Below are 109639 nucleotides of genomic sequence, written 5' to 3'. Positions count from 1 at the left end.
CTGATCGCGCCGTGGTCGCGCTCGAAGTCCGCCCACGGCACGTGCGGGTCGTCGCCGAGGACGGCCCGCGCCAGCCGGCAGACGATGGCCACCTCCGACAGCAGGTGCGGCGACGCCGGCTCCAGCCGGCCCCGCGAGGCGTGCACCAGCCCCATCGAGTCCTCGACCGTCACGTAGCCGCCGGGGTCACGCTCGGTGCGGCCCAGCGTCGGCAGGATCAGCGCCTCCTCGCCGCACACCGCGTGCGACCGGTTGAGCTTCGTGGACACCTGCACGGTCAGCCGGGTACGGCGCAGCGCCGCCTCCGTCACCGCGCTGTCGGGCGTGGCCCGGACGAAGTTGCCGCCCATGCCGAAGAAGACCTTCGCCCGGCCGTCCCGCATGGCCCGGATCGCCTCGACCGTGTCGAGACCATGGCGGCGCGGCGGCTCGAAGCCGAACTCCGCGCCCAGCGCGTCGAGGAAGGCGGCCGACGGCTTCTCGTAGATGCCCATCGTCCGGTCGCCCTGCACGTTGGAGTGGCCGCGCACCGGGCACACCCCCGCCCCCGGCCGGCCCACGTTGCCGCGCAGCAGCAGGAAGTTGACCACCTCGCGGATCGTCGCCACCGAGTTGCGGTGCTGGGTCAGACCCATGGCCCAGCAGACGACCACCGAGCCTGCCGCGCGGACGTCGGCGGCCGTCTCCTCCACCTCGGCCCGGGTCAGGCCGGTCGCGGCGAGCACCCGGTCCCAGTCGAGGCCGCGGATGTGCTCCGCCCACGCCTCGAACCCGTGCGTGTGCTCCGCGACGAACACCCGGTCCGCGCTGTCGAGCAGCAGCGACGACAGCGCCTGGAACAGCGCCAGGTCGCCGTTGAGCCGGATCTGCAGGAACCGGTCGGCGAGTGCCGTGCCGCGCCCCAGGCCGGACACGTGCTGCGGGTTCTTGAAGCGCAGCAGGCCGGCCTCGGGCAGCGGGTTGACGGCGATGATCCGCGCCCCGCCCCGCTTGGCCTTCTCCAGCGCGGTGAGCATGCGGGGATGGTTGGTGCCGGGGTTCTGCCCCACCACGAAGATCAATTCGGCGCGGTGCAGGTCGTCCAGCGACACCGTGCCCTTGCCGATGCCCAGCGTCTCGGTGAGCGCCGAGCCGCTGGACTCGTGGCACATGTTGGAGCAGTCGGGCAGGTTGTTGGTGCCCAACCGGCGCACGAGGAGCTGGTAGGCGAAGGCCGCCTCGTTGGAGGTGCGGCCCGAGGTGTAGAACACCGCCTCGTCGGGGCCGTCGAGCGCGCGCAGCTCCCGGGCGACGATCTCGAACGCCGTCTCCCAGCTCACCGGCACGTAGTGGTCGGACCCGGCCGGCTTGTGCATCGGCTCGGTGAGCCGGCCCTGCCCGCCGAGCCAGTGGTCGCTGCGCACGGCCAGCTCGCCCACCGGGTGCGCCGCGAAGAACTCCGGCGTCACCCGGCGGGTCGTGGCCTCCTCGGCGACGGCCTTCGCGCCGTTCTCGCAGAACTCCGCCGGGCTGCGGTGCGCGCCCTCCGGCCAGGCGCACCCCGGGCAGTCGAAGCCGTCCTTCTGGTTGACCCGCAGCAGCGTCCGGGCGGTGCGGGCGACGCCCATCTCGCGCCGGGCGATCCGCATCGCGTTGCCCACCGCGGGCAGCCCGCCCGCCCAGTCCTTCGGCCGGCCGACCCGCAGCCCCGCGTCCTCGTCGTCGCCCGTCACGCTCACCCGATCCGTTCCTGGACCCACTCGTGGAAGGCGCCGATGTGGTGCTCGCTCGGCACCAGCACGCCGCCGTCACGGTAGGTGCGCGAGCTCATCGCCGGCTGGCAGCGCTCGCACGCCTCGAAGTCCTGCTCGTTGACCCGGTGGAACAGCTCCACCGACTTGTCCAGATCCTTGCCGCTCGCCACCACGTCGGGCAAGTAGAGCCAGTCGCACTCGACGACCGTGCGGTCGACGGCGAGAGGGAACATGCGGTGCAGGATAACGTGGTCGGGGACGAGGTTGATGAACACCTGCGGCTTGATCGTGATGGCGTAGTAGCGCCGGTCCTGCTCCTCGCTCACCCCCGGGATGCGGTCGAGCCCGGCCGAGCCGTCCACCGTGAACCCCTCGACCTCCTCGCCGAACTCCGCGCCGTGGCCGACGAAGTACTGCGCCGCGTAGCCGTCGGCGAACTCCGGCAGCACCTCGGTCAGCTCGGGGTGGATGGTGGCGCAGTGGTAGCACTCCATGAAGTTCTCGACGATGAGCTTCCAGTTGGCCCGGACGTCGTAGACGATGCGCCGGCCCACCTCCAGGTTGGGCACGTCGTAGTTGTCGATCAGCTCCACCGTGCCGAGCCGTTCGGCGACCGCGCCCTGCACGTCCTGCTCGAACGACGGCGGCTCGTCGGCCAGGCACACCCACACGTAGCCGAGCCACTCGCGCACGTGCACCTTGACCAGGCCGTACCCGACCCGGTCGAGGTCGGCCATTTTGGTCAGGTTGGGCGCCGCGACCAGCTTGCCGTCGAGGTCGTACGTCCACGCGTGGTACGGGCACTGGAAGGCCCGCTTGACCTCGCCCGACTCCTCCGTGCACAGGGTGGCGCCGCGGTGCCGGCACACGTTGAAGAACGCGCGCGCCGACCCGTCGCGGGCCCTGGTGACCAGGATGCTCTCCGCGCCGACCTGGACCGTGCGGAACGAGCCCGGCCTCGGCAGGTCCGACGAGCGGACCGCGCAGAACCACATCGCCTCGAAGACGTTCTTCTGCTCCAGGGCGAACAGGTCCGGATCGGTGTAGTAGCGGCCCGGCAGGGTGGGGATGACACTGGAGCTCGTGGTGGTGGTCACGGGACTACTCCTTCGTGAGGGGCCGGGTCAGTGTCCGCGGCGGATCCAGTCCTCTAGGTGCGGAGCCTCGGCTCCGATGCCGGTGTCGTCGCCGTGCCCGGTGTGCACCACCGTCTCGGCGGGCAGCGTGAGCAGGCGCCGGCTGATCGACGCGATGATCGTGGGGAAGTCGCTGTGGGACCTGCCCGTGGCGCCCGGCCCGCCCCGGAAGAGGGTGTCGCCGGAGAAGAGCACACCCAGTTCGGGCACGTACAGGCAGACGGCGCCCGGCGCGTGGCCGGGCGTGTGCAGCACCTGCACGGCCGTGCCGCCGACCCGCAGGACCTGGCCGTCCGCCAGCTCCCCGCCGGGGACGGCGGAGGGGTGCGCCAGCTTCCACAGCACCTCGTCGGCCGGGTGCAGCAGCACGGGCGCGCCGGTGCGGGCGGCCAGGCCGGGCGCGGCGTTCACGTGGTCGTCGTGCGCGTGCGTGCACGCGATGCCGACGACCCGGCGCCCCGCCACGGCGTCCTCGATCCGCTCGGCGTCGTGCGCGGCGTCGATGACCAGCACCTCGTCGTCGTCGCCGAGCAGCCAGACGTTGTTGTCCACCTCCCACGTCCCGCCGTCCAGGCTGAACGTCCCCGAGGTGACGACCTTGTCGACCTCCATCAGAGCACCACCACCGACCGCAGCACCTCGCCGCGGTGCATCCTGGCGAACGCCTCCTCGACGTCGTCCAGGCTGATCGTCTCGGTGACGAACGCGTCGAGGTCGAGCCGGCCCTGCAGGTAGAGCGAGACGAGCATGGGAAAGTCGCGGCTCGGCAGGCAGTCGCCGTACCAGGACGACTTCAGCGCGCCGCCCCGGCCGAACACGTCGAGCAGCGGCAGCTCCAGCGTCATCTCCGGCGTCGGCACGCCGACCAGCACGACCGTGCCCGCCAGGTCGCGGGCGTAGAACGCCTGCCGGTACGTCTCCGGCCGGCCCACCGCCTCGATGACCACGTCCGCGCCGAACCCGCCGGTGAGCTCCCGGATCGCCTCCACCGGGTCGCTCTCGCGGGAGTTCACCGTGTGCGTCGCGCCGAAGCCGCGCGCCCACTCCAGCTTCCGGTCGTCCACGTCCACCGCGATGATCGTGGTCGCGCCGGCCAGCCGCGCCCCGGCGACCGCGGCGTCGCCGACGCCGCCGCAGCCGATCACCGCGACCGAGTCGCCGCGGCCGACCGCGCCGGTGTTGACGGCCGCGCCCAGCCCGGCCATCACCCCGCAGCCGAGCAGCCCGACGGCGGCCGGTGCGGCCGCCGGGTCCACCTTGGTGCACTGGCCCGCCGCCACCAGCGTCTTCTCGGCGAACGCGCCGATGCCCAGCGCGGGGCTGAGCGGCGTGCCGTCCGCGAGCGTCATCTTCTGCGTGGCGTTGTGGGTGGCGAAACAGTACTGCGGGCGGCCCCGCAGGCAGGCGCGGCAGGACCCGCACACCGCCCGCCAGTTGAGCACCACGAAGTCGCCCGGCCCGACCTCGGTGACGTCCGGGCCGACCGCCTCGACCACCCCGGCGGCCTCGTGGCCGAGCAGGAACGGGAAGTCGTCGCCGATGCCGCCCTCGCGGTAGTGCAGGTCGGTGTGGCAGACGCCGCACGCCTGGACCTTGACCAGCGCCTCGCCCGGCCCCGGATCCGGCACCAGGACCGTCTCCAGACCGACCGGCTTGCCCTTGCCCGTGGCGACGACGCCGCGTACTTCATGAACCATGCGGTTTCACTCCTGTCTTCAGCCGGTGTGGGCCGGCGCGGTCTCCAGGTGGCGGCGCCAGCGGGTGAACAGCCGGACCTGGTTGACGCCCAGCACCGCCACGGGCCGCTCGCCCTGCCGGTAGACGGCCAGGAAGCTGTGGGCCGCGGGGTCGCCCTCCTCCACGGTGACCGTGTCGGCGTCCCCCGCGTGCCCGATGAACTGCAGCTTCACGTCGTACTGGTCGGACCAGAAGTACGGCGGGCGGGGCGGCTCCGGGCGGGCGGTGCCGCCGGACAGCAGCGTGGCGGCGGCGACCGTGGCCCGCTGCCGGGCGCCGGTCCAGTGCTCGACGCGGTGATGGCGGCCGAGGACCGGGTCGTACCAGGCGGCGCAGTCGCCGACGGCGACGATCCCGGGCGCGCTGGTGCCGCCGCCCTCGTCGCACAGCACTCCGCCGCACAGCACTCCGTCGCCCAGGGCGACGCCGCTACCGGCCAGCCAGCCGGTGCAGGGGGTCGCGCCGATGCCGGCGACGACGACGTCCGCGGGCAGGTGGGCGCCGCCTGTCAGCCGTACGCCGTCGGCCCTGCCGACGCCGGTCACCTCGGTCACCTGCGCGCCGGTGATCAGCCGGACGCCGCGCCCCTCGTGCAGGCCGGCCAGCGTGCGGGCCATCTCGGCGCCGAGCACACCGGCCAGCGGCGCCGGCCCGGACTCGACGAGCGTGACGTCCCGGCCCAGCTCGCGGGCGGTGGCGGCGACCTCGGCGCCGATGAAGCCGCCGCCGATGACGACGAGCCTCCTGGCGTGCTCCAGGTCGGCGCGGAGCGCGCGGGCGTCGTCGAGCGTGCGCAGCGTGTGCACGCCCGCCAGCCCGCCGGTGCCCGGCAGGCGGCGGGCGGCGGCGCCCGTGGCGATGACGATGCCGTCGGCGGCCAGCGTGGTGCCGTCGGCCAGCGTGATCCGCCGGGCGGGCGCGTCCAGCCCGGTGGCGGCGACGCCGAGGCGCCACTCGATGTCCGGCTCCTCGCCCTCGGCCTCCAGCGCCAGGTCGGCCTCGCCGATCACGCCCTTGAGGAAGTCCTTGGACAGGGGCGGCCGGTCGTAGGGCCGGTGCGGCTCCTCCCCGACGACGACGATCCGCCCCGCGAAGCCCTGGTTGCGCAGGGCGCGCGCGGTGAGCAGGCCGGCCAGGGAGGCGCCGACCACGCAGACGGTCCTCACGCCTGCCCCTTCAGGGTGACGCCGGGCGGCAGGTTCGGCGGCGCGTCCGACGGGACGACGTAGACGACCTCGTCCTCGACGACAACCCGGTGCGTGCGGACGGGCCGCTTGGCGGGCGGCGCGTCCACCTGCCCGGTGCGCAGGTCGAACCGGGAGGCGTGCAGCGGGCACTCGACCTCGCAGCCCTCTAGCCATCCGTCCGCCAGGGAGGCGTCCTGGTGGGTGCAGGTGTCGTCGATGGCGTAGAGGTCGCCGTCGTCGGTGTGGAAGACGGCGATGGGCGGATCGACGTCGAGACGGAGAGCCTCGCCGCGTGGCAGGGACGCGAGAGGGCACGCTGGGATCATCGTCACACCCCGGTTTCACAAAGAGCAACGTCTAGCGCTATACGCAACAGACTGAGGGTGAGGGGTGCGGATGTCAAGACTGGTTTGGGGCGACTTGGGGTGATTATTCGCCGTACGCCGCCTACGCCCGCGAAAGCGAGGTCGCGAGCATCGCAGGGCCGGGCAGCCCTACGGCGCACCGCCCGGCACCACGACACTCGCGACGCGGACAGACCCACGGCGAACCACCCGGCGGCACGCGGGCGATCGCCGGTCCCCCGATCCGCCGATCCGCCGATCCCCCGATCCGCCGGTCAGGCGGTCAGGCGGTCAGGCGGTGAACGCGACGGGATGGATCTCGTCGGCCGGATGGCCGGCCCGCTCGTGGATCCGTTTGACCGCCTCGGCGCTCGGCGCCTCCGACAGGCAGTAGACGACGCCGCCCTCCGGATCGGCCCAGGCCCGCTCGAAGGTCACACCCTCCTCCGCCTGGATCGCGAGATCGGCGTTGTGCGCCTCGTGGAGCTGTTCGGCGGTGATGCCCACCATGCCGCGGTGAACGTCCATGAACATGGCCATGGCTGCCTCCTAGGGCCAGTGACCATCTCAGCGTATTCCGGCAGCAGGCGCACAATCCCCCAACTCACCCCAAAAGCGGCAGGACATCACCTCTCAGCCGACCGATTTTGCGGACACCTCTCCGAATTCGTGTCACTCTGGCGACATGTCCGACATCAGGGAGTGACGCATGTGCGATGATCCGCTGCTTCCCGAGCCCGTGGCCCGCGCCGTCACCGAGTACCTCGACCTGCGCGACAGACACGGGACCACCTGGGGCGAGGCGCCGCTGAGCTACGTCGTCCAGGCCCGCGGGACCGTCTTCCTCGACCGCCGCTACGACTACTGGAACACCGGCATGCGGCAGCTCGCCGAACGCCACCCCGACGCGTCCCCGGCCGAGCTGGACGACCGCATGGGGGAGGTGGACGTCGACCGGCTGATCCGCGACGCGCTGGGCGGCGACGTGCTCGGCCACCTGCCGGCGTTGCGGCTCACCCCCGAGGGCGTGACGCTGGAGGCCCGCCCCCGGGTCGTGCTCGGCGACGCGCCGTTCCGTACGGCGTTGCTGCTCGACTCCAGCCGCGCCGAGCCGGTCACGGTGACCGTGGACGGCGCCGCGCACCAGATCGGGCCGCACGGCGCCAAGGTGGTCGAGGTGGCACATGAGGTCCTGGTCGGCGGGCGGCCGGTGGACCTGACGCCGCTGGCCAGGCGGGCGCCGGCGGCCACGCTGCGGTTGCGGGCCGGGCTCCCCTGCCGGTGGAGCGTGACCGGCGCCGACGGGCAGGGCTGGTACCCCGAGGCGGCCCCGCCCAAGGTGGACGGGCACCTGCGGCCGTACTTCCACGGCGACGACGTCGTCGTCGCGGTGCCCGCCGAGCCGGTCACCGTGACCGTCACCCGCGGCATGGAGTACACCGAGTCCGACCTCTCGCTCACCCCCGCCGCGGGCGAGGAGACGCTGGTCGAGCTGACGCCGGAACGGCTGTACGACGCCGCGTCGCACGGCTGGTACGGCGGCGACCTGCACGTCCACCTCAACTGGATGGGCGAGGAACCCGCCGCTCCCCCGCTGGCCGCCGCCGCCCAGCACGGCGAGGACCTGCACGTGCTCGGCCTCGTTGCGGGCAACGTGGCGACCGAGCGCGTCTACGACCTGGAGGCGCTCACCCACTGGGCGGGCCGCGACCTGCCCTGGTCCGACAGCGAGCACGTGGCCAGGATCGGGGTCGAGTACCGCAACGACCTCGTCGGGCACGTCTCCGCGTTCGGGCTGCGCGGCCTGCCGGAGCGCTACCACTCCGGTTTCGCCGGCGACGCCGACTGGCCGCCGAACGCGACCGCGCTGGAGGAGCTGCGCGCCCTCGGCGCGATGACCGGCTACGGCCACCCGTTCCACCGGCCGATCACCGACGACGACCCGCCCGACGCCGTACTCAGCCGTGGCCGCAACTGCTCGGCACGGGAGATCGTCGCCGACGCGGCACTCGGCCTGATCGACACCCTCGACGTGCTGAACCACTCGTCGATCCTCGGGACGGCGGCCGTCTACCGCCACCTGATCGGGGCCGGCAACCGGCTCGCCGTCACTGCCGGCACCGACGCCGTCCTGTCCTTCTGCCGGCGCGGCACCGCCTCCGCGCCGCCCGGCTGGGCCCGGGTGTACGCGCACGTCGGCGGGCCGCTCACCGCCGAGTCGTACATGGAGGCGGTCCTGCTCGGCCGCACGTTCGCGACCACCGGGCCGTGGCTGCAGCTCACCGTGAACGGCCACGAGCCCGGCGACACGCTGAACCTCGCGCCCGGAGACCGGGTGGAGGTCGAGGTCCGGTCGGTAGGGCCGGAAGTGGAACGGCTGGAGATCCGCACCGCCGACGGCGTGCTGGCCGAGGGACCGCCCGGACGGCTCACGGCGACGCTCGGTGCGCGCGAGCCCACGTACGTGGTCGCCGTCGCCTCCGGCGGCCCGCACCCGCGCGCCCAGCACCGGGGCGGCGCGTACGCGCACACCAGCCCCGTCTACCTGGACGTGGCGGGCGGGCACGTGGCGAGGGAGGCGGACGTGCGCTGGTGCCTGAGCTGGCTCGACCGGCTGGAGGAGGTGGTCGCGGAGGCCGGCCGGTTCGAGGCCAAGGAACAGTACGCCGACCACCTGACCCTGTACGAGCGGGCCAGGCAGGTGTACCGGTCACGGCTCCCGGTGCGAGACTGAAGAGGACAAGGGGGTCGACATGATGAGGGGGACGTCATGATCGAGGTCAAGAGCATCGACAAGCCCGACGAGCGCCGCGACTTCCCGATGGGGCATCTCGACGTCTGCAACCTGACGGGCCTGACCTTCGGCACGGCCACGTTCGAGCCGGGGTGGCGGTGGTCGGAGTCGGTGAAACCGATCGCCGGCACGGAATCGTGCGAGGTCCACCACAACGGGTTCGTGATCAAGGGCCGGCTCTGCATCCGGATGAACGACGGCTCGGAGGCGGAGATCGGCCCGGGCGAGGTCTTCGTGGCCCCACCGGGCCACGACGCGTGGGTCGTCGGGGACGAATCGTGCGTGGTGTTCGACTTCGCGGGCGGCGCCGCGGAGTACGCCAAGGCGACCTGAGCCCGACCGGTGAGGCGGCGGCACGCCTGCCGCCGCCTCACCCCGAAGCAACCGACGCGACACAGCACCACAGCCCCCATCACGCCACCCACCGCCTCGCCCTGACGAAACCCACGGCCCCATCGCGCCACCCACCGCCTCCCGTACACCCTGACCTGGCACGACGTCGCATATGGTGGTCAGATGAAGTGTGCCGCCACCACGCGGAGCGCCGCCACGATGGCGTTCGTCGCACTCGCCTCCTTCGCGTGCGCCACCCAGCCCCCGGCCGCCTCCTCGTCCGCGCCCGCTCCCGCGCCCGCGACACCCTCCGAGCCCGCCGCCACCACCACGGCCGCCGCCTCCCCCACCCCCACCCCGACCCCGACGCGTACCGGACCGCCCGCCTTCACCGCGAAGGTCACCGGCATCGCCCGCGACCGCCTGCCCTACTCCTGGCGCCCCGGCTGCCCGGTCCACCACCGCGACCTGCGCCTGGTCACGATGACGTACTGGGGCTTCGACGACCGCCCGCACACCGGCGAACTCGTCGTACGCAAGACCGTCACCGACGACATCGTCACGGCCTTCAAGAAGCTGTACGACATGCGCTACCCGATCAAGCGCATGGAACTGGTCGACGTCTACAAGGGCGACGACTTCGACTCCATCGACGCCGACAACACCTCCGCCTTCAACTGCCGCCCGGCGACCGGCTCGACCAACTGGTCCAACCACGCCTACGGCGAGGCCGTCGACATCAACCCCCGCGAGAACCCCTACGTCAGGGCCGACGGCGGCACCGCCCACCAGAACGCCAAGAAGTTCACCAAGCGGCCCATGCGCGGCAAGGGCGTCATCAACCCGGGCGACAAGGTGGTCCGCGCCTTCGCCTCGGTCGGCTGGGAATGGGGCGGCTACTGGTCCGGCACCAAGGACTACCAGCACTTCTCACGCTCGGGCGGCTGAGACCTGGGGCGATGCGGCTGGATGGCCTCTGACCTGCGGTTCGGCATCTCGCTGTCTCTCGACGTCTCCGGGAGACTCGCACTCTCGTGTGCCCTCGTTGTGCCCTGTCCGGAAGGTATCGCCGGAGTGCTTGCGATACCTTCCAGTACGCAGGCGGCCGGACCCGATCCGGTGCATCGCGTCCGCCGACGACGTATACATACCTCGGCGAGGAGTCCGTTGGCAGTCAGGACGACACGACCCCATGTCGCCCGCGTCCTGGAGCAGACCCGTGCCGCCCTCTTCGTCTTCGACGACGCGATCTGCGGCCTCCTTCACCACATGGACCCGCAACCGGTCGCCGGGGAGATCCACGACCGGCTCTTCGCCGCGGGCCACCGGATGTCACTCCTCATCGCGCTCAATCCAGACCCGATCGCCATGATGTGGTACGCCCAGAACGTCAACCGCGACATCGGCACCGAAGCGGCCCGGCTCGTGCGCGACGTCGAGGTCGCGGCGGTGCGCACGGCCGTGCCCGTACCCGGAGTGCGCGAGGCGCTGCACGCCTGTCACACCAGCGGCAGAGGCGTCGCGGTGGTCGGCGACACCTCCGCTGACGCGATGGAGACCTACCTGGACCTGCACGGCCTCCGGCAGTTCGTCGGAGCGATCGTCGGCCGCGAGAGCCTCTTCCCGCTGCCCGCCGGCGACCGGACCGGCGAGACCCTCCTCAGGGAGGCCGCGCAAGCGCTCGACGCCAAGCCCGCCGATTGCGCCCTGGTCACCCTGAGCCCGCAGTCGAGACTCGTGGCCAAAAGCGCCGGGATCCGCTCGCTGGGAGTCGTTAAGAAGCATGGCCCCCGCAAGCACCTCGCCTATCCCCCCGACGCAGTGGCAGTCTCCTCCATAGCTGATCTCGCCAACGGCTTCGCAACCGTCCCTGTCCTGAGCACCTGATTACGAGTGAGAACGAGATCGTCCACAGGCGTCCACAATCTTCTGCTGGCCCAGCTCGTACACCGCTGTGACGGGTGGCCAGTCCACGAGCGTCCGTGATCATCCAAGACCGTTGTTAGCAGCCGCGTTAGCAAGATCGTGGGACACGCCTCACGCGCCTACCCTGGTCGCATGACCGCGCACGAACTACCAGATCCAGCCTTACCCGAACTGTCGGCCCTGTGGCGATCCCACTGGCCGGACTGTCCGCCCATCGGACATGAGCTGCGTTCTGACCCCGACTGTTGGGTGCGCTTCCACAGCTTGCCGAACTCCAAGCGCTACGCGGAGACAGAGGCCGAGTATCGGACAGTGCTCCACCGCTACAACACCGTCCTGACCGAGATGTTCGCCGGCCAGGAGGTGTACGTCACCACGGTCACCTACGTCATGGACGAAGGAATCACCGACCTAGCGCCCTTCGACGCGCACGCGCTCAACCCCGGCTCGCGCCCATGGACCAAGGTGCGAGAGAACGACGACCTCGACCCCGGCTGCACCATGCACGTGCACGTCGGCCGGCAACAGTGGAAACCAGGCATCGCGGACCCCCTGTTACGAGCGGTCGCCGACGACCTATGCAACGGGGTCATCATCATGGACACCTACTTACGCCGCGCCTACCATCCCTACGACGGCGGCGCCGACGTCATCATGGCCAACGCTGACGAACGGGATCGGCTCAAGGCTGCTCACGCCGACTGGCTACCAAGGAATCGACACGGGCGCTGATGAGCCCTTGATTACGAGTCAAGCGGAGGGCCGTGGTCGAGAACCGGCGCTGCTGCTTGACCGTGTGACGCCGTACGGGACGATCAGGCTGCGTGAGGCGGCGTTGCTGGTACTTCCCTGCTGTACAGCAGACACACAGCAACCCGCGTGACCGGTGGCAAGCCGACCCGGAGCGCAGGGCCGCCAGGCCCGAGCACCGGAAGCGGCGCGGCAGCAGACCCACCGCCACCTCGGCCAGAATGCCGTGCCACTTGGTGCGCCGTTCCTCGATGCCGGCCGCGGCGACCTTCGGCGTGCAGAACGGGCCGTGCGAGACACCCCAGGACAGGGCGTGGATCTCGCCGAGGATGTCCCCGTCACCGGGTTCCGCGGGGCCGACCGTGATCGCATCGGGCATGGGTCGACCCTACAAGTCGGGTCTACGCGTCCTGGTCACCGGGCGGGGTGACGATCGAGCCCTTGCCGGGCTTGGTGGTGATCAGGCCTTGAGCTCTGAGGGCTTCCATGGCCTTGCGGACGGTGACCCTGGCGACGTCGAACTCCTCCTGGAGCTTCACTTCGGAGATGAGCGTGAGGGGCGGGTAGGTGCCGTCCTTGATGCGCTCGGCTACGACGTTCGCTATCTGCTCCCACTTGTAGAGCCTGGGGTCCCAATCGATCACAAGACGACTCTAGGTAGGGCGCTACGTGCGAACATAGAACAGCAATTCCTAGAAATGGTGTAGACAGGTTAAGACAGGTGGGCTTACCGTGGTGGCATGGCGTCGGTGAGTGAAGCGAGCGAGCCCTTCCGGGTGGGCTCGACGCGCAGCACCGTCATCCACCGGCGGGGCGGTGGTGCTGCCGGCGGTTCGGCGTGGCGGTTCGCTCACCGGCGCCGTTCGGCGGTGGGTCGATGAGTGAGCTCGCCCCCTTCCACGGCCTCCATCCGGTCGCCGCCTCTGCGCGGTGCCTACGGGTTTCCTGGTCCGCCTCGCTCCCCCGGGCCGCCCGGGTGCGGGTCCGCTCCCACACCTGCGAATGCCTGGCGGTGGTCCACGAGCTGTGCGAGGCCGGCGGCCTGTTCTTCGTGCGCCGCACCGACCGCAGCAGCGGCACGCCGGAGGTCACGGAAAGCAACTGGACGACCATGCGCGAAGCCCAAACGCTGTGGCTCCACATCACGAACGGGCTGGCGAGATAAGCCATACAACCACACACAATATCCCCCGCATCAGCGAGGATTTGCATCAGATCTCTTCATAGTCTCATGCGCTTGTCGCGCAGCCTCGACTACCGCGCCCCAGCGAGAGGATGCAACATATTCCATGTCGCTCAACCCAATTCCTTCCGCATCGAAAAGTGCATTCAAGGCTTTGGCCAGCCCCTTCAGCGCGTCAGCTTCTCACCTAGAAGTAAGTAGCTGGCCAATAGCTGCATACGGATCTTCGAGTACGGCAGTATCGTCATAGAGTATGTGGATGTTAAGATCGAAGTCGTCGTAATATTGAGAGTGGGGATCTTCCCGCCTTATCCATACAGCCTGCTGATATTCGAGATCAGCCAATGCCCGGACGGCACCTTCCACTTCTTTTCTCATATCAGGAAAGCGTATCTCTTTTACGGTCGGTTCCATTGTGACCACTTTTCCACTCGCTGAACGGGATATGGATTTCCTCGGGAGGCTCGACCAGCCCAAATGAGTGCAGATGTCCTCAAGCCACATCCGGCCTGAACAACCTGTCCGGTGCCCTCCGTGGAGCGGAGTGGTCCGGGCCGCTTTCCAGCCTGGCCTCGCGAGCGGGCGTGCTGCCGTACACGACATGCCGAATCCGCTCCGGTCTTCGTCTCAAAATGCCGCCCCCCTTGGGTGCGACACCACGCCGTCAGTAACCGGCGCCCACGGGAGACAAGAGCACAACACCGCCGCAAAACTTGGTCTCGTATTGGCCGCGGATGGCCGTAGCCCGCCGTTGATGACCATGAACAATCGGACACAACGTGAGTTGCTGGTGTGGCAGGGTGCAAGGCTCGAACTTGCGTAGGCTGAGCCGACGGTTCTACAGAACCCCGTCTCGCACTAGGTGGTCATGGCGCGTACCTACGAGAGTAGGACCTCGTGCGATGCCTGGAAGCGCGCGACGACGTGCATGCGACGCGTCGTCTGCTGACGCTTCGTAGCTCCACCCGCAGTTTGAGCGACTGCCCCTTCTGCGGCACTTGGTCTGCGCACCATATGTGTACCCAGCCGGCATCCATGGATTTCTCGACAGGCGCCAACCCAAGGCGCGGCTTCACGCCAGTGAAGCAAGGCGCTCCTTCACCTCCTCGACATCATCGAGATGGTCATTGATCCTGACACTCCATTCGGTGCTATCCAAACCTTTTATCACCGCGAGAAGTTCTGGATTGGAATCCCATTCGGCATTTTGAGACGAGAGGGAGTGTGGGCATTTGGCGGCAGCGATGCGACAGTCGTAAACTTGCTCCAGATCGGAGGCGATGTTTACCAGCTCGCGCCAACTCAACAGATATCCGGCTTCGGAGGATGAGACAGTGTCTTCGAAAGCCTGCATGGTCATTCATTGGGGCGCAGTGCCGGTCCCCCAGAGTTCCAGTATGCTCCATGCCCATGCATTCTCGGGGAGTGCGTTGAGGATTTGGGCGAGCTCTACCATACCTCCAGATGATTTGTGCATGGGTATCACGACAGTGAACAAGTCACCATCCCCAGGGTTCTGCTGGTCCGCGCTTGTTACCGCCCGACGGATTCTCCGTGTATCGATGCTGGTGTGGGTTCTCATGACCCGGAACGTCTGGCCACCCATGATCGGTGAAGTCGTAGTCACACATGACCTCGCCATTATCGCCAAACTCTCGAGCCTAAGGGTACTTGCGGCCGCGAACGCAAATCAGGTCGCCTGAACCAGACCGAGCATCACCACCAGCGGGTGCGCCGTACCCGCCGATCACGAGGGCAGGGGATCTGCGCCACACCTGCCGCAGGTCAGCGCTGCCGCCCCGTCGAGTGACACTAACGCTTTCATGTCATCTCACGGAGAACCGCTGAATTACCGGATCAGCGGCCAACCAAGGGAATTCTGCCATAAGGCGAGAATGAACCTGGCGCAGGAAATCAGTAAGCACTACTATGAACTCTTCGCGATCAACGGAGACCTCCCATGAATGCTTTGATGAACTTATGGCGACGAGACTATCGTCACTATGCAGTCGAATTACTTCCTCACTTTCTGTAAAGCCGATCGCTGCGTCTTCTCCTGACGAGAGACGCTTCACAGCATGAGAGATGGACAGCGCAAAATCCACGAGCGTCACAAATCTCTTTTTCGATACCACTTCAACGTCATCGATAAGCAGGTGAACATTTGCGCCAAAGTATTTGTAGCGGATGTCTATCTCGTTGAGTTCCCCCGGATCGACTTGGTTGACGCTATCCCAGGTCTTACGCCAGGGCGACTCGGCGCTCGGAACCTTGAAGGTTAGATATATCACGTATTCCTCATTGTACAGGTGGATCTAGTACGGGAACGCTGTCACAACCTTTTATCATCACGAGAAGTTCTGGGCTGGAATCCCATTCGCCATTTTGAGACGAGGAGGAGTGTGGGCATTTGGCGGCAGCGATGCGGCAGTCGTGAACTTGCTCCAGATCGGAGGCGATGTTTACCAGCTCGCGCCAACTCAACAGATATCCGGCTTCGGAGGATGAGACAGTGTCTTCGAAAGCCTGCATGGTCATTCCTTGGGGCGCAGTGCCGGTCCCCCCAAGTTCCAGTATGCTCCATGCCCACACATTTTCGGGGAGTGCGTTGAGGATTTGGGTGAGCTCCACCATACCTCCAGATAATTTGCGCATGGGTATCACGACAATGGACATGTCCACCATCCCCAGGGTTCTGCTGGTCCGCGCCGCTTGTTACCGCCCGTCGGATTCTCCGTGTATCGATGCTGGTGTGGATTCTCGTTACCCGGAACGTCTGGCCGCCCATGATCGGTGAAGTCGTAGTCACACATGACCTCGCCATTATCGTCAAACTCTCAGGCCTGAGGTACTTGTCGCGTTTACCCTTCTTCCATTCTAGTTCCGAGTGAGGGTAGCTGGACTCAGGTTTTGGATTACCATGCTTATCCCGCGGAAGCTTCGATCGGGGAACCATTTGCCATCCGTCTCGGGAAGCGGCCCTGCTGTCTTTCCGACGGCTGTCTTCCCCACGGCTGAAGCTATACCGCGCACCGCGGCCTTTGCGATACCCCAGATTCCGGTGACTGCGGTGACGATGGTGATTACATCGTCGTTCTCTTGGACGGTCCCCTTCAGGGCACGCTGACGCAGACCCCGGTAGATCGGGGCCTTACGCGTCTAAGACAGACATAAAGTGGATCAATGGGAATGTGATCGACAGATCAAGATCGGTCAACAGCGGGAGGGTCACTTACCCGGCACGAGCAGTCAGACCTGGTTCAACCACAGGAGACATGCCTCCTGGTCAAACGATCAGTTGCAGAGATCGGAGGTGGCGCAGATCTTTTATGCGATCCGCGACACACCCAGGCTGTGGCCCTGACAGAAAGGAGGATTCAGCGCGTCCATCTCAGCGAGGTCAAAGAGTTGCCAGGCAGCGGGCGAATCCCGGATCACCCTCCGCACGTACATACATCTCATGCCGTCAAGCGAGGAACCCCACTCGGCAGTCTCCGAGGCTTCCCACCGTCCCGTTCGTGATTACCGTGTGCGGTGCATCGGCCCCGATGACGTACGCACACCCCCTGAGGAGTCGCGGTGACACCGAAGACGACACGGCCCCATGTCGCCCGAGTCCTGGAGCACACCCGTGCCGCTCTCTTCGTCTTCGACGACGCTATATGTGATCTCTTTCGCGACGTGGCCCCGCCACCGATCGCAGGCGAGATCAGCGATCAGCTCTTCGCTGCGGGACACCGGATGTCGGGCCTCGTCGCACTCAACCCCGACCCGATCGGCATGATGTGGTACGCCCGGCGTGTCAACCAGGACATCGGCGCCGAAGCAGCACGGTGCGTGCGAGACTTCGAAGTCGCCGCGGCCAGGACGGCCATGCCGGTGTCGGACGTGCGCGAGGCGTTGCACGCCTGCCATGCCAGCGGGAGAAGCATCGCGGTGGTCGGCGACACCTCCTCCGACGCTATGGAGAGCTACCTGGACACGCACGGCCTCCGACAGCTGGTGGGAGCGGTCGTCGGCCGCGAGCGCCTCTTCTCTCTGTCCCTCAGTCTTCAGACGAGCGAGAGCCTCCTCCGGCAGGCCATGCAAGATCTCGACGCCGAGCCCTCCGGGTGCGCCATTGTCACCCGGAGCTCAGGCGCGGTACTCGTGGCCAAGGACGTCGGCATCCGTTCCCTCGGAGTGGTCAACAAGCGCGCCCCCCGCAAGCACCTCGCCGATCCTCCCGAGGCGGTGGCCGTCTCCTCCATGGCTCACCTCGCCGCCGGTTTCGCTACCGTCCCCGTCCTGGGGCCCTGACGCCGGGAACGGCATGCCCTTCACACATCGGTCGCTCAACGTCTTGAACGTTGGACGCCTTTTCCGGCTGAACCCGTCGCGCGGAGCAGGCCTCGTCGGCGCGGCCGGCGCCGGCGAGGGCTGGGTGAGGCTTCGGCGGGTGGCGGTCAGTAGGTGGGGCAGGGCTTTCCCGGGAGGGTGAGTGCCGCCCTGGCGTGGCCGATGACGATGTCGGCGCCGGCCGGCGTGCGGATGTGGAGGGCGTTGACCGCGATGCCGTCGGGCGACGTCACCTGCTCATTGATCACGATCTTGGCCACCAGCGGGATGTCGATCGCGACATTGGCCTGGGTGTCGGTGATCGTGACACCGTTGACCTTGAGGTTGGTGAGGGTCACCTGCCCGCTGGCGTTCACGCGTCCGGCGTCGTCGCCCTGGGCCTTCGCCGTTGCGATGATCTCGTCGGCGGTGACCAGGCCGCCGAGCAGGCGGAGGTGGGCGGTCCGGGCCGTGGCCGTGGCGGTCCGCCGCCCGGCGGGGTCGACGCTGCCGGAGGCTTCCGTCCTGATCACGCCCAGGGAACCGAGGCCCGGCAGGGTGGCCTTCGCCAGCGTGTGGCGGTCGACGTCCGGGGTCTCGGTGCAGGTGATGTCGGACGGCACGAGAGGTCCGACGGTGAGCAGCCGGGTGGTGACACGCCCTCCGTGAGCGTGGGCGTCGAACGCCAGGACGGGCGGGACGAACGTCACGGCGGCGCACCCGGGCGGGTTGAGCCCGGCGTGCGCGACCAGGTCGGCGGCGCAGGTCTGGTAGGTGCCGGCCCGCGCGGACGTCACCGCCACCCTGACCGTGCAGGACGTTTTGCCGGCGGGCAGTGTCCCGGTCGCGCTGATCAGCCCACCGCCCTGCGCTGCTGTCATCTCCGGCGCCGCGCAGTCGGTCGCCGGCGCGGCGGCGACGGTGAGGCCGGCGGGCAGCCGCTCGGTGAAGGACCAGCCGTTCTTCACCGCCAACTCGCTGGTGTTGGTGATGGTGAACGTCAGCGTCGCGTCCGTGCCGACCTCGGCCGACGCGGGGCTGTAGGCGACGTCGAGCTGCGGAGTGACATCGAGGATCCGCACGTTGTCGAACGCGGCGTCGTTGCCGTAACCGCTCGCCTGGAAGTTGACCAGGCGGAGCCCGACCGTGGAACCGCCGAAGAGAACCGGGCTGTCACTGGTGTAGGTGCCCACGGCGATCCCGCCCACGGTCGTGCCGGGGTTGGCGCACGGTTCGATCGGGGTCGTGAAGGTGGGCACGGCTTTCGGCCCGTCCAGCAGGTAGAAGCCCATCTTGGCGTGGTTGGCGTAGCAGTTGACCTCGGCGGCGTCGACGGAGAACGTCAGGAACCGGTTGGAGGCGCCGATGGCGACGGGCGTGACGGCTTCGAGCTGCGTCTTGTTCGGGCCGGGGTCGGCGTTGGTGTACGCGGTGACGGCGTGGTTGGTGGCCGGGTCGCCGCCTGCCCACGTGCCGAGCGTGCCGGCCAGTTGCTTGACCGAGCCCCACCACCCACCGCAGCCGGAGCCCGCGGGCGGAGCGGAGGGATTCTGCTGGGAGGCGACCCAGCCGTTGCAGGCGGTCAGCCAGGCCGGATCGGCGGTGTAGGTCTGGTGGACGGGTGCGGGTCCCGTGTAGTCGGTGACGACGATCGGGTCGGCGCCCTGGCCGTTCTCGAAAGTCTCGGTGAAGACGACTTCGGGAGCCTGCGGCACTCCGGTGAGGGGGGACGCCGCCATCGCGGTCGTGCTCTGGGCGGCGACGACCGATGCGGTCGACAGGGCGACCACGGCGACGCCGGTCAGCGCGCGCCTGAGCGCACCGCGGCAGTGACCGGCCACCTGACCATCTCTCATGGGTCCATTCCTTCCGACGAGGCGCCGAGACTACTGAGAGCGGAAGGCGCCGTTCAGGCTCGCCGCGGGAGCGTCCGCCGGTCGGACCGGTGACGCGCCGACTCGTGTCGGCGGAACCGTTGACGTTTCTCCGGAGAAGATGACCTTTCTTGATGAAGGCTGTCGGTGACCTTTTCCGCCGGTCGGGTTTCGCGAGGGTGAGCGGGGCGGGCCGCACCGAACGGCACGGGACACCGGCCGGGCGTGTCGCCGTATCGGTCCGCAAGGAGGGCGGACCCCCAAAAATTGGGTCATACCCGGACATGGGGCAGGCAAAGGAGCCACCTGGGCCCGCCTGGCTGGGCATCTACCCCGCAACCTTCTCCGCCCGCGAAAGCCGCCCGTGAAAGCCGCCCGCGAAAGCCGCCCGCCATGACCAACGATCCGACCGCTTCCGGCGCCCACCCCGACGACGGCCTCGATCAGCCCCGCGTGTCCATGTCGCCGTTCCTCAGGGACCGGCTCGACGCCGCCACCACCGCGGCCCGCGCCGAACTGATCAGCGCGAGCGAGCGAAGAGCGGGACTCCTTCTGTCCTGGTCGGGTGTCGCCTACGGCGTCGTCGTCACCCTCATCCTCACCGGCCCGGCGCGTTTCCCGGGCATCGGGCGTTTCGGCGTCATCGCGGCGCTGATCCTGCTGTCCGCGGCGGTCATGCTGATCCTCGTCACCATCCGCCCTGCCGGCGGGGAGCGCGGCGGACCGAAGATCCTCGCCTACGCCGACGAGACCACGCCCGAAGCGCTGATCGAGCGGATGAACGCCGACACGAAGGACTATGACCTCTTCCTGGCCACCGACGCCCTGCGGATCGCCCGGGTCGCACGCGTCAAGAATCGCAACCTGCGATGGGCCGTCGACCTGATCGTGACCGGCATCACCGTCATGACCATCATGGTCTTCCTGGAACGCCTCGTCTGAGTCGGCGCGATGCGGGCGCCCCGCCGACCGGGGCCGCACCGGGGTCCGCGCCGGAGGCCGGGCCGGGGTCCGCGCCGGGGTTCGGGCCGGGGTCTGTGCGGGGGTTCGGGCCGGCGGTCGCGAGGAGGGCGCGTACCAGCTCGTCGGCCAGCGGTTGCGGGTGGCTGCGCCGGGCGGTGGCGATCCCGATGTAGCGGGTGGGGCGCGGCGGGTGGATCGGCACGGTGGTGAGGCCGGTGGCCGCGTGGTCGAGCGCGACCTGCGGGATCAGTGACACGCTGACGCCCGCGGCGACGAGCGACTGGGCGAAGAAGTAGTCGCTGGTCTGGCCCGCGAACTCGGGCTCGAAACCGGCGCGGGCGGCGTGGCTCCGCAGGTACGCCTCGGTCTTGGTGCAGCCGAGCACCCACCGCTCGCCGGCCAGGTCGGCCAGGTCGAGGGCGGGGCGGCCGGCCAGCCGGTGTCCTCGGGGCAGGACGATCCACATGGGGTCGTCCATCAGCGGGGTCCAGGTGATGCCGGATCTCTCGCCGGGGGTGAGGGGAAGCGGGCCGTCGAAGTGGTAGGCGATGGCCAGGTCCGCCTGGCCGGTGCGGACGAGCGGGAGGGCGGCCTCCGGTTCTCGTTCGAGGACGTTGATCTCGACTTCGGGGTGGTCGGCGACGAACGGGGTGAGCGCGCGGGGCAGGATGTGGCGTCCGCCGCTGCTGAACGTGGCGATCGTCAGCCTGCTGCGGCCTGCCGTGAGCCGGTCGATCCGTTCCTGGGCGTGGTGGAGCTCGGCGAAGACGGCCTCGGCCGCGTCGAGGAGGAGCCGGCCGGGCTCGGTGAGCACCACGCCGCGGGTGCTGCGCTCGACGACGGGCGCGCCGATCGACCGCTCCAGCGCGGCGATCTGCTGGGAGACCGCCGACGGCGTGAACCGCAGCGCGTCGGCCGCCTTGCTGAAGCTTCCTTGGTCGGCCACCTCGCGCAGGATCCGCAGCCGTTTGACGTCGATCAACAGTTTTCCTAACAGCGAGTTCAGCAAGCCGGCACTTCTGCTGATGACGGTATCGGGGCAGGCTCGACGCCGTGAAGGACGTATGTGTCATCGGCGGCAACCGCTATTTCGGGCTCCGCCTGGTCGAACTGCTGCGCGACTCGGGTGCCCGGGTCACGGTGGTCAACCGCGGTTCGGGGTCGCCGCCCGCCGGGGTCACCCGGCTCGTCGCCGACCGCGGCGACGAGGCGGGGCTCACCGCCGCGCTGGCCGGCCGGACGTTCGACGTGGTGATCGACCAGGTCTGTTACACGCCGTGGCACGCCGCGGTCGCCCGCCGGGTCTTCGGCGGACGCACGGCGCGGTACGTGATGACCTCCACCATCGAGGTGTACGACCCGGACACCTCGACGACGATCACGCCGGCCGTCCCCGGGGTCCCGGTCACCGAGGAGTCGGTCGATCCGGCCTCCTGGCCGGTACGGTCAGACCTGCCCTGGTCGGAGCCGGGGCGCGTGGCGGAGATGCTGGGCGAGGCCGCCTCCTACGCCGAGGGCAAGCGGCAGGCGGAGGGGGTGCTCGCCCGGGACAGCCCGTTCGCGTTCGTCGCCGTCCGCAGCGGGCACGTGCTCGGCGTCGCCGCCGGGGACTTCACCGGGCGGCTGGCGCACTACGTCGAGCGGATCTCGGCGGGGCGGCCGGTGGCCGTTCACCGGGACCGGTTCCCGACCTCGTTCACGAACGACGTGGAGATCGCCGACCTGCTGTTCTGGGCGGCGGGCGCGGACTTCACCGGGGTGCTGAACGCCTGCTCCCGCGGCGAGCTCGACGTGACCGGGCTGTGCGACCTCGTCGCCGCGGAGACCGGGCGGACGCCGGACTACCGGGTGGTCGACGGCGGGCCGGCGTCGCCGTTCTCCTTCGACCGCTACTACGCCATGGACAACGGCCGGGCCGAACGACTCGGGTTCGGCTTCGCCACGACCGCGCACTGGCTGCCCGAGGCGGTCGCCGCGACGGTCGGCCGACGAACGGAGATGTGACGTGCGCACGCGTGGAATCGGCTCCATCCAGGTCGGCGCGGTCGGGCTGGGCGCCATGCCGCTGTCCGTCGAGGGTCGCCCCGACGAGGCGCGGGCGGTCGCCACGATCCACGCCGCCCTGGACGCCGGCGTCACCCTGATCGACACCGCCGACTCCTATCACTGGCGCGCCGGCGAGCGCGGCCACAACGAGGAGCTGATCGCGCGGGCGCTGGCCGGGTACGGCGGGGACACGGGTGGCGTCCTCGTCGCCACGAAAGGGGGGCGCGGCCGTCCCGGGGACGGTTCGTGGACCGTGACCGGCACGCCCGAACATCTCCGGCGGGCCTGCGAAGGCTCGCTCGCCCGGCTGGGCGTGGACGCCATCGGTCTCTACCAGCTCCACAAGCCCGATCCCGCGGTGCCGTGGGCCGAGTCGGTCGGGGCGCTGCGCGCGCTCCTGGACGAAGGCAAGATCCGCATGGCGGGCCTGTCGAACGTGACCGCCGCGCAGATCCGTGAGGCGCACGAGATCCTCGGCGACGGGCTCGTCTCGGTGCAGAACCGCTACTCCCCCGCCGTACGCGACGCCGACCCGGAGATCGAGCTGTGCCGGCGGCTGGGCATCGCGTTCCTGCCGTGGAGTCCGCTGGGCGGCATCTCCCGCAGCTCGCTCGACGGGCCGTCCGAGCCGGAACCGGCCCGGGCCCGGACGGCGTTCCACGCCATCGCCGCCGAACGCGGGGTGAGCCCGCAACGTGTCTGTCTGGCCTGGCTGCTCGCCCGTTCGCCGGTGATCGTGCCCATCCCGGGCGCCAGCCGGCCCGAGTCCATCCGCGACTCCGCCGCGGCGGCCGACCTGACGCTCACCGCGGACGAGTTGGCCCGACTGCCCGGCTAGCGCCCGCTGGACGCGCCGACGACCAGCGGCAGCGAAACTGAGGTGCCGGCCAGGTCGACGGTGACCTTGGTCCCGGTGCCGGGTTCGGCGTCGGTGATGTCGTCGTTGGTTCCGGTCAGTATCAGGCCCAGCCGGTGTCCGGCCTTGAACTCGTAGTCCTGCGGCAGCATCCTCCAAGTGATCTTGTAGAGCTTGCCCGGCGTCAGCGGTGTCGGACGGCTCAGCGACCTGTGGTTCTGCGCGTCCAGGATCCCTCGGGTGACTACCTGGAAGCCGGAGGTCACCGTGTTGTCGGCGGCCCTGCGGTAGCAGCCGTCATCATCGGCTGTGCCCTTGCCGACGCAGTCCTTACCGTCCACGAGCATGAGGCCTTGCCCGCCGGCAGGGTCGACGCCGTGGATGCGGGTGTCGGTGCCGTAGTCGACGAGCAGGACGCCCAGGTTGGCGGTCGGCTTGTCCAGCTTCAGGCGCAGGGTCACCGACGGTGTTCCGGACAGGCGCGTCGCCTCTTTCAGCGGCGGGGTCAGAAATGCCAGCCGGTCAGGGTTGGCGGTGCCGGGATTGCCGGCCATCGCGGCCTCGGTCCGCAGGGTGTCGAGGTAGCTGCGGGTGCCGGTCGAGGGCCCGCGGCCCAGTGAGCCGTCCCGCTGCGGCCTGAGGGTCGTCGTCCGTGTTGGCGCCGGCCAGTCGGCCTGAGTGATCCAGCGGCCCGGGCCGAGCTGTACGTCGGCGCGCGGCTGCCGCATGATGTCGTTGGAGACGCCCATCAGTTCGTGGTCGAACCACTGGTGCAAGGTGTCGACCCACACGTCGCGGCGGGCCCAGAACGGATCGAGGTGCCCGTACTGGGTCACCCACACCTTGCGCTCCACCCGGCGGGGCAGCTTGGACCACCATTGGGAGAACTGGTCGGCCATCACGTTCCGGTCGTGCATCCCCACCACCGGGAAGACACTGGCGCGCACGTTGCGCACGTTCGAGATCGGTCCCGTCCGGTAGTCGCGTTCGTGCCAGTAGGCGTTGTAGTCGCCGGTGTCGTCGTCCGAGCCTTCGTTCATGCGCTGGTGCACCGCCGCGCATTTCTCGTCCGGGTCCTCGTCGACCATTTTGGCCAGCCATTCCTGGCCGCCCTTGAAGTCGGTGAGGCTGCCGTTGGCGCGCCACATGTCATACCAGCTGCTGGGCGCGGCGAGCGGCACGATGGTTTCCAGCCCGCGCACCCCGGTGCCGGCGACGCCGATGGCGAGGGATCCTTCGTAGGAGTGGCCGATCATCCCGGTACGCCCGGTGGTCCAGGCGGCTTTGACCGGGTCGCCGTTGTCGTCGTAGGCGCTCGCCCGGCCGTTCAACCAGTCGATGACCGCCCCTTCCACCGCCCGGAACTGGGCGGTCGCCTGCGTGAACTCCGCGATCCGGCGCAGCCGATGAGGAGAAGTGATCGCGACGGGCGAGTCGGCACTGCACGTTGATGGCGTAACAGTGGGTCGGCCACGCCGAGCTCAGCGAGGTCGGTGTGGCCGGTTCGTGCTCTGCCTGATGCACGTCCATAAGGAGTTCAACGCAAAGGTGTACCCGTGGTGCTCGGCCTCGCCTACTGAGTCGGCTCGACCCGTCAGCCCGCGGTCTGCCTGCCGCAGAACACCTCTTGGACGAGCCTGTCCACCAGCTTCTGGTAGTCCTTTGCCGGGCCCCTTGTAGCCTCGTCCACCCAGGTCACTGAGGCGGTCAGGGTCTTTTTGCCGTCAGGTGAGCTGTACATGAACGCCCCGTAGCCGTGCGGGGGGCTGCCGTTGTGCTGGTAGACGGTGCCGCAGTCCGGGCCCAGGTCCTGGACGAACAGGCCGAGGCCGTAGCCCATCTTCTGGTGCGGCTTGCGCATCTCGGCGAGTAGGTTGGCCGGCAGGAGCTTGCCGCCGTTCAGCGCGGAGACGAACCTGTGGAGATCGTGGGTGGTCGAGATCAGGTCACCGGCGCCGGCCAGCAGGGAGAGGTTCTGGCGCGAGATGTCGACCACCTTCTGCTGGCCGGCGTCCTCATACCGGTAGTAGCCGTGGGCGTGCGGGCCGGGCAGCTGCGTCCGGTTGCCCGCCACCATGGTGCCCCGCATCTGGAGCGGCCGCAGGATCCGCCGCTGCGTCTCCTCGGCGTACGAGCGGCCGGTGACCTTCTCGATCAGCAGCAAGGCCAGCGTGTAGTTGGTGTTGGCGTAGATCTGGTCCGTGTCCGGCTCGAACCGCGGCGGCTTGGACAACGCCAGCCGTACCAGCTCTTCGGGCCGGTAGCTGCGGAACCGGTTATCCAGCCAGTCCTTGCCCGTGGCGGGTATCCCCGGCTCCCACTTCCCGTCGGGGTCGAAGTCACCGGTGTAGTTGAACAACCCGCTGGTGTGCTGCAGCAGCATCCGCACGGTGATCCGCCGGTCCAGCCCGAGCCTGGGCAGGTAGCCGGCCACCGGGGCGTCCAGGGCGATCTTGCCCTCGGCCACCAGCTGCAGCACCACGGTCGCGGTGACGGGCTTGATGATGCTGCCCGCCCAGAACGCCCCGTTCGTCGGCGGCTTGGCGCTCTGGCCGAGCTTGCTCACCCCGGCGCTGACGACCCACTCGCCCTGTTCATCGTGCACGCGTACCTGCACCCCGGTGAAACCGGCATCGACGAACGCCTGCGTGGCCTTCTGCAGCTCCGGACGGTCCTGCCCGGCAGCGGCCTTCAGCACGGGCACGCTGCGGTCCACGGTGCCCATGGCGGGGGTGGCCGTGCCGGCCAGCAGCGCGGCCGCCAGCGCCGTGACCGCCACACGCCGGAAGGGCTTGCCACGCAGCCCGGTCGCCGTGACCGCTGGTGGGGATTGGTCTTTCATGGGTCCTCGTCTCTGGTGTCGTGCTCAGGCGAACAGCTCGCTGAGCAATGCGGGGGTCGATGGGGGATGGGGAGGCCGGGTGGTAGGTGGGCGTCTGCGTGCCCATCAGCTCGCCTACCGGCACGTCCCAGGCGCGCTTACGGTGCTCGGCCCCGTCTAGTGAGCGGGTTCAGCGGCGGCAGCCGGCTCGGCCTGCCCGCCGCCGAACACTTCCTGGACGAGCCCCTGCGTCGCCTGCTGGAACGCCGCTGCCACGGACAGTGCGGCGTCGTCGACATAGTTCAGCGCGGCGGTCAGGGTCTTGGTGCCGTCGGGGGTGCTGTACATCAGCGCCGCGTGACCCGCCATGCCGCCGTTGTGGGTGATGACGGTGCCGCCGCCCGGACCCGCGTTCTGTACGAACACCCCCAGGCCGTAGCCGGCCTTGGGCTCCGGCGTGCACATCTCGGCCAGCAGCTCGGCCGGCAGCAGCCTGCCGCCCACCAGCGCGGAGATGAACGTGTGCAGGTCGCGGGTGGTCGAGATCATGTCACCGCCGCTGGAGATCCAGGATGGGTTCTGGCGGGTCACGTCGACCATCTGCTGCTCGCCGGCCTCCTCGTAACGGTAGTACGCGTGGGCATGCGGCTCGGGGACCTCCGGGGTGGCCGGCGCCACGGTCCCCGACAGGCCGAGCGGCCCCAGGATCAGCCGCTGCGTCTCCTCGGCGAGCGGGCGGCCGGTGACCTTCTCGACCAGCAGCCGGGCCAGCACGTAGTTGGTGTTGGAATAGCTCCAGTCCGTGCCCGGCTCGAACCGCGCCGGCTTGGACAACGCCAGCCGTACCAGCTCCTCCGACCGGTAGGTCTTGAACCGGTTGTCCACCCACTCCTTGCCCGCGGTGGTGGCGGGAATCCCCTGCACGTACGTCCCGTCGGGGTCGAAATCGCCGGTGACGTTGAACACCCCGCTGGTGTGCTGCAGCAGCATCCGCACCGTGATCCGCCGGTCCAGTCCGAACTCGGGCAGGTAGTCATCCGCCGGAGCGTCCAGCTCGATCTTGCCCTCGGCCACCAGCTGCAGCACCACGGTGGCGGTGAAGGTCTTGGTGTTGCTGCCGATCCGGACGTGCCCGTTCGTCGGCGGCTTGGCGCTCTGGCCAAGCTCGCGCACCCCGGCGCTGCCGACCCACTCGCCCCGCTCATCGTTCACCCTCAGCGTCACCCCGACGAAACCGGAATCGACCATCTCCTGGATGAGCTTCTGCAGCTCCGGGCGATCCTGCCCGGCAGCCGCCGTCGGCACGGCCACACCGCTGTCCGCTTCGGCCACCCCGGGCGTGGCCGAAGCGGCGTCCAGGGCTGCGGTGATCTTGCGGGCCATCTCTGCCACGGTGGGGCTGGGCTCGACCTGATGGGTGAGGGCGGCTGCCTCGACAGCGACGAGGACGGTGCGGCGGAAGTTGTCGGCCTCTGCCGCAGCCTGCTTCTTCAGCAGGTTCATGGATGCCGTCAGGGCCGGCAGCACCTGGTCGGCCAACTCGGCTACGGACCTGCCGTATTTCACACCCTTGGGCGCCTTGGTGAGCACGTGCCCGACCGGGCCGGTCGCGGAGGTCAGGGCGATGGAGCCTTCGGTGCCGGCCTTGTGGGCCGAGCCGGCGGCACCAGCGGCGGACATCAGCGAGATGGCGCCCCACGCGGCGATCCGCAGGGTGTTCTTGTCCTGGTCGGTCAGGGTGATGGACATGATTGTGCTCCCTAAGTGTGTTACAAAGTCGATTGAACGGGCGAATGGTGAAATGCGGTCCTGTTGGTGCCCGGGTATCTGGACGGCTTAGGCCGGGTCGCCCGAGGAGATCGCACCCAGCTTTGGAGCCGCTACCGCTGAACCGTTCGTGGCATCGGCCATCGCCGACCGCTCTGATACCGAGCCGTTGCCGTCCTGACGCCGCCGCTGACACGACACCGCATGGGCGATGTCGGCAGCCACGCTCCTTTCCGTCAGGCGCCGGACATCTTTGTTGCCTCTGCGCCCTTGAACTGGTTCTCGGTGATGTAGGGGCGTAGTTCGCGTTCGTAGGCAGGGAATGCGACGGTGTGGTCGCCCGCCGTCCCCACCAGGTGGGCGAACTCGCGGAGATGTGGGCGGTTCAGTCGACAGGGGCTGGCCGTCCGGGGGTCGGGGGTTGACGGCGATACCGGGCGCGGGCTCGGTGTCAGTCGTCGATGGCCTGGTAGAGCGTGGTCCAGAAGTCGTTCATCAGGTGCGCCGGGTTCGGTACGGAGTAGCCGACCTGGGTGAGCAGGAGTCCGGTCAGTTGGTTGACCGGGTCGGCGTAGGCTGAGGTGCCGGCCCCGCCGTCCCAGCCGAACTGGCCGATGGGCGCGTAGTCGCCGCGGTAGGTGCGCACCGCCATCCCGTAGCCCCAGCCGCCCTGCTGGCCCTGGCCGAAGGAGATATGGACGTTGTTGACGGCCAGGGCGGTGCGGGCGGCGTTCTGCTCGGGCGACAGGCGGTTGGTGGTCATCAGCTCGACCGCGGGCCGCGACAGGATCCGCTTGCCGGCGTGGGTGCCGCCGTTCAGCAGCATCCGGAAGTAGGCGTGGTAGTCGTCGGCGGTGGAGACCAGCCCGCCGCCGCCGCCCTGGAACGCCGGAGCTTCGCTCCACCGTCCGCCCTTGGCCTGGTCCCAGACGAGGAACTCGCCGCTGGCCGGGTCGGGGGCGTACGCGTCCGGGAGCCGGTCGATCTGGTCGGCGGGCACGTGGAAGCCGGTGTCCCGCATGCCGAGGGGTTCGAAGATGCGCTCGCGCAGGAACTCCTCGAACGACTGACCGGTGACCCGGGAGACGAGCACCCCGACCAGGTCGCTGCTGATCTGGTACTGCCAGTGCTCGCCGGGCTGGTGCATCAGCGGCAGCTCGCCCAGGCGGCGCATCCATTCGTCCTGCTCGGGAACCTCCACCGGCAGGTTCGGCGTGAGCCCGCGCTCGAAGATCGCGTTGAGGATCGGCGTGCCCAGTGCCGTCATGTCCATGCCGAGGCCGAACGTGGAGGCGAGCACGTCCCGTACGGTGATCGGCCGGCGGGCCGGCACGGTGTCGTCCAGCGGGCTGTCGATGCGCTTGAGCACCTGGCGGTCGGCCAGTTCGGGCAGCAACGTGTCCACCGGGTCGTCCAGTCGCAGCCGGCACTCGTCCAGCAGCACCATCGCCGCCGCGATCGTGACCGGCTTGGACGTGGACGCCATCCGGAAGATCGTGTCGCGGCGCATCGGCGCGCCACCGTCATGGCGCATCGTGCCGATCGCTTCCACGTGCGTACGGCCGCCGCGGCTGACCAGAGCGACAACGCCGGGGATCTTCCCGGAATCGACATGCCGCGTCAGCACCTCGCGCAGCCGGCGCAGCCCTGTCGCGGTGAAGTCGCTGTGTCCCATGATGAGGCTCCTTTACGGAATTGTTCTGATCTTGCTAAGCCAGTTCCTGGCCTGAGGGTTCTCCGGCGCTGGGCCGTTCCTGACATCCACGATCGCCGGTCGCTCTGATACCGGCCCGTTGCCGTCCTGACGCCGCCGCTGACACGGCAGTGTCTGACCGACGGCGAGCGTGAAGGTTGTCCGCGCCGTGGGTGAGCGCGTGCACGCCGGTGGGGGCTGAGTCTTCATGGTTGCCATCGGTCACGGCGGCCACCGTGCGGCGAAGCTGGACGCGTAGTCCTTCAGCCTGACGAGGTGCGTCCGGGGCACCTCCCGTGTGCCGGCGGCGATCATCTCCGGCGCCTCCTGGATGGGCATGCCCATGAAGAGCCGGTCGGCCCCTTCGCGTCCCATCTGCTGATGCTCGGCGACGAAGCCGCGCATCTCCCGCTCGTAGGCGGCGAACGCCGCCGTGTGGTCGCCGCCGGCGACGGCTAGTTCGCCGGCCAGGATGTAGGCGCCGATCAGCGCCTGGGAGGCGCCCAGGCCGGAGGTCGGCGCCGCGCAGTAGCCGGCGTCCCCGAGCAGCACCACCCGGCCCGAGGACCAGCGGTACATCTCCACCTGGGCGCTGGCGTCGAAGAAGAAGTCCTCCGCCCTGCTCATCTCCTCCAGCAGGCGCGGGATGGGCCCGCCTTCGCCGGCGAACTGTCCGGCGACGATGCGCTTGTGCTGCGCGACGTCGTCACGGTCGTAGGCCAGCGGTCCGGAGGTGAAGTGCAGCGCCGCGTGCGCCTCGGCGTTGTCGCGGATGCTGAGTATGTCGGCCGCCTTGCCCGGCATGCTGGGGAGCGGGACGAAGCCGGGCAGGCCGAGGTGACAGGGCAGGCTGAAGGTCGCCGTGTAGATGCCCAGGTGTCGTACGAACCGCTCTTGCGGCCCGAAGACCTGCGAGCGGGTGCCCGAGTGCAGCCCGTCGGCGCCGGCCACCAGGTGGAAGCAGCGCGGCCGGCCACGTTCGAAGGTGACGCGCACGCCGTCGGCGCCCTGCTCCACAGTGGCGATCGAGTCGCCGAGGACGTACTCCACCTCCTGGCGGGTGGCCTCGTACAGCAGGCCGATCAGCTCACCCCTGAGGATCTGCAGGTCGCCCGCGAAGGCCACGGCGGGCAGGTCGCCGTCACCGTCCGCCCACGCCGCCCCGCCCAGGAGCGGGTTCAGCGCTTCGACCCGTTCCAGCAGGGCCATGCGGTCCAGCACGTCCAGAGCCTCGCCGCGCAAGCCCACCACGCCCGCGCCCGCACGCACCCGAGGGGCCCGCTCGACCACGGTGGGGGTGAAACCGTGGTGGCGCAGCCAGTACGCCAGAGCGGTCCCGGCGACGCCGGCGCCGGAAATGAGGACGTCCATCACCATGCTCCATCGAACGAATGATTCGTGCGATTCGAGGATCAAGTACGGTGAACGCCCAGAACAACGACGAATCTTGAAAGATCACCTTCAGCGAGAGTGAACGGGGCAGGTCAGGCGTGGAACTGCGCGACATCGAGATCTTCCTGACCCTGGCCGAGGAACTGCACTTCGGCCGCACCGCCACCCGGCTGTGCCTGTCACCCGCCCGCGTCACCCAGGCGATCCAGAAGCAGGAACGGCAGATCGGCGCGCCGTTGTTCGAGCGCACCAGCCGCACGGTACGGCTGACGCCGGTCGGCCGGCAGCTCCGCGACGACCTGCGGCCTCTCTACGCCGGGCTGAAGCACAGCGTGGAGCGCGCCCAGCTCGCCGGCCAGGGCATCACCGGCATCCTGCGTGTCGGCATGCTGCCCGCCAACGCCTACGACCTGCGCGCCTACTGGGACGTCTTCCGCTTCCGGCACCCACAGTGGAAGCTGCGCGTCCGAAGCACCCAGTTCAGCGACGCTTTCGCCACGCTGCGCCGCGGCGACATCGACGTCCTGGTCGCCTGGCTGCCCGTCGACGAGCCCGACCTCACCGTGGGACCGGTCCTGCTCGCCGAACCCCGGGTGCTGGCCGTCTCCACCGGTCACGAGCTCACCCGCCGCACGTCGGTCTCCCTGGAGATGGCCGCCGACTTCCAGCATCCGCAGTCCGGCACCGCGCCCGGCTACTGGTACGACGCCTACGTTCCGCGCGAGACCCGCCGCGGCCGCACGATCGAGCGGGGCCCTGTGGTGCAGAACACCGAAGAGGCCATCACTCTCGCCGGCATGGCCGAGATCGTCGTGCTCTTCCCCTCCCACATGACCCGCTACTGGGTACGGCCGGACATCACCTACCTGCCGGTCACCGGCATGGAAAAGCTGCCGTTCGCGCTGGTATGGCGCAGCGAGTCGGAGAACGAGCCCATCCGGGCCCTGGCCGAGGTGGTCCGCGATCTGGGCCCTCTCGCTCCGGAGAGCTGATCGCCGAGCAACACCGCGGCGGAAAGGCCGGCGACCACCGCTCCAGGAGAGAGCGGGGCGCCGGGCGGGTCCGGCGTTCTGTCGGTGGCGTGGGGCAGGATCGTGGTCGTGACTGCTTCGACGTCTCCACGAAGGACGGCCGGCCCGGCCGAGGCCGGCGACCTGGCGCTGGCCCGCGACGGAGACGGGGCCGCGTTCGGGCGGCTGGTGGCGCCGCTGCGGCGGGAGCTGCACGCGCACTGCTACCGCATGCTGGGCTCCTCCCACGACGCCGACGACGCGTTGCAGGAGGCGCTGCTGCGGGCATGGCGCGGGCTGGGGCGGTTCGCCGAGCGCGGGTCGCTGCGGTCGTGGCTCTACACCGTGGCCACGCGCACCTGCCTCGACCTCGTCGCGGCGGGGGGCAGGCGGGCGCTGCCCGTGGATCTCGGGCCGTCGAGCGAGCGTGCCGTGGTGGGTGACGCGCCACTCACCGAGGTGGCGTGGCTCGGGCCGTACGACGACGCCGGGCTCGGCGCCGGGCCGGCCGCGCCGGAGGCGCGCTACGAGCAGCGGGAGGCCGTCGAGCTGGCCTTCGTCGCCGCGCTGCAGCACCTGCCTGGCAACCAGCGGGCGGCGCTGCTGCTGTTCGAGGTGCTCGGATTCACCGCCGCCGAGATCGCCGAGATGATGGACACCTCCACGGCGTCGGTCAACTCCGCTCTGGCGCGGGCGCGCAGGCTGGTCGCCGAGCGGGTGCCGTCCCGCACCCAGCAGCGCACCCTGCGGGAGCTGGGTGACGCGCGGCTGCGCGAGGTCGCCACCGGGTTCGCGACCGCGCTCGAACGCGGTGACGCCGACGCCCTGGTGGCGCTGCTGGCCGAGGACGTCACCTGGTCGATGCCGCCGCTGCCGCACTGGTACCACGGCATCGGGCCCGTGATGGACTTCGCGACCCGGATACCGCTGACGACCTGCGGCTCGTGGCAGCACCTGCCGGTGCGGGCGAACGGCCAGCTCGCCGTGGGCTCCTACCTCTGGGACGAGGCGGCCGGCGCCCACGTGAGCTGGTCGGTCAACGTGCTGACGATGCGCGGTGAGCTGGTCGGCGAGGTGACGTCCTTCGTCGGGGCCGAGCATCTCGGGCTGTTCGGGCTGCCGGCCTCGCTGCCCTGAGTCTCTTCAGCGGTCGATGTCCACCGTGAAGAACTCGAAGTCCGCGTGGCCCGCGGGTCCGTCCCCGTGGGCGGCGGCGTACAGGCCGAGCACCGCGCCCACCCACCGGCCGGGGGTGGCCTGGAACGGCTCGCCGATCTCGCGCAGGCCGTCGCCGGTGTCGGCCAGGAACGTGACGACAGCGCCCGCCCCGATCCGCGCGCCCAGCGTGACGGCCGCTCCGCCGGCGACGGGCACGGGAGGCGCGTCCCCGCACACCACGACCGGCCCGTCCGGCGTCGCCTCCACGGCCACGTCGGCGCAGGCGAACCCGAGCACCGTCAGCCCGGCCCGGCCGCTGCCGTGCAGGGTGACTCGGGTGGTGACCAGGCACGGGTCACCGGGCAGCCGCTGGCCGAGGACGGCCGGCCGTTCGCGCAGGTCGGCGGGCCCCGGGACGCAGGCGAGGCGGAGCCGACCGCCGTCCAGCGCCCACCACGCGGGGTCGGGGTGGGCCTGCCAGCTCCACTGGAGCCCGAGCGCGGGCCCGGCGAAGTCGTCGGACGTGGCCGGCGCGGCCGGCGTGCCGCCCGGCACCGGCACGGGACCACCCGGCACCGGTTCGCCCTTGTCGCCCATGACGGGCCAGCCGTCCTCCCACGCCATCGGCTGCAGGTGGACGACCCGGCCGTACGGACCGCGGTCCTGGAAGTGCATGAACCAGTGCTCGCCCGACGGCGTGTCCACCCAGCCGCCCTGGTGCGGACCGTTGACGTCGGTGCCGCCCTGCTCCAGCACGATGCGGTCCTCGTACGGGCCGAAGATCGAGCGTGACCTGAACACCGTCTGCCAGCCGGACTCCACGCCGCCGGCCGGCGCGAAGATCCAGTAGTGGCCGTCGTGCCGGTACAGCTTGGGCCCCTCCAGCGTCCGGTAGCCGGGCAGCAGGTCGGCGTCCACGACGAGCGTGCCGTCGTCGAGCACCTCGCGGGCGTCGGACGACATGCGGTGCAGGGTGAGCCGGTTGTTGACCCCGGCCCGGCTCCTGGCCCAGGCGTGCACCAGGTATGCCTGGCCGTCGTCGGCCCACAGCGGGCACGGGTCGATGAGCCCGAGCCCCGGCTTGACGACGTGCGGCTCGGTCCACGGCCCGCGTGGGTCCTCCGCGCTCACCTGGAGGATCCCCACGTCGGGATCGCCGTAGAAGATCCAGAACCGGCCGTCGTGGTGGCGCAGCGACGGCGCCCACACCCCGCAGCCGGGCCGTACATCGGCGTATCCGCTGGTCACGGCGTGCCCGATGATCGTCCAGTTGACAAGGTCGCGCGAGTGCAGGATCGGCAGGCCGGGCACCTTGGTGAAGCTGGAGGCGGTCAGGTAGAAGTCGTCCCCCACGCGGATCACGTCGGGGTCGGACCAGTCGGCGTTCAGCACCGGGTTGCGGTAGGAGGTCACCCCTTCACCGCCCCGCGGCACTGGACGGACGCGAGGACGGGCGGGGCGGCGAGGCTGTAGGCGGGGCCCACGGGCACGGTGACTCCTTCACGCGGCGCGGACGTGCAACCGGTTGCAGGAAGCCTTCCGTGAAGCGGGCGTGACGTCAAGGGCACGGAATGACGGACGGCCGGCGCCACCGGGACCTTCGGCCCTGCACCGCCCGGCACGCCGCCACGAGACTCGGTGCAGAGCCGAAGGAGAGTGAGAACATGCGCGCCGCCGTCGTCACCGCGTTCGACAAACCCCTGGAGATCCAGGACCTGCCCGTGCCCGAGCCCGGCCCCCACCAGGTCCTGGTCCGCATCGAGGCCAGCGGCCTGTGCCACACCGACATCCACGCCGCCCGCGGTGACTGGCCGGTCAAGCCGGCGCCGCCGTTCGTGCCCGGCCACGAGGGCGTCGGCATCGTCGAGCGGGTCGGCTCCGCCGTGACCGGCCGCACGGTCGGCGAGCGGGTCGCCATCCCGTGGCTCGGCTACGCCTGCGGCACCTGCGCCTACTGCGTCAGCGGCCGCGAGACCCTGTGCGAGGCGCAGCTCAACACCGGGTACGCGCTCGACGGCGGCCACGCCGAGTACGCCGTGGCCCACGCCGGCTACGTGGTGCCCGTGCCGGAGGGCATCCCGCCCGCCGAGGCCGCGCCGCTGACCTGCGCCGGAGTGACCACGTACAAGGCCGTCAAGGTCGCCGACGTGCGGCCGGCCGAGCGGGCCGCGATCTTCGGGATCGGCGGGCTCGGACACCTGGCCCAGCAGTACGCGCAGATCTTCGGCGCCGAGACCATCGCCGTCGACGTCACCGAGGACAAGCTGCGGCTCGCCCGGGACCTGGGCGCCACCCACACCGTCAACGCCGCCACCGGCGACCCGGTCGCCGAGATCAACGCCCTGGGCGGCGCCGACGTGGCGATCGTCCTCGCGGCCAGCCCGCGCGTCCTGGAGCAGGCCCACGCCTCGCTGCGGCGCGGCGGCCGGCTGGTGCTGGTCTCCCTGCCCAAGGACAACGCGATGCGCCTGCCCGTCTTCGAGACCGTGCTCGGCGGCATCTCCGTCATCGGCTCCATCGTCGGCACCCGCGCCGACCTGGCCGAGGTCTTCCTGCTGCACGCCGCCGGCCGCACCCGGGTCTGCTACGAGACGCGCAAGCTGGAGGAGATCAACCAGTCGTTCGAGGACATCCTGTCCAGCGCAGTGACGGCCCGGCTGGTCTTCGAGCTCTGAACCGGCCCGCCGGCGGAAAGGCTGCGAGAATCGAGGGCATGGCTGCGAAAGACGGCGACGGCTGGGCGGAGTGCGGGCGCGGGCACCGGCACTGGGGCATCCACGGCGCCTCCGGCCTGCTGGTGGTCCACCACGACGAGGCGGGCGTGCCGTACGTGCTGATGCAGAAACGCGCCGAGTGGAGTCACCACGGCGGCACGTGGGGGCTGCCCGGCGGGGCACGCGACAGCCACGAGGACGCCGTCGCCTCCGCCCTGCGCGAGGCGCACGAGGAGGCGGCACTGCCCGGCGACGAGCTGCGCGTCCGCGGCGTCTACGTGGACGACCACGGCGGCTGGACGTTCGAGACGGTGATCGCCGACGCGCCCGCGCTGCTGGCCGTCGCCCCCGCCAACGGCGAGAGCGACGAGCTGCGCTGGCTCCCGCTGCCGGAGGTGCCGGGGATGCTGCTGCACCCGGGGTTCGCCGAGACGTGGGGCACGATCGAACCACAGCTCGCCCCCGAGACGCTGGTGCTGGACGTCGCCAACATCGTGGGCGCCCGCGCCGAGCACGGCTGGTGGCGCGACCGGGAGGCGGCCGCTGCCCGGCTGCTGCGCGACGTGGCGGGGTCGCGGCTGGCGCACCCGGTGCTCGACCGGTGGTATCCGCGGATCGTCGCCGTCGTGGAGGGCGCCGCCCGGCAGGTGCCCGACGTGGCCGGCATCCAGGTGGTGGCCGCCACGGGCAGCGGCGACGACGCGATCACCGAGGTCGTCCGGCGGGCCAGGCCGTGGGAGCGGGTGCTCGTGGTCACCGCCGACCGGGGGCTCAGGCAGCGCGTCACCGAGCTGGGCGCCACCACCACCGGTCCGCGCCGGCTGCTGTCGCAGCTCACCGCGTAGTCACCGGCAGCCGGTCGCGCGGGGTGCCGCTTCGGCGTGCTCCCGCGGCACCGCAGCCGCTATGGTGGTGTGCGCACTGGAGGGTTCGCATAGTGGACGAGTGCAGCCGCCTTGAAAGCGGCCAGGTCAGCGATGGCCTCGTGGGTTCGAATCCCACACCCTCCGCTCACTCCCACTCGCGGCCGCCGGCGAAGCCACCGGCCGCGGTGCCCGCGTAGCCGTCGGCCGCGCCCGCGAAACCGTCGCCGACCGAGGCGGCCAGCTGCAGGTAGGCGTCCCTGGTGGACTCCTGCAGCCGGTCGAGGTCGATCTCGGCGCCCTCCTCCAGATGCGGGTCGTACGGCACCCGCACCACCGCCCGGCACCTGGCCGCGAAGTGGGCCTCCAGCTTGCCGATGTCCACCGCCGACTTCGAGCGCGGCCGGACGCTGCACAACACCACGGTCGCGTCCTTGACCAGGTCGCCGTAGTGGTGGGCCTCCAGCCAGTCGAGCGTCGCCGAGGCCGCCCGCGCGCCGTCCACCGACGGGGAGCTGACGAGCACGATCTGGTCGGCCAGGCCGAGCACGCCGCCCATGGCCGAGTGGAGCAGGCCGGTGCCGCAGTCGGTGATGCAGATGGAGTAGAAGTTCTCCAGCACCTGGGAGACGGCCTGGTAGTCGGCGCCGCTGAACGCCTCGGACACCGACGGGTCACGGTCGGAGGCGAGCACCTCCAGTCGCGACGGCGCCTGCGAGGTGAACGCCCTGATGTCGACGTATCTCTTGACCTGGTCACGCTCGTTCAGCAGGTCGCGGACGGTCGCCGAGGTCTCCAGATGGAGCTTGTCGGACAGCGTGCCCCGGTCGGGGTTGGCGTCGATCGCGATGACCCGGTCACCGCGCATCTGGGCGAGCGTCGCGCCGAGGCCGACCGTGGTCGTGGTCTTGCCGACGCCGCCCTTGAGGCTCAGCACCGCCACCCGGTGGTGACCGGTGGCGACGGGGGTGCGGGCGCGGGAGATCAGCTCGCGGCGGCGGCGCACCTCCGGCGGCTCGCCGGGCTTGATCCAGCCGCCGGACGCCTTGTAGACCAGGCGGCGCCAGCCCTTGGACGGAGCGTTGCGGCGGCCGCGCAGCAGCGTCTCGGGGTCGAGGCTGTCGGCCGTGGGCCTGCCGGTGACGGGCGGTCGGCGCGTGGTGCCGGTGCCGGTGCCGAACACCGGCACCGGCGCGGGCCGCCGGGCCCGCTCGGGCGCCGGCGCCTCCGGCCGTTCGACGGGGGACGCGGGCGGCGCGTCGGCGGCCCCGTGAGCGGTCGGGCTCGGAGCAGCGAGGCTCGGACCGGCAGTCGTCGGACCGGCAGCGGTCGCACCGGAAACGGTCGGACCGGCGGCGGTCGCACCGGCAGCGGTCGGAGGGGTCGGTACGGCAGGCAGGGTGTCGGCGGGCCCCGGGCCGCTCGGACCGGCGGGCAGGGTGTCGGCGGAGCCTGGCCCGGCGGCGCTCTGCTCGGGGCCGGGCCGGGGACGCTGCCAGGACAGCTCGCCGGACCCCCACGACGCCTCACCGGCCGGGGCGTCACCGGCCGGCGACGGCACCTCGAAGGCGCTGTGCCGCGGCTCCTCGGCCAGGCCCGTCGCGCCGGAGCCCCAGGCCGGCTCCTCGTTCAGCCGCAGCTCGAAGGGGCTGTGCGCCGGCTCGTCTTCCGGACGCCCCTCGAACGCGGTGCGCCCGGGCCCGTCCTCCCGACGCTCTTCGGCCGGGCGCTCGGACGGCTCGGCCGCCGGGTCAGGTGCGAAGGCACTGCGGCCCGGCTCGTCGTCGGGACGCTTCGCGGCGCGGCCGGACAGCGGCTCGGCGGCCGGACTCGGCTCGTCGAGCGCGGAGGGGGACGACGGCCAGCCCGGCGGCTCGGGCCAGGCGGCGCCCTCCTCCGGCCGGTCGAGCCGGGGCAGCGTCTCGTCGCCGGACAGCGTCTCGCCCCCGGAGAAGGACGACAGCGCGGCCGGGTCGGTGTCGCCGGACCGGGGCAACGGCTTGAGCGGCGCGAGGAAAGGGTCGTCGGCCCGCCCCTGCGGCTCGGCCGGCCCCGGACCGGCGGACGCCGTCCCCGTGGCCGGTTCGTCCTGGGGAGTGGCCGTCTCCAGCCACTCGGTGGCCTCGCTCTCCCCGGCGGGCAGCCCGTCGGCGGCGTGCGGGCCGTACACGGAGTCGACGGCGGCGCGGAACAGCGGCGGGGTCGGCGTTTCGCCGTGCAGGGCCGCCACCGAGGCCCACGGGTCCTCGGGGTACGGCGAGGCGACCGGCTCGTCCGCGGTCGCGGCGGCCGGTGAGCCGACCTTGAGCGGGGCCTCGTCCGTCTCCTTGATCGCGTCAAGCCAGGCCAACTGCTCCTCGAGCGATTCTTCGCGATCCTGTCGTGCCACCGTGTTCCCCCTCGGGTGGGTCTAAAGGGGCAGCAAATATCTTGCAGGGTAACGGCATGTGTTCCCTTGAACGCAGTCAACCCACAACTTCTTTGCCCAGCTACCGTGGTTGCATGCGAGCGATCGACATCACCTCCCCCGGCGGCCCGGAGGCGCTGGAGTGGCGTGAGGTGCCGGATCCGCGCCCCCAGCAGGGCGAGGTCGTCGTCGAGGTGACGGCGGCCGGGGTCAACAGGGCGGACGTCCACCAGCGGCGCGGCTTCTACGACCCGCCGCCCGGCGCTCCGCCGTACCCGGGGCTGGAGGTCTCCGGCGTGGTGGCGGAGGTCGGCGACGGCGTCGAGGGGTTCGAGCCGGGCGACCAGGTGTGCGCCCTGCTGGCCGGCGGCGGCTACGCCGAGCGGGTGGCCGTGCCGTGGCAGCAGCTCATGCCGGTGCCCGACGGCGTCTCACTGGTGCGGGCGGCGGCGCTGCCCGAGGTGGCGTGCACGGTGTGGTCCAACGTGTTCATGCTGGCCAGGCTGCGCCGGGGCGAGACGCTGCTGGTGCACGGCGGGGCGAGCGGCATCGGCACGTTCGCGGTCCAGCTCGCCAAGGCGCTCGGCTCGCGGGTGGTGACGACGGTGGGGTCGGCGGACAAGGCGCGGCGGCTGGCCGAGTTGGGCGCCGACGAGGTCGTCAACTACCGTGAGGAGGACTTCGCCGACCGGTTTCGGGCCGATGTCATCCTCGACATCATGGGTGCCGCGTACCTCGCGCGGAACATCCGGGTGCTCAACACCGGCGGGCGGCTGGTGATCATCGGCCTGCAGGGCGGCGCGAAGGCCGAGCTCGACCTGGGCGCCCTGCTGGCCAAGCGCGCGTCCGTCCACGGCACCACCCTGCGCGCGCGGCCGGTCGACGAGAAGGGCGCGATCGTGCGCAGCGTCGTGGACAACGTGTGGCCGCTGGTCGGCGCGGGCGCGCTGCGTCCGGTGGTGTACGCGGAGGTGCCGATGGCCGAGGCCGCGCAGGCGCACCGGATGCTGGATTCCGGCGACCACATCGGGAAGATCCTGCTAGTACGGTGAGACATATGAATGCTGAGGACAACAACACCTCCCACATCGTGGTGGTGGGCCCTGACTTCCAGGGCAAGGGCGACGGCGGCGACGACGAGCGGTCGGTCACCAACCTGGTCGAGCAGCCCGCCAAGGTGATGCGCATCGGCAGCATGATCAGGCAGCTTCTGGAGGAGGTGCGCGCGGCTCCTCTCGACGAGGCCAGCCGCAAGCGGCTGAAGGAGATCCACGAGTCCTCCATCAAGGAGCTGGAGGACGGCCTGGCGCCGGAGCTGGTCGACGAGTTGGAGCGGCTGTCGCTGCCGTTCACCGACGACAACGGCACGCCGCCGAGCGACGCCGAGCTCCGCATCGCGCACGCCCAGCTCGTCGGCTGGCTCGAAGGGCTGTTCCACGGCATCCAGACCACGTTGTTCGCGCAGCAGATGGCGGCCCGTGCCCAGTTGGAGCAGATGCGCAGGGCGCTTCCCGGTGTGCCGCACGGTGACGACCAGCACCGCCCGCCGGGCGGCTCGGGCCCTTACCTGTAGGCGGCTCAGCCGAAGAGTTCTTCGAGCACCTGGGCGACCCCGTCGTCGTCGTTGGCCGCCGTCACGTGATCGACCGCGGCCAGCACGTCCGGATGGGCGTTGGCGACGGCGTACGACGTGCCTGCCCAACTCAGCATGGGCAGGTCGTTGGGCATGTCCCCGAACGCCACGGCGTGCGAGGGCTTGATCGCGTTCCGTTCGGCCAGCACGGCGAGGGCCGTTGCTTTGGTGACGCCGCGCGCGCTCATCTCGATCATCGCTCTGCCGCTGGAGTGGGTGGCGGTCACCAGGTGGCCGACGAGGTCGTGCACGGTGGCGTGCAGGCTGTCGGGGTCCATGTCGGGGTGCAGGGCCAGCAGCTTGGCGCAGGGCCGCGAGGTCAGCGTGCCCGCGCCCACCCGCAGGCCGCCCACGGCCTTGCTGTCCCAGCCACCGAGGGGGAAATCGGACTCATGCGCAAATCCCCCCTCATACTCGACCGAAAATGCGAGCTCGGGGACGTTCGCTCTTAGCTGAGCGACGACTTCATCCAGGACGTCCGGGGTGATAAGCCGCGATTCGACTATCCTTTCGGTATGTAGATCGTAGATCAACGCTCCGTTAGCACAGATGGCCAAACCCCTGTGCCGAGTGGCGTCGGCCACACCGCTCATCCACCGGGGCGGGCGGCCGGTCACGAAGACGAGCATCGCTCCCGCCTCCTCGACCTTGGCGAACGCCGCGGCCGTGCGGGGAGAGACGGTTCCGTCGGCGCGCAGGGCGGTGCCGTCGAGGTCGGTGGCCACCAGACGGGGCGTGGGAAGGCTCTGCATAACACGTTCCAGTTTGCCTGGTCGGGCGGCCCGCCAGAAATCTTCCCGGCGACGGGAACACCAACGCGCCAGAATGGTGTTAGATGTGATGGCGTTGTATTAGCTGATCCCGTAGTGAAAACCAGCATGACATTGTCTGAGCCACCCCGGGTGCTTGCTGTACGACACACCGGGACTCGCGAGGTGCGGGTCCCATAGATTCACATCCTGAGGGAGAGCTTTTATGGCTCAGGGAACCGTCAAGTGGTTCAACGCCGAGAAGGGCTTCGGCTTCATCGCCCCGGACGGCGGTGCGCCGGACGTGTTCGTGCACTTCTCCGAGATCGTCGGCAACGGCTACCGCAGCCTTGAAGACGGCCAGCGGGTGGAGTTCGAGATCACGCAGGGCCAGAAGGGGCCGCAGGCCTCTCAGGTCCGTGCCATCTGACCTGTAGCAGCGAGACAGGCCGGGGTTCGCTTCCAGCGGACCCCGGCCTTTTCGCGTTCCAAGGGCTCGGTTCGGTCACGGATGTGACTCATATCATACCGCAGGCCGAACTCCCACCCCCTCCTCGCGATCCCCCCAGGCATGAGGCTTGCGTGGTTGTGTCACCCCGCGACCGTGGTCGCGACCGTCGTCCTGCTCCTCAACGACCACCTGCTGAAACACGCCCATCCCGGGTTCGTCACCGGCAAGCTGAGTGACGTCGCCGGACTCGTCGTCGCGCCGGCGCTCGTGGCCCTCGTCCTCGCACGACGGGCCGACCTGGCCGCCACCCTGACGACCGGCGCCCTCTTCACGCTCGTCAAGACGACGGAGACGGGCGCGCAGGCGGCCTCCCATCTCTGGACACTCCTGGCCGGCCCGTCGCGCGTCCTGGCCGATCCCACGGACCTCCTGGCCCTCCCCGCACTCGCCCTCGCCTGGTGGGTACGCGGCCGCACGCTCGGCCCACGGCCGCGACCCCAGCCAGGACGGTGGCGGCCCGTGGCGGAACGGTGGCGGGTGGTGGCGGGCGCGCCGCTGGCCGTGGTCGCCGTGACGGCCACGAGTGCTTACGCCCTTCCCTCCGCGGCCGTCGCCGTGCGCGTCGAGGGCGAGCGCGTCGTGGTGCTCACCGACCTCCTCCAGGCCGGGGACAGCGTGACGGGCCTGGTGTCGGCGGACGGCGGGCGCACCTGGCGGGAGGAGGCCGTGACCGTGCCCGGAGCCGGCCCGTCCCCCGGGGCGGGGCACACCAGGCCCACCGAGGCGATGAGTGCCGCGTGCGTGCCGTTCCAGCCCCGGCGGTGCTACCGCGTCGTCCCTGGGCCGCCGGCCGTCGAGCAGTCCGACGACGGCGGCGCCACCTGGCACCCCTCGTGGGAACTCTCCGAGGGCCGGACGGAGGTCCTGGTCAGGACGTACCCGAACGCCGACCGCTCGTCGCTTCGGCCACGGGGCCTCGCCGTGCAGCCCCGGCCGGGCGGGCACGTGGTCGTGGTGGCCTGCGGCGCCGCCGGGATCGTGGTACGCGACGTCTCGGGAGGCTGGCGCCTGGTCGGCTGGCCGGTGGAAGGGACCGCTCCCCCGCTCACCGACCCCGTGCACGGCGAGCGTGGAGCGGCGGGCGCCTTCGCCCTGGCCGTGCTGCTGGGCGCCCTGGGCACGGGTATGCGGCGGCTGCACACGCCGTACACGCTCCTCGCCGTGCTGGGCTGCGGCGGCCTGTACCACACCGCCGCGCACGGCTTCACCGACCGTTCGTGGATCGGCGTGGACCCGCTGGCGCTCGCCCTCGGTGGCGCCGCGACGCTCCTGGGCGTCGTCGGGTGCCTCTCCCTCGCGGCCGCCGGGCGCGCACGGCGGCGCGCGCTGCTCGTCGGCCTGGCGGGCGGACCGCTCGCCTTCGCCGCCGCGTACGCGCCCTTCCACGGCTGGGCGCGCGGCACCCCGGACTCCTACGGCGGCGCCGTGGCGCTGGCGGCCTGCCTGTCCGTGGCGGTGCTGGCGGCGGCGACGGCGACGGTGGCGCGCCTGGCCGCCACGCGCGTCAGCCGCCGGGCCGCCGAGCACGGCCCCGACGACTACTTGGCGGGCTCCAGCACGTCGAGCCCCACGTAGGGGCGCAGCGCCTGGGGCACCACGACCGAGCCGTCGGCCTGCTGGTGGTTCTCCAGGATGGCGACGATCCAGCGGGTGGTGGCCAGGGTGCCGTTGAGCGTGGCCAGGTGCTGCGGCTTGCCGTCCTTGTCGCGGTAGCGGACGCCGAGCCGGCGCGCCTGGAACTCCGTGCAGTTGGAGGTCGAGGTCAGCTCGCGGTAGCGGCCCTGCGTGGGGATCCACGCCTCGCAGTCGAACTTGCGGGCGGCCGACATGCCGAGGTCGCCCGCGGCCGTGTCGATGATCCGGTAGGGCACCTCGATGGCGGACAGCATCTCCTTCTCCCAGCCGAGCAGCCGCTGGTGCTCCTCGCGCGCCTCCTCCGGCCGGCAGTAGGAGAACATCTCGACCTTGTCGAACTGGTGGACGCGGATGATGCCCCTGGTGTCCTTGCCGTAGGAGCCGGCCTCGCGACGGAAGCAGGACGACCAGCCGGCGTAGCGCAACGGGAGCTGGTCGGCGGCCAGGATCTCCTGGGCGTGGTAGCCGGCCAGCGACACCTCGGAGGTGCCGACCAGGTAGAGGTCGTCCTCCGGCAGGCGGTAGATCTCCTTGTCGTGGGCCACGTGGAAGCCCGTGCCCTGCATGGTCTCCGGCTTGACCAGCACCGGCGTGATCATCGGGATGAAGCCGTGCGCGATCGCGTGCTGCATGGCCATGTTGAGCAGGCCGAGCTGCAGCCGGGCGCCGACGCCCTTGAGGAAGAAGAAGCGGGAGCCCGCCACCTTGGCGCCGCGCTCCATGTCGATGGCGTCGAGCAGCTCGCCCAGCTCCAGGTGGTCCTTGGGCTCGAAGTCGAACGTGCGCGGCTCGCCGTGCGTCTCCAGCACGACGTAGTCGTCCTCGCCGCCGGGGGGCGCCTCCTCCTCGACGAGGTTGGGCACCGCCTGCAGGACCTCGTCGAGCTCGGCGGCCAGCCGCTCGGCCTCCGCCTCGGCGGCCTTGACCCCGGCGGCCAGCTCCTTGGCCCGGGCGAGCAGCGCCGCCTTCTCGTCGCCCTGCGCCCTGGAGACCGACTTGCCGAGGCTCTTCTGCTCCGCGCGCAGCGACTCGAAGCCGGTCAGCGCCGAGCGGCGGCGCTCGTCGAGGTCGAGCAGCTTGTCGACGACGGAGTCGTCCTCGCCTCGGGCACGCTGCGATGCCCGGAGCCGGTCGGGATCCTCACGAAGGGTGCGCAGGTCAATCACAAGAAGAGGCTACCGGTGCCGGACAGCGGTTGGCCTCCCGAATACGGCGCCTACAGTAGGTTGATGCGGCTGGAGCTCCGCCACCTGCGCGCGTTGCGCGCCATCGCCGACGCCGGCAGCCTCAGCCGGGCCGCCGCCCGGGCCGGCGTATCGCAGCCCGCGCTCACCGCCCAGTTGCGGCGCATCGAGGAGGCCCTGGGCGGGCAGATCTTCCGCCGCGGCCGGGACGGGGTCACGCCGACGCCGTTCGGCCAGTTCGTGTTGACCCGGGCCCGCGCGGCGCTGGCCATCGTGGACGACCTGCTCGACGGCGGCGACGACGCCCGGTCCGGGCCGGCCCGCATCGGCGGCTACGCCAACCCCGTGCTCAGCGGGCTGCTCACGCGGCTGTTCGAGGTCCCCGGCCTGGCCGTCACCGTGCAGACGGAGCACTCCCCGCGGCTGCTGCTCGACCTGCTGACCTCCCGCCGGCTGGACGCCGCCACGCTGGTCGACTACCCCGGCCACCCGTTGCCGTCGGTGCCCTCGGTCGAGACGCGGACCGTGGGCGTGGAGCCGGTGTTCGTCGCGATGAGCAGCCGGCATCCGCTCTCCGGACGGCCCGAGGTGCCACTGGCCGACCTGGCGGAAGCGGACTGGGTGCTGTCGCCGCCCGACGGGGTGGGCTGGCCGGAGTGCTTCACCGCCGCCTGCCGCGAGGCCGGGTTCACGCCGCGGGTGCCGCACCTCATGGTCGAGACGGGCATGATCCGCGAGCTCGTCGCGCGCCACCGGGCCCTGTCGCCCTGCCAGGCCACGTTCGCCGCCGACGACGACATCGCGGTCCTGCCGATCTCCGGCACGCCGCTGTGGATGCGGCACCTCGTCGCCTGGCGGCGTGACGGTCCGCTCGCGCGGCACGGCGATCTCCTGACGCGCCTGGCCACCCGGGCGCACCAGGAGGCGCTGGACGCGTGCCGGCACTACACCGCCTGGCTCGCCCGCCAGGGATCCGGGCCGACCGCCGCCGACCAGCGGTGACGACGGTGCCCGCCGCCATCCGGAGACGGGCACCGCGCCCTGCGCCGGGGGCGGTCACCGGGGCGTCAGGCCCCGGTGCGGGCCCGGATGGCCGCGATCATGATGTCCAGGCCGACGCTGTTGAACGGTTTGCCCAGGGTGCGCATGAGCGAGTCCTGGGACGGCCGGTGGATGCCGGTGCGGTACTGGTGGGCGCCCGCGTAGGTGCCGATGACGCCGCCGTCGGGGGTCGGCCGGCCGAGGTAGGCGTACCACTTCAGCCGGTAGGCCGACATCTGCGCGGACGCGTGGACGCTGATGTTCCGCTCGGCCGGTTCCGGCCCGCTGTAGCGGTCGTAGGGGGAGTCGTACTCGTCGCCCAGGCCGCCGACCGAGTGGCCCAGCTCGTGCACCGTGATCCACCCCGACTGGGGGTTGCCGCCCGAGGCGGTGGCGACGCCGCCGCCGGCCCCCCCCGTACGTGGTGGAGTTGGCCAGCGCGATCACCTGGTCCGCCTCGGGAGCGTGGGCGGCGTAGGAGCGTGCGACGCGCTCGTTCACGCACAGCAGGCGCTGCATGTTCGCGCACCAGAACCCCATGCCCAGCGCGGTGTCGCGGTAGACGCCCCGGTAGGGGTCGTGGTCCACGCCCGACTCGGGTGAGACGACGTTGACCATCCAGACGTTGAACGAGTCCTTGTACGACCGGAAGGGCTCCACCGTGACCATGTGGGCCCACTTGCCCGCCACGTGGTTGCGGAAGGTTCCCAGCTCGGCCGCGGTGTAGCCGTCGCCGACGAAGACCAGGTCGAAGCGCCGGTCGGAGGGGCCCGTCCGCTGGAGGGCGACCACGGTGGGCGGCGCGGCCGCGCTGCGGGCGGTGCGGGGCTCGGTCCGCTCGGGGACCTCGACCCGCTCGATCGTGCCGTCGGGGGCGAAGACCTCCACCCACTCGACGGGCTCGGTGGGCGGCGGCTGCGCGGCGGCCGGGCCGGGGGCGGCGAGGAGCGCGGCGGCGACCAGGACGACGGCCGCTAATCGGGGGGTGTGGCGCACGGCATCTCCTTGAGGGAGGCGTTTGACGTCCCCCCAAGGCTGACCGAGCCCCGAGGCGGGGAGTAATCCCGCTTGTGGATAACTCCCCGGTTATGCCGCCCGCCGGCCCGTCAGACCTGGCCGGCGCGCACGCGGGCCAGCCAGCCGGCCGCCTCGGCGAACTCGGTGTCGGAGGTGCCGTGCTTGATCTGCGGCGCGACGCCGTCGGCGCGCGGATAGCTGCCGAGGAAGCGCACCTCGCCGCAGATGCGGTGCAGGCCCGCGATGGCCTCGCCGACGCGGGCGTCGGCGACGTGCCCCTCGAAGTCGAAGTGGAAGAAGTAGCGGCCGATGCCGTCGCCGGTGGGCCGCGACTCGATGCGGCTCAGGTTGACGCCGCGCACGGAGAACTCCGTCAGCATCTCCAGCAGCGCGCCCGGGTGGTCGTCGGCGAGGAAGACGACGAGGGAGGTGCGGTCGGAGCCGGTGGGCGCGGGCAGCGGACCGGGCCGGTTGACCTTGACGAACCTGGTCACCGTGTCGGTCCGGTCGCCGATGTCGCCGGCCAGCTCGACCAGCCCGTAGTGCTCGCCCGCGATGGGGGCGGCGATGGCCGCGTCGTACGGCGAGCCGGGCAGCGCGACCTCCTGGGCCGCGGCGGCCGTGGACGGCGCGGCGACCACGACGGCGTCGGGCAGCTCGCGGGCGACGAAGGCGCGGCTCTGGGTGATCGCCGCGGGGTGGGTGTAGACCCGCTTGATGTGCGGGATCTCGGTGCCGGGCCGGGCCAGCAGCGAGAACCGCACCGGCAGCAGCAGCTCGGCCGTGATGAGCAGCGGCTCACCCCAGGCGAACTCGTCGAGGGTCGTGGTGATGGCGCCCTCGACGGAGTTCTCGAGCGGGACCACGGCGCCGTCGGCCTCGCCGGCCCGCGCGGCGGCGAGCGCGGCGGGCACGTTGGCGCAGGGCAGGCGCTCCGCGCCCGGGTCCAGGAGCCGCAGGGCTTCCTCGGTGAAGGTGCCCTCGGGTCCCAGGTAGGCGAGTCTGGGCATGGTTACAGAGTATCCGCAGGTTGTCGCGATGCGCGCGGCTTTGCGACGACGGGTCCGAGCCCGAGCCGGGCGGCGCGCACGGCTTCCTCCTCCTCGGGCGCCAGCGGCTGCTCGCCCCGGCCCCCGGTGATGGCGCGTACGTAGGTGCGGGTCTCGGACCTGCCGTTGATGGAGGTCAGCACGATGCCGTCGCCCAACCCGTTGATCATGGCGATGGAGAACGACAGCCGGCCGGTCATCTCCTCCAGCGCGTCGTAGCGGCAGACGGCCACGTCACGGATGGCCCGCAGGTCTCCGCCGCCGCCCGCGGCCCGGACGAGCTGCCTGCGGCAGTCGTCGATCTCGGCCCTGGCCCGCCTGAGCGCGAGGTAGCCCATGACCGCGCCACCGAACCCCGCGACCGCGCCCACCCACACGGCAATCAACACACTACAGAGAGTAATGCCCGGTCAACGGCGCCGGAACGCTTTCGGCGCGACGACCCGGCAGCCAGCGCGCCAGCAGCCAGACCAGGGCCAGCGCGCCCAGCCCGTAGCCGTTCTGCACGATCTTGCCGAGCACCGGGCTGAGCACGGGGATCTCGGCGGCCTTCAGCGCCACCCCCCACCAGGGCACCGGCACCACGTAGAAGAGCCACACCCCGGCGGCGACCCGCAGCCGGACCGGGTCGCGCCCGTCGCCCACGATCGCGCCCAGCACCACGACGACCCAGGCCAGATGGTGGATCCAGGCGACCGGCGACAGCAGCACGGCCATCAGCCCGACCAGCGCCACGGCCGTCATCGCGTCGTTCGCCCGGTAGGCGTCACGGGCCGCGCGGAAGCCGTACCAGGCGACCACGGCCACCACCGCCACCCAGATGAGGGACGTCAGCGTGTCGGGCAGGTACAGCCGGATGAGCATGCCGCGGACGGACTGGTTGGTGGTGGCCGCGTTGGAGCCGACGCGGCCCGGATCGAGCAGCGCCGAGAACCAGAACTGAGCGGCGTCGCGCGGCAGCACCGCGAACGGCAGCAGCGACAGCAGCGCGGCGGTGAACGTCGCCATGGACAGCGTCCGCCACTGCCGCGTCACCAGCAGGTAGACGAGGAAGACGCCGGGGGTGAGCTTGATCGCGACGGCCAGCCCGATCCAGAACCCGCGCGGCCACCACGGCCGCCTGGCCACGCAGTCGGCCAGGCACAGCGCCACGAGCAGGATGTCCACCTGCCCGAACCGCACCTGGTCGCGGATCGGCATCAGGTACGCGCAGGCGACCATGGCGAACGCGAACACCCACGGCGCGTGTCTGCCCAGCGTCTCGCGGAAGGCGTACCCCACGGTGACGGCGAGGGCCGCGTAGATCCCGGCCGTCCACACCCACTGGGCGGTCTCCCACGACATGAGCGCGAGCAGCGTGGCCAGCATCGCCGCGATCGGCGGGTAGGTGAACGGCAGGAGCTGCGGCGCGGGCGTGACGAAGTCGTAGACCGGCCGGCCCTCCAGCACCGTCTGCCCGCCGGTGCGGTAGACGTCGAGGTCCACCAGGCGCTGGTCGTCGGGGTTGGTCAGCCAGTGCTCGACCAGCGGCGCCACGGCCACGGCGACGACGATCACCGCGAGGGCCCACTGCCACCACTGCCGCCGGAACGACGGCGCCACGCCACCTGTCACGGTGTGGCACGTTACCGTGGCTTTGATTCGTCGAGGCGCACACACCGGGGGTCCGCACATGCCGCACGCCGCCTTCAGGGCGCTCATCCTGGGCGTGGTCCTGGCGTGCCTGGCCCTGCCGGCTCCCGCCTCAGCCGACCAGGGCGCGCCCCGCGGGCGGGTGGCCCTGATCGGGGTTCCCGGGCTGGAGTGGAGCGACGTGGACGCCTCACGCACCCCCCGTCTGTGGGAACTCGCCGCCCGGGGCGCGTCGGCGTCCCTGTCGACCCGGGCCGTGCCGCCTCCCGACCGAGGCATCACCTGCCCCGTCGCCGGGTGGCTGACCGTGTCGGCGGGCCAGCGGGCGGGCACCGCCGGGCGGGGCTGCCCGCCCGCCCCCGCTCCGCGGCCCGACGGGGCGGGCGCGGCCGTGCCCGGCTGGGCGGAGCTGGCCGCGCACCAGGCGACGACCGGCTACGACGCCCGGATCGGCACCCTCGGCCGGCTGGTCACCGCCGCCGGGGGCAGGGTGGCCGCCATCGGGCCGGGGGCCGCGCTGGCCGCCGCCGACGGGGCCGGCCGCGTCGCCGGGTACGCCGGCACGGTGGAGGCCCTCGGCGACCTCACGCCGTACGAGCTGGTCGTCATGGAGGCGCCCGACCTCGCCGCCGCGTGGGCCGCCCGGCCGCTGGACGAGTACGGCGTGCCGGCCACGATGCCGGCGCAGGTCCGGCGGGCGGCGGCGGAGGCGGCGGACCGCCGCGTCGGCGCCCTGCTCGACCGGCTGCCCGCCGGCACGACCGTCCTGGTGGCCGGCGTCTCCGACGTCACCCCGAGCCCGCACCTGCACCTCGCCCTGGCCACCGGCCCGTCGCCCACCGGCGAGCCCTACCGGCACGGTCATCTGACCGCGAGCTCCACCCGGCAGGACGCCCTGGTCACCATCTCCGACGTGACAGCCACCGTGATCGCGGCGCTCGGCCTGGAGCAGCCGCGCGAGGTGGTCGGCCGCGTCTGGCAGAACGGCGGGCCCGCACCCGCCACCCCCGCGGCCACGGTCGCCGAGCTGGTGGACGCCGACCTGGCCAGCAAGGTGCTGCGGGAGGTGCGCGGGCCGTTCTTCGCCGTGTTCGTCACCGTGCAGCTCGCCTTCTACGTCTTCGCCGCGCTGACGCTGCGCCGCCGCCGGGAGGCGGGGGCGCCGCGCGACGACGCCGCCACCTCGCGGGTGCTGGCCACCGTGCAGGGAGTGGCCGTGGCGAGCGGGGCGATCGCCGTGTCCACGTTCCTGGCGCAGCTCGTGCCGTGGTGGACGCTGCCGGCGCCGATGCTCTCGCTGATCGTGACGATCGTCGCGATCGCCGGCCTGATCGCCGGGGTGGCGTTCGCCGGGCCGTGGCGCCGCCACGTGCTGGGGCCGCTGACGGGGGTCGCGGCGGTGACGTCGGTGGCGATGCTGGTGGACGTGATGACCGGCTCCACGCTCCAGGTGAACGCGGTCAGCGGCTACGAGCCCGTCACCGGCGGCCGGTTCTACGGCTTCAGCAACATCGCGTTCGCCATCTACGCGACGGGCACCATCCTGGCCCTGGCCGGGGTGTCGCACTGGCTGGCCGGGCGGGGCGCGCCCAGGTCCGTCTCCCTGCTGGTGTGCGCCGGCTACGGCGGGCTCGCGGTGTTCGCCGACGGCTGGCCGGCGTGGGGCGCCGACTTCGGCGGCGTGCCCGCGTTCGTGACCGGCCTGGCCGTGTTCGCGATCCTGCTGTCGGGCAGCCGGGTCTCGGTGGTGAAGCTGCTGCTCGTGGGGGTCGCGGGCGCCGCGCTGATCGGGGCCATCGCGGTGTTCGACTGGCTGCGCCCGGCGGCCCGGCGCACCCACCTGGGCGCGTTCGTGCAGCAGGTCATCGACGGCCAGGCGCTGACCGTGATCGGCCGCAAGTTCGGCGCGATGGTCGGCGTGACCGTGGGCAACTGGTCGCTGACCTTGCTGTCGCTGGTGGCGCTGGCGTTCCTGTTCCTGGTGCTCGACCGGCCGTCGCGGTGGGGAGCCTCCGCCCTCGGCCAGGCCTACGCCCTCGCCCCGCCGCTGCGCGCGGGCCTGATCGGGGCGCTGACCTGCGCGTTCATCGGCTTCCTGATCAACGACTCGGGCATCGCCATCCCGGCCATGGCGCTCACCGTGGCGGTGCCGCTGGCACTGGCGGCGTCCGTACGGGCCCTGCGGCTCGCGCCCGCAGGAACGCCCAGCACACCAGCGCAGCCGTCAGCGCCAGCAGGACGGGCGGAACGACCTGAGGCCGGACCACGGTCATGAGCCAGCCCAGGTCCGCCGGGAGCACGTCCACCCGCGCCGGCAGGTAGGCCAGCGACAGCGCGAGCAGGTGCGCCACCAGGAACCCGTCCAGCGCCGCGCCGAACGCGTACGGCGTGACCAGCGCCACCAGCGCGAACGCCATCCCGTCGTACCAGGGCAGCACGTACGGCGTGGCGAGCACGTACGCGGTGACCAGTGCCGCGGCCACCACCTCGGCCGGGAGCTCGCCGTGCGTCCTGCCGGCCAGGCGCAGCAGCGACCAGGCGACGATCGCGAGCACGAGCAGTGAGCCGGCCTGGATCTCGCCCCGGTAGGCGCTGCCCTCGCCGACGAGCGCCTGCAGCCAGCCCTGCGCGAGCTTCCAGAACGAGGCGTGCGAGACCGCCTTGCTGGTGCGGGTCACCGGGCCGAGGGAGTCGAGACCCGCGACGGCGTAGCCGGCGACCACGACCGCCAGCGCGGCCCCCGCCATCACCGCCAGCCGCCCCGGCCGGCGCCGCAGTTCCCAGGCCGGGCCGAGCGCGACGAGCCCGGCGTTCACCTTCACGGCCACGCCCAGGCCGAGCAGCAGCCCCGAGCCGGCGGGGCGGGCCCGGGCGAGCAGCGCCGCCACCATGCAGGCCACGGCCAGCGTGTCCACGTGCATGCCGGCGACGAGGTGGTACAGCAGCAGCGGGTTGGCCGTCCACAGCAGCGCCGCCCGCAGCCTCCGCCGGGGGTCGTGCCGGGTGAACCGGTCGAGGAGCAGCCCCGTGACCACGAACGCCGCCGCGTTCACCAGGGCCAGCACGAAGATCGTCAACCGCAGGGAGTCGCCGCCGATCCAGCTCGCCAGCGCCTGCACCGCCGTCGCGACGGGGCCGTACACGCTGGGCTCCTCCCGCCAGGGCGCCTCGACGGCGTCGGCGACGGGGTCACCGGGTAGGTCGGCCGCGCCGTGCGTGTACGGGTTGACGCCGAGGGTCACCATGCGCCCGTACGCGGCGTAGTTGAGGTGGTCGCCGGAGCCGGACGGCGGCAGGAACGCGAGCAACCCGGCGGCGGCGCAGCCCAGCGCCACGAGCCGGCCGGCCGACCGGCCGTCGCGCAGCGTGCGCAGGCCGGCCAGCGTGCCCAGCCCGCCGAGCAGGACGGCGGCGGCGGCCAGCCCGACCGCGAGGTGCGGCCCCGGCCCGGCCGCCGTCGCGAACGGCGGCAGCCAGGCGGTGCCGCCCAGCGCGGGCACCATCGCGGACGGCCCGAGGAGGCCGATGAGGATCGTCAGCAGGATCGAGCCGCCGATCGCCGCCATGGCGGCTCTCGCCGCCCAGGTGCCGCGTCCCGCGGCGCGCGTCTCGACTCTCACCCGCAAATTCCAGCACACCGCCGCCCGGGCCCGCGCAGGGCAGCGGGCAGCAGGCGGCAGGGCGGCGGGCGGCGGGCGGCGGGCGGCGGGCGGCGGGCGGCGGGCGGCGGGCGGCGGGCGGCGGGCGGCGGGCGGCGGGCGGCGGGCGGCGGGCGGCGGGGTTTGGGTGGTTTGCGTGGAGCGGATCAGCGGTTGGCGCGAAGTTTGTTGAGGTTTTGGGCGATGAGCGGCTCGCGGGCCGCCAGGGCCAGCCCCACGTCCCTGAGCTGCCTGGCGCGGTGGAGCTGGGCGCGCCAGTCGGTGCCCGTGGCGCGGTGGCTCATCTCGACCTCGACCTCCCTCACGCGGAACCCCTTGCGCAGCAGGTCGATGGTCAGCCCGGTCTCCACGCCGAAACCGTGGGCGAGCGGCCGGGCGGCCTCGAAGGCGTCGCGGGTGAGGCAGCGCTGGCCGTTGAGCGGCTGCCGGGCCTCGAACCCCGTGGCGCGGCGGATGCCGTCACGCGCCAGCCGGACGACCATGCCGTGGCCGCCGAGCTTGACCCGGGTGGCGAAGACGGCGATCGTCATGTCGGCCTCGCCCGCGCGGACCGGCGCGACGAGGGCGGCCGCCGCGGCCGCCGTGTCGCCGAGGTCGGCGTCGAGGAAGAGTAAGTGGCGTGGCGTCGGGCCGTCGAGCAGCCGGACGGCCTCGGCGCCGGTCTCCATGGCGGCGGCCTTGCCGCGGTTGCGGCTGTGGCGCACGACCCGTGCCCCGGCCGCCCGCGCGACCCTGCCGGTCTGGTCGGCCGAGCCGTCGTCGACGACGACCACGAGGTCGACGCCCGGCAGGGCCAGGGCCGCCGTGACGGTGGCGCCGATGCGGTGGGCCTCGTCCTTGGCGGGCACCACCACCGCGGTGTCGCCGCCGGCCGGGCCGTCCGTGGCGTCGGTCACACCGGGGTCGCCGGCCGTCATGATCCCTCGGCGATGAGGAACTCCTGCGGCACCTCGTCGTGCACGGTGAACACCGAGTCGAGCCCGGTGACCTGCAGGATCTTGCGTACGGCCGGCCGGGGAGCGGCCACGTGGAGGGAGCCGCCGCGCTCCTTCATCCGTTTGAGCGCCGACAGCAGGACGTTCATCCCCGTGGAGTCGCAGAAATCCACGCCGGACATGTCGATGACCACGCGGCTGGGCCCGTCCTGCAGCAGTCGGGTGAACTCCGACTGCAGGTGGGGTGCCGTATAGAGGTCGATTTCGCCGGAGATCGCAACGAGTGCATGGCCGGCATGTGATCGGGTCGAGACCTTGAGCTCCACAGGGGCAGGCTAGCGGCGCGGAGCGCCGGGGTCACGTTGTCACGCCGAGAGGGTAACCACCGGTTTTTGTCATCAGTTTGGGCTCCATGGAGACGGAGAGTACGCGAAGCTTGACGGTGTGACACCGGCACGGCCGGAAGGGGGCGGCCCGGCACCTCCGCATCCGGTCACCACTCTCACCGAGAAGGAGGGGCTGGGCGGACACGGGCCCGCGTAACGCGATGAACACTGAACAACCCGAAGATCCTCAGCGTCAACGGCTCCGCGAACATCTGGAGACCATCCTCATCCGCACCGAGAAGGCCGCCTCCTGGCAGGAGGAGGCGGGGCGCCTGCGCTGCCTGGTCAACCACGAGGGATTCGTCCCCGTGCGCACCCGGCTGGCGGTCGAGGACCTCGACTTCCTGTCCGGGGCCCGCGAAGACCTGATCACGTTCACCGAGCTCACCCTGAGGCTGCTCGACCTGCACCAGCCTCGCGACGCGGGCGGCATCACGAGCGACACCGCGCATCCCATCCTGCGGTGCCGGAGTTGCATGTGGCGCTGGCCCTGCCCGACGTTCCGGGCGATGTCGGAGGCGTTCGGCACGGCCTTCTCGCCGGAGTCCGCCTGAGAGCCCCGCCACGACGTCCCCATGACGTCCGCATGACGTCTGATCGCCTCGGCGGGCGCGCACCGAGCCGCGCGCGCCACTCGCCGCCGCCGATCAGCGCACCAGGGGGAGCCGGATCTCGAAACGGCACCCGGGCCCGTCGTTGACCACGCCGATCATCCCATCGTGGGCCTCGACGATGCCCTGGGCGATCGCCAGGCCGAGCCCGGCTCCCCCGTCGGGCGTCGGCGTCCGGGCGGCCTCGCCCCTGAACGCCACGTCGAACACCCGCGGCAGGTCCGCGGCCGGGATCCCGCCGCAGCAGTCGGAGACCGACACGCAGGCCATCCCCTCCTCGACTCCGGCCCGCAGCGTGACGGTCCGGTCGGCGGGCGTGTGGCGGATCGCGTTGACCACGAGGTTGCCCAGCGCCCGGCCGAGCGCTCCGGCGTCGGCCTCCACGGGCACGGCCTGCCCCGCCTCGGCGGCCAGCCGGACGCCTTTGGCGCGGGCCAGCGGCTCCGCTCCGGCGACGGTGTCGGCCACCAGGTCGGACAGCCCGATCCTGGCCCGGGAGAGGCGCAGCGCCCCGGCGTGGATGCGTGACAGCTCGAACAGGTCGTCCACCATCGCCGAGAGGCGTTCGACCTCCAGCCTGATCTGCGCGTGGTAGCGGGTGACGGTCGCCGGATCGGCCACCACCCCGTCCTCCAGCGCCTCGGCCATGGCCCGCATCCCGGCGAGGGGGGTGCGCAGGTCGTGGCTGACCCAGGCCACCAGCTCGCGCCGCGCCTCCTCCAGGGCGCGCTCGCGGGCGTTCGCCTCCTCCAGGGTGTCGGCGATCGTCTGGAGCTCGGCGGGCAGCCCGCGCGGCGCGGTGAACGGCAGTCGCCGGACGGCCGCCGCGAGCCGCCTGCTCTCTCCCACGACCCGTCTGGCCAGCACGAACGCCACCCCGAGCCCCACCAGCCCGGCCACGGCCACCACGCTGAGCACGATGTCGCGCACCCGGCCCTCGATGATCATCATGAGCGTGATGGCCACCACGCCCGCCAGCGTCGCGGTGACGGACACCACCATGACGACGGCCAGCATCACGCCGATGGACCGCCTGCGCAGCGCCCACATCGCCCACACGCCGAGCACGGCCACCACCAGCCCGAGCCCGGCGGTGACCGCGACGATCACCCCCAGGTCGCCCATCACGGCGGCCTTCGCGGGCCCGCCGGGCCCGGTCATCCCGCCGCCTCCAGCGGCTCGTAGCGGTAGCCGACGCCCCACACGGTGACGATCCTGCGCGGCTCGGTCGGATCGGGCTCGATCTTCTCCCGCAGCCGCCTGACGTGCACGGTCACCGTCGAGGAGTCGCCGAACGACCAGCCCCACACCTGGTCCAGCAGCGCCGACCGGCTGAACGCCTGGCGGGGGTTGCGCATCAGGTAGGCCAGCAGGTCGAACTCGCGGGCGGTCAGCTGCACCTCCTCGCCGTCCAGCCGCACCTCGTGCGCTCCCACGTCGACGACCAGGCCGGCGTCGCGCAGCACCCCCGTGCCGGCCGGCACGGACGCCCCGCGCGCCCGCCGCAGCACCGACTGGACGCGCAGGGCCAGCTCGCGCGGGCTGAACGGTTTGGTCACGTAGTCGTCGGCGCCCGTCTCCAGACCCACCACCCGGTCGATCTCCTCACCCAGGGCGGTCAGCATGATGACCGGTACGGGCCGGCGTTCGCGCAGTTTGCGGCACACCTGCAGGCCGTCGAGGCCGGGCAGCATCAGGTCGAGCACCATGAGGTCGGGCGGCCGGGCCAGCGCCCGCCGCAGCGCCTCCGCCCCGTCGCCGACGCACTCGACCTCGTGGCCGTCGCGCTCCAGGTAGCGCGCCACCACCTCGGCCACGGTGGGGTCGTCCTCGACGAGGAGGATGCGCGTGTTCACCTCTTCACGGTACGGCCGGACGGCGCCCCGCCGGCACCCGCGCCGACACCCACGTCATCGGTTCGTAAGCCTCGCGGATCTTGGCGGGAGGACGTACGGTGGGCTCATGAGTCGAGTCGTCATGCTCGTGCTGGGCGCGCTCCTGGCGCTCTTCGTGCTGTTCAACTTCGTGCTGCCCATGATCATGGGCCTGCTGAAGGTCGCGCTGATCATCGGGGTGGTCGCCCTGCTGGTCTTCATCGCGGTGACCCTGGTCGGCAGGACGTCCCGCTGAGCCCGTGACCCTGTTCCTGCTCGACCCCTGGCTGATGGGCGTCACGATGGTGGCGGTCCTGCTGCTGGTGAGCTGGGCCGCCCGGCTGCTGCCGCTCGGCGTCGCCGAGCCGGCCGGTTTCCCGCTGGTCTACGGCCGGCGCACGGCCTTCCAGCGGCAGCGCGACCCCGACGCGGCCGGCCGCCCCCGCCCACGGGCCCCTTCACCCCGCCCCGCTTCCCGCTAGCGGGGCTCTGTCTTCGACGAGCCCTGATCCCGTCTTCCTCTGTTTGAAGGGCTCATGATCGATTCTCTTGTCACGTTCGTCGTCGGCATGTCCGGGGGTCACGCCGCCCTCGCCATCGTGCTGTTCACGCTGGCCGTACGGGTGCTGCTGCTCCCCCTGAGCGTCCGGCAGGCGCGCAGCGCCAGGATCAAGGAGCGGCTGGCGCCGGAGCTGCGCCGGTTGCAGCAGCGGTTCGGGCGCGATCCGCAGCGGCTCAGCAAGGAGGTCTCCGCGCTCTACGCCAAGGAGGGCAGCTCGCCGTTCGCGGGGATCCTGCCGGGGCTGGCCCAGTTGCCGTTCCTGTGGCTGATGTACCAGGTCGCCACGCATCCGACCGCGCTCGCGGGCCAGCAGTTGCTGGGGGCTCCGCTGGGTCAACAGGTGGCCGGCGTGGTGGCCAATTACGGACTGATCAGTTGGCCATTTTCGGTCTTTGCGGTGATCATCGCGCTGGTCGCACTGGTGGCCTGGCTCTCGTCACGGAAAATCCGGTCCACGCTGACCGAGGAGCAGCCCGAAACGCTACGGAAGATCATGCCGTTGCTGCCGTGGGGCTCGGTGGTCGCCGCGGCCGTGCTCCCGCTGGCCGCCGGGCTCTACCTCCTGGTGTCCACGGCGTGGACCTTCGGCGAGCGCGCCGTACTGACCGCCCGTGCCGGCTAACCGGCCTCTCTGAGCGCCGCGACGTGCCCGTTCATCGAGCCGTTGCCGTTGGGCGCGGGCAGCACGGCCCACACGGTCGTCATCTCGCCGTCGTGGCGAACACCCCAGCTCTCGGCCACGTACTCGACGATGCCGAGCCCCCTGCCCCCCAGCGATGAGAGGGTGGGGCGGCCGGCGCGCGGCTCGGTGGCGGCGCCCCCGTCGCTCACGGCCACCTCGATCCGATCGCCACTGCGCAGCCACGCCACCTTGACCATGCCCGACGGCAACGGATGGGCGTGTCTCAGCGCGTTGCTGAGCAGCTCGCTCACCACCAGTACGGCGTCGTCGATCGCGGCGTCGAACACGCCGAGATCCTGCAGGTCAGTGCTCAGACGCTGGCGGGCAACGGCGACGCTGGACGGCGCGTACGGCAGCAGCACCACGCTTGACACACCCACCTCCCCGTCTACCAGTGCCCCCCGCGGGGGACACTCCCCGGTACGACCGAAATGCCCCGTTACCCAGTCCCAGAAACCGCATCTCGATCACAGCTTGTACACATTGGACTGTAGGTCAGCACATCCGTGACCACCTCGTTACCGCATCGGTGTGTCGTTTCCAGTAGTGGACGCGGTGCCCATGACGAGCCGCATCCGGGTGCCGCCGCCGTCGCGCGGGTGGGCGCTCACGTCACCGCCCTGCGCCCTGGCCAGGCTGCGCACGATGTACAGGCCCAGCCCGACCCCCCCGAACCTCCTGCGGTCGCCGCTGTCGGCCTGGACGAACCGTTCGAAGACCCGATCCCGGTCGGGCGGGGCGATGCCGACGCCCTCGTCATCCACGACGACCACCACCGTGTCCTCCTCCGGCCACGCCTCGACCCTGATCAGGCCGCCCATCGGGCTGTACTTGAACGCGTTCTCCAGCAGCTGGCCGAGCACGATCTCGGTGGCCAGCGCGTCGCCCAGGACCGGCGGCAGGCCCTCCGGGAGAGCCACCTCGACACGGTGCCGGTCGGACAGCGCGGGCAGGCCCAGCGTCGCCGCGTGGATGCGTTCGGCCAGGTCGAACGCCTCGACCCGGACCTTCAGCTCGTCCGCGCCGGCGCGGGAGCCGAGCAGCAGGTGGTCCATGAGCCGCCCCAGCGACCGGGCCCGCTCGGCGATCGTGTGCACCGCGGAGCGGCGCTCGGGGTCGGTCAGCTTGTCCCAGCGCGCGTCCAGCGTGCTGGCGAAGCCGCGCACGATCGTGATCGGGGTGCGCAGCTCGTGGCTGGTGGTGGCGAGAAAGAGATCCTTGGCCTCCTCCAGCTCCTTGGCCTGGGTCACGTCGCGGAAGTCGACCACCACCTCGCCGGTCTCCTCGATCTGGGCGCCCACGACGTCCAGCCAGCGCCCGTTCGGCAGCCGGAAGGTCAGCTTCTCGCCCGGCCCCGGCAGCGCGAACGGCGGCGGCAGGTCCAGCACCGCCTCGGCGGGCAGCGCGGTCAGCTCCGTCGCGGCGGGATTCCACCGGATCACCCGCCCCTCGCGGTCCAGCACGGCGATGCCGTCGGCACTCGCGTCGAACAACGCCCGCTCGTGGGCCCGCTGGCGGACGGCCTCCTGGTAGGCCATCGCGTTGCCGACGGCGATGCCGGCGTGCCCGGCGAGCAGCTCCAGCAGTTCGAGCTCCAGGTGGCCGGGCCGGTCGTCGGCGAACAGCGCGTAGAGCGCGCCGTACGGACGCCCGCCCACGGCCGCGAGCCCCAGCGCGATGGTGTGCAGGCCGGACAGCTCCGCCCAGACCAGGTCGCCGAGGCCGTCCGACTCCAGCAGAACGGTCCTGCCGGTCCGCAGCAGCTTGCCGACGAGACTGGTGCGCAGGTCGGCCGTCGCGCCCTTGAGCGTCTCGGGCAGCCGGTGGGTGCTCACCAGGCGCAGCCGCTCGCCCTCGATGAGCACGAAGCCGCCCCCGTCGGCGCCCGTCAGCTCGGTCAGGCTGGCCGCGATCCGGTCGAGCACGGCCGACAGCTCCAGCTCGGCGTTGATGTCGGCGACCACGTCCGTCAGCCGGCGCACGAGCTGCGCCCGGCGCGCCACCGGCACGCCGGCCTCCTCACCGGCCTCGACGGGGTGGTGCTCGCAGACGTAGCCCACCACCGAGCTGCCGATGACCAGCGCGCTCGTGTCGACCCGGACGTCGATCACGCCGCCGTCGGCGCGCAGCCGCCTGGTCTGCAGCCTCACCTGGCCACCCGTGCGCACGCGTTCGAGCACCGCGTTGTGCTCGGCCGTCAGCTCGTCCGGCACGATCGGCGCCCGCCGGCCCAGCATCTCCTCGGCGCTCCAGCCGAAGAGCCGCTCCGCCGCCGGCGTCCACACCAGGACGCTCTGGTCGCGGTCGAGCGCGATCAGCGCGTTGGGCGAGGCGGCGAGCACCGCACGGGCGATCTCGTCGTCACTGCCGGCCCACTCGTCACCCACATCTCCATAGTGCCCGTGGCGAGGTGCCTGCGTCGTGCGATCCGTCCGATACGCTGCGGTCACGGCGTGCGACGGAAGAGGGTGAGGGGATGGCGAGCAGCGACCTCGACGCTCTGCTGCGGGTCACCTCCCCCAGCTATCGCGGGGAGTCCCCTCCCGACATCGCGTTCGGCACCTACGACGGCGCCGTGGGCAGGATGGTGCTCGCGGTGTCCGGCAAGGGCCTCGCGGCATGCAGCTACGACGACGAGCACGTCGTGTTCGAGCGGGTGTCGCGGCACGTCGGCACGTTCATCGGCCCCGACGCCCGCCGGCTCGACCCGGTGCGCCGCGAGCTCGACGCCTACTTCTCCGGCCGGCTGCGCGCCTTCGCCACGCCGGTCGACCTGGCCCTCACCACGTCGTTCGCGCGCACGGTGCTGCAGAAGACGATGGCGGTGCCCTACGGCACGACGGCGACCCTCGACGAGATCGCCGAACGCATCGGGCGGCCCCGCGCGCTGCGGGCGGTCGGCAACGCGCTCAACTCCAACCCGGTGTGCGTGGTGGTGCCCTGCCACCGCGTCGTGCCCGGCGACGGCACGCTCGGCGACTACGCCGGAGGCGCCGCCGCCAAGCGCCACCTGCTCACCGTCGAGACGCGCGCCCTCGCCTGACCGCGCCGATCGCCAGCGTCACCAGCGTCGCCACCAGCGCCGCGCCGAGCGCGCCGTTCATCCACGGCTGCCGGGTGAAACCGATCGCGTCGCGCGCCGCGGCCCACAGGGCGTCCCACTGCTCGACGGTGGGCGTCGAGGTGGTCAGCCAGTACGCGGCGAAGCCCAGGGCCCAGGGCGCCAGCATGGACCAGCGGGCGGGGGCGTCCTCCTCGGTGTTCCACCTCAGCGCGCCGCCGAGCACGAAGTAGTCGACCGCCAGCACCGCGAACATCGGCACGAACACCGCCCCGATGACGCCGAGGAAGGCCCCGTAGGAGGTCACGTCCACGACCAGCGCGATGGCGATGGTCAGCAGGCCCACCGCGGTGGAGAACACCCTGCGGTCCACCCTCGGCATGAGGTTCTGCAGCGACACGGTGGTGGAGTAGACGTTCGCGAACGACTGGTCGGTCTCCCGCAGCACGAGCACGGCGAAGAACAGCGCCCCGAGCGGCGCCGCCACGAACGGGCCGAACACCGCCGTGGAGTCGGCGTTCACCGCGGCCGCCCCGGCCATGGCCACCGCGTAGACGCCGAGGCCGAGGCAGGCGACCTGCGCCAGCGTGTAGCCGCCGACCACACCCGTGAAGGCGGCCGCGCTCGACCTGGAGTGCCGGGCGAAGTCGGCGGCGAGCGGCACCCAGGAGACCGACAGCGCGATCACGTAGTCGACGGCCGGCGCGAAGGCCGCCCACGAGCCGCCGGTCTGCGGCTGGGCCGTGCCCAGGAAGTCCACGGAGAACCAGACCATCGCGATGACCACGGCGATCGTCACGTAGCGGCGCAGCACCCGTACGGCGCCGAGCGGCCAGATGCTCAGCGCGGTGGTGATCACTCCCGCGACGATCACCCACACCGCGTACGGCACAGCGGAGCCGAAGATGGCGCTCGCCCCCATGGCGATCACCCAGAGCTCGAAGGCGCCCCAGCCGACCATCTGGACGATGTTGAGCACGGTCGGGATGTACGACAACTTCGCCCCGAACAGGCCGCGCAGCAGGACCATCGCCGGCTGCCCGGTCCGCGTGCCGGGCACGGCCGCCAGGCCCACCATGGCCGTGCCGATCAGGCTGCCGACGAGCGTGGCCGTCAGCGCGGCCACCAGGCTCAGCGGCGGGGCGTCGCGGAGCGGGCTGATCAGGAACAGCGCCCCGGAGAAGCCGAGGAGGCTGACGCCGAGGTTGGCCCACAGGGCGCCCTGGTCGAGCACCCCGAGAGTCTTGGGGGGTTCTCCGTCGAGAGTCAGCGGAACTTCGTCGGCGACGTGCGCCATCGCACTCTCCCTACGCCGGCATTACCCGGACAGGTTCATGCGGTCGGCAGCAGCGATAGCTGCCCTCTCAGCCTGGTTGCTCCAAGCTCCCGCGGGGGTTCATGGGGACGAGCTGGGATCGCCCCAGCTCGCGCCTAATGATGCACTAATTGTCCGCTGCGTGGCTACCGCCAACCCGGGGGCACCGCCTCGTGGGTCAGCAGGAAGGTGACCGTTGATGCCCGATGCCGGGGGCGCCGCCGCCCGCAAGGACAGCACCAGTCGTCGCAGGCGAACGCGAGCGGACGTGCCGACGCCACCGACGAGGCGACCTGCGAGGCCCTGCGCAAGCTGGGCCAAGCACTCCGTCAGAGCCACTGAACGCGCACGACGTACACCTCTCGTGTCCTTTCCAGGACGAGGTACGTGATGAGGCCGCGCTCACCGAACGGCATGGTCAGCATGTTGGCATCGGGATTGCTTGGGTTCGATGAGCGCCCCGTCCACGGCGCCGTCTCCAGAAGGGTGAACAACTCGGCAAGGTAGCCGAGCGCTTCATCCGGTAGCGCGTCGATCTGGTCTTGGGCGACGGGGTCAGGAGGAAGGAGGGTGTACGCCTACAGCGCGACTCCGCGTTCGGACAGCAGCTCACGCCAGCTCTTGTCGCCGCGTGGCAGAGCCTCGCCACGAGTGGCAAGAGCTTGGGCATCGGCCACGCGCTCATGCATCTGCCGGCGGCCTGCCGGGTCTTTCGCCGAGTCGCACGCGATGAGCCACCACGTGTGTACGAAATCGTTGAGCTTCGTCAGGTCGAGGCTGGCACGAACCTCCGCGAGCGCGAGCCGCAGCCCTTCGTCAAACCCTTCGCGATCCTGTGGCGTGACCAGCGCGCCACGAATGGCCCGCAGGTTCTTGTCCGGCGCTGCCTGCGGCGTTAGCTCTTGTGGTTGTGCCGTCATCGGGGCTCCCCCTCCGTCCGACCTGCCAGCTCAGCGTACAGGCGACTGCTGTACTTCGTAGCTGTACGAGGACTGAAAGGTCCACCCATACCGCCCATGGGTGGCCTTTGACCTGCACCGGGAGCGCTACAGCACGTCGGAGCGGGAGATGTCACTAGATCAGGCGACGAAGGGCGGCTGTCCGGTCTCGCTGACCATCGGGCGGCGGGCGAACGCCCACGACTGCATGCCGCCCCCGACGTTGACCGCGTCGCGCCCCAACTGGTTGAGCCAGGCCGCCACCTGCAACGACCGGCCGCCGACCCGGCAGACCACGTAGACCTGGCGGTCCTCGGGCACCTCGGCCACCCGGCCCTGGATCTCCGACATCGGGATGTGCACCGCCTCGGGCGCGTGACCGGCCACCCACTCCTGGAGCTCACGGACGTCCAGCAGGAAGGCGTCGGCGGGGACCTTGTCGGCCTCGATCTCGGGAACCGTCATGGGTCCATCATCTCGCGCCCCCGGTCGTAGCCGGCACCGGCGGCTGCGATCTCCCCCTGGTGCTTCTCGATCCAGGCGACCACCGCCTCGATCGTCTCGTGCGGGGCCGCTACTTCAGCAGGCGCGACAGGCGGCGGTCGGCGAGGGGCTTGCCGCCCGTCTGGCAGGTGGGGCAGTACTGCAGCGCGGAGTCGGCGAACGACACCTCCCGGATCGTGTCGCCGCACACGTCGCAGGGCTGCCCGGCCCGGTTGTGCACCCGGAGCCCCGACTTCTTCTCCGCCTTGAGGTCCTTGGCCGCCAGGCCGTGCGCCCGCTCGACCGCCTCGCGCAGAGTCGTGACGATGGCCTCGTACAGGTCGGCGATCTGCGCGTCGGTGAGTGTGGCGGCGATCTTGAACGGTGACATCCGGGCCGCGTGCAGCACCTCGTCGGAGTAGGCGTTGCCGATGCCCGCGATGACCTTCTGGTCGCGCAGCAGGCCCTTGATCTGGGTGCGGTTGCCGCCCAGGATGCGCCTGAGCGCGTCGACGGTGAAGGCGTCGTCGAGCGGGTCGGGGCCGAGGGCGGCGATGCCCGGCACCGTGTCAGGGTTTTTCGTGACATAGACGGCGAGACGCTTCTGCGTGCCCGCTTCGGTCAGCTCGAACCCCGGCGCGAGCCCGTCGTCGTCGGGCGCGAACCGCACCCGTACGGCGAGCGGGCCCTTGCCGGGCCGCACCGGCTTGGCGCCCGACAGGTCGTCGCGCCAGCGCAGCCACCCGGCCCGCGCCAGGTGGATGATCACATGCAGCCCGTCACAGTCGAGGTCGAGGAACTTGCCGTGCCGCGTCACGCCCGTGACGGTCAACCCGCCGAGCGCGCTCGCCGGCGGGTCGAACGTCTTGAGCGCCTGGATCGCGACCACGTCGACCGCCAGGACCGTGCGCCCCACCGCCCGCTCCCGCAGGAAGGCGGTCAGGGACTCGACTTCGGGAAGTTCCGGCATGTCACCAGGGTACGGTCCGGCCCCGACGATCCGCCCGCGCGATCCACAGCCTGTGGACGACCCGCCGCCAGGACGGCAGCCTGTGGACGGGACCGGCCGTCAGGACGGCGGCCCGTGGACGCCGTCAGGGGACGTCCCAGAACGCCAGCTCGTGCGCCATCCCCTCCCTGAACAGCGCCTCCGCCCGCGCCGGGTCCGGGGCCGCCTCGTCGATCATCTCGCCGACCCGCGCGGCCAGCGCCGCGAAGCCCGGATCGGCGTAGGTGTCCACCCAGGCGCGGTAACGCGGCTCGGCGGGCGGGTTCTCGGCCAGCCTGCGGCCCAACGTCGAGTACCCCCACATGCACGGGTAGAGGGCCGCCAGACCCTCCCCGTAGTCCGCCGCCGACTCCAGCAGGAACGCCGTGTACGCCGCGCAGGCCGGTCCCTTGCGCGCCCCCTCCAGGTCGGCCCCGAAGCGGGCCGACATCGACCGGTGCAGGTTCAGCTCGTCGTGGAACGTCGCGTGGGCCAGGTCCACCAGGTCGCCCAGCCGCCCGTCCGGCGCCTGCCAGGCCAGCCGCGCGAACACCCGCACGTAGTCGAGCAGGAAGAGGTAGTCCTGCTCCAGCCACGACCGGAACACCGGCTCGGGCAGGTCGCCCCGCCCGATGCCCACCACCGTGGGATGTTCGAGCTGCGCCCGCAGCAGCGGAAGACCAACGGCGTGCAACTTCTGCGAAAGCGTCATGGGGGCACGTTAATGTCAAAACCATGACTGTGACGATCGCCGAGGAACTCCTGCTGCTCGCCCACTCCGAGGACGACGGCAAGCCGCTCATCTCCGGCACGCAGCTCGACCCGGCGCTGGCCGGGGCGATCCTCGCGGAGCTGGCGATCAACGAACGGATCGAGCTGTCGGCGAAGAAGGTGTCCGTCCGCGACGCCACCCCGCTCGGCTTCGGGGAGCTCGACGCGAGCCTGGCCCGCATGGCCGGGGAGCGCAAGGAGCGCAAGCCCGTCTGGTGGGTGCAGAAGCTCTACTCCGCCAAGCTGCGCAACCGCCTGCTGACCGGGCTGGCCGAGGCCGGCGTGCTGAGCGAGCAGCGCGGCAAGGTGCTCGGCATCTTCCCGACGACCCGCTGGCCGGAGGCGGACGGCGGCGTCGAGGCCGAGGTCAGGGCGCGGGTGGCCGGCGCGCTCGCGGGCCAGGACCCCGATCCCCGCACCGCCGTCCTGATCGCCCTCATGCGCGCCGCCAAGCTCGACAGGAAGGCGTTCCCTGGAGCGGACAAGAAGCGGATCAAGGAGATCGCCGAGGGGGCCTGGGCGGCCGACGCGGTCGCCCAGACCATCGCGGCGATCAACTCGGTGGTGGTGACGGCGTCGATCGCCGCCACCGCCGCCGCCGTGGGCGGCGGCTCCAGCTGACCTCGCCCGCGGAGCCGTACCGGATCGGCCCCGCGGGGTCACGCCGGGGACGTGCCCCGGACGAGCCGCGTCAGCCCGCGTCGAGGATGTCCTTCGGCACGGGCTTGTCCTCCTTGAGCGCGTCGAACAGCCTGATCGCCTTGGCCCGGTCCCACTTGACGGCCGTGCCGCCGCCCGCGATCTCGCTGCCGCCGAACGGCACCACGGTGGTCACGGGGCTGTCGCCCATCGCCAGGCCCAGCGACAGCATGTCGAACGCGCCCGTGCCGTCGTCGACCGTGACCGCCTCGGTCGCGCTCATCGCCAGCGGGATCGAGGTGAACGGGTTGAGCAGCACGCCCGGGCTGGCGGCCTTCTTCACCACGGCGCCGAGGAACTGACGCTGCCGCTTGGTGCGCTCGAAGTCGGGCAGCGCGCCGCCCTTGCGGGTGCGCACGTAGCCGAGCGCCTGGCCGCCGTCGAGGAGCTGGCGGCCCTTCTTCAGCTTGAGCCCGGCCTTGGGGTCGTCCACGGCGGCCCGTACGTCGATCTCGACGCCGCCGACGGCGTCCACGATGCCCACGAAGCCGGCGAACCCGATCTCCATGTAGTGGTCGACGTGCACGCCGGTGACGGTCTCGACCGTCTGGGCCAGCAGCTTCGGCCCGCCGATCGCGTACGCGGCGTTGAGCTTGTTGCGTCCCTTGCCGGGGATGGTGACAGCGGAGTCGCGCGGGAGGCTGACCAGCGTGGGCCGGTCACCGCCTTCGGGGATGTGCAGCAGCATCATCGAGTCGGTGCGCTGGCCGGCCGAGCGGCCGGTCGCGAGCTTGCGGCGCTGGGCGGCCGACAGTCCCTTGCGGCTGTCGGAGCCGACGAGCAGCCAGTTGGTGCCGGGGGTGTCGGCGGGGCGGCCCTCGTAGTCGTCGAGCACGCCCTCGATGCCGGCCAGCCGCGAGTTGATCCAGAAGAACATGCCGACGGCGGCCACCAGCAGCACTACCAGGACCGCCGCGACGATCTTCGCGATGGTCCGGCCGGACGGCCTGCGCCGGGGCCCCTTCGGCCCGCCCGCGGCCGGCAGGCGGGGGCCGGAGGGCGGCGCCCCGGCCGGCGGCTCGCCCTTCGACGTCTTCAGCGGCCTGACGGGGCCGTTGCCCGAACGCTGCCTGCCGTACACGCGCGAACCGCCGCGCGGCGGCCCACTCACGGCGGCGGCGCCGGGGCCGGCCGCGGGCGCCGCCGGGAGCTTGGCGGTCGGCGCCGCGCCGCCTCCGGGAGGCGGCGCCGGGGGACGCTGATGTGCGGGCGCCCCGCCGGACAGCGGGCCGCCTTCGTGCCTGGGAGGCAGCGGGCGTCCGTCTCCTGGCGAGCGCATGGCCCGCGTCCGGTCGTCCTCAGACACTTCCCTCTACTTCCCCTCGGTTGCCATAAACGCTACGTCCATCCCTTGACCATTGCAGAGGTGTTGCCAAGCTTTTCCCACGGAAAAGTACGCACAACCGGCGCCGGACCCCACCGGAAACATAGAGGCCGCGACGGTCGTTACCGTTATGGACCACCTCTATGGAAGGGATGATCGTGTCCACTCCGGACCCTTGGAGTAGCGGCCCGTGCGCGAGCACGGGTTCCCCTGCGAGCTCACCATGGTGAGCGCCTATACGGGCCTCCTGGCCCTCTTCCTTCTCACCGCCGCGACAGGCTACTTCGTCGCCCAGGAGTTCGCCTTCGTGGCCGCCGACCGCGGCGTGCTGCGCGAGCAGGCCGCGGCCGGCGACAAGGCCGCCGACAAGGCCCTGCAGGTGACCTCCCGCCTGTCGTTCATGCTCTCCGGCGCCCAGCTCGGCATCACCGTGACGGCGCTGCTGGTCGGTTTCCTGGCCGAGCCCGCCATCGCCACCCTCGTCCGCCCCTGGCTGACCGACGCTGGACTGCCCGACGCCGCCGTGACGGGCGTCTCGGTCGCCGCCGGCGTGTTCCTCGCCACCGTCGTCCAGATGGTGCTGGGCGAGCTGGCGCCCAAGAACCTGGGCATCGCCAGGCCCGAGCAGGTCGCCAAGGCTCTGGCGAGCTCGACGCTCGTCTACCTGGCCGTGGTCGGCCCGGTCGTGCGCCTGTTCGACTCGGCCGCCACCGGGCTGCTGCGGCGTCTCGGCATCGAGCCGGTCGAGGAGGTCGAGCACGGCGCGACCCCCGAGGAGCTGTCCCGGATCATCGCCGAGTCGACCGAGGCGGGCGAGCTGCCGCCCCGGCTGTCGGAGCTGCTGGAGCGGGCGCTGGAGTTCGGCGACCGCACCGCCGAGGAGATCATGGTTCCGCGCCCCCGCGTCGTCGTGCTGCGCGACTCGCAGCCGATCTCCGAGCTCATCGGCGTGATGCGCGAGTGCGGCCACTCCCGCTATCCCGTGCTGGCGGCCGACGGCGACGTCGCCGGCATGGCCGGCGTCCGCGAACTGCTGTCGTCCGGCTTCGACGACAGCCGGGACGACCGGCCGGTACGCGACATCATGCGCCCCGCCCGGCTGGTGCCCGACTCGCTGCCGCTGCCGGCCGTCCTGGACGAGATGCGCTCGGCCGGCGCCGACATCGTGTGCGTCATCGACGAGTACGGCGGCCTGGCCGGGGTCATCACCATCGAGGACCTGGCCGAGGAGCTCGTGGGCGAGCTGGTCGACGAGAACGACCCGGAGCCCGCCGGCGTGGTCGAGCGGCCCGGCGGCGTCTGGGACGTGCCCGGCAGCCTGCGGCTCGACGAGGTCGAGCGGGCCACCGGCGTCACGCTGCCCGAGAGCGACGACTACGACACGCTCGCCGGCCTGGTGCTGGCGCGGCTCGGCCGGATGCCGGACGAGGGCGACAAGGTGGTGGTGCCCACCACGCCCGAGAACGACCCGTTCGCCGATGACGAACACGAGCACCTGGCCGAGCTGACCGTCCTGTCGCTCAACCGCCGGGTACCCGAGTGGGTGCGGCTGGCGCCGCTGCAGCACGCGGAGGCCGCCCGATGACGACGCTCATCCTGTTCAGCATCGCGTTGCTGGCGCTGAACGCCCTGTTCGTGGCGGCCGAGTTCGCCTTCGTCAGCTCCCGCAGGCACCGCCTGGAGGAGATGGCGAGCGGCGGCAACCGCCTGGTGCGGATCGCCGCCAAGTCGGCGGTCGGCGGCTCGCGGCAGCTCTCGCTGATGCTGGCCGGCGCGCAGCTCGGCATCACGCTGTGCACGCTGATCCTGGGCCAGGTCACCGAGCCCGCGATCGAGCACTCCCTGGAGCCGCTCTTCGCCGCCGTCGGCGTGCCGGAACAGCTCCGGATGCCGATCGCGCTCACGCTCGCGCTGGCGCTGGTGACGTTCCTGCACATGGTCATCGGTGAGATGGCGCCCAAGTCGTGGGCGCTCACCCATCCGGAACGCGCCGCGCTGCTGCTGACGCTGCCGTTCCGGGCGTTCGTGACGGTGGTTCGGCCGCTGCTGTCGACGCTGAACGGCCTGACGAACGTGATCCTGCGCCTGTTCGGCGTGCAGCCACGCGATGAACTGGCCACCACCAGGACGCCCCGCCAGCTCGCCATGCTGGTGGGCGAGTCGGGCCGGATGGGTCTGCTCGACCGCGAGGAGCACGACCTGCTGACGCGGGCGCTGCGGCTGCAGGCCGAGGGCATCGAGCGGCTGATGGTGCCGATCGGCGAGGCCGTCACGGTGCCGCCGTCGGCCGACACCGCCGTCATCCGGCGGGTCGCCGGTGACAGCGGGCACCTGCGGCTGCTCGTCGGCGAGCCCGGCAGGCCCGGCGAGGTCAAGGGTGTCCTGCACGCCCGCGACGCGCTGCTCCAGCCCGGCCGGACGGCCGGCGACCTGGCCCGCCCGGCGCCGCGGCTGGCGTGCGTCACGCAGGTGCCTGAGGCGGTGACGGCCCTGCAGGAGGCGCGGGCGCACGTGGCCCTGGTCACCGGCCAGGACGGCGGGGTCATCGGTCTGGTGACGCTGACGGACCTGATCGGCGAGCTGCTCGACACGCGCGTCAAGGCGGCGTGATCCGGTTGTGACGCGCGCGGCGCCCGTCGCCGGGCGCCGCGCGTCACGACGCGCCGATAGGGGCGGCAGACAGGGGTGAGGCGGGCGGGCGGGCCTGGCGACGGGTCCCTCGCGGAGGCACGCCGGGCGGTCGAAGGCTCGCACCGACCCGCGACTGTGAGCTAAATCACGCAGGGTGGCCGACGGTGACCTGCGGGCGGCCACCTCCGCCGTTCTCCCGCCGAGCACGGCAGCGTGACCAAGGCGGGAGAAGGAAGAAGCCCCGGCTCTTGCGAACCGGGGCTACTTTCGTCAGTGTGGGTCTGCCGATGTGACCGGAGACCGAAGTGGGCGAGGAGGGATTTGAACCCTCACGTCCTTGCGGACACACGGACCTGAACCGTGCGCGTCTGCCGTTCCGCCACCCGCCCTTGTGGGTGCGGAGAAACAGTAGCACGGAACAGCCGGTGCCACTGAACCCGGATACGATCGCATAAGACACGGGAGCGGAGGAGCTGGGCGCGGGCAAGACGAGCGCCGAGCCGGCCGCCGCGTGGGACGAGCGGGCCAGGCGCGCGAGCGCCCGGGGCCGCGATCATATGCACGGAGGAAGGGAGGTACCCGGTGGGAGTCCTTCAGCGCTTCGAGCGAAGGCTCGAAGGCTTGGTTGAGGGGGCCTTTGCGCGGGCGTTCAAATCTGACCTTCAGCCGGTCGAGGTCGCCAGCGCGGTTCAGCGCGAGATGGACGAGCGGGCCGCGATCGTCGCCCAGGGTCGCACGCTCGTGCCCAACGACTTCGTGGTGGAGCTGTCGACGACCGACAGCGAACGGCTTGAGGTCTACACCGACAGCATCAGCCACGAGCTGGCCAACCTCGCCAGGGAGTACGCCAAGGAGCAGGGCTACTCCTTCGTGGGACCGGTCCGGGTCCGTTTCGAGACCGCCTCCGACCTGGCCGTGGGCCTGTTCCGCATCAGGTCGGGCGTCATCCGCGGCGCGACCGTCGAGCAGGACGAGATCCGTCAGCCGGCGAGCGACCTGCCTCCGTCCCGGCCCAACGCCTTCGGCGGGCGGCCCAGGCTGCTCGTCTCCACCCAGGACGACCCGCAGGGTGACCGCTCCTACGAGCTGACCACCCCGGTGACCCTGCTCGGCCGGGGCACCGACTGCGACCTCCGCCTGGTCGATCCCGGCGTCTCCCGCCACCACGCGGAGCTGCGCGTCGAGGGGCAGCAGGTGCTGCTCGTCGACCTGGGATCGACCAACGGCACTTTCGTCAACGGCCAGCCGGTACGCAGTATCGAGCTCCAGAACGGCACGCGAGTGACGCTGGGGCGTACGACACTGGTGTTCCGGCGCGATTAGGGGTAGACAAACGGTCCATGTCCGAGCTCACGCTGCTGTTGATCCGGCTCGCCTTCCTGGCGGTGCTGTGGTTCTTCGTCATTGCCGCAGTCGGCGTGATTCGGACAGATTTGTTCGGGTCGCGTACGGCTCCTGCGGGTCCACGAAAAGCCGCGAAACCCGCCAAACCGGCGGCGAAGCCGAAGAACAAGAAGAACGAGCCACGCCAGCTCGTCGTGACAGGTGGCCCGCTGCAGGGCACCACCATTAACCTCACGGAGACGCCCATCACCATTGGCCGGGCCAATGACGCCACGCTGGTGGTCACCGACGACTACGCCTCCAGCCGGCACGCCCGGCTCTTCCCTCAGGACGGTCAGTGGATCGTGGAAGATCTCGGTTCGACCAACGGCACATATCTCGAACGCAATAAAGTCACCCGCCCGACACCGGTGCCGCTCGGAGTTCCGATCCGCGTCGGCAAGACAGTCATTGAATTGCGCAAATGACCATCGCACTCCGCTACGCCGCCCGCTCGGACGTCGGCCTCCTCCGCGAAGGGAACGAGGACTCGGCGTACGCCAGCGGCCGCCTGCTCGCCGTCGCCGACGGCATGGGCGGGCACGCACACGGCGAGGTGGCGAGCTCCGTCGCCATCGCCGCAATGGCCTCACTCGAAGAGGTCCAACAGGGCGGTGACCTGCTCAACGCCATCGAGGCAGCAGTACGCGACGCCAACCGCAAGCTGCACGAGATGGTCGGGCGGGACCCCAGCCTCAAGGGCATGGGCACCACGCTCACCGCCATGCTCTGGAACGGCACCCAGGTGGCCCTGGTGCACGTCGGCGACTCGCGCGCCTACCTGCTCAGACGCGGGGAGCTCTACCAGATCACCCACGACCACACGCTGGTCCAACAGCTCGTCGACGACGGGCGCATCACCCCCGAAGAGGCGGCGACGCACCCGCAACGCTCGATCCTGTTGCGGGCGCTCGACGGCAGCGGCGAGGTCGATCCCGACCTCACGCTGCGCGAGGCGCAGATCGGCGACCGCTACCTGCTGTGCTCCGACGGCCTTTCCGGGGTGGTGAGCGCGGAGACGTTGCACGCCACGCTGACCAACATCGACGACCCCGAAGAAGTCGTCCGGCAGCTCATCGACCTGGCCAACCGGGGCGGCGGGCCCGACAACATCACCTGCGTGCTGGCCGACGTGCTGGAGATCGGCGAGGGCCGGCAGCTTCCGACCGAGGCAGCGGTCGTCGGCGCGGCGGGCATGAACCGCCTGCACCCGGCCCCGCCGGACGCCGCGCCGGGGCAGCCCGGCGCGGTCACCGCGCCGCAACCGGTGATCCCCGACGACGACGAGGGCTACGACGAGCCGGGCGCGCGCGCCTCCCGGCGGCCGGTCAAGCGCCGCCGGGTGTGGCCCGTGCTCGCCTCGGTGCTCGGCGTGGGCGTCGTCGTCGTGGGCGTCGGGGGCTACTTCGGCTGGCAGTGGACCCAGGAGAAGTTCTTCGTCGGCGCCACGGGCGGCGAGGTCGTGGTGTTCCAGGGCATCCGGCAGGAGGTGGGCCCCCTCCAGTTCTTCCAGGTCGCCAAACGCACCGGCCGGCCGCTGTCCCAGCTCTCCGCGCCCGACCAGGCGTTGGTCAAGGACGGCATCGAGGTGAAGAACGTCGCCGAGGGCCTCACCAAGATCAACGGCATGGAGTTCGCGACCGAGCAGAAGGCCGGACCAGCCGCCAGCGCCTCGCCGAGCGCCACGCCCAGCGGCACGAAGACGAAGCCGTAGACCCCCAGGAGAGCGTCACCGAGATTCCGCGCAGCCCGCAGACACCCCAGAGACAAGGCCACAGACCCTGAAGCCCCGGATGAGCAGCCCCAGATGACCGATGTGACAGACTCTCCCGTCCCCATGCCCGCCAAGCGGCGCGTGGCGCAGCTCGGCATGCTGGCGTTCGCCGTCGCCATCATCATGCTCGCCTACGCCAACGTGGGCCTCGCCGTGGACGGCCAGGTCCCCTCCGGCATGCTGACGTACGGCCTCAGCCTGGGCGGGCTGATGCTGGTCGCCTACCTGGTCCTCGCCAAATTCGCCCCGTGGGCGGATCCGCTCATCCTCCCTCTGGTGACCCTCGTCAACGGCATCGGCCTGGTGATGATCTACCGGCTGGAGCTCACCGGCGTGGACAAGGCGGCCTCGGCCACCAACCAGATCATCATGACCGGCGTGGGCATCGTGCTCTTCACCGTGACCCTGGTCCTCCTGCGCGACCACCGGGCACTGCAGCGGCTCACCTACACCGCCGGGCTGATCGGGCTGGTCCTGCTCGTCTCACCCCTGGTCCCGGGCCTCGGCCGCGAGTTCTTCGGCGCGCGCATCTGGATCAGCCTGTTCGGCTTCACCATCCAGCCCGCCGAGTTCGCCAAGCTCGCGCTCTCCGTCTTCTTCGCCGGCTACCTGGTGGCCAAGCGCGACGTGCTGGCGCTGGCCGGACGGCGGCTGCTCTTCATCGACCTGCCGCGGGCCCGCGACCTCGGGCCCATCCTCATCACCTGGGGCGTCAGCCTGGGCGTGCTGGTCCTGCAGAAGGACCTCGGCTCCTCGCTGCTGCTGTTCGGCACGTTCATCGTGATGCTCTACATCGCGACCCAGCGCACGTCGTGGGTGCTGATCGGCATCCTGCTCTTCGTCGGCGGCGCGTTCCTGGCCGGTCAGATCTTCAGCCACGTCGGCGACCGGTTCGAGATCTGGCTCAACCCGGAGAGCCAGGCGTTCTACGACCGCGAGGTCGGCGGCAGCTACCAGATCATGCAGGCGCTGTTCGGGTTCGGCAACGGTCAGATCCTCGGCACCGGGCTCGGCCAGGGCCATCCGGAGCTGATCCCGCTGGCCTACTCCGACTTCATCTTCGCCGCCATCGGCGAGGAACTCGGGCTCACCGGCGTGATGGCGATCCTCATGATCTACGCGTTGATCGTCCAGCGCGGCCTGCGCACCTCGCTCGCGGCCCGCGACCCCTTCTCCAAGCTGCTGTCGGGCGGCCTGTCGTTCCTGCTGGCCTGGCAGCTGTTCATCATCGTCGGCGGCGTGACCAACCTCATCCCGCTCACCGGTCTGGTCACCCCGTTCATGTCCCAGGGCGGTTCGGCCCTGCTCGCCAACTGGATCCTGATCGCCCTCCTCGTACGCACCTCGGACGCGGCACGGCAGCCGCCGCCCCAGGCGATCCAGAACGAAGGAATGACGCAGGTGTTCCAGCGATGAACAGCACGCTCAAGCGAGTGGCCGTGGCCTGCCTGGCCATGTTCGCGCTGCTCATGGTCAACGCCAACTACCTCCAGGCGGTGCGCGCCGAGAACCTGTCCGAGGACCCGCGCGACCAGCGCAACTTCTACGAGCGCTACGCGGTGCAGCGGGGACGGATCACGGCGGGCGGCAAGGTGATCCTCGCCCAGTCCAAGGAGACCGAGAGCACCCGCTTCCGCTTCGTCCGCGAGTACCCCGAGGGCAAGCTGTACGCCCACATCACCGGTTTCTTCTCGCCGGAGAGCGCCGACGCGATCGAGGCGACCGAGAACAAGCTGCTCGACGGGTCCAGCTCCGACCTGTTGCTGCGGCGCAGCATCGACCTGTTCACCGGCGAGCCCACCAAGGGCGCCAACGTCGACCTCACCATCGACCCGAGGGCGCAGAAGGCCGCCCACGAGGCGCTGTCGAAGAGCGGCAAGCGCGGGGCGCTCGTCGCGCTCGACCCCAGGACCGGCGCCATCCTCGCGATGGTGTCGCTACCCACCTACGAGCCGGCCGAGCTGTCGGGCACCGACAAGGGCAAGGTGTTCTCGCGCTACGACGAGCTGGCCAAGCAGGAGGGCCAGCCGCTGCTCAACCGCGCCATCCGGCAGACCTACGCGCCCGGCTCCACGTTCAAGGTGGTGACCGCGGCGGCGTTCCTGGAGGACGACGACTCCCGCGGCCCCACCACCACCGTCGAGGCGCCGCAGCGGCTGCCGCTGCCCGGCACCACCATCAGCCTGCCCAACTACGGCGGCGCCGCCTGCGGCGCCGGGCAGGTGCCGCTGGTCTTCGCTCTGGAGAAGTCCTGCAACACGCCGTTCGGTGACATCGGCATCAAGCTCGGCTACGACAAGATGCGTGAGCAGACCGAGAAGTTCGGCATGGGCCTGGACCTCGAGGTGCCCATGACCGTGGCGAAGAGCGACTTCGGCGATGAGGAGGACAAGGCGGGGCTCGCCATGTCGGCCATCGGCCAGCGCAGCGTCCGGATGACGCCGCTCCAGATGGCCATGATCGCTGCCGGCATCGCCAACGACGGCACGGTGATGAAGCCCTACCTCGTCAACAAGATCACCGACAGCAAGGGCGACAGCATCGAGGAGGCCGAGCCCGACGAGCTGAGCGAGGCGGTCAGCCCCGAGACGGCGGCCAAGCTGCGCGAGATGATGGTCAGCGTCGTCAACAACGGCACGGCCAACCTGGCGCAGATCCCCGGCGTGCAGGTGGGCGGCAAGACCGGCACCGCCGAGACCAGCGACGGCAAGCCACCGCACGCCTGGTTCATCTCGTTCGCCCCGGCCAACGACCCGAAGATCGCCGTCGCGGTCATGGTGGAGTCGGGCGCCGCCCGGGTCGGCGCCGAGGCCACCGGTGGCGGCACCGCCGCGCCGATCGCCAAGCAGGTGATGGAGGCGGTGCTCAGGTGATTGACGGTAACGTGCTGACCCATGCGGCTCGGTAACCGCTACCACCTGCTCTCCCGCATCGCCACGGGCGGTATGGGGGAGGTCTGGCGTGCCCGCGACGAGCTGCTGGGCCGCGAGGTGGCGGTCAAGACGCTGCGCAGCCACATCCACGCCGACCCCTCGTTCCGCGAGCGTTTCCGCAACGAGGCGCGCATCACCGCCGCGCTGACCGACCCCGGCATCGCCCAGATCTACGACTACGGCGAGCAGAGCGACGGGGCCTACCTCGTCATGGAGCTGGTGCACGGCGAGCCGCTGTCGGCCATCCTGTCGCGCAACGGCCCGCTCGGTCCCGACGTGACGCTCGACGTGCTCCACCAGACGGCCAAGGCGCTGCACGCCGCCCATGCCTCGGGCGTGGTGCACCGCGACGTCAAGCCCGGCAACCTGCTCGTCACGCCGCAGGGCACGATCAAGGTGACCGACTTCGGCATCGCCCGCGCCCTGGAGGCCGCGCCGGTCACGCAGGCGGGCACCGTGCTCGGCACCGCCCAGTACGTCAGCCCCGAGCAGGCCCAGGGCCTTGCGCTCACGCCCGCCACCGACCTCTACTCCCTGGGCGTGGTGGCCTACGAGTGCCTGGCGGGGCGCACGCCGTTCCAGGGCGACAGCCAGGTGGCCATCGCGCTGCGGCACCTCAACGAGCTGCCGCCGCCCCTCGGCGTCGACGTGCCCGCCGCGGTGCGGGAGCTGGTCATGGCGCTGCTGGCCAAGGACCCGGCGGCGCGGCCCGGGTCGGCGCGGGAGCTGGCCGACCGGGCGTACGTGCTGCGCGAGACGCCCGCCGGCCCCGGGCGGAACTCCGACCTCAGCATGCTCACCGACCCGGCGGGGTTCCGGGCCCGCGAGCCCCGTTCCGGGCCCGACTCCGGGCCGTATTCCGGACCGCGTTCCGAGGGTTCAGCTCACAGCGAAGCGCCCGCCGCCGGCGGCCTGCCGGAGACGGCGGAGACCCGTGCGGGCACCGCCCGGGAGATCCCGACGCGGGCGGCGGACGGCGGGGCCGTCCGGCACGTCCCCCGCCGGCGGCACCGGGGCGCGCGGGTGCTCGCGTCGCTGGTCGCCACCGCGGGATGCCTGGCCGTGGTCGGCCTCGGCGCCATGACGCTCACCCAGCAGCAGTCGCCCGCCAGGCCGCCGGACGTCGCCGAGCCGAGCGGGCCGTCCGTCCCGCCGCCGCCGCCCACGACGAGGGAGCCGCGGCCCGCCAAGACCAAGACACGCACCCGGCGGCCTCCGGTGGTTCCGGTCAAGTCGCAGCGGCCGGTAGCCTCACGGTCGGCTACCGTTACTAGGTCGGCGACCCCGACGCGGAAGCCGACCCCGAAACCCACCCCGTCCACCCGAACACCGACCCCGACACCGACCCCCACGCCACCAACCACAACGCCAACTCCGACAACGAGCGCCTCACCTGACCCGGGCGACACAAACCCGCCGAAGGGGGAGACGTGATGTGTCATGGGGTCGATGATGGACAGCGGCGGCCCACGCGCGAGGCCGTACCCAAGATGAACGGTAAGGGACAGTGCAGGAAATGACTCAGCCTCGGCGACTCGGAGGTCGCTACGAGCTCGACGGTGTCGTCGGGCGCGGCGGCATGGCCGAGGTATATCGCGCCCGAGATCTCCGGCTGGACCGCATAGTCGCGATCAAGACCCTCCGGTCCGACCTGGCGCGTGATCACACCTTCCAGGCCCGCTTCCGCCGGGAGGCGCAGTCGGCGGCCTCGCTGAACCACCCGGCGGTGGTCGCCGTCTACGACACCGGCGAGGACGTCACCGACGGCACGCCCGTGCCCTACATCGTCATGGAGTTCGTCGACGGCCGCACGCTGCGCGACCTGCTGCGCCAGGACCGGCGGCTGCTGCCCGAGCGCGCGGCCGAGCTGGTCGACGGCATCCTGCGGGCTCTCGACTACAGCCACCGCGGCGGCATCGTGCACCGCGACATCAAGCCGGCCAACGTCATGATCACCCGCGCCGGCGACGTCAAGGTGATGGACTTCGGCATCGCGCGCGCGATGGCCGACTCCGCCGCCACCATGACGCAGACCGCCCAGGTGATCGGCACCGCCCAGTACCTGTCTCCCGAGCAGGCGCGCGGTGAGCGGGTCGACGCCCGCAGCGACATCTACTCCACCGGCTGCGTGCTCTACGAGCTGCTGACCGGCCAGCCGCCGTTCACCGGCGACTCGCCGGTCGCCATCGCCTACCAGCACGTGCGCGAGGAGCCCATCCCGCCGTCGCAGATCGACCCCGAGATCCCGGCGTGGTGCGACGCGATCGTGCTCAAGGCCATGGCCAAGGACCCGGCGCACCGCTACCAGAGCGCCGGCGAGATGCGGGCCGACATCCAGCGCGCGATGTCGGGCATGCCGGTCGACGCCCAGACGATGGCGCTCAACAGCACCTACGGGCCCGGCACGCGCGTGATGACCTCGACGCACGGGGCGGCCGGCCCGGCCACGCAGCGCACGACCGCCGTCCCGGCGTACGAGTACGACGACGGCGAGGGCGGCGGGCGCGGCGGCCGGCGCCGGGCCAACGGCGGCGGCAACAGGGCGCTCAAGACGGCTGCCTGGATCATCGTGCCGCTGCTGATCATCGGCGCGTTCATCGGCATCGGCTACACCTTCCTCAACTCCAGCAGCACTCCGACCGACCAGTCCGTCGAGATCCCGTCGCTGGCCACGCAGACCGAGAAGGCCGCGGTGAAGGAGCTGACGGCGCTGGGGCTGAAGGCCGAGGTGACCAAGGAGTTCAGCGCCGAGGTCGACAAGGGCGCGGTGATCAAGACCGACCCCGACGCCGGCGCCAAGGTGAACAAGGGAGACACGGTCAAGGTGTTCGTCTCCCAGGGGGCCGAGAAGGTCAAGGTGCCCGACGGGCTCCTCGGCCTGGCGCCCGAGGACGCCCGGGCGATCCTGGAGGAGGCGGGCCTGACCGCCACGATCAGCACCAAGACCTCCAGCAAGCCGCAGGGCAAGGTCATGGAGACCGACCCCGCGGCGGGCGAGCCGATCGAGAAGGGCGGCAAGGTCACGCTGTACGTGCCCAAGCAGCTCGTCGGGGTGCCGTCCGTGGTCGGGCTGACCGAGGGCGACGCGTCGAAGGCGATCAAGGGGCTCGGGCTCAAGGTCCAGGTCGACCGGCAGTCGAGCGACCAGCCGAAGGGCACGGTCGTCCAGCAGAACCCCGGTGAGGGCGCCAAGGTCGCCCCCGGCACGACCATCACGATCGTCGTGTCGAAGGGCCAGGAGATGACGACCCCCACGAACCCGTTCCCGACCGACCAGCCCGACCCGACGTTCCCGACGGACGACGGGGAGCAGCCGCCGCCGACCGACGATCCGACGCAGGACGTCCCGATCGAGGACGACGACCTGGGCTGACGCCTGCCGAAGGGCCGTCCTCGCGAGAGGGCGGCCCTTCGCCATGAGCCGGCACGTCGAACGTCCCCGCCGCTCGGGGGCAACGGCGGGGACGTTCATACGTGTGTCGTCCGGGGCGAAGCGGGCGTTACAGGATGCCGTCCAGCCAGTTGGCGAGCAGCCGGTGACCGTGCCGGGACAGCACGGACTCGGGGTGGAACTGGACGCCCTCGATGGGCAGGTCGCGGTGGCGCAGGCCCATCACGACCCCGTCGGCGGTGCGGGCGGTCACCCGCAGCTCCGGGGGCACGGTCTCGGGGCGCACGGCGAGCGAGTGGTAGCGGGTCATCGGCACCGGCGACGGCAGCGCGGCGAACACGCCCTTGCCGTCGTGGACGATGTCGCTGGTGAAGCCGTGGACCAGCTCGGGCGCCCGCGAGACGGTGGCGCCGTAGGCGACGGCGATGGCCTGGTGCCCGAGGCAGACGCCGAGCAGCGGCAGGCGGTGCCGGGCGGCGTGGTGGACGAGGGGGACGCTGACGCCCGCCGCCTCGGGGGTGCCGGGGCCCGGGCTGACGAGGACGCCGTCGAAGTGGTCGGCGTCGGACACCACGACCTCGTCGCGCGGGCGGACGTCACAGGTGGCGCCCAGCTCGCGCAGGTATTGCACGATGGTGTGGACGAAGCTGTCGTGGTTGTCCACCACCAGCACGGCGGTCATCGGGTTACGGTCACCTCGTCGAGCGTCACCAGGGGTTCGAGCAGCGGGAACACGCCATACCAGAGTACGGCCGCCGCGACGGCGACCAGCACGGTGGCCGTCAGCAGCCTGACGACGGTGTTGCCCGGCAGCCTGCGCCAGAGCCAGCCGTACATGCGATCATTCCTCTCTCAGCTCGGTCCTGGCCAGCACGCCGTGCACGATGAGCCGCTGGGCGGCCGAGTATTCAGGGTGGCAGGTGGTCAGCGTGATGGTGGCCTTGCGCGGCCGGCGTCCCGGCTTGCCGGGCACGGGCGCCACCACCTCCAGCGCCGTCGGCAGGACGACGCGCTGCCGGGTGACGCGGTAGGTGTAGCGTGCCTCGCGGGCGTCGACGACGATCTCGTCGCCGGGGTCCAGCTTGTCGATCTCGTTGAACGGCGCCCCGTAGGTGGTGCGGTGGCCGGAGACGACGAAGTTGCCGACCTGGCCGGGCAGGGCGGTGCCGGGGTAGTGGCCCGGCCCCTTCTTCAGGTGCTCGGGGCTGACGCCCTCGATCACGGCGTACCGGTAGCCGGCGCCCAGCCTGGGGATGCGCAGCAGCGCCACGGCCCCGCCCAGCCGGACCCTGCCGAGGCGCCTGTCCTCGGCCAGCCGCGGCCCGCCCGCCAGCTCGCGGGCCAGCTCCTCCTGCAGGAGCGGCTGGTGGCGATCGGTGTAGGCGCCGGTGCCCCAGAGCAGGTAGGCGCAGAACAGCAGCAGTATCAGGCCCGCGGTGATGCTCAACTCGCCCACGGTCCGCCATATGGCCCTCACTCTTCGTAGCGTAGGCGTGGCCGGGCCGGCTGCCGGGGATCGCCAGGACGTGCGCGTGGCGACTATCCTGGGCCCCGCTTCAATTACGCTTAACGAAGAGCCTGTGGACGATCCGGATGCCCAGGCCCCCAGCAGGAGTGGTCCAAGTGCCCAAGTCGAAGACGCGGAAGAAGGCGGTCTACACCCCGCCGCAGAAGTCGCAGCAGGTCAAGGTCAGCCCCCGCTGGCTGGCGCCGACCATGGTGGCGGCCTGGATCATCGGCATCCTGTGGATCGCCGCCTGGTACGTCGCCCCCAACGCGCCGTTCCTCGGCCCCCTCGGCCAGTGGAATCTGCTCATCGGGTTTGTTTTCATCATCTTCGGTGTGGTGCTTTCCACCCGCTGGCGTTAGTTCTTTCCACAGCTTTTTCCACACCCTGGGGAATCAGGCCAGCGAAGCCAGGATGGCCCCCGTCCTGACGAAGATGAGCGCCAGCAGGATGGCCAGCGCTCCGCCGAGCGCTGCCACCTGCCAGAGGGTGCGGTTGCCCTTGGGCGCGTAGGCCAGGGCGGCGGCCACCGCCGCGCCGGTCACCAGGCCTCCGATGTGGCCGGTCCAGCTGATGTTGGGCACCACGAACGTGATCAGCAGGTTGATGCCGATGAGCACGGCGATGCCGCGCACGTCCATGTTCAGGCGGCGGCTGACCACGAAGATCGCGCCGAACAGGCCGAAGATGGCGCCCGACGCGCCGACCGACGGCTGCATGACCGGGTCGAACCACAGGCCGAGCACCGAGCCGCCCAGTGCGCTCAGCACGTAGAGGGCCAGGTAGCGGGCGTGCCCGAAGGCTCGCTCCAGGTAGGGGCCGACGACGTAGAGGGCCCAGGAGTTGAAGAGGATGTGGAAGATCCCGCCGTGCACCACCGCGGCGGTGATGAGCCGGTGGTACTCACCCGCCGCCACCCCGGCGGGCCACATGGCCAGCTCGCTGATGACCCTGCCGCCGATCAGTTGCTGGGCGCCGAAGACGAGCACGTTGACCGCCAGGATGGTCCACGTCACGTAGGGCGTGCGGACCACCGAGCCGCCGAACGTCGACTTCGCCTGGCGGATGCCCTTGTTGCCCTCGGCCACGCACTCGGGGCACTGGAAGCCGACCGCGGCGTCGCGCATGCAGTCGGGACAGATCGGGCGATCACAGCGCTGGCAGCGGACCCAGGTCTCCCTGTCGGGGTGCCGGTAGCAGGTCGGCACCGCTTCCGCGGGCTGCTCCGGGGGCAGTGGCGAGCTGGGCGGCTGGCTGGTCATGCCCGCAGCCTAATTCCTCGCGCCCCCTGCCGCGTCCGTCCGCGTGCGGCTCCGCCGTGAGGAGACGCACAGGTGGGCGGGCGGACGCCGCGGCCCGCCCCCGGTGCGGACGAGGTCAGCCCTGGACGCGGTCGATGGTGACCGACTGGAGCACCACGTCCTCGACCGGCCGGTCGCCCCGCGCGGTCGGCGTCTTGGCGATGGAGTCGACGACGTCCTGCCCCTCGACGACCTCACCGAAGATCGTGTGGCGCCCGTTGAGGTGCGGCGTCGGCACGACCGTGATGAAGAACTGCGAGCCGTTGGTGCCCTTGCCGAAACGGACGCCGGCGTTGGCCATGGCGAGCAGGTAGGGGCGGTTGAAGTAGAGGTCGGGGTGGATCTCGTCGTCGAACTCGTAGCCGGGGCCGCCGACGCCCTGGCCGAGCGGGTCACCACCCTGGATCATGAAGCCGGAGATCACCCGGTGGAAGATGGTGCCGTCGTAGTAGCGGCCGGTGCTCTTCTCGCCGGTGCCCGGGTGCGTCCACTCGCGGGCGCCCTCGGCGAGCTCCACGAAGTTGCGGACCGTCTTGGGAGCCTGGTTGGGGAAGAGTTCGACCTTGATGATGCCGTGATTGGTCTGCAGGTTTGCGATCAGCTTCTCAGCCACGAGACAGCTGCCCCCCTCTAGGTACAGGGTCGGTTTGTGCTCTTTTGATGCGAATGGCCGTTCGGCCGCCGCCCCTCATCCTCCCACGACGACCGTGATTGAGCCGCCTTGTACCGGGAAGGTCAGGCTCGGGGCCCCAACAACAGGGGAGGTTGACGTGTCCCTGACACTGAGAAAACGCCGCGTGGCCATTCAGGTTCCCGCCACGTGGATGGGCCGGATGAAGGCCCAGGCCGCTAGGACCGGCCAGCGCATGACCCCGGTGACCGCCCAGGCGAGAGCCCAGGCCAGGTTGGCCGCGGGTCAGGCCCGGATCGCGGCCGAGCAGGCTCGGATAGCCGCCGAGCAGGCACGGATAGCCGCCCACCACCGCATCGAGGATGCCCGCTACTGGGCCGCCCCGATGCTGGAGGACGCGGCTCACCGGGTGGAAGAGCAGCTCGCCCCCAAGGTCAGCTCGATGCTGACGGCGGCAGCCGACCGGATCGACCCGACGCCCGCCAAGTCGCGGCGCTGGCCGGTCATGGTCCTGATCACCGGGATCGCTGTGGGCGCGATGGGCTACATGGCATATCGCCGTAACGCCCAGCAGTGGACCGAGCAGATGAAGGACTCCGCCTCCGACGCGTCGCGCTGGATCAGCGAGAAGTCGGACCAGACCGTCGAGTCCACCGACCGGACGGCCTCCACGGTGTCCGAGAAGGCGGATGAGGCGTCCCGGAAGATGCAGTGATCCGGAGCGGAGTGCGCCCCCTGGGAACGGGGGGCGCACTTTCGCGTTCCTGGACCCGCCGAACACTCCCTATCGCTCCCTGACGTGTGGACCCATAGGGAATCGCAGGGTAGCCTCCTGGGGTGCCACAGCAGTACTACTCGGTCGACCAGGTCGCGGAGCTGCTCGACCTGCACGTACGGACCGTCCGCTCCTATGTGCGGGACGGCAAGCTCAAGGCCACCCGCATCGGCAAGCAGTACCGGGTCACCCGTGCCGACCTCGAAGCCTTCCTCGGCCGCCCCGTGTCGCCGCCCACCGCGACCGGCGGCCACGCGGAGGTGTCGGCCATCGTGCAGGTCGACGCGATCGACCGCGAGGCGACCATGCGGCTGACCAACACGGTCATCGCGGTCGCCACCGGCCGGCCACGCGACGGTGAGCGCCTGCGGGTGGAGACGGTCTACGACGAGGAGCGGGCCAACCTCAAGATCATCTTCGTGGGCGGGCTCACCGGCACGGCCGAACTGCTCAGAGTCATCGACACCCTGGTGGACGAGTCGCGGTGACCTCCGTGTCGATCTCGCCCGCGAGTGCCCGGATCCCGCGCGACCGCTGACGGCTCGTGGCCGGTTGGCTCGCTTCCCAGCAGACCCGCCGTCGCGGGGCCCGGCACCCCACCGCCCGCCTCGGGGCGCCGCCGGGGCGGCGGGCAGGCGGGCGGGATGGCCGAGGGACGCCGGGGCGGGGCTCGGCGGGAGGCGCCTGCCGGAGGCCCCGGTCGTCCGGCAGGCGTACGGGCCGCTACTCGGCGGAGCAGGTGATGGTCTCGGCGCCCTGCGGCACGGGGAGGGGCCTGCCGTCGGGGTCCGCCCCGGCGACGCGCGGCTTGCCGTCGGGGCCGACGGCGGGGAGGGGCTTGCCGTCGGGGCCGACGGCGGGCTCGGCCGGCACGGCCCTGCCAGCCTGTTCCGGCACCCCGATGTCCGAGGCCTTGACGGCATGCGCCACGCCCCGCTCCAGCTCGGAGGCGCGGACCACGTCGCCGTCGGCGAGCGGTTCGGCCCAGGCCACGAGGGTCTCACCGTCCGGCCCCTTGATGGCCCCGACCCGCCCGGAGAACTCGATGACCTTGCCGTCGCTCGTCTTGCAGACGATTTTCGAGTCCGCCGGGGCCGGGGTCTCGTCGGCCAGCGCCGACCCGGCCAGGCCCGTCAGCACGAGAACCCCCACCGCGCCCAGGACCGCGATACGCCGTTTGAACATGCGTGTCTCCTTCGAAAAAGATGATCTGACGACCCTGAGGCTGACGTGCCGCACCTGAAGCGATCCTGAAGACAGCCGAAATGATCTTCAGGTTGGCTTTAGGTGCGATGCGCCACTCTGGTCGGCGTGCGCGTGCTACTGGTGGAGGACGAACGGCGGCTGGCCGAGCTGGTCAAGGGCGGGCTCGCGGGCGAGGGGTTCGCGGTGGACGTGGCCCACGACGGGCGCGACGGCCTGTGGATGGCCACCGAGAACTCCTACGACGTGATCGTCCTCGACGTGATGCTGCCCCGGATGAACGGCTACACGGTCTGCGCGCGGCTGCGCGAGGCCGGCAACTGGACGCCGATCATGATGCTCACCGCCAAGGACGGAATCCACGACGAGGCCGAGGCGCTCGACACGGGCGCCGACGACTACCTGACCAAACCGTTCTCGTACGTGGTGCTCCTGGCCCGGCTGCGCGCCCTCGTCCGGCGCGGCGGCCGGGAGCGACCGGTGTCCATCACGGTGGGCGACCTGGTGCTCGACCCGGCCGGGCTGCGCTGCCGCCGGGGTGAGGTGGACATCGCGCTGACGCCGAAGGAGTTCGCGGTGCTGCACGGGCTCGCCCGGCGGGCCGGGGAGGTGGTGTCCAAGAGCGAGCTGCTGGCGCAGGCGTGGGACTTCAGCTACGACGGCGACCCGAACATCGTCGAGGTCTACATCAGCGCCCTGCGCCGCAAGATCGACCAGCCGTTCGGCCGTACGACGCTGGTCACCGTACGCGGAGCGGGCTACCGGCTGGAGGCGAGATGAGCATGCGGACCGCGGTGGCGGACGGGTTGTCGTCGGTACGGCTGCGCGCCACCCTGGCGGCGACGCTGATCGTGGCGCTGGCACTGGCGGTGACGGCGGTCGTCCTGGTCACGGCGCTGCGGGGCAGCCTGGAGTCGGCGGCCGGCAGTGAGGCGGCCCGGCGGGCCGTGGCGGCGGTCCCGTACGTGCAGCGGGGCGAGGCCGTCCTGGCCGTGGAGTCGGCTTCCCTGGTGGCGGCGGTGGCGCCGAGCGACACGATCGTCACCCGCGCCGACGCCCCCAGCGGCCGCGCCGAGCCCGTCGCCCCCGTCGGGGACGAGCCGGGGAGCGCCCGCCGGGTGCGGGAGGTCGTCGGCGCCGACGTGCTGGTCGCCACCACCGCCGTCCCGGCGGTGAACTGGGCCGAGTCGGACGACTACGCCGTGGCCGCCCTGGACGTCGCCACCCGGTCGGGGCAGGCCACAGTCTGGGCGCGGGTATCGCTGGAGAGCACCCGGCAGGCGCTCGCGACGCTGTACGGAGTGCTGCTGCCGGGGGTGCCCGCGCTGCTGCTCGTGGTGGCCGGGATGACGTGGCTGGCGGTCGGCCGGGCACTCGCGCCCGTCGCCGCGATCCGGGCCAAGGTCGCCGACATCACAGCCCGCGACCTGCACCAGCGCGTGCCCGTACCCAGATCCGGCGACGAGATCGCCGCGCTGGCCACCACCGTGAACGGCACGCTCGACCGGCTGGAGACGGCCGTGGAACGGCACAAGAGGTTCGTCGCCGACGCCGCGCACGAGCTGCGCAGCCCGATCGCGACCCTGCGGGCCCGGCTGGAACTCGCCCGGCCGAACGAGCTGACGAAGGAGGCGCTGGCCGACGTCGAACGCCTCCAGGCCCTGGCCGGCGACCTGCTCCTGCTGGCCAGGCTGGACGCGGGCGAGCCGCTGCGCGCCGACGACCTCGACCTCGGGCAGGTCGCCGCCGAGGAGGCGGTGCGCGCCGGACGCCGCCCCGAGGTGCGGCTGGAGCTGGACGTCGAGCCCGACGTGGTGGTGCTGGGCTCCCGCGGCCACCTGGCCCGCCTGGTGACCAACCTGGTCGACAACGCCGTACGGCACGCGACCGGCCGCGTCGAGGTCCGGGTCCGGGCGGAGGACGGGCAGGCGGTGCTGGAGGTGTTCGACGACGGGCCGGGGGTGCCGCCGGAGCAGCGGGAGGCGGTGTTCGGCCGGTTCACCAGGCTGGACGAGGCGCGGGCCAGGGACGCGGGCGGCGCGGGGCTCGGCCTGCCGATCGCCCGCGACATCGCCACGCTGCACGGCGGCACCCTGGCGGCGGTGGACGGCGGCTTCGCCGCCACCTTCCCCGCGGCCGCCTTGCCCGCCACCTTCCCCGCGGCCGCCTTGCCCGCCGCCTTGCCCGCCGCCAAGCCCGCCGCCGGGCCCGCTGCCGGGCCCGCTGCCGGGCCCGCTGCCGGATCCGCCCCTTCGGCGGCCGCCACCGGCGTGCAGCGGTCCGCGGTCAGGCGAGCTGGGCGTCGAGCTGCAGGAAGGCCCGCTCGATCACCTGATGGGTGACGTCCTCCGGATAGGGGAACCGGTGAATCAGGCCGCGCAGACCCTCGACGTGCGCCTGCCGCGCCAGGTCGGCCACCTCGGCCAGCTCGGCCCGCTGCTCCTCGGCGAACGCCCGATCCACCACCCGGCCGTGGCCGGGCACGATCACCTCGCCCGGCAGCTCGGCCAGCATGGCCGCGGTCGTCAGGGGCCAGTCGAGCGGGTAGGAGTCGCCGAACGCCGGAGGCGCGCCCTCCTCCACCAGGTCACCGGCGAAGACGACACCGGCGTCGGGGACGTGGATGACGACGTCGTTGCTGCTGTGGCCGAGGCCGAAGTGACGCAGGTGCACGGTCCGGCCGCCGATGTCGAGGGTGGCGGCCGTGGTGAACGTCTGGTCGGGGGCGGTCAGCGACACCTCCTCGACCTCCTTGCGCCGGGCCTCCGGCAGGCGGCCGATCACTCCGGCCCGCGTCTGCTCGCCGTAGTCCTCGATCTCCTCGGCGCACCGGACGTGGCCCCAGATCTCGGCCGGACGGAACAGCGCGTTGCCGAAGCAGTGGTCGAAGTGGGCGTGGGTGTTGACGACGGTCCACGGGCTGGAGGTGATCGTGCGGATCGCCTCGATCAGGTCGGCGGCCTCCCGGTGGGACATGCGGGTGTCGATGACCAGGCAGTGGTCATCGCCCACGACCAGGCCGACGTTCAGGTCGAAGGACCTGTGCCGCCGGACGTAGACCCGGTCACCCACCTCACGCCACCGCTCGTTCATGGACGAACTTTACCCAATCACTTCCTGAGGTAGGCGAGGACGGCGAGCACCCGACGGTGCCCGTCGGCGGCGGGCGGCAGGTCGAGCTTGGTGAAGATGCCGGCGATGTGCTTGGCCACGGCCGCCTCGGTGACGAACAGCTCGCGGGCGATCGCGGCGTTCGCCCGGCCCTCCGCGATGAGCGCGAGCACCTCCTGCTCACGCGGGGTGAGCCGGCCGAGCGGGTCGCGCCGGCGGCGCAGGAGCTGCCGCACCACCTCGGGGTCGACGACCGTGCCGCCCCGCGCCACCCGGTCCAGCGCGTCGACGAACTCCCGCACGTCGCCGATGCGGTCCTTGAGCAGATAGCCGATCCCGGCGCCGCCGCCCGAGTCGAGCAGTTCGGCGGCGTAGGTCTGCTCGACGTACTGGCTGAGCACGAGCACGGCCAGGTCCGGGTGACGGGCGCGCAGCTCCAGGGCGGCGCGCAGCCCTTCGTCGGTGAAGCCGGGCGGCATCCGGACGTCGGTCACCACCGCGTCGGGCCGGTGCTCGGCCACCGCCTCGACCAGCGCCGGCGCGTCGCCCACCGAGGCGAGCACGGTGTGGCCGAACCGGTCGAGCAGCCCGGCCAGCCCCTCGCGCAGCAGGACGGCGTCCTCGGCGATCACTACCCGCACGGGATCTCCACTCTCATCCGGGTCGGCCCGCCCGCCGGGCTCGACAGCGACAGTCTCCCGCCGACCACGGCGAGCCGGTCGGCCAGCCCGGTCAGACCGGTGCCCCCCGCGGGATCGGCGCCGCCCCGGCCGTCGTCGTGGATCTCCAGCAGGAGCGTCTCGTCCCTGACCCGGCCGCGGACCGTGGCCCGCGTGGCCCGGCTGTGCTTGGCAACGTTCGCGAGCGCCTCGCTGACCACGTAGTAGGCGGTGACCTCCACGCTCGCGGGCAGCCGCCCGGCGAACGGCAGGTCCACCTCCACCGGCACGGGCGAGCGCCCCGCCACGTCGCGTACGGCGGCCGGCAGACCCCGGTCGGTGAGCACCTGCGGGTGCACGCCCCTGATCAGTTCACGCAGCTCGGCCAGCGCCTGCTTGGCCTCGTCGTGAGCCAGGCCGACCAGCCTGCCCACCGGCGTGTCGGCGGGCACGTCGAGCTTGGCCATGCCGAGGCTCATGGTCAGCGCGACCAGCCGTTGCTGCGCCCCGTCGTGCAGGTCACGCTCGATGCGACGCCGTTCCAGCTCGAACGCGTCGACCAGGCGGGCGCGCGAACGCCTCACCTCACGCAACTCCGACGACTCCGGGGCGAGGACGGCCCGCGCCATCCCCGCCCGCGCGCCCGCCCAGGCGGTGATCGTGTACGCGGCGACGGGCAGCAGCAGGACGCCCGCCGCCGAGGCCGCGGCCATGGCGGCGGGATGGCCGGTGGGCTGCACGACGGGCGACATGACGAGCAGGGCGGGCCCCGCGACGGTGACGGCCAGCATCACCAGGTCGATCCACCACAGCGCGAGCATCGTGACCGCGCCCAGAGCGGCCTCGCGCCACCGGCGGTGGGGCGTGACGGGCAGCGGCAGGCCGTCCACCAGCCGCAGCCGCCACCTCTCGAACCTGCCCAGCACCGGCGTCGCCGCCACCCCCACGGCGACGGCGGCCACCACCGCCACCGTGGACTCCTCCGCGGCCAGCACCGCCACCGGCACCGCGACGGCGGGCCCGACGAGCGTGCCGGCCAGCAGGTACGCCGCCGACCGCCACGGCCAGGGCGACCGCAGGAAGCGGATCGGCCGCTCGGTGAGCGCTTCCAGCGCGGTCCCGTTGAGCACGCCGGCGACACTATCCGCAGGTGTGGCGGGCGGTCAGTAGTGCTGGGTTCACCTTTCCAGCCCGCGCCCGGTGCTCCCCCGGTCCGCCGTAGGGCGTGGCGCGTGGCCCGGTGCGGCTCGATCACCACAATGGGAGGGAGCCACCTGGCCTGCCCGGGTGCGAACACGCCGCCCGTCCGGCAGGAGGACACACATGCGCTCGGTCGCGGCCATGGTGGTGGCCATCGCCTCGTTGCTGGGCCCCGGCGTCCCGGCCCACGCGCGGCCGGTCCCGGGCGGGCGCGGCGACCCGCCGTCCGACGGGTGGAAGCAACGCACGTCCCTGCTGGTCATGCCGCAACACCCGCGCCAGAACGACGTCGTACGGATCTTCGTGCACTGCCCGACGGCGGCGAACCACGCGCTCATCGGCTCGACCGCGTTCCGGCTGAAGGGCTCGGCCCGGCTGTACCGGGAGGTGGGGCTGGGCCTGTCCGACCGGGGTCTCGGCCGCCGGAGCGTCGGCATCTCGTACTACGCCCCGCTCGGCCACCACGTGGTCCACCTCACGTGCGTGAAGGTCACGATCGACAAGCGGACCCGCGTCAGCCACCGCAAGGTGATCAGCCGGTACGCGGTCCCCCTCCAGGTACGCAGGTTCAGCCTCAAGCGGTTCCTCTGAACGGGCCGGCCGAAATGTCGTTGAGCTTCCCGTGCGCGCCTTGCCAGACTGGACGGCGGAAACCGCGCCCACCCCGGGAGGCCTCATCGAGATCGCCTGCGACGAGTCAGGCTCCGAGGGCGAGAAGCTCATCGGCGGCAACACGGCCGTGTTCGCGCACGCGGGCGTCCACCTGAGCCACGCGGCGGCGGCGAGCTGCCTCGACCACGTCCGCGCCCGGGCTCCCTCCCCGACCGTGGAGTACAAGTCCGGCATCCTCCGTCGCAGCAAGCACCGCGAGGCGCTGAAGTGGATGCTCGGCCCGGCCGGGCCGCTCCTCGGCAACGCCCACGTGCTGCTGATCGACAAGGCGCTGTTCGCGGCCGACAGGCTCGCCGACCTGCTCGCGGCGGGGCCGGAGCTGGCCGGGTTCCTGTACCGCGAGGGGCCGCGCACGTTCGGGCCGGAGCCGTGGGACACGTTCCTGGCAGCCTTCACCGGCCTGCTGCGCGGTCGCAACGGCCGCGTCCCGGTCACCGACCCCGGCCCGGCCTTCGACCTGCTCGCCGTGTTGCTCCGGGCCGCTCCGCCGGGCCGGTTGCGGGACGTCCTCGGCGAGTTGCAGCGGACGAGGCCGGCCGTGGAGGCGCTGCTCGCCGGCGACCGGCCGCCCGCGCTGCCCCCGCTCGACCCGCTCATCCCGGCCATCGCCGGGGCCGTCGCCCACTGGGGCGCGGCCGGGCGGCCGGTGTCGATCGTGCACGACCGGCAGACCCTGCTCACCGACGAGCGCATCGCCCGGCTCAAGGCGCGGCTGGGCGCGTCGCTGGCGGGCCTGCGGCTCGTCGACTCCCGCACGGACCCGCGGGTCCAGGTGGCGGACCTGCTGGCCGGAGCCGCCCGCAGGATCGCCGAGGACGAGCTGCGCGGCCGGGGCGACCCGGAGCTGACCGCGCTGCTGCGCCCCTACCTCACGCCTGCCTCGGTCTGGGCACCGGCCGGTGTGCCGCACCCGTAGCGCCGTCCAGCGCCGGGTGGTCATCACGTCGAGGCCGGTCCGCGGCAGGCTCCGCACGTCTGCGATCATCGCCTCGCTCGGCCCTTCTCGGACTGTCGGTTCCGGATGCCAGACTGCGGTGGCGTGACTCCTCCGCTCCCTGAAGGAAGCGGCTTCTCGCTAAGCCGCTTGGGTGGCCTGGCGAAGGGCAAGCCCTGCCCTGAGGATGTTGGTCGCCGCGTTCACGTCGGCGTGCGCGGTGTGTCCGCACGCCGTACAGGCGAACGCGGCCTGGGTGAGGCGGTTGTCCTTCGCCACGTGCCCGCAGCGGGCGCAGGTGCGGGAGGTGTTGCGGGGATCGACTGCGATCAGTTCTCGACCGGCGCTTTCAGCCTTGTGCGCGAGGATCGTCAGGAACACCCCCCAACCCGCGTCGAGAATCGAACGGTTGAGCCCGGCTTTCTGCGCGACGTTACGGCCGGGCGCGTCGATCGTGCCGGACGCCGAGCGGGTCATGTTCGCGATCCGCAGGTCCTCGTGCACGATCACGTCGTAGCCACGGACCAGGGCCAAGGCGGCCTTGTGCGCGCCGTCGATCCGCTGGCGGCGCACCTTGGCGTGCAACGCCGCCACCCGGGCCACGGCCTTACGGCGGCGCTTGGAGCCCCGCTTCTTCCTGGCGAGATCGCGCTGGGCCGATGCGAGACGGCCGGCGCAGGCGGCCAGGTGCCGCTGGTTGTCGATGTGGTGGCCGTCGCTGGTCGTGACCAGCGAGGCGACACCCAGGTCGATCCCCGCGACCGCACCCGTGGCGGGCAGCGGCTGCGCGGGCACATCGTCACACGACAGCACCACGTACCAGCGGCGGCCTTCACGCTTGACGCTGATCGTCTTCACCCGGCCCTTGACCGGGCGGTGCTGGTGCACCCGGACGTGTCCGACGCCCTGAAGGCGCACGAACGTGGCGGCCGGATGCTCGGGTCGGGAGTCCCACCGGCAGCCGTCGCCGTCCTTCGGCCACTGCACCGTGTCGAACCGGCCCCGCCCCTTGAAACGCGGGAACCCCGGCGTGCGCCCGGCCTTGACGCGGTCGAAGAACGCCCGGAACGCCTTGTCGAGCCGTCGCAGCGTGGCCTGCTGGGAGGAGAACGACCACCGGCCCTGACCATCGGGATCGTCGGCGCGGATGTGCTTCAACTCCGCCGACTGATCGCCGTAGCGGACACTCACCCCGGCCCTGGCGTAGGCGGTGCGCCGGTGCTCCAACGCGGCGTTGTACAGCTGCCGGTGATCCTCCAGGCACGCGCGAGCGCGGCGGCCTGCCTGCTGGTGGGACGCAGCAGGAACTTGAACGACCTGCGCACACCCACCTCCCACGCTCGGTAACGACGCGACCACGGTACCGACAGGCACCGACCAAAACCGGAAGGAGACCCGTGATGCGCAGACCTGACAGGTCACGGCACGCCCGGGCCTTGACGGCCCTCCCGCTCCCGATTCCCCCGGCGGCTGAAGCCGCCGGTCCCCTCGGGAGGCTCTGATGGACACCGGAATGAGCGGCGACGTCCGGCTGAGGGATGTCACCGAGGCCGACCTGGAGATCTTCTTCGAGCAGGAGCAGGATCCCGAGGCGACCCGGCGGTCACGGTTCGCGCCGCGCGAGCGCGAGAGATTCATGACGCACTGGAAGACGAAGATCCTCGGCGACCCGACAGTGCTCGTCCAGACGGTCCTCGTCGCGGGCGGGCCGGCCGGCAACATCGTGAGCTGGTGGGAGCAGGACCGGCGCTTCATCGGCTACTGGTTCGGCCGCGCCTACTGGGGGCGCGGCATCGGCACCGTCGCCCTCACCCTCTTCCTGGAGCGCGAGAAGCTCCGGCCGCTGCACGCCGACCCGTTCGCCGGCAACACCGCCTCCGTGCGGCTGCTGGAGAAGTGCGGCTTCCGGCGGGTCGGCACGGTCACGCACGGCGAGGACGAGCACATCATGCTCGTCCTCGGCTGAGCTTCCCCCGGCGCGGGTGGGAGCACGAGTGCGGTCAGAAGAGGGTGGGCGGCTCGGCGGGGATGGGGTCGGGCAGGGGGTCTAGCTGCGGGAGCAGGGCGCGTACGGCGTCGTGGAAGCGGCGGGCCAGCGGCAGCGCGTCGGCGTTGTCCGGGGTGTGCACGAACACGGTGGGCGAGCGGCCCTCGCGCAGCCAGCCGGCGACCGTGCCGACCCAGTGCCGCCAGCCCTCGACCGTGCGGTCCTGGTCGTCGCGGCCGAGGTAGCGCACGATCGGGCGGTCGGTGAGGGCGAGCGACCGGCGTGGCACGCGGGGCTTCTTCGTCCAGGCGTCCCGTTCGGCGTCGGTGTCCGGCGGGCTGCCGAACAGCGTGACGGTGTCGAACGGCACCCATTCGGCGCCGACGCCCGACAGCACCCGCTCCAGCAGCCGCGCGGCCCGCTCGTCGGCGAAGAACGCCCGGTGCCGCACTTCGACGGCGCTCCGGTACGAGCTGGGCAGCCGGCGCAGGAACGTGGCGAGCGTGCCGAGGTCGTCCGGCCCGAACGAGCCCGGCAGTTGCACCCACAGGGCGTGGATGCGCGGCCCGAGCGGCTCCATCGTCTCCAGGAACGCGCGCAGCTCCTCGTCGGCGCCGGCGAGACGGCGTTCGTGCGTGACGGGTCTGGGCAGTTTCACGACGAACCGGAAGTCGGGCGGCGTCTGCCGTGCCCATGACTCGACCGTGGCCCTGGCCGGCGTGGCGTAGAACGTCGTGTTGCCCTCCACGGCGTTGCACCAGGTCGCGTACGCCGCCAGGCGTTCGCCGGGAGGCAGCGGATGCGGCAGGTAGCGGCCCTGCCACGGCGTGTGCTGCCACATCGCGCATCCCACATGAAGCCGCATGCCCCGACGCTACCCAAGATCAGGCCGGCTGCCTCCGCGAGGCCGGCGCGTCTCTGCCGGGCCCGTACGACAGCAGCGCGGTTCCGGTCACCCGGCTCGGGTGTGGGCCGTGCGGCCAGACCTTGGCCCAGCCCAGCCGCGCTCAGGAGTGGGCGGCGCGGATCTCCGTCACGGTGAACGCGTCGACGATGTGCCGGTTCTGCACCAGGAACCCCACCACGCCCGCCACCGCCTCCGCGCCCAGGGCGGCTCGCACCTGTGCGCTCAGCAGGTAGACGAGCGGGGTCGACGGCTGGGTGAGCGCGAGGTCGCGGTCGTGGCGGTGCACGTCCTGCAGTGCCCTGATCGGGATCGGCCGCTCGGTGGTGAACCACGCCGCGACCTCCCAGAGCGGCAGCTCCGGATCGCCGTCGGCTGTCGCGTCGTAGCAGGCGACGCAGCCGTTCCCGGCGTGCTGGCCGTGCGGGCAGGTCCACTGGGCGACGTCGGCGAGGCTCTGGCCATGGGCGCCGAGGACCGCTGCCTCGGTGACGCGGCGGCGCGCCGGCCTCGCCCGGTCCTCCCACGGAGAGAATGAGTCGCTGCTGATGATCGGATCCCTTCATGGCGATGTCCCGGCACTTCGGAGCCTAGCCTCGCGACCCGCGCGCCACCTCGACGCTCGCCTGCACCTTCGTCCTGGCGTCGCTGACCCGCGGTTTCAGCAGGTGCGGAGCATGTTGAGCAGGGCGACGCGCTCGTTGCGGGTGACGAAGAGCCGGTAGTGGTGCTTCACGGTGATCCACGAGGTGGCGTAGCGGCACCAGTAGGCGCGGCGCGGGGGACGCCAGCTCTGCGGGCCCTGGCCGCCCTTGGCGATGTTCGCGGAGTGGCTGACCGTGATCAGTTCAGGGCGGGTGAGGTCATTGGCGAAGGCGCGCCGCCGTGCCTGGCTCCACCTCTTGGCGCCCGACCGCCAGGCGTACGCCAGGGGCACCAGGTGGTCGACGTCCACCTGTTTCTCGCTCCTGAGCCATCTGCCGTCGTACGGGCTGTACCAGACGCCCTTCACCGGATGGCAGGCCGCGTTCCTGCGCACCCGCCGCCCGTCGCGGGCCAGGACCACCTCGCGGGCGTCGCACGTCCCCTTGTGGTGCGCCCATCGCGGCTGGAACCGTTGCCGGCTGTAGCCGCGGATCGACAGGGCCCTGGCGACCTTGAGGCGGGCCAGCAACTGGCGGGCCCGCGCCCCGGCGGCCTCGGCCTGTGATCGCTCGCGTAACTCGGCCGCCGCCTCGGCGGGGGCGGCGACGGCGCCGAGCGGAAGGACCGAGAGGGTGAGCACGGTGACGTGGACCGTCCTCCTGAGGGAGATCATGATTCCACCCTTATCAGCAATTCCGGGCGACGGCAGCCTCGCGTTCTCCGGGAGGCGGGCCTAGACTGCCCGCCCATGACAGAGCCCATGACAGAGCCCATGACGCAGCCGATGACACAGTCGGACGAGCAGGAGCAGGTGGACGAGCAGGGCCGGCCCGAGCCTCCCCCGGCGGCCGGCGAGACCGCCACCCTGCTGGGTTTCCTCGACTACCAGCGGGCGACGCTGGCGTGGAAGTGCGCGGGGCTGGACGCGGACGGCTTGCGGGCGACCGTCGGCGCCTCGTCGATGACCCTCGGCGGGCTGCTCAAGCACCTCGCCTACGTCGAGGACGACTGGACCACCCGGTGGCTGCACGGGCGCGACCGGCGGCCCCCGTGGGACTCGGTGGACTGGCAGGCCGACCCCGACTGGGACTGGCACTCGGCGGCCGACGACTCGCCCGAGCAGCTCCGCGCGCTCTGGCAGGACGCCGTCGCCCGGTCGCGTTCCCTGGTGGCGGAGGCGCTGGCCGACGGCGGCCTGGACCGGCCGGCCAGACGTTCCTGGCCCGACGGGCAGGCGCCCAGCCTGCGCTGGATCCTGGTCCACCTGATCGAGGAGTACGCGCGGCACAACGGCCACGCCGACCTCATCAGGGAGTCGGTGGACGGCCTCACCGGGGAGTAGGCCTGCTGTCCGTACAGCAGCGGACGAAGTCCCGCACGACGGGGTCGGTGTCGTCGGCGGGCGCCCAGGCGACGCCGACGTGGCTGGGGCTGACGCCGCTGACCGGGCGGTAGACCACGCCGGGGCGGGCGTAGAAGCGGGCCGCCGATGCGGGGGCCAGGGCGACGCCGTAGCCGTTCGCGATCGCGCTCAGCCACTCGTCGGGCTGGTCGGTGACGGCGCCGACGCGCACCGGATTGCCCTCCCGCTCGTCGGCGGCCAGCCAGTAGTCCCGCCACCGGCCCGTTTCGGGCGGGGCCGCCACGAACGGCTCGTCCCACAGTTCCCGGAACGGGATCAGGTCGCGCGCGGCGAGCGGGTGCGCCGCGGGCAGCGCCACCCAGCGGGGCTCGGCGAACAGCACTTCCAGCCTCAGGTTCTCCTGGCCGGGGAAGGGCACGCGCAGCAGGGCGACGTCGACGTCCGCGCCGGCGAGCCCGGCGGTCGGGTCGGACCAGCGGGCCTGCCGCATGTCGGCCCGCCACCCCGGCCGGCGGCGGGCGAACGCCGCGACGATGTGCTGGGTCAGCTCGTTGGCGGCGCTGGCCAGGAAGCCCACCCGCAGCACCTTGGCCGCCCGGCCGGCCGCCTGCCTGGTCTCCCGCAGCGTCCGGTCCCAGCCGGCCAGCAGGGCGGGCGCCCGTTCCGCCAGGGCCCTGCCGGGTTCGGTGAGGGCCATGCCGGCCCGGGAGCGCGTGAACAGCCGCGTGTCCAGCAGTGTTTCGAGCTGCCTGATCTGCTTGGTCAGCGCCGGTTGCGAGACGAACAGGCGTTCGGCGGCGCGGGTGAGGCTCCCTTCCTCCGCCACCACGACGAAGTACCGCAACAGCCGCGTGTCCACGTCCATGCCGTCAGGTTATAGATGCAGGTATTGGACGCCAAGCCGCCGTTCGGTGAGGCTTGGTTTGGCGCTGGGGAGCGCCTTCCCACCTCCCACACGATCGGACGCCAGACGCATGTTCACCGCCTATGTCGTCGTGACCGTCGTCACCGCCGTGGTCAACGCCGGGGCCGCGGCCGCCGACTTCGCACGGGCCAGGTTCGTCCTCGCCAACTCGGGCGAGCTGGGTCTTTCGCCGTCCTGGATCCCGCTGCTGGGCGCCCTGAAGGCGGCCGGGGCCGCCGGGCTGCTCCTCGGGCCGGCGGGTGTCCCGTTCATCGGGATCGCCGCGGCCGCCGGGCTGGTCGTGTTCTTCCTCGGCGCCCTCGTGATTCACGTGCGCGCCCGGGTGTTCCACAACATCGCCGTTCCCGGCGGCTTCTTCGCGCTCGCCGTCGCGTCCCTCGCTCTGGCCGTCACGGGCTGACGAGACTCCCGCCGCCATGGGGGGCGGGGCTTCCCGTCGTCGTGAGCGGGCAGGGCCTTCCCGTCGCCGTGAGCGGGCGGGGCCTCCCCGTCGCCGCGGACGGTGAGGCCCAGCCGCGAGGTGTCAGCCGCAGTGCTCGAAGGGGCTGGTGTAGGAGCTGCTGCCGATCGAGCCGCCCCACCTGACGCACTGCTTGGGCGCGGCACGCCGCACCGGCCCCGCGTAGTACTCGTAGCTGCCCGAGTCGGTCGCCCTGGTCGCCCCTTGCGGCTCCAGGAAGGCCGACGCCGACGACCGCGAGCCGACGTTCGCCGTCTTCAGCGTCACGACGCAGTTGTTGCCGTTACCGGCGTTGTAGAGCAGGTAGGTGCTGCCGCCGACGAGGCCGGCCGAGTCGATGACCTTGTAGCCGCTGCCGCAGACCTGTTCCGGGGTGTAGCGGTTCGCCGGAGTGTCGCGGTTTGGCGGGGGGGTGCTGGTGCCGCCGCAGGCGTTGCTGCTCCGGACGGCCTTCTTCTGGCCCAGGTACACGGTGACGCCGTCCACGGTGGGGCTGGTGTCCATCGCGCCGCCGGAGGTCCGCTGCTCGTAGTGCAGGTGCGGGGCGCTGGAGCCGCCGGTCGAGCCGACGGTGCCGATCGCGGTGCCCTGGCCGACGCTCATGGAGCCGCCGGCCGAGCGGGCCATGCTCGCCAGATGGGCGTAGCGGGTCCGGGAGCCGTCGCTGTGCCGGACCTCCACCCACTTGCCGTAGCTCCTGTTTCCCGCGTCGTGGAAGTACGCGGTGCCCGCGGCGGTGGCGCGCACGGTCTCACCGTTGATGCCGTCGCCGCCGTGGTTCTGCCAGTCGAGGGATCCCGACGGGTTGTGGCCGGGGCTCCAGTTGTTGGCGTAGAAGGTCTTCCCGCAGTTGAACGGGCTCTTGTGGGAGACGGCGAGAGCGCCGGCGGCCTGGGCCGGGGCGGCCGGGGAAAGCAGCGCCGCCGCGAGGGCGGGCAGGAGGGCAAGGGTCACGGGCCGGAGGGTCATCGGCCTGCTGGTGGTGGGCATGCTCACCTCTTCGGGCAAAAGGGGGGTACGGTCAGGCGCCCAATTTCTTGATGTCGTCGAGCCCGCGACGACAGAGGAAGATCGACGGCGTGATGATCAGGGTCCGGGGGAAGCGGGGCCGCTGTCAAGGGAACTCCGGACGATTCATCGCCTGTTCCGCCGTCGGACCCGTTGTGACCATGTATCCGAAGGATCCCCTCGCTGGCGATCTGGGCGCCCGCGACACCCCTCTAACTTGATCTACTCGCTTTCTTGTATTCATCGTGTTTACGGCGGTAGATTTGGCGCCATGACCTCACCCAGGACTCCGACCGTCGCCGAGGAGCTGCGCGGGGCAGGCCTGCGGGTGACGGCCGCCCGCGCCGCACTGCTCGAGACCGTCCGTGACGGTGACCACCTCGACGTCGAGGCGATCGCCTCGGGGGTGCGCGAACGCGTGGGCCACATCTCCGTCCAGGCCGTGTACGAGGCCCTCAACGCGCTCACCGCGGCCGGGCTCGTACGCCGCATCGAGCCGGCCGGCAGCCCGGCCCGGTTCGAAGGACGCGTCGGCGACAACCACCACCACGTCGTGTGCCGCTCGTGCGGTGTCGTCGCCGACGTGGACTGCGCGGTCGGCGAGGCGCCCTGCCTGACCGCGGCCCAAAGCCACGGCTTCTCGATCGACGAGGCCGAGGTCATCTACTGGGGTCTGTGCCCCGACTGTTCCACCGCCCGCAGTTCCTGAGCACCATGCTCTGCCCAGCCCAGGCCTAGTCCAGAAGGATCCCCATGTCTGAGAACCATGATGCGATCGTCACAGACGCCAAGACGGAGGACGGAGGTGGCTGTCCGGTCGCGCACGGGCGCGCCCCGCACCCGACGCAGGGCGGCGGAAACCGTCAGTGGTGGCCGGAGCGGCTGAACCTGAGGATCCTCGCCAAGAACCCCGCCGTCGCCAACCCGCTCGGCGAGGAGTTCGACTACGCCGAGGCGTTCAAGTCGCTCGACCTCGCGGCCGTGAAGCGCGACATCGCCGAGGTGCTGACGACCTCGCAGGACTGGTGGCCGGCCGACTTCGGCCACTACGGCCCGCTCATGGTCCGGATGGCCTGGCACAGCGCGGGCACCTACCGGATCAGCGACGGCCGCGGCGGCGCCGGGGCCGGTCAGCAGCGCTTCGCCCCCCTCAACAGCTGGCCGGACAACGGCAACCTCGACAAGGCCCGCCGCCTGCTGTGGCCGGTCAAGAAGAAGTACGGCCAGCAGATCTCGTGGGCCGACCTGCTGATCCTCACCGGCAACGTCGCCCTGGAGTCGATGGGCTTCAAGACCTTCGGCTTCGCCGGCGGCCGCGCGGACGTCTGGGAGGCCGACGAGGACGTCTACTGGGGTCCCGAGACCACCTGGCTCGGCGACGAGCGCTACACCGGCGACCGCGAGCTGGAGAACCCCCTCGGCGCGGTGCAGATGGGCCTCATCTACGTCAACCCGGAGGGCCCGAACGGCAACCCGGACCCGCTCGCCGCGGCCCGCGACATCCGTGAGACGTTCCGCCGGATGGCGATGAACGACGAGGAGACGGTCGCCCTGATCGCGGGCGGCCACACCTTCGGCAAGACCCACGGCGCCGGCCCGGCCGACCACGTCGGTCCCGACCCCGAGGCCGCCACGATCGAGGAGCAGGGACTCGGCTGGCGCAACAGCTTCGGCACCGGCAAGGGCGGCGACACGATCACCAGCGGCCTTGAGGGCATCTGGACGGACACGCCGACCACCTGGGACAACAGCTTCTTCGAGATCCTGTACGGCTACGAGTGGGAGCTGTTCAAGAGCCCCGCCGGCGCCCACCAGTGGCGGCCGAAGGACGGCGGCGGAGCCGGCACCGTCCCCGACGCGCACGACCCGGCGAAGAGGCACGCCCCGACGATGCTGACGACCGACCTCTCGCTCCGCGTGGACCCGATCTACGACCAGATCTCGCGGCGTTTCCTGGAGAACCCCGACGAGTTCGCCGACGCCTTCGCCCGAGCCTGGTTCAAGCTCACCCACCGCGACATGGGCCCGGTCGCCCGCTACCTCGGCCCCGAGGTCCCGTCCGAGACGCTGTTGTGGCAGGACCCCCTGCCCCCGGTGACGCACGAGCTCATCGACGCCGCGGACATCGCCGCGCTCAAGGCCCAGATCCTCGCCTCCGGCCTGTCGGTCCCCCAGCTCGTCTCCACCGCGTGGGCGTCGGCCTCGTCCTTCCGCGGCAGCGACAAGCGCGGCGGCGCCAACGGCGCGCGCATCCGGCTGGAGCCGCAGAACGGGTGGGAGGTCAACGACCCCGACCGGCTGGCGCTGGTGCTCGGCGTCCTGGAGGGCGTCCAGAAGAGCTTCAACGCCGCCCAGACCGGCGGCAAGCAGGTCTCGCTCGCCGACGTGATCGTGCTCGGCGGGTGCGCGGCCGTCGAGCAGGCCGCCAAGGAGGCCGGCTTCGACGTCCAGGTGCCCTTCACGCCGGGCCGTGTGGACGCCTCGCAGGAGCAGACCGACGTGGAGTCGTTCGCGGCGATGGAGCTGACCGCCGACGGCTTCCGCAACTACCTCGGCAAGGGCCACCGGCTGGCGGCCGAATACCTGCTCATCGACCGGGCCAACCTGCTCACCCTGAGCGCTCCGGAGATGACGGTCCTCGTGGGTGGCCTCCGCGTCCTCAACGCCAACCACCAGCAGTCGCCGCTCGGCGTCCTCACCACGACGCCCGGGGTCCTGACCAACGACTTCTTCGTCAACCTGCTCGACCTGGGCACGACGTGGAAGGCGACGTCCGAGGACGCGAACACGTTCGAGGGTCGCGACGCCGTCACCGGCGAGGTCAGGTGGACCGGCAGCCGCGCCGACCTCGTCTTCGGGTCGAACTCCGAGCTGCGCGCCCTCGCGGAGGTCTACGCCGGCGACGACGCGAAGGAGAAGTTCGTCCGCGACTTCGTCGCGGCGTGGGACAAGGTGATGAACCTGGACCGGTTCGACCTCGCCTGATCCCCGGCGTCCGGGCCGGCCGCACCGGCCGGCCTGGACGTGGCGGCGTGTCCCCGCCGTGCCCCGGACCCGGACGGGACGCCTCCGTCAGGCCACGGTGTGCGGTGCGGGGCGCGACCGGGCGGCCATCAGGTGGTCGATGAGCGCCAGCAGCACGTCGCGGGCCGCCGTCCGGTCGCGGGCGTCGCAGAGCACCAGCGGCACCTGCGGATCGAGGTCGAGCGCCCTGCGGATCTCCTCCTGTGTCCGGTCCTTGACGCCGTGGAAGCAGTTGACGCCGACGACGAACGGGATGCCGCGGCTCTCGAAGAAGTCGATCGACGCGAAGCTCACGTCCAGCCGCCGGGTGTCGACCAGGACGACCGCGCCCATCGCCCCGTTGACCAGGTCGTTCCACATGAACCAGAAGCGTTCCTGGCCGGGCGTGCCGAACAGGTAGAGCACGACCTCGCTGTTGATGGTGATGCGGCCGAAGTCCAGCGCGACGGTGGTGGTGGACTTGCTGCTCACCCCCTCCAGGTCGTCGACGCCGACGCTGGCGTGGGTCAGGTACTCCTCCGTACGCAGCGGAGGGACCTCGCTCACCGCGCCGACCAGAGTCGTCTTCCCCACGCCGAAACCACCGGCGATCAGGATCTTCACTGCCAGGGGAGCGGCGTCCCCGTGGTCAGAGCTTGCGTAAACCATCCCTCACCGCCTCAAGGATCGTGATGCCGGGAAAGCCGCCTGTCTGTGCGAACGCCACCGGCGGCCGGGCGCGCAACTGGCCGTTCTCGATCAGGTCGCCGATGAGGATCTTCGTCACCGACACCGGGAGGTTCAGCGCGGAGGCGACCTCGGCCACCGCCAGCGGCCGCCTGCACAGAGCGAGGATGGTGCGGTGCTCCGGCTGCAGCCTCCGGGAGCCCCGCCCGGCCTCCGGAGACACCGCGGAGATCGCCGTCAGCAGGGTGATCAGCGTCAGGTCGTCCCGCTCGGGCGTGGTCCGCCCGCCGGTGATCGTGTAGGGACGGACAAGGGGCTCGTCGGCGTCATCGTCGTCGAAGCCCTCCGTCCAGTGCTTCATCCGTGTCCCCCCGCGTCAGGGGCCTGCGGGGCACGCGTGTCGGTTCCGAGCTTCTGGCCGACCTGCTGGATCAGGGTGTGCATCGCGACGCTCATCAGCTCGGCGTCGACCTCCTGGGACGCGACCACGGCCAGATGGGTGCCGCGGCCCGCGGCCGTGACGAACAGCCACAGGTCGGCCATCTCGATGATGACCTGGTGGACCTGCCCGCCGCTGAAGAGCTGCCCGACCCCGCGAGCCAGGCTCTGCTGGCCGGTGGCGATCGCGGCGAGGCGTTCGGCGTCCGAGCGTTCGATGGTCCGGGACCGGCTGATCACCAGACCGTCGTCGGACAGCACGACGGCGTGCCGGGTGCCCGCAACCTGATCGACCAGGCCGTCCAGCAGCCAGTCCAGGTCCGTGTTGGTGGCGGTGGTTCGCTGCGTCATCATCGATCTTCCGTCTTAGGGGAGCCGGGCTCGGGGGATCCGTCCGGCCGGGGCTGCGTGGCGTCGTCGCCGGTCCGGCGTCTGCGGGACTGCCTCTGGAACGCGCCGATCGTGGCACTTGATCGGCTCGGCTGGTCACGTACGGCCCAGGTCTCCTGGTCGGTCTGGCCGCTCCTGTCCGCCGGAGCCTGGAGCTCGGTGACCAGGCTGGCCTGGCGCACCCGCTGGGGCAGCGGCGGGCGGGCGGAGGGCGGTGCCGTGTCGTCCTGGTCCGGCGGTCCGGCCGCCGCTGTCACGTACGCCATCGCGCGGCCCCTGGAGCGGGTCGGCAACTGCCCTTCCGGGGCCGCCGTCTCCTGCGGGTGGGGCTGCGGCCCGGCGGAGACCTGAGCGGGCTCCTCCGGCTGCGCGGCCGGGCCGGGCACCGCGCGGGGACGGTCCACCACCAGCGGTTCCGGCAGCAGCACGATGACCCGGGTGCCGCCGTATGCCGACGGCCGCAGCTCCACCTGGAGGCCCAGGCCGGCGGAGAGCCGAGCGACCACGTACAGACCGAGGCGCACGTCGTCGGCGTGGGTCATCACGTCGAGCTGCGGCGGCGACTGCATCAGGGCGTTGGCGGCGGTGTACTGCTCGGGCTCCATGCCGAGGCCGCGGTCCTCGATCTCCACGGCGATGCCCCGGCTGACCGGTGCGGCCCGCACCTCGACGGGGGTCAGCGGCTTGGAGAAGGTCGTGGCGTTCTCCATGAGCTCCGCCAGGACGTGGACGAGCGGTCCGACAGCGCGCTCGGCCACCCAGGTCTCGCCCTCGACGTCGATCGAGATCCGCCGGTAGTCCTGGACCTCGCCCTGCGCGGCGCGCAGGACGTCGAGCAGGTGTACCGGCTTGCGCCAGCGCCGCTGCGGCTGGCCGCCGCCGAGGATCACCAGGTTTTCCTCGTAGCGGCGCAGCCGGGCGGTGAGGTGGTCCAGGTCGAACAGGCCCTCCAGCACCTCGGGGTCCTCGTGCCTGCGTTCCAGCTCGTCCAGCTTCTTCAACTGCAGGCCGATGAGGATCTGGGTACGGCGGGCGATGCGCTGGAGCATGCGCTGGAAGCCACGGTGCTGTTCGGCCTGCCGTACGGCGGTGCGGACGGCGCTGCGGCTGGCCAGGTTGAGGGCCTGCCCCAGCTCGCCGAGCTCGTCGGGAGTGGGCTCGACCAGGTGGACTTCCGCGTCCGCGTCGATCTCCTCGCCGCGCTCCAGCCGGGCGACCACGTCGGGCAGCCGCTCCTGGAGCTGGAGCGCCTCCTGGCGCAGGTGGAGGATGCGCCGGCGAAGAATGGAGGTGAGGCGCCAGCTCGTGAAGATCACCAGGGCCAGGGCGAGCAGTCCCACGGTGGTGATGCTCATGAAGACCACGAAGAGCGTGTTGGCGTGGGCGTAGCCGATCCTGGAGACGTTCTCCAGGCGCAGGCCGAGGAGTTGCACGAGTTGCTCGGTGACCGTCTCCACGGAGCCGCGCCACGCCGTGCCGATCTCGCGGAGCGCCACCCGGTCGCTCTCGGTGCCGACGCCGTAGGCGACCAGCCGCTCCTCCAGAGCGGTCAAGGTCTCCCACGCCTTGCTGCTCGTCAGCGTCCGGTAGCGGCTCTCGTCGCCGGTGAGGCTGGGGATCACGCGGGACCGCAGGAGGTGCTTCCTGGTGCCGATGGCGTCGGTGACGAGGCCGTACTCGTCCCTCGTCAGGTAGCCCTTCTTCCAGCCGCGGGCCAGCACGGCGTCCTCGCGGCCGATCATGTCGACGACCCAGAAGAGGTCGACCAGCGTCTGCGCCTTGCTGCTCACCTCGACGTGATCGACCTGGCTGAGGGCGCCGAACACGCCGAGGTCCGACTCGATGACGCCGCTGTAGTAGTCGAACGCCTTCTGCTCGCCGGCCCACCCGGCGTCCACGGCCTGGCGCTGCTGGTCGAGGAGTCCGAGGTCGCGTACGGTCCGGGTGATGGCGTCGGTGAGCCCCTCCTGCGCGTCGGCGGGGTCCAGCGTCGCCAGCGGGCGGAAGGCGTTCACGGACCGGTCGGTCTCGGCGCGCTGCTTGGCGAGCTTGTCGCGCGCGGTGCCGCCGGGGTTGGCCTGCACCTCCGCGGTGAGTCGTCGCTCCCGGTCGAGGCTGAAGAACAGGTCGGCCGCGGGCTGGCCGACAACCGTGGTGGCCAGGTCCATCTGGGCCTGCTCCGCCCGCCACAGGCTCGAAAGCTGGAACATGCCCGAGGCCAGCAGCGGGGCGAAGGTGATGCTCGGCACGACCACCACGATGATCAGCACGGTGCGCAGGGGCAGGCGGCGGGCGCCGGCCAGTCGCCGCGGCCGGCCGTCGGTCGCCTCCGCCGGCCCGTTCTCGTCGCCCACGGTTTCGCTTCGTCGTCGCCCGACCCCGCCCCATCCAGCCACGTGACGGACACTCTCCTCAACGATCGGTGCACACCATGACGAAAATCACCAAAGTAGGCGATCGGTGCCCGATAGTAGCCATACGGCAGTTGAGTCGAAAGCCCCCGCTTCGTCGGCCCGTCAGGGGTTCCGCCACGCTTGCACGTCCGGCACGCATTCGCTGGTGACCAGTGAAGCACGACCCCAGCCTCCCGGGGCGGGCGGCACCTGGCGTTCGGCCGGCCGGCCCGGCGAGACCCGGCTCCGAGCGTACGGAAGGTAACCATCTCATCACCGATCACGGACTCGTGTTGTTCCTAGATCGCGGCGCAGGTTTCATAAGATCGCCAGCCATTTACCGCTCTTCTCCCCCAAAGGCGTCAGATGACAACAAACCTCCCCGCGTTCCCCGCCGTGGATGAGAACCTTCTCGACACCTGCCTCCGGTTGCGCGAGATCGCTCCCGTGGTCGAGGTGGAGTTCCCCGGCGGCGTGCCCGCCTACCTGGCACTGACCCACAAGGCCGTCCGCGAGATCCTCGCCGGGGACAACAAGACCTTCCTGCGGGACCCGAAGCACTGGCCCGCCCTGCACGACGGATCCATCCCCGAGGACTGGCCGCTCCGCGCCATCGTCCAGGGCGGTCACCTGTCGACCATGGACCGCGGCGACCACCGGCGGCTGCGCGGCCTGGTCGGCAGGGCGTTCACCCCCGCCCGCGCACAGGCCCTGGAGCCGCGCATCCAGCAGATCACCGACAGCCTGCTGGACGACGTGGTGGCCGCCGGTGACGGCGTCGACCTGGTCCCCACCTTCACCGAGGCGCTGCCGATGTGGGTGATCTGCGAACTGTTCGGCGTTCCGGCCGAGGACCGCCTCCGGCTGCGGAACTGGACCGCCACGCTGCTGGCCCACACCACCCCGCCGGAGGTGGCGTTCGCGGCGCAGAACGACCTCCAGGCCTTCCTGCACGAACTGGTGGAGCGCAAACAGCGCGAGCCGGGCGACGACCTCACCTCCGGCCTCGTCCAGGCCCGCGACGAGGATGACCGGCTCACCACCGACGAACTGGTCGGCGTGCTGTGGCTCATGCTCGTCGCCGGCCACGAGACCACCGTCCACCTGCTCGGGCACGCCGTCGTGGCCCTGGCTCGAAACCCTGACCAGCTCGCGTTGGCCAAGGCCGAGAACCGGTGGGCCGACGTGGTCGAGGAGACCCTGCGCCACCGCCACTCGGTGATGATGACCAGCTTCCGTTTCACCGCCGAGGACGTGACCATCGCCGGGGTGCACATCCCGAAGGGCCGGGCGGTGGGCGTGGTCTACCAGGCGAGCGGCGTCGACCCGGCGGAGTACGGCGCCGGCGCGAACGAGTTCGACATCACCCGCGAGCAGACCGCGAACCTCGGCTTCGGCCACGGCCCGCGCTACTGCATCGGGGCGCCGCTGGCCCGGCTGGAGAGCCGGCTGGCGCTCGCCTCGCTGTACCGGCGGCTGCCGGATCTCAGCCTCGCGATCGACCCCGACGACATCCCGTACTCCCCGTCGTTCTTCACGATCGGCCCGCTGTCCCTGCCGATCGACCTCGGCCTCGCCAAGCCCTGACGCGGCACGTCCGCCACCCGTCGAGACCAGCGCACGCGCGTCCGCTGAGCGCGCGCATCCACCCGACGAAGAGCCTCCTGGGCATCCCGCCTCAGGCGGCTCCTTCGTCGACGCCTCCGGTCGTGGCCGTTCCCGGCGAGTCCCACGGCACCACCTGAACACGGCGCTGGCGAGGCTCGTGACCGCGCCCGCGAGCACGTTCAGCACCCCGAGAACCATCTCCCCGTCCGGATCGTCACCTCATGTGGCGCCGGTCGCGCAGGATCTCCACGCCGTCACCGTCGAGTTCGTCGCAGTACACCGAGCGCCCGGTCGTCGCCATCACCAGCGCCAGCGTGGGCCCGGACACCAGCGGCCCCGAGCCGGTGGCGAACGGGCCGTCGTCGGCGACGAGCCGCAGGCCGGCGATCCGTCTCTTGGCGGCGACGACGAGGTCCGAGCCGCGGTAGTACTCCGCCACCCGAGTGAGGGTCTCGACCGGGTAGGCGTGACGGATGCCCAACGGCCGCCGGATGTCCTCGCCATGCACGATCGTCTCGCCCAGCATCGCCATGATCGGGAGAGGTGGTCTGGTGGTGCTCGTGATGACGCGGCGGAACCTGTCATGCGTCTCGGCCGCCGTCGCCCCCAACTGCTCGGCCAGCCGCACGGCGACCTGCTTGTCGAAGTCGAACCGGCAACGGATCACACCCGCCAGCCACCGCACACCGTTCAGGCTCGCCGACGCGGTGAGGTGCGCCAGCACCTCGCGCACGGTCAACCCGTCGCACAGCGACGGCGTCGCCCACTGCTCGTCGGTGAGGTTCGCCAGGTCGGCCGCCAGGGCCGCTCGCTCAGCGTGCACCAGCGGCCAGAGGCCGCCCGCGCGACTGCCTCTTCCCTTCGGTTCCGGGTACGTCACAGGAGTCCTCGCATCGGATCGGTAAGGACGGTCGTAGGGAAGACTCTCGCCACGGCACGAAATCGTCGCTCATGGCGATGTTCGCGCAGCTCGCCGACGCCGGCACCGCACACGCCCCCACGCGGAGGGGACGGCCCGTTACCTTCTGGCGCCCGCGCCCGTCATACAGGCGACGGCCGCCTGTCCCACGGCAGCCGGACCGACAACGAGTTGGAGAGACCAGATGCTGACAAACCTCATGTATGTGACGGTCTACGTCACCGACCAGGATCGCGCGCTGAAGTTCTACACCGAAGGGCTCGGCCTGGAGAAGGAGGCTGACTATCCGGGGCCTGACGGACGGTTCCTCACCGTGACCGTTCCCGGCAGTCCAGTCAAGATCATTCTTTGGTCGCATGCGCCGGCCGCGGGACAACCGGTCGAGCCAGGCACCGCGCCCGGTCCGCTCATCCTTGAGTCGGACGACCTGAGGAAGGACTTCGAGGTGTTTCGCCGGCGAGGCGTGACATTCGAGGAGCCGGAACCGGTGGACTACCCGTTCGGTGTCCGCATCGAGGCGGTGGATCCGGACGGCAACCGGATCTCGCTGCGCCAGCAGCGCCGAAACCGCGCGGCCGACTGACCGGCGGGGACAACACGGCGATCCGAGCCCATCATGGGCGGCCACGAGCGGGCAGATGCGAGGAAGCGCGAACATGACTGACAGCAGCCGCACCGACCTGGTGGCCGAGGCGTTCGAGTCGCAGCGGGGCCGGCTGAGCGCGGTCGCCTACCGCGTGCTCGGATCGCACGCCGACGCCGAGGACGTGGTCCAGGAGGCCTGGATGCGGCTCGCCCGCCAGGACGCGACGACCATCGACAACCTGGCAGGCTGGCTGACCACGGTGGTCGGCCGAATCAGCCTGGACGTCCTGCGCACCCGCCAGACCCGCCCCGAGGCCCCCTACGACGGTGAGTTGCCCGAGTTGGTGGTGACGGTCGACGACGGCGCTGAACCAGCCGAGTACGTGGCGATGGCCGAATCGGTAGACCTCGCGCTGCTGGCCGTCCTCGATTCGCTCGGACCGAGCGAGCGACTGGCGTTCGTGCTGCACGACCTG

The 109639-nt window shown here is 71.4% G+C and carries 111 protein-coding genes, 2 tRNA genes, 3 pseudogenes and 1 riboswitch (2 of these 117 running past the window's edge); of the genes and pseudogenes, 52 read left to right on the top strand and 64 right to left on the bottom strand.

Annotated elements, in window-relative coordinates; genetic code table 11:
* From ACGF0J_RS10990 to ACGF0J_RS10960, 7 genes are all read right to left on the bottom strand, one after another.
* Positions 1-1718: the 5' portion of an FdhF/YdeP family oxidoreductase gene (locus ACGF0J_RS10990; RefSeq protein ID WP_393144343.1), read on the bottom strand. The gene continues 538 nt to the left of window position 1, outside the view; the window shows 1718 of its 2256 coding nt (coding positions 1-1718); its start codon is at positions 1716-1718; its stop codon lies beyond the left edge, outside the window.
* Positions 1715-2830: an aromatic ring-hydroxylating dioxygenase subunit alpha gene (locus ACGF0J_RS10985; RefSeq protein WP_393144341.1), complete on the bottom strand. Its 1116-nt coding sequence runs from the start codon at positions 2828-2830 to the stop codon at positions 1715-1717. Before ACGF0J_RS10985 ends, ACGF0J_RS10990 begins: the two co-directional genes overlap by 4 nt.
* A 27-nt stretch (positions 2831-2857) precedes the next feature.
* Positions 2858-3481 carry an MBL fold metallo-hydrolase gene (locus ACGF0J_RS10980; protein ID WP_393144339.1) on the bottom strand — a complete coding sequence of 208 codons (624 nt, stop codon included), beginning with the start codon at positions 3479-3481 and terminating at the stop codon, positions 2858-2860.
* The gene (locus tag ACGF0J_RS10975; protein WP_393144337.1) at positions 3481-4566 is read right to left on the bottom strand and encodes an S-(hydroxymethyl)mycothiol dehydrogenase; all 1086 of its coding nucleotides are present in this window, start codon (positions 4564-4566) and stop codon (positions 3481-3483) included. Before ACGF0J_RS10975 ends, ACGF0J_RS10980 begins: the two co-directional genes overlap by 1 nt.
* An 18-nt stretch (positions 4567-4584) precedes the next feature.
* On the bottom strand, positions 4585-5772 hold the full coding sequence (locus tag ACGF0J_RS10970) for an NAD(P)/FAD-dependent oxidoreductase (protein WP_393144335.1): 1188 nt from the start codon (positions 5770-5772) through the stop codon (positions 4585-4587).
* Complete coding sequence (locus ACGF0J_RS10965) at positions 5769-6119, bottom strand: bifunctional 3-phenylpropionate/cinnamic acid dioxygenase ferredoxin subunit (protein ID WP_393144333.1); 351 nt, start codon at positions 6117-6119, stop codon at positions 5769-5771. The genes ACGF0J_RS10970 and ACGF0J_RS10965 overlap by 4 nt, the downstream gene beginning before the upstream one ends.
* A 309-nt stretch (positions 6120-6428) precedes the next feature.
* Positions 6429-6677, bottom strand: a complete 249-nt coding sequence (locus ACGF0J_RS10960; RefSeq protein ID WP_393144331.1) for an SCO4226 family nickel-binding protein — start codon at positions 6675-6677, stop codon at positions 6429-6431.
* Positions 6678-6846: 169 nt separating this feature from the next.
* Here ACGF0J_RS10960 and ACGF0J_RS10955 point away from each other — a divergent pair, with 169 nt between their 5' ends.
* The 5 genes from ACGF0J_RS10955 (at position 6847) to ACGF0J_RS10935 (ending at position 11922) form a co-directional block, all read left to right on the top strand.
* Positions 6847-8871, top strand: a complete 2025-nt coding sequence (locus tag ACGF0J_RS10955; RefSeq protein WP_393144329.1) for a CehA/McbA family metallohydrolase — start codon at positions 6847-6849, stop codon at positions 8869-8871.
* A 36-nt stretch (positions 8872-8907) separates the two neighbouring features.
* Complete coding sequence (locus tag ACGF0J_RS10950; RefSeq protein ID WP_393144327.1) at positions 8908-9264, top strand: cupin domain-containing protein; 357 nt, start codon at positions 8908-8910, stop codon at positions 9262-9264.
* Between the two features lie 183 nt (positions 9265-9447).
* Positions 9448-10212 carry a M15 family metallopeptidase gene (locus tag ACGF0J_RS10945; RefSeq protein ID WP_393144325.1) on the top strand — a complete coding sequence of 255 codons (765 nt, stop codon included), beginning with the start codon at positions 9448-9450 and terminating at the stop codon, positions 10210-10212.
* Positions 10213-10431: 219 nt separating this feature from the next.
* The gene (locus tag ACGF0J_RS10940) at positions 10432-11151 is read left to right on the top strand and encodes an HAD family hydrolase (protein ID WP_393144323.1); all 720 of its coding nucleotides are present in this window, start codon (positions 10432-10434) and stop codon (positions 11149-11151) included.
* Positions 11152-11454: 303 nt separating this feature from the next.
* Entirely contained in the window at positions 11455-11922 is a 468-nt protein-coding gene (locus ACGF0J_RS10935; RefSeq protein ID WP_393144321.1) for a hypothetical protein, read from the top strand.
* Here the strand turns inward: ACGF0J_RS10935 and ACGF0J_RS10930 are convergent.
* Together ACGF0J_RS10930 and ACGF0J_RS10925 are read right to left on the bottom strand one after the other, a co-directional pair.
* On the bottom strand, positions 11873-12319 hold the full coding sequence (locus tag ACGF0J_RS10930) for a hypothetical protein (protein WP_393144319.1): 447 nt from the start codon (positions 12317-12319) through the stop codon (positions 11873-11875). The genes ACGF0J_RS10935 and ACGF0J_RS10930 overlap by 50 nt on opposite strands.
* A 22-nt stretch (positions 12320-12341) precedes the next feature.
* Entirely contained in the window at positions 12342-12584 is a 243-nt protein-coding gene (locus ACGF0J_RS10925; RefSeq protein ID WP_393144317.1) for a GntR family transcriptional regulator, read from the bottom strand.
* 233 nt (positions 12585-12817) lie between these two features.
* Between ACGF0J_RS10925 and ACGF0J_RS10920 the strand changes: the two genes are divergently transcribed.
* The gene (locus ACGF0J_RS10920) at positions 12818-13105 is read left to right on the top strand and encodes a hypothetical protein (RefSeq protein WP_393144315.1); all 288 of its coding nucleotides are present in this window, start codon (positions 12818-12820) and stop codon (positions 13103-13105) included.
* Positions 13106-13306: 201 nt separating this feature from the next.
* Here the strand turns inward: ACGF0J_RS10920 and ACGF0J_RS10915 are convergent, their stop codons facing one another.
* The 4 genes from ACGF0J_RS10915 to ACGF0J_RS10900 form a co-directional block, all read right to left on the bottom strand.
* A complete protein-coding gene (locus tag ACGF0J_RS10915) occupies positions 13307-13537 on the bottom strand; it encodes a hypothetical protein (protein ID WP_393144313.1) in 231 nt (76 codons plus the stop codon).
* A gap of 658 nt (positions 13538-14195) precedes the next feature.
* Positions 14196-14477: a hypothetical protein gene (locus tag ACGF0J_RS10910; RefSeq protein ID WP_393144311.1), complete on the bottom strand. Its 282-nt coding sequence runs from the start codon at positions 14475-14477 to the stop codon at positions 14196-14198.
* 472 nt (positions 14478-14949) lie between these two features.
* On the bottom strand, positions 14950-15414 hold the full coding sequence (locus ACGF0J_RS10905; protein ID WP_393144309.1) for a hypothetical protein: 465 nt from the start codon (positions 15412-15414) through the stop codon (positions 14950-14952).
* A gap of 7 nt (positions 15415-15421) precedes the next feature.
* Entirely contained in the window at positions 15422-15799 is a 378-nt protein-coding gene (locus ACGF0J_RS10900; RefSeq protein WP_393144306.1) for a hypothetical protein, read from the bottom strand.
* A gap of 903 nt (positions 15800-16702) precedes the next feature.
* Between ACGF0J_RS10900 and ACGF0J_RS10895 the strand changes: the two genes are divergently transcribed.
* Positions 16703-17422, top strand: coding sequence for an HAD family hydrolase (locus ACGF0J_RS10895; RefSeq protein WP_393144304.1), 720 nt, complete (start codon positions 16703-16705; stop codon positions 17420-17422).
* 146 nt (positions 17423-17568) lie between these two features.
* On the opposite strand, the gene ACGF0J_RS10890 is transcribed toward ACGF0J_RS10895, so the two are convergent.
* The gene (locus ACGF0J_RS10890) at positions 17569-19296 is read right to left on the bottom strand and encodes a choice-of-anchor P family protein (RefSeq protein ID WP_393144302.1); all 1728 of its coding nucleotides are present in this window, start codon (positions 19294-19296) and stop codon (positions 17569-17571) included.
* Between the two features lie 411 nt (positions 19297-19707).
* Between ACGF0J_RS10890 and ACGF0J_RS10885 the strand changes: the two genes are divergently transcribed.
* Positions 19708-20256: a Pycsar system effector family protein gene (locus ACGF0J_RS10885; RefSeq protein WP_393144300.1), complete on the top strand. Its 549-nt coding sequence runs from the start codon at positions 19708-19710 to the stop codon at positions 20254-20256.
* Here ACGF0J_RS10885 and ACGF0J_RS10880 read toward each other — a convergent pair.
* Positions 20228-21259, bottom strand: a complete 1032-nt coding sequence (locus tag ACGF0J_RS10880; protein WP_393144298.1) for a LysR family transcriptional regulator — start codon at positions 21257-21259, stop codon at positions 20228-20230. The two genes, ACGF0J_RS10885 and ACGF0J_RS10880, sit on opposite strands and share 29 nt — an antisense overlap.
* A gap of 71 nt (positions 21260-21330) precedes the next feature.
* On the opposite strand from ACGF0J_RS10880, the gene ACGF0J_RS10875 reads away from it, so the two are divergent.
* Complete coding sequence (locus ACGF0J_RS10875; protein WP_393144296.1) at positions 21331-22281, top strand: reductase; 951 nt, start codon at positions 21331-21333, stop codon at positions 22279-22281.
* 1 nt (position 22282) lies between these two features.
* Positions 22283-23161, top strand: a complete 879-nt coding sequence (locus ACGF0J_RS10870) for an aldo/keto reductase (RefSeq protein WP_393144294.1) — start codon at positions 22283-22285, stop codon at positions 23159-23161.
* On the opposite strand, the gene ACGF0J_RS10865 is transcribed toward ACGF0J_RS10870, so the two are convergent.
* From ACGF0J_RS10865 to ACGF0J_RS10845, 5 genes are all read right to left on the bottom strand, one after another.
* Positions 23158-24534 (bottom strand): CocE/NonD family hydrolase C-terminal non-catalytic domain-containing protein, encoded by a 1377-nt coding sequence (locus tag ACGF0J_RS10865; protein ID WP_393144292.1) that lies wholly within the window; start codon positions 24532-24534, stop codon positions 23158-23160. The genes ACGF0J_RS10870 and ACGF0J_RS10865 overlap by 4 nt on opposite strands.
* 239 nt (positions 24535-24773) lie before the next feature.
* Positions 24774-26021, bottom strand: a complete 1248-nt coding sequence (locus tag ACGF0J_RS10860) for a serine hydrolase domain-containing protein (protein ID WP_393144290.1) — start codon at positions 26019-26021, stop codon at positions 24774-24776.
* A 156-nt stretch (positions 26022-26177) separates the two neighbouring features.
* Positions 26178-27749, bottom strand: a complete 1572-nt coding sequence (locus tag ACGF0J_RS10855) for a serine hydrolase domain-containing protein (protein WP_393144288.1) — start codon at positions 27747-27749, stop codon at positions 26178-26180.
* Positions 27750-28218: 469 nt separating this feature from the next.
* Positions 28219-29442, bottom strand: a complete 1224-nt coding sequence (locus ACGF0J_RS10850; RefSeq protein WP_393144286.1) for a serine hydrolase domain-containing protein — start codon at positions 29440-29442, stop codon at positions 28219-28221.
* 240 nt (positions 29443-29682) lie between these two features.
* On the bottom strand, positions 29683-30831 hold the full coding sequence (locus ACGF0J_RS10845; RefSeq protein WP_393144284.1) for an FAD-dependent monooxygenase: 1149 nt from the start codon (positions 30829-30831) through the stop codon (positions 29683-29685).
* Between the two features lie 119 nt (positions 30832-30950).
* Here ACGF0J_RS10845 and ACGF0J_RS10840 point away from each other — a divergent pair, with 119 nt between their 5' ends.
* The gene (locus ACGF0J_RS10840) at positions 30951-31844 is read left to right on the top strand and encodes a LysR family transcriptional regulator (RefSeq protein WP_393144282.1); all 894 of its coding nucleotides are present in this window, start codon (positions 30951-30953) and stop codon (positions 31842-31844) included.
* A gap of 108 nt (positions 31845-31952) precedes the next feature.
* A complete protein-coding gene (locus ACGF0J_RS10835; protein WP_393144280.1) occupies positions 31953-32999 on the top strand; it encodes a sigma-70 family RNA polymerase sigma factor in 1047 nt (348 codons plus the stop codon).
* Between the two features lie 6 nt (positions 33000-33005).
* Here ACGF0J_RS10835 and ACGF0J_RS10830 read toward each other — a convergent pair whose 3' ends face one another.
* Entirely contained in the window at positions 33006-34433 is a 1428-nt protein-coding gene (locus ACGF0J_RS10830; protein WP_393144278.1) for a glycoside hydrolase 43 family protein, read from the bottom strand.
* Between the two features lie 251 nt (positions 34434-34684).
* Here ACGF0J_RS10830 and ACGF0J_RS10825 point away from each other — a divergent pair, with 251 nt between their 5' ends.
* The 3 genes from ACGF0J_RS10825 (at position 34685) to ACGF0J_RS10815 (ending at position 36744) form a co-directional block, all read left to right on the top strand.
* Positions 34685-35695 (top strand): zinc-dependent alcohol dehydrogenase, encoded by a 1011-nt coding sequence (locus ACGF0J_RS10825; protein WP_393144276.1) that lies wholly within the window; start codon positions 34685-34687, stop codon positions 35693-35695.
* Positions 35696-35733: 38 nt separating this feature from the next.
* Positions 35734-36579, top strand: a complete 846-nt coding sequence (locus ACGF0J_RS10820) for an NUDIX domain-containing protein (protein ID WP_393144274.1) — start codon at positions 35734-35736, stop codon at positions 36577-36579.
* 78 nt (positions 36580-36657) lie between these two features.
* Positions 36658-36744: transfer RNA gene (locus tag ACGF0J_RS10815), tRNA-Ser, on the top strand.
* Between the two features lies 1 nt (position 36745).
* Here the strand turns inward: ACGF0J_RS10815 and ACGF0J_RS10810 are convergent.
* Complete coding sequence (locus tag ACGF0J_RS10810; RefSeq protein WP_393144272.1) at positions 36746-38986, bottom strand: AAA family ATPase; 2241 nt, start codon at positions 38984-38986, stop codon at positions 36746-36748.
* Between the two features lie 113 nt (positions 38987-39099).
* Between ACGF0J_RS10810 and ACGF0J_RS10805 the strand changes: the two genes are divergently transcribed.
* Together ACGF0J_RS10805 and ACGF0J_RS10800 are read left to right on the top strand one after the other, a co-directional pair.
* Positions 39100-40056 (top strand): NAD(P)H-quinone oxidoreductase, encoded by a 957-nt coding sequence (locus ACGF0J_RS10805; protein WP_393144270.1) that lies wholly within the window; start codon positions 39100-39102, stop codon positions 40054-40056.
* Between the two features lie 5 nt (positions 40057-40061).
* Positions 40062-40577 carry a bacterial proteasome activator family protein gene (locus ACGF0J_RS10800; RefSeq protein ID WP_393144268.1) on the top strand — a complete coding sequence of 172 codons (516 nt, stop codon included), beginning with the start codon at positions 40062-40064 and terminating at the stop codon, positions 40575-40577.
* A 5-nt stretch (positions 40578-40582) separates the two neighbouring features.
* On the opposite strand, the gene ACGF0J_RS10795 is transcribed toward ACGF0J_RS10800, so the two are convergent.
* Complete coding sequence (locus tag ACGF0J_RS10795) at positions 40583-41362, bottom strand: HAD family hydrolase (protein ID WP_393144266.1); 780 nt, start codon at positions 41360-41362, stop codon at positions 40583-40585.
* A gap of 250 nt (positions 41363-41612) precedes the next feature.
* Here ACGF0J_RS10795 and ACGF0J_RS10790 point away from each other — a divergent pair, with 250 nt between their 5' ends.
* Together ACGF0J_RS10790 and ACGF0J_RS10785 are read left to right on the top strand one after the other, a co-directional pair.
* A complete protein-coding gene (locus ACGF0J_RS10790) occupies positions 41613-41816 on the top strand; it encodes a cold-shock protein (RefSeq protein WP_043619750.1) in 204 nt (67 codons plus the stop codon).
* Positions 41817-41957: 141 nt separating this feature from the next.
* A complete protein-coding gene (locus ACGF0J_RS10785; RefSeq protein ID WP_393144264.1) occupies positions 41958-43472 on the top strand; it encodes a hypothetical protein in 1515 nt (504 codons plus the stop codon).
* On the opposite strand, the gene serS is transcribed toward ACGF0J_RS10785, so the two are convergent.
* Positions 43436-44698, bottom strand: a complete 1263-nt coding sequence (gene serS, locus ACGF0J_RS10780; RefSeq protein ID WP_393144262.1) for a serine--tRNA ligase — start codon at positions 44696-44698, stop codon at positions 43436-43438. The two genes, ACGF0J_RS10785 and serS, sit on opposite strands and share 37 nt — an antisense overlap.
* 63 nt (positions 44699-44761) lie before the next feature.
* Here serS and ACGF0J_RS10775 point away from each other — a divergent pair, with 63 nt between their 5' ends.
* On the top strand, positions 44762-45718 hold the full coding sequence (locus ACGF0J_RS10775; protein ID WP_393144260.1) for a LysR family transcriptional regulator: 957 nt from the start codon (positions 44762-44764) through the stop codon (positions 45716-45718).
* 65 nt (positions 45719-45783) lie between these two features.
* Here ACGF0J_RS10775 and ACGF0J_RS10770 read toward each other — a convergent pair.
* Together ACGF0J_RS10770 and ACGF0J_RS10765 are read right to left on the bottom strand one after the other, a co-directional pair.
* Positions 45784-46149 (bottom strand): annotated as a pseudogene (locus ACGF0J_RS10770) (M64 family metallopeptidase); the annotation flags it as partial.
* Between the two features lie 76 nt (positions 46150-46225).
* A pseudogene (locus ACGF0J_RS10765) lies at positions 46226-46504 on the bottom strand (M64 family metallopeptidase); the annotation flags it as partial.
* On the opposite strand from ACGF0J_RS10765, the gene ACGF0J_RS10760 reads away from it, so the two are divergent.
* On the top strand, positions 46427-46735 hold the full coding sequence (locus tag ACGF0J_RS10760) for a hypothetical protein (RefSeq protein ID WP_393144989.1): 309 nt from the start codon (positions 46427-46429) through the stop codon (positions 46733-46735). The pseudogene ACGF0J_RS10765 and the gene ACGF0J_RS10760 overlap by 78 nt on opposite strands.
* Positions 46736-46863: 128 nt before the next feature.
* On the opposite strand, the gene pheA is transcribed toward ACGF0J_RS10760, so the two are convergent.
* The 3 genes from pheA to ACGF0J_RS10745 are packed head-to-tail and all read right to left on the bottom strand — an operon-like array spanning position 46864 to position 49437.
* Entirely contained in the window at positions 46864-47784 is a 921-nt protein-coding gene (gene pheA, locus ACGF0J_RS10755) for a prephenate dehydratase (protein ID WP_393144258.1), read from the bottom strand.
* A gap of 2 nt (positions 47785-47786) precedes the next feature.
* The gene (locus ACGF0J_RS10750; protein ID WP_393144256.1) at positions 47787-48212 is read right to left on the bottom strand and encodes a DUF4446 family protein; all 426 of its coding nucleotides are present in this window, start codon (positions 48210-48212) and stop codon (positions 47787-47789) included.
* A 1-nt stretch (position 48213) separates the two neighbouring features.
* Positions 48214-49437, bottom strand: a complete 1224-nt coding sequence (locus ACGF0J_RS10745; RefSeq protein WP_393144254.1) for a glycosyltransferase 87 family protein — start codon at positions 49435-49437, stop codon at positions 48214-48216.
* A gap of 58 nt (positions 49438-49495) precedes the next feature.
* Here ACGF0J_RS10745 and ACGF0J_RS10740 point away from each other — a divergent pair, with 58 nt between their 5' ends.
* Entirely contained in the window at positions 49496-51730 is a 2235-nt protein-coding gene (locus ACGF0J_RS10740) for a hypothetical protein (protein WP_393144252.1), read from the top strand.
* A 178-nt stretch (positions 51731-51908) separates the two neighbouring features.
* Here ACGF0J_RS10740 and mptB read toward each other — a convergent pair.
* The 3 genes and pseudogenes from mptB to ACGF0J_RS10725 form a co-directional block, all read right to left on the bottom strand.
* Positions 51909-52958 (bottom strand): annotated as a pseudogene (gene mptB / locus ACGF0J_RS10735) (polyprenol phosphomannose-dependent alpha 1,6 mannosyltransferase MptB); the annotation flags it as partial.
* A 302-nt stretch (positions 52959-53260) separates the two neighbouring features.
* Entirely contained in the window at positions 53261-54031 is a 771-nt protein-coding gene (locus tag ACGF0J_RS10730) for a glycosyltransferase family 2 protein (RefSeq protein ID WP_393144250.1), read from the bottom strand.
* The gene (locus tag ACGF0J_RS10725) at positions 54028-54375 is read right to left on the bottom strand and encodes an STAS domain-containing protein (RefSeq protein ID WP_393144248.1); all 348 of its coding nucleotides are present in this window, start codon (positions 54373-54375) and stop codon (positions 54028-54030) included. The genes ACGF0J_RS10730 and ACGF0J_RS10725 overlap by 4 nt, the downstream gene beginning before the upstream one ends.
* A 221-nt stretch (positions 54376-54596) precedes the next feature.
* On the opposite strand from ACGF0J_RS10725, the gene ACGF0J_RS10720 reads away from it, so the two are divergent.
* A complete protein-coding gene (locus ACGF0J_RS10720) occupies positions 54597-54989 on the top strand; it encodes a hypothetical protein (protein WP_393144246.1) in 393 nt (130 codons plus the stop codon).
* Between the two features lie 93 nt (positions 54990-55082).
* On the opposite strand, the gene ACGF0J_RS10715 is transcribed toward ACGF0J_RS10720, so the two are convergent.
* A complete protein-coding gene (locus tag ACGF0J_RS10715) occupies positions 55083-56207 on the bottom strand; it encodes a sensor histidine kinase (protein ID WP_393144244.1) in 1125 nt (374 codons plus the stop codon).
* Positions 56204-56902 carry a response regulator transcription factor gene (locus ACGF0J_RS10710; protein WP_393144242.1) on the bottom strand — a complete coding sequence of 233 codons (699 nt, stop codon included), beginning with the start codon at positions 56900-56902 and terminating at the stop codon, positions 56204-56206. Before ACGF0J_RS10710 ends, ACGF0J_RS10715 begins: the two co-directional genes overlap by 4 nt.
* Positions 56903-57008: 106 nt before the next feature.
* Between ACGF0J_RS10710 and ACGF0J_RS10705 the strand changes: the two genes are divergently transcribed.
* The 3 genes from ACGF0J_RS10705 to ACGF0J_RS10695 are packed head-to-tail and all read left to right on the top strand — an operon-like array spanning position 57009 to position 58104.
* Positions 57009-57176 carry a hypothetical protein gene (locus ACGF0J_RS10705; protein ID WP_393144240.1) on the top strand — a complete coding sequence of 56 codons (168 nt, stop codon included), beginning with the start codon at positions 57009-57011 and terminating at the stop codon, positions 57174-57176.
* Between the two features lie 4 nt (positions 57177-57180).
* On the top strand, positions 57181-57402 hold the full coding sequence (locus ACGF0J_RS10700) for a DUF6412 domain-containing protein (RefSeq protein WP_393144238.1): 222 nt from the start codon (positions 57181-57183) through the stop codon (positions 57400-57402).
* A gap of 54 nt (positions 57403-57456) precedes the next feature.
* Positions 57457-58104, top strand: a complete 648-nt coding sequence (locus tag ACGF0J_RS10695) for a YidC/Oxa1 family membrane protein insertase (protein ID WP_393144236.1) — start codon at positions 57457-57459, stop codon at positions 58102-58104.
* On the opposite strand, the gene ACGF0J_RS10690 is transcribed toward ACGF0J_RS10695, so the two are convergent.
* Together ACGF0J_RS10690 and ACGF0J_RS10685 are read right to left on the bottom strand one after the other, a co-directional pair.
* Positions 58101-58544 carry an ATP-binding protein gene (locus ACGF0J_RS10690; RefSeq protein WP_393144234.1) on the bottom strand — a complete coding sequence of 148 codons (444 nt, stop codon included), beginning with the start codon at positions 58542-58544 and terminating at the stop codon, positions 58101-58103. The two genes, ACGF0J_RS10695 and ACGF0J_RS10690, sit on opposite strands and share 4 nt — an antisense overlap.
* A gap of 138 nt (positions 58545-58682) precedes the next feature.
* A complete protein-coding gene (locus ACGF0J_RS10685) occupies positions 58683-60551 on the bottom strand; it encodes a PAS domain S-box protein (RefSeq protein WP_393144232.1) in 1869 nt (622 codons plus the stop codon).
* Positions 60552-60640: 89 nt separating this feature from the next.
* Here ACGF0J_RS10685 and ACGF0J_RS10680 point away from each other — a divergent pair, with 89 nt between their 5' ends.
* A complete protein-coding gene (locus tag ACGF0J_RS10680) occupies positions 60641-61207 on the top strand; it encodes a methylated-DNA--[protein]-cysteine S-methyltransferase (RefSeq protein ID WP_393144230.1) in 567 nt (188 codons plus the stop codon).
* On the opposite strand, the gene ACGF0J_RS10675 is transcribed toward ACGF0J_RS10680, so the two are convergent.
* The 6 genes from ACGF0J_RS10675 to ACGF0J_RS10650 form a co-directional block, all read right to left on the bottom strand.
* The gene (locus ACGF0J_RS10675) at positions 61179-62522 is read right to left on the bottom strand and encodes a purine-cytosine permease family protein (protein ID WP_393144228.1); all 1344 of its coding nucleotides are present in this window, start codon (positions 62520-62522) and stop codon (positions 61179-61181) included. The genes ACGF0J_RS10680 and ACGF0J_RS10675 overlap by 29 nt on opposite strands.
* Positions 62513-62625, bottom strand: a riboswitch (TPP riboswitch). (Overlaps the previous gene by 10 nt.)
* Before the next feature lie 244 nt (positions 62626-62869).
* Positions 62870-63034: a hypothetical protein gene (locus tag ACGF0J_RS10670; protein ID WP_393144226.1), complete on the bottom strand. Its 165-nt coding sequence runs from the start codon at positions 63032-63034 to the stop codon at positions 62870-62872.
* A gap of 84 nt (positions 63035-63118) precedes the next feature.
* Positions 63119-63460 carry a DUF6247 family protein gene (locus ACGF0J_RS10665; protein ID WP_393144224.1) on the bottom strand — a complete coding sequence of 114 codons (342 nt, stop codon included), beginning with the start codon at positions 63458-63460 and terminating at the stop codon, positions 63119-63121.
* Positions 63461-63619: 159 nt separating this feature from the next.
* On the bottom strand, positions 63620-63943 hold the full coding sequence (locus tag ACGF0J_RS10660) for a rhodanese-like domain-containing protein (protein WP_393144222.1): 324 nt from the start codon (positions 63941-63943) through the stop codon (positions 63620-63622).
* A gap of 109 nt (positions 63944-64052) precedes the next feature.
* Positions 64053-64931, bottom strand: coding sequence for an Fpg/Nei family DNA glycosylase (locus ACGF0J_RS10655; RefSeq protein ID WP_393144220.1), 879 nt, complete (start codon positions 64929-64931; stop codon positions 64053-64055).
* 124 nt (positions 64932-65055) lie between these two features.
* Complete coding sequence (locus ACGF0J_RS10650; RefSeq protein WP_393144218.1) at positions 65056-65661, bottom strand: TenA family protein; 606 nt, start codon at positions 65659-65661, stop codon at positions 65056-65058.
* Between the two features lie 23 nt (positions 65662-65684).
* Here ACGF0J_RS10650 and ACGF0J_RS10645 point away from each other — a divergent pair, with 23 nt between their 5' ends.
* The gene (locus ACGF0J_RS10645; protein ID WP_393144216.1) at positions 65685-66341 is read left to right on the top strand and encodes a GPP34 family phosphoprotein; all 657 of its coding nucleotides are present in this window, start codon (positions 65685-65687) and stop codon (positions 66339-66341) included.
* A 70-nt stretch (positions 66342-66411) separates the two neighbouring features.
* On the opposite strand, the gene ACGF0J_RS10640 is transcribed toward ACGF0J_RS10645, so the two are convergent.
* A complete protein-coding gene (locus tag ACGF0J_RS10640; protein WP_393144214.1) occupies positions 66412-67500 on the bottom strand; it encodes an LCP family protein in 1089 nt (362 codons plus the stop codon).
* A gap of 433 nt (positions 67501-67933) precedes the next feature.
* Here ACGF0J_RS10640 and ACGF0J_RS10635 point away from each other — a divergent pair, with 433 nt between their 5' ends.
* Together ACGF0J_RS10635 and ACGF0J_RS10630 are read left to right on the top strand one after the other, a co-directional pair.
* Positions 67934-69328: a hemolysin family protein gene (locus tag ACGF0J_RS10635; RefSeq protein WP_393144212.1), complete on the top strand. Its 1395-nt coding sequence runs from the start codon at positions 67934-67936 to the stop codon at positions 69326-69328.
* A complete protein-coding gene (locus tag ACGF0J_RS10630) occupies positions 69325-70353 on the top strand; it encodes a hemolysin family protein (RefSeq protein ID WP_393144210.1) in 1029 nt (342 codons plus the stop codon). Before ACGF0J_RS10635 ends, ACGF0J_RS10630 begins: the two co-directional genes overlap by 4 nt.
* Positions 70354-70680: 327 nt before the next feature.
* Here the strand turns inward: ACGF0J_RS10630 and ACGF0J_RS10625 are convergent.
* Positions 70681-70763: transfer RNA gene (locus ACGF0J_RS10625), tRNA-Leu, on the bottom strand.
* Positions 70764-70956: 193 nt separating this feature from the next.
* Here ACGF0J_RS10625 and ACGF0J_RS10620 point away from each other — a divergent pair.
* From ACGF0J_RS10620 to pknB, 7 genes are all read left to right on the top strand, one after another.
* Positions 70957-71697 carry a DUF3662 and FHA domain-containing protein gene (locus ACGF0J_RS10620; RefSeq protein WP_101787431.1) on the top strand — a complete coding sequence of 247 codons (741 nt, stop codon included), beginning with the start codon at positions 70957-70959 and terminating at the stop codon, positions 71695-71697.
* A gap of 17 nt (positions 71698-71714) precedes the next feature.
* The gene (locus ACGF0J_RS10615) at positions 71715-72185 is read left to right on the top strand and encodes an FHA domain-containing protein (protein WP_393144208.1); all 471 of its coding nucleotides are present in this window, start codon (positions 71715-71717) and stop codon (positions 72183-72185) included.
* Positions 72182-73471 (top strand): Stp1/IreP family PP2C-type Ser/Thr phosphatase, encoded by a 1290-nt coding sequence (locus ACGF0J_RS10610; protein ID WP_393144206.1) that lies wholly within the window; start codon positions 72182-72184, stop codon positions 73469-73471. The genes ACGF0J_RS10615 and ACGF0J_RS10610 overlap by 4 nt, the downstream gene beginning before the upstream one ends.
* 93 nt (positions 73472-73564) lie before the next feature.
* The gene (locus tag ACGF0J_RS10605; RefSeq protein ID WP_393144204.1) at positions 73565-74947 is read left to right on the top strand and encodes an FtsW/RodA/SpoVE family cell cycle protein; all 1383 of its coding nucleotides are present in this window, start codon (positions 73565-73567) and stop codon (positions 74945-74947) included.
* A complete protein-coding gene (locus ACGF0J_RS10600) occupies positions 74944-76404 on the top strand; it encodes a peptidoglycan D,D-transpeptidase FtsI family protein (RefSeq protein WP_393144202.1) in 1461 nt (486 codons plus the stop codon). The genes ACGF0J_RS10605 and ACGF0J_RS10600 overlap by 4 nt, the downstream gene beginning before the upstream one ends.
* A gap of 21 nt (positions 76405-76425) precedes the next feature.
* Positions 76426-77898, top strand: coding sequence for a serine/threonine-protein kinase (locus tag ACGF0J_RS10595; RefSeq protein ID WP_393144200.1), 1473 nt, complete (start codon positions 76426-76428; stop codon positions 77896-77898).
* 82 nt (positions 77899-77980) lie between these two features.
* Complete coding sequence (pknB, locus tag ACGF0J_RS10590) at positions 77981-79837, top strand: Stk1 family PASTA domain-containing Ser/Thr kinase (RefSeq protein WP_393144198.1); 1857 nt, start codon at positions 77981-77983, stop codon at positions 79835-79837.
* Positions 79838-79964: 127 nt separating this feature from the next.
* Here pknB and ACGF0J_RS10585 read toward each other — a convergent pair whose 3' ends face one another.
* The 3 genes from ACGF0J_RS10585 to ACGF0J_RS10575 are packed head-to-tail and all read right to left on the bottom strand — an operon-like array spanning position 79965 to position 81332.
* Complete coding sequence (locus ACGF0J_RS10585; RefSeq protein ID WP_393144196.1) at positions 79965-80537, bottom strand: anthranilate synthase component II; 573 nt, start codon at positions 80535-80537, stop codon at positions 79965-79967.
* Positions 80534-80692 (bottom strand): hypothetical protein, encoded by a 159-nt coding sequence (locus tag ACGF0J_RS10580; RefSeq protein WP_393144194.1) that lies wholly within the window; start codon positions 80690-80692, stop codon positions 80534-80536. Before ACGF0J_RS10580 ends, ACGF0J_RS10585 begins: the two co-directional genes overlap by 4 nt.
* Positions 80693-80696: 4 nt before the next feature.
* The gene (locus tag ACGF0J_RS10575) at positions 80697-81332 is read right to left on the bottom strand and encodes a class E sortase (protein WP_393144192.1); all 636 of its coding nucleotides are present in this window, start codon (positions 81330-81332) and stop codon (positions 80697-80699) included.
* Positions 81333-81478: 146 nt separating this feature from the next.
* Between ACGF0J_RS10575 and ACGF0J_RS10570 the strand changes: the two genes are divergently transcribed.
* Positions 81479-81724, top strand: coding sequence for a cell division protein CrgA (locus ACGF0J_RS10570; protein WP_393144190.1), 246 nt, complete (start codon positions 81479-81481; stop codon positions 81722-81724).
* Positions 81725-81757: 33 nt separating this feature from the next.
* Here ACGF0J_RS10570 and ACGF0J_RS10565 read toward each other — a convergent pair whose 3' ends face one another.
* On the bottom strand, positions 81758-82624 hold the full coding sequence (locus ACGF0J_RS10565; RefSeq protein ID WP_393144188.1) for a rhomboid family intramembrane serine protease: 867 nt from the start codon (positions 82622-82624) through the stop codon (positions 81758-81760).
* A 115-nt stretch (positions 82625-82739) separates the two neighbouring features.
* The gene (locus ACGF0J_RS10560; protein ID WP_393144186.1) at positions 82740-83276 is read right to left on the bottom strand and encodes a peptidylprolyl isomerase; all 537 of its coding nucleotides are present in this window, start codon (positions 83274-83276) and stop codon (positions 82740-82742) included.
* A gap of 184 nt (positions 83277-83460) precedes the next feature.
* On the opposite strand from ACGF0J_RS10560, the gene ACGF0J_RS10555 reads away from it, so the two are divergent.
* Positions 83461-84009, top strand: a complete 549-nt coding sequence (locus tag ACGF0J_RS10555) for a hypothetical protein (protein ID WP_393144184.1) — start codon at positions 83461-83463, stop codon at positions 84007-84009.
* Between the two features lie 122 nt (positions 84010-84131).
* The gene (locus ACGF0J_RS10550) at positions 84132-84557 is read left to right on the top strand and encodes a helix-turn-helix domain-containing protein (RefSeq protein WP_393144182.1); all 426 of its coding nucleotides are present in this window, start codon (positions 84132-84134) and stop codon (positions 84555-84557) included.
* 235 nt (positions 84558-84792) lie between these two features.
* On the opposite strand, the gene ACGF0J_RS10545 is transcribed toward ACGF0J_RS10550, so the two are convergent.
* Complete coding sequence (locus ACGF0J_RS10545) at positions 84793-85254, bottom strand: hypothetical protein (protein ID WP_393144180.1); 462 nt, start codon at positions 85252-85254, stop codon at positions 84793-84795.
* 126 nt (positions 85255-85380) lie between these two features.
* Between ACGF0J_RS10545 and ACGF0J_RS10540 the strand changes: the two genes are divergently transcribed.
* Entirely contained in the window at positions 85381-86052 is a 672-nt protein-coding gene (locus tag ACGF0J_RS10540) for a response regulator transcription factor (RefSeq protein ID WP_393144178.1), read from the top strand.
* Complete coding sequence (locus tag ACGF0J_RS10535) at positions 86049-87614, top strand: sensor histidine kinase (RefSeq protein WP_393144175.1); 1566 nt, start codon at positions 86049-86051, stop codon at positions 87612-87614. The genes ACGF0J_RS10540 and ACGF0J_RS10535 overlap by 4 nt, the downstream gene beginning before the upstream one ends.
* On the opposite strand, the gene ACGF0J_RS10530 is transcribed toward ACGF0J_RS10535, so the two are convergent.
* The 3 genes from ACGF0J_RS10530 to ACGF0J_RS10520 are packed head-to-tail and all read right to left on the bottom strand — an operon-like array spanning position 87559 to position 90172.
* The gene (locus tag ACGF0J_RS10530) at positions 87559-88365 is read right to left on the bottom strand and encodes an MBL fold metallo-hydrolase (RefSeq protein ID WP_393144173.1); all 807 of its coding nucleotides are present in this window, start codon (positions 88363-88365) and stop codon (positions 87559-87561) included. The genes ACGF0J_RS10535 and ACGF0J_RS10530 overlap by 56 nt on opposite strands.
* 17 nt (positions 88366-88382) lie before the next feature.
* On the bottom strand, positions 88383-89024 hold the full coding sequence (locus tag ACGF0J_RS10525) for a response regulator (RefSeq protein WP_393144171.1): 642 nt from the start codon (positions 89022-89024) through the stop codon (positions 88383-88385).
* Positions 89015-90172, bottom strand: a complete 1158-nt coding sequence (locus tag ACGF0J_RS10520) for a sensor histidine kinase (RefSeq protein ID WP_393144169.1) — start codon at positions 90170-90172, stop codon at positions 89015-89017. The genes ACGF0J_RS10525 and ACGF0J_RS10520 overlap by 10 nt, the downstream gene beginning before the upstream one ends.
* A 193-nt stretch (positions 90173-90365) precedes the next feature.
* Between ACGF0J_RS10520 and ACGF0J_RS10515 the strand changes: the two genes are divergently transcribed.
* Together ACGF0J_RS10515 and ACGF0J_RS10510 are read left to right on the top strand one after the other, a co-directional pair.
* Positions 90366-90833 (top strand): hypothetical protein, encoded by a 468-nt coding sequence (locus ACGF0J_RS10515; protein WP_393144166.1) that lies wholly within the window; start codon positions 90366-90368, stop codon positions 90831-90833.
* Positions 90834-90864: 31 nt separating this feature from the next.
* Positions 90865-91830: a hypothetical protein gene (locus ACGF0J_RS10510; protein ID WP_393144164.1), complete on the top strand. Its 966-nt coding sequence runs from the start codon at positions 90865-90867 to the stop codon at positions 91828-91830.
* A gap of 159 nt (positions 91831-91989) precedes the next feature.
* Here the strand turns inward: ACGF0J_RS10510 and ACGF0J_RS10505 are convergent, their stop codons facing one another.
* The gene (locus ACGF0J_RS10505) at positions 91990-93075 is read right to left on the bottom strand and encodes an RNA-guided endonuclease InsQ/TnpB family protein (protein ID WP_393144162.1); all 1086 of its coding nucleotides are present in this window, start codon (positions 93073-93075) and stop codon (positions 91990-91992) included.
* A gap of 274 nt (positions 93076-93349) precedes the next feature.
* On the opposite strand from ACGF0J_RS10505, the gene ACGF0J_RS10500 reads away from it, so the two are divergent.
* Positions 93350-93814 carry a GNAT family N-acetyltransferase gene (locus tag ACGF0J_RS10500; protein WP_393144160.1) on the top strand — a complete coding sequence of 155 codons (465 nt, stop codon included), beginning with the start codon at positions 93350-93352 and terminating at the stop codon, positions 93812-93814.
* A gap of 34 nt (positions 93815-93848) precedes the next feature.
* Here the strand turns inward: ACGF0J_RS10500 and ACGF0J_RS10495 are convergent, their stop codons facing one another.
* The 3 genes from ACGF0J_RS10495 to ACGF0J_RS10485 form a co-directional block, all read right to left on the bottom strand.
* Positions 93849-94700, bottom strand: coding sequence for a DUF72 domain-containing protein (locus tag ACGF0J_RS10495; protein ID WP_393144158.1), 852 nt, complete (start codon positions 94698-94700; stop codon positions 93849-93851).
* Between the two features lie 142 nt (positions 94701-94842).
* On the bottom strand, positions 94843-95028 hold the full coding sequence (locus tag ACGF0J_RS10490) for a hypothetical protein (RefSeq protein WP_393144156.1): 186 nt from the start codon (positions 95026-95028) through the stop codon (positions 94843-94845).
* A gap of 372 nt (positions 95029-95400) precedes the next feature.
* The gene (locus ACGF0J_RS10485; RefSeq protein WP_393144154.1) at positions 95401-96057 is read right to left on the bottom strand and encodes an HNH endonuclease family protein; all 657 of its coding nucleotides are present in this window, start codon (positions 96055-96057) and stop codon (positions 95401-95403) included.
* Positions 96058-96132: 75 nt separating this feature from the next.
* Here ACGF0J_RS10485 and ACGF0J_RS10480 point away from each other — a divergent pair, with 75 nt between their 5' ends.
* On the top strand, positions 96133-96726 hold the full coding sequence (locus ACGF0J_RS10480; protein ID WP_393144152.1) for a DinB family protein: 594 nt from the start codon (positions 96133-96135) through the stop codon (positions 96724-96726).
* On the opposite strand, the gene ACGF0J_RS10475 is transcribed toward ACGF0J_RS10480, so the two are convergent.
* A complete protein-coding gene (locus tag ACGF0J_RS10475; protein WP_393144150.1) occupies positions 96713-97612 on the bottom strand; it encodes a LysR family transcriptional regulator in 900 nt (299 codons plus the stop codon). The two genes, ACGF0J_RS10480 and ACGF0J_RS10475, sit on opposite strands and share 14 nt — an antisense overlap.
* 109 nt (positions 97613-97721) lie before the next feature.
* Here ACGF0J_RS10475 and ACGF0J_RS10470 point away from each other — a divergent pair, with 109 nt between their 5' ends.
* Positions 97722-98072 (top strand): DoxX family protein, encoded by a 351-nt coding sequence (locus tag ACGF0J_RS10470; RefSeq protein WP_393144148.1) that lies wholly within the window; start codon positions 97722-97724, stop codon positions 98070-98072.
* 123 nt (positions 98073-98195) lie between these two features.
* Here ACGF0J_RS10470 and ACGF0J_RS10465 read toward each other — a convergent pair whose 3' ends face one another.
* Complete coding sequence (locus tag ACGF0J_RS10465) at positions 98196-99086, bottom strand: M23 family metallopeptidase (protein ID WP_393144146.1); 891 nt, start codon at positions 99084-99086, stop codon at positions 98196-98198.
* Between the two features lie 325 nt (positions 99087-99411).
* On the opposite strand from ACGF0J_RS10465, the gene ACGF0J_RS10460 reads away from it, so the two are divergent.
* Together ACGF0J_RS10460 and katG are read left to right on the top strand one after the other, a co-directional pair.
* Positions 99412-99849, top strand: a complete 438-nt coding sequence (locus ACGF0J_RS10460) for a Fur family transcriptional regulator (RefSeq protein ID WP_393144144.1) — start codon at positions 99412-99414, stop codon at positions 99847-99849.
* A gap of 44 nt (positions 99850-99893) precedes the next feature.
* Positions 99894-102125, top strand: a complete 2232-nt coding sequence (gene katG / locus ACGF0J_RS10455; RefSeq protein ID WP_393144142.1) for a catalase/peroxidase HPI — start codon at positions 99894-99896, stop codon at positions 102123-102125.
* Positions 102126-102212: 87 nt separating this feature from the next.
* Here the strand turns inward: katG and ACGF0J_RS10450 are convergent, their stop codons facing one another.
* From ACGF0J_RS10450 to ACGF0J_RS10435, 4 genes are read right to left on the bottom strand one after another with little or no spacing between them, the layout of a single operon-like run.
* Positions 102213-102812, bottom strand: a complete 600-nt coding sequence (locus tag ACGF0J_RS10450) for an ATP/GTP-binding protein (RefSeq protein ID WP_393144140.1) — start codon at positions 102810-102812, stop codon at positions 102213-102215.
* On the bottom strand, positions 102793-103191 hold the full coding sequence (locus ACGF0J_RS10445; RefSeq protein ID WP_393144138.1) for a DUF742 domain-containing protein: 399 nt from the start codon (positions 103189-103191) through the stop codon (positions 102793-102795). The genes ACGF0J_RS10450 and ACGF0J_RS10445 overlap by 20 nt, the downstream gene beginning before the upstream one ends.
* A complete protein-coding gene (locus ACGF0J_RS10440) occupies positions 103188-103619 on the bottom strand; it encodes a roadblock/LC7 domain-containing protein (protein WP_393144969.1) in 432 nt (143 codons plus the stop codon). Before ACGF0J_RS10440 ends, ACGF0J_RS10445 begins: the two co-directional genes overlap by 4 nt.
* Positions 103619-106012 carry a nitrate- and nitrite sensing domain-containing protein gene (locus tag ACGF0J_RS10435; protein WP_393144136.1) on the bottom strand — a complete coding sequence of 798 codons (2394 nt, stop codon included), beginning with the start codon at positions 106010-106012 and terminating at the stop codon, positions 103619-103621. Before ACGF0J_RS10435 ends, ACGF0J_RS10440 begins: the two co-directional genes overlap by 1 nt.
* 405 nt (positions 106013-106417) lie before the next feature.
* Between ACGF0J_RS10435 and ACGF0J_RS10430 the strand changes: the two genes are divergently transcribed.
* Positions 106418-107638 carry a cytochrome P450 gene (locus ACGF0J_RS10430; RefSeq protein WP_393144134.1) on the top strand — a complete coding sequence of 407 codons (1221 nt, stop codon included), beginning with the start codon at positions 106418-106420 and terminating at the stop codon, positions 107636-107638.
* Between the two features lie 235 nt (positions 107639-107873).
* On the opposite strand, the gene ACGF0J_RS10425 is transcribed toward ACGF0J_RS10430, so the two are convergent.
* Positions 107874-108482 (bottom strand): maleylpyruvate isomerase family mycothiol-dependent enzyme, encoded by a 609-nt coding sequence (locus ACGF0J_RS10425; protein ID WP_393144132.1) that lies wholly within the window; start codon positions 108480-108482, stop codon positions 107874-107876.
* Between the two features lie 280 nt (positions 108483-108762).
* On the opposite strand from ACGF0J_RS10425, the gene ACGF0J_RS10420 reads away from it, so the two are divergent.
* Both ACGF0J_RS10420 and ACGF0J_RS10415 read left to right on the top strand, forming a co-directional pair.
* Positions 108763-109161, top strand: a complete 399-nt coding sequence (locus ACGF0J_RS10420; protein ID WP_393144130.1) for a VOC family protein — start codon at positions 108763-108765, stop codon at positions 109159-109161.
* Positions 109162-109234: 73 nt separating this feature from the next.
* On the top strand, positions 109235-109639 hold the 5' portion of the coding sequence (locus tag ACGF0J_RS10415; protein WP_393144128.1) for a sigma-70 family RNA polymerase sigma factor. Its footprint extends 498 nt past the window's final position; only the first 405 of its 903 coding nucleotides appear in the window; the start codon lies at positions 109235-109237; its stop codon lies beyond the right edge, outside the window.

The sequence above is a fragment of the Nonomuraea sp. NPDC047897 genome, assembly GCF_043204415.1.
Classification (GTDB): Bacteria; Actinomycetota; Actinomycetes; order Streptosporangiales; family Streptosporangiaceae; genus Nonomuraea.
The sequence above is the reverse complement of the archived record's forward strand: the minus strand, read 5'-3'. Positions and strand labels throughout refer to the sequence as shown.

Excerpts from the sequence above, each read along its gene's own strand:
- ACGF0J_RS10980 (WP_393144339.1), bottom strand. The coding sequence starts at position 3,481 with ATGGAGGTCGACAAGGTCGTCACCTCGGGGACGTTCAGCCTGGACGGC.
- ACGF0J_RS10975 (WP_393144337.1), bottom strand. The coding sequence starts at position 4,566 with ATGGTTCATGAAGTACGCGGCGTCGTCGCCACGGGCAAGGGCAAGCCG.
- ACGF0J_RS10965 (WP_393144333.1), bottom strand. The coding sequence starts at position 6,119 with ATGATCCCAGCGTGCCCTCTCGCGTCCCTGCCACGCGGCGAGGCTCTC.
- ACGF0J_RS10960 (WP_393144331.1), bottom strand. The coding sequence starts at position 6,677 with ATGGCCATGTTCATGGACGTTCACCGCGGCATGGTGGGCATCACCGCC.
- ACGF0J_RS10955 (WP_393144329.1), top strand. The coding sequence starts at position 6,847 with ATGTGCGATGATCCGCTGCTTCCCGAGCCCGTGGCCCGCGCCGTCACC.
- ACGF0J_RS10950 (WP_393144327.1), top strand. The coding sequence starts at position 8,908 with ATGATCGAGGTCAAGAGCATCGACAAGCCCGACGAGCGCCGCGACTTC.
- ACGF0J_RS10945 (WP_393144325.1), top strand. The coding sequence starts at position 9,448 with ATGAAGTGTGCCGCCACCACGCGGAGCGCCGCCACGATGGCGTTCGTC.
- ACGF0J_RS10930 (WP_393144319.1), bottom strand. The coding sequence starts at position 12,319 with ATGCCCGATGCGATCACGGTCGGCCCCGCGGAACCCGGTGACGGGGAC.
- ACGF0J_RS10920 (WP_393144315.1), top strand. The coding sequence starts at position 12,818 with ATGAGTGAGCTCGCCCCCTTCCACGGCCTCCATCCGGTCGCCGCCTCT.
- ACGF0J_RS10915 (WP_393144313.1), bottom strand. The coding sequence starts at position 13,537 with ATGGAACCGACCGTAAAAGAGATACGCTTTCCTGATATGAGAAAAGAA.
- ACGF0J_RS10910 (WP_393144311.1), bottom strand. The coding sequence starts at position 14,477 with ATGCAGGCTTTCGAAGACACTGTCTCATCCTCCGAAGCCGGATATCTG.
- ACGF0J_RS10900 (WP_393144306.1), bottom strand. The coding sequence starts at position 15,799 with ATGTCCATTGTCGTGATACCCATGCGCAAATTATCTGGAGGTATGGTG.
- ACGF0J_RS10890 (WP_393144302.1), bottom strand. The coding sequence starts at position 19,296 with ATGAGAGATGGTCAGGTGGCCGGTCACTGCCGCGGTGCGCTCAGGCGC.
- ACGF0J_RS10885 (WP_393144300.1), top strand. The coding sequence starts at position 19,708 with ATGACCAACGATCCGACCGCTTCCGGCGCCCACCCCGACGACGGCCTC.
- ACGF0J_RS10860 (WP_393144290.1), bottom strand. The coding sequence starts at position 26,021 with ATGAAAGACCAATCCCCACCAGCGGTCACGGCGACCGGGCTGCGTGGC.
- ACGF0J_RS10855 (WP_393144288.1), bottom strand. The coding sequence starts at position 27,749 with ATGTCCATCACCCTGACCGACCAGGACAAGAACACCCTGCGGATCGCC.
- ACGF0J_RS10850 (WP_393144286.1), bottom strand. The coding sequence starts at position 29,442 with ATGGGACACAGCGACTTCACCGCGACAGGGCTGCGCCGGCTGCGCGAG.
- ACGF0J_RS10845 (WP_393144284.1), bottom strand. The coding sequence starts at position 30,831 with ATGGACGTCCTCATTTCCGGCGCCGGCGTCGCCGGGACCGCTCTGGCG.
- ACGF0J_RS10825 (WP_393144276.1), top strand. The coding sequence starts at position 34,685 with ATGCGCGCCGCCGTCGTCACCGCGTTCGACAAACCCCTGGAGATCCAG.
- ACGF0J_RS10820 (WP_393144274.1), top strand. The coding sequence starts at position 35,734 with ATGGCTGCGAAAGACGGCGACGGCTGGGCGGAGTGCGGGCGCGGGCAC.
- ACGF0J_RS10805 (WP_393144270.1), top strand. The coding sequence starts at position 39,100 with ATGCGAGCGATCGACATCACCTCCCCCGGCGGCCCGGAGGCGCTGGAG.
- ACGF0J_RS10800 (WP_393144268.1), top strand. The coding sequence starts at position 40,062 with ATGAATGCTGAGGACAACAACACCTCCCACATCGTGGTGGTGGGCCCT.
- ACGF0J_RS10790 (WP_043619750.1), top strand. The coding sequence starts at position 41,613 with ATGGCTCAGGGAACCGTCAAGTGGTTCAACGCCGAGAAGGGCTTCGGC.
- ACGF0J_RS10785 (WP_393144264.1), top strand. The coding sequence starts at position 41,958 with ATGAGGCTTGCGTGGTTGTGTCACCCCGCGACCGTGGTCGCGACCGTC.
- ACGF0J_RS10775 (WP_393144260.1), top strand. The coding sequence starts at position 44,762 with ATGCGGCTGGAGCTCCGCCACCTGCGCGCGTTGCGCGCCATCGCCGAC.
- pheA (WP_393144258.1), bottom strand. The coding sequence starts at position 47,784 with ATGCCCAGACTCGCCTACCTGGGACCCGAGGGCACCTTCACCGAGGAA.
- ACGF0J_RS10740 (WP_393144252.1), top strand. The coding sequence starts at position 49,496 with ATGCCGCACGCCGCCTTCAGGGCGCTCATCCTGGGCGTGGTCCTGGCG.
- ACGF0J_RS10730 (WP_393144250.1), bottom strand. The coding sequence starts at position 54,031 with ATGACGGCCGGCGACCCCGGTGTGACCGACGCCACGGACGGCCCGGCC.
- ACGF0J_RS10720 (WP_393144246.1), top strand. The coding sequence starts at position 54,597 with ATGAACACTGAACAACCCGAAGATCCTCAGCGTCAACGGCTCCGCGAA.
- ACGF0J_RS10715 (WP_393144244.1), bottom strand. The coding sequence starts at position 56,207 with ATGACCGGGCCCGGCGGGCCCGCGAAGGCCGCCGTGATGGGCGACCTG.
- ACGF0J_RS10705 (WP_393144240.1), top strand. The coding sequence starts at position 57,009 with ATGAGTCGAGTCGTCATGCTCGTGCTGGGCGCGCTCCTGGCGCTCTTC.
- ACGF0J_RS10695 (WP_393144236.1), top strand. The coding sequence starts at position 57,457 with ATGATCGATTCTCTTGTCACGTTCGTCGTCGGCATGTCCGGGGGTCAC.
- ACGF0J_RS10680 (WP_393144230.1), top strand. The coding sequence starts at position 60,641 with ATGGCGAGCAGCGACCTCGACGCTCTGCTGCGGGTCACCTCCCCCAGC.
- ACGF0J_RS10675 (WP_393144228.1), bottom strand. The coding sequence starts at position 62,522 with ATGGCGCACGTCGCCGACGAAGTTCCGCTGACTCTCGACGGAGAACCC.
- ACGF0J_RS10665 (WP_393144224.1), bottom strand. The coding sequence starts at position 63,460 with ATGACGGCACAACCACAAGAGCTAACGCCGCAGGCAGCGCCGGACAAG.
- ACGF0J_RS10660 (WP_393144222.1), bottom strand. The coding sequence starts at position 63,943 with ATGACGGTTCCCGAGATCGAGGCCGACAAGGTCCCCGCCGACGCCTTC.
- ACGF0J_RS10655 (WP_393144220.1), bottom strand. The coding sequence starts at position 64,931 with ATGCCGGAACTTCCCGAAGTCGAGTCCCTGACCGCCTTCCTGCGGGAG.
- ACGF0J_RS10650 (WP_393144218.1), bottom strand. The coding sequence starts at position 65,661 with ATGACGCTTTCGCAGAAGTTGCACGCCGTTGGTCTTCCGCTGCTGCGG.
- ACGF0J_RS10645 (WP_393144216.1), top strand. The coding sequence starts at position 65,685 with ATGACTGTGACGATCGCCGAGGAACTCCTGCTGCTCGCCCACTCCGAG.
- ACGF0J_RS10630 (WP_393144210.1), top strand. The coding sequence starts at position 69,325 with ATGACGACGCTCATCCTGTTCAGCATCGCGTTGCTGGCGCTGAACGCC.
- ACGF0J_RS10615 (WP_393144208.1), top strand. The coding sequence starts at position 71,715 with ATGTCCGAGCTCACGCTGCTGTTGATCCGGCTCGCCTTCCTGGCGGTG.
- ACGF0J_RS10610 (WP_393144206.1), top strand. The coding sequence starts at position 72,182 with ATGACCATCGCACTCCGCTACGCCGCCCGCTCGGACGTCGGCCTCCTC.
- ACGF0J_RS10605 (WP_393144204.1), top strand. The coding sequence starts at position 73,565 with ATGACCGATGTGACAGACTCTCCCGTCCCCATGCCCGCCAAGCGGCGC.
- ACGF0J_RS10600 (WP_393144202.1), top strand. The coding sequence starts at position 74,944 with ATGAACAGCACGCTCAAGCGAGTGGCCGTGGCCTGCCTGGCCATGTTC.
- ACGF0J_RS10595 (WP_393144200.1), top strand. The coding sequence starts at position 76,426 with ATGCGGCTCGGTAACCGCTACCACCTGCTCTCCCGCATCGCCACGGGC.
- pknB (WP_393144198.1), top strand. The coding sequence starts at position 77,981 with ATGACTCAGCCTCGGCGACTCGGAGGTCGCTACGAGCTCGACGGTGTC.
- ACGF0J_RS10585 (WP_393144196.1), bottom strand. The coding sequence starts at position 80,537 with ATGACCGCCGTGCTGGTGGTGGACAACCACGACAGCTTCGTCCACACC.
- ACGF0J_RS10580 (WP_393144194.1), bottom strand. The coding sequence starts at position 80,692 with ATGTACGGCTGGCTCTGGCGCAGGCTGCCGGGCAACACCGTCGTCAGG.
- ACGF0J_RS10565 (WP_393144188.1), bottom strand. The coding sequence starts at position 82,624 with ATGACCAGCCAGCCGCCCAGCTCGCCACTGCCCCCGGAGCAGCCCGCG.
- ACGF0J_RS10545 (WP_393144180.1), bottom strand. The coding sequence starts at position 85,254 with ATGTTCAAACGGCGTATCGCGGTCCTGGGCGCGGTGGGGGTTCTCGTG.
- ACGF0J_RS10535 (WP_393144175.1), top strand. The coding sequence starts at position 86,049 with ATGAGCATGCGGACCGCGGTGGCGGACGGGTTGTCGTCGGTACGGCTG.
- ACGF0J_RS10530 (WP_393144173.1), bottom strand. The coding sequence starts at position 88,365 with ATGAACGAGCGGTGGCGTGAGGTGGGTGACCGGGTCTACGTCCGGCGG.
- ACGF0J_RS10515 (WP_393144166.1), top strand. The coding sequence starts at position 90,366 with ATGCGCTCGGTCGCGGCCATGGTGGTGGCCATCGCCTCGTTGCTGGGC.
- ACGF0J_RS10500 (WP_393144160.1), top strand. The coding sequence starts at position 93,350 with ATGGACACCGGAATGAGCGGCGACGTCCGGCTGAGGGATGTCACCGAG.
- ACGF0J_RS10495 (WP_393144158.1), bottom strand. The coding sequence starts at position 94,700 with ATGCGGCTTCATGTGGGATGCGCGATGTGGCAGCACACGCCGTGGCAG.
- ACGF0J_RS10485 (WP_393144154.1), bottom strand. The coding sequence starts at position 96,057 with ATGATCTCCCTCAGGAGGACGGTCCACGTCACCGTGCTCACCCTCTCG.
- ACGF0J_RS10480 (WP_393144152.1), top strand. The coding sequence starts at position 96,133 with ATGACAGAGCCCATGACAGAGCCCATGACGCAGCCGATGACACAGTCG.
- ACGF0J_RS10475 (WP_393144150.1), bottom strand. The coding sequence starts at position 97,612 with ATGGACGTGGACACGCGGCTGTTGCGGTACTTCGTCGTGGTGGCGGAG.
- ACGF0J_RS10470 (WP_393144148.1), top strand. The coding sequence starts at position 97,722 with ATGTTCACCGCCTATGTCGTCGTGACCGTCGTCACCGCCGTGGTCAAC.
- ACGF0J_RS10460 (WP_393144144.1), top strand. The coding sequence starts at position 99,412 with ATGACCTCACCCAGGACTCCGACCGTCGCCGAGGAGCTGCGCGGGGCA.
- katG (WP_393144142.1), top strand. The coding sequence starts at position 99,894 with ATGTCTGAGAACCATGATGCGATCGTCACAGACGCCAAGACGGAGGAC.
- ACGF0J_RS10450 (WP_393144140.1), bottom strand. The coding sequence starts at position 102,812 with ATGGTTTACGCAAGCTCTGACCACGGGGACGCCGCTCCCCTGGCAGTG.
- ACGF0J_RS10445 (WP_393144138.1), bottom strand. The coding sequence starts at position 103,191 with ATGAAGCACTGGACGGAGGGCTTCGACGACGATGACGCCGACGAGCCC.
- ACGF0J_RS10440 (WP_393144969.1), bottom strand. The coding sequence starts at position 103,619 with ATGACGCAGCGAACCACCGCCACCAACACGGACCTGGACTGGCTGCTG.
- ACGF0J_RS10430 (WP_393144134.1), top strand. The coding sequence starts at position 106,418 with ATGACAACAAACCTCCCCGCGTTCCCCGCCGTGGATGAGAACCTTCTC.
- ACGF0J_RS10420 (WP_393144130.1), top strand. The coding sequence starts at position 108,763 with ATGCTGACAAACCTCATGTATGTGACGGTCTACGTCACCGACCAGGAT.